95 protein-coding genes, 13 tRNA genes and 1 other annotated feature (1 of these 109 only partly in view) are annotated in these 115,343 nt (G+C 47.2%); of the genes, 25 read left to right on the top strand and 83 right to left on the bottom strand.

The genetic code is table 11. The features are described 5' to 3' along the window. The 13 genes from BLA28_RS23715 to BLA28_RS23655 form a co-directional block, all read right to left on the bottom strand. A protein-coding gene (locus BLA28_RS23715) for an ABC transporter substrate-binding protein (protein ID WP_050018495.1) crosses the window boundary here: on the bottom strand, positions 1-684 show its beginning. It extends 972 nt beyond the left edge of the window; 684 of the gene's 1,656 nt are visible here — the first part of the coding sequence; it begins with the start codon at positions 682-684; the stop codon falls past the left edge of the window. Between the two features lie 283 nt (positions 685-967). Then, positions 968-1,915 carry a LysR family transcriptional regulator gene (locus BLA28_RS23710; protein WP_044964130.1) on the bottom strand — a complete coding sequence of 316 codons (948 nt, stop codon included), beginning with the start codon at positions 1,913-1,915 and terminating at the stop codon, positions 968-970. Between the two features lie 102 nt (positions 1,916-2,017). Then, positions 2,018-4,408, bottom strand: coding sequence for an ATP-dependent DNA helicase (locus BLA28_RS23705; protein WP_069155395.1), 2,391 nt, complete (start codon positions 4,406-4,408; stop codon positions 2,018-2,020). 224 nt (positions 4,409-4,632) lie between these two features. Continuing rightward, entirely contained in the window at positions 4,633-4,869 is a 237-nt protein-coding gene (locus BLA28_RS23700) for an HPr family phosphocarrier protein (RefSeq protein WP_009254080.1), read from the bottom strand. A gap of 230 nt (positions 4,870-5,099) precedes the next feature. Then, positions 5,100-5,894, bottom strand: a complete 795-nt coding sequence (locus BLA28_RS23695; RefSeq protein WP_044964131.1) for a TIGR03915 family putative DNA repair protein — start codon at positions 5,892-5,894, stop codon at positions 5,100-5,102. A 35-nt stretch (positions 5,895-5,929) separates the two neighbouring features. Further along, positions 5,930-7,264, bottom strand: a complete 1,335-nt coding sequence (locus tag BLA28_RS23690) for a putative DNA modification/repair radical SAM protein (RefSeq protein WP_069155394.1) — start codon at positions 7,262-7,264, stop codon at positions 5,930-5,932. Positions 7,265-7,408: 144 nt separating this feature from the next. After that, positions 7,409-9,958, bottom strand: coding sequence for a helix-turn-helix transcriptional regulator (locus tag BLA28_RS23685; protein WP_069155393.1), 2,550 nt, complete (start codon positions 9,956-9,958; stop codon positions 7,409-7,411). A 312-nt stretch (positions 9,959-10,270) separates the two neighbouring features. Further along, positions 10,271-11,239, bottom strand: a complete 969-nt coding sequence (locus BLA28_RS23680) for an ABC transporter permease (protein ID WP_069155392.1) — start codon at positions 11,237-11,239, stop codon at positions 10,271-10,273. After that, a complete protein-coding gene (locus BLA28_RS23675) occupies positions 11,236-11,979 on the bottom strand; it encodes an ABC transporter permease (protein WP_069155391.1) in 744 nt (247 codons plus the stop codon). Before BLA28_RS23675 ends, BLA28_RS23680 begins: the two co-directional genes overlap by 4 nt. 8 nt (positions 11,980-11,987) lie before the next feature. Further along, positions 11,988-12,935, bottom strand: coding sequence for an ABC transporter ATP-binding protein (locus BLA28_RS23670; protein ID WP_069155390.1), 948 nt, complete (start codon positions 12,933-12,935; stop codon positions 11,988-11,990). Positions 12,936-13,079: 144 nt separating this feature from the next. Continuing rightward, positions 13,080-14,279 carry a glycosyltransferase family 4 protein gene (locus tag BLA28_RS23665; RefSeq protein WP_069155389.1) on the bottom strand — a complete coding sequence of 400 codons (1,200 nt, stop codon included), beginning with the start codon at positions 14,277-14,279 and terminating at the stop codon, positions 13,080-13,082. Further along, a complete protein-coding gene (locus tag BLA28_RS23660; RefSeq protein ID WP_069155388.1) occupies positions 14,248-15,288 on the bottom strand; it encodes a glycosyltransferase family 4 protein in 1,041 nt (346 codons plus the stop codon). Before BLA28_RS23660 ends, BLA28_RS23665 begins: the two co-directional genes overlap by 32 nt. Positions 15,289-15,325: 37 nt before the next feature. Further along, positions 15,326-15,982, bottom strand: coding sequence for a TVP38/TMEM64 family protein (locus BLA28_RS23655; RefSeq protein WP_081329748.1), 657 nt, complete (start codon positions 15,980-15,982; stop codon positions 15,326-15,328). Between the two features lie 308 nt (positions 15,983-16,290). On the opposite strand from BLA28_RS23655, the gene BLA28_RS23650 reads away from it, so the two are divergent. Continuing rightward, positions 16,291-16,755 carry a hypothetical protein gene (locus tag BLA28_RS23650; protein ID WP_069155387.1) on the top strand — a complete coding sequence of 155 codons (465 nt, stop codon included), beginning with the start codon at positions 16,291-16,293 and terminating at the stop codon, positions 16,753-16,755. A 116-nt stretch (positions 16,756-16,871) separates the two neighbouring features. On the opposite strand, the gene BLA28_RS23645 is transcribed toward BLA28_RS23650, so the two are convergent. The 6 genes from BLA28_RS23645 to BLA28_RS23615 all read right to left on the bottom strand — a co-directional run bounded on the left by BLA28_RS23645 (position 16,872) and on the right by BLA28_RS23615 (position 23,812). Next, positions 16,872-17,921 carry a LacI family DNA-binding transcriptional regulator gene (locus BLA28_RS23645; RefSeq protein ID WP_016360336.1) on the bottom strand — a complete coding sequence of 350 codons (1,050 nt, stop codon included), beginning with the start codon at positions 17,919-17,921 and terminating at the stop codon, positions 16,872-16,874. Between the two features lie 119 nt (positions 17,922-18,040). After that, the gene (locus BLA28_RS23640; protein WP_009254094.1) at positions 18,041-18,880 is read right to left on the bottom strand and encodes a carbohydrate ABC transporter permease; all 840 of its coding nucleotides are present in this window, start codon (positions 18,878-18,880) and stop codon (positions 18,041-18,043) included. Next, positions 18,880-19,722 carry a carbohydrate ABC transporter permease gene (locus BLA28_RS23635; RefSeq protein ID WP_009254095.1) on the bottom strand — a complete coding sequence of 281 codons (843 nt, stop codon included), beginning with the start codon at positions 19,720-19,722 and terminating at the stop codon, positions 18,880-18,882. The genes BLA28_RS23640 and BLA28_RS23635 overlap by 1 nt, the downstream gene beginning before the upstream one ends. Positions 19,723-19,843: 121 nt before the next feature. Then, positions 19,844-21,262 carry an ABC transporter substrate-binding protein gene (locus tag BLA28_RS23630; RefSeq protein ID WP_044967743.1) on the bottom strand — a complete coding sequence of 473 codons (1,419 nt, stop codon included), beginning with the start codon at positions 21,260-21,262 and terminating at the stop codon, positions 19,844-19,846. Between the two features lie 416 nt (positions 21,263-21,678). Then, on the bottom strand, positions 21,679-22,503 hold the full coding sequence (locus BLA28_RS23620; RefSeq protein WP_069155385.1) for a Cof-type HAD-IIB family hydrolase: 825 nt from the start codon (positions 22,501-22,503) through the stop codon (positions 21,679-21,681). Positions 22,504-22,828: 325 nt separating this feature from the next. Beyond that, a complete protein-coding gene (locus BLA28_RS23615) occupies positions 22,829-23,812 on the bottom strand; it encodes an alpha/beta hydrolase (RefSeq protein WP_069155136.1) in 984 nt (327 codons plus the stop codon). A 230-nt stretch (positions 23,813-24,042) separates the two neighbouring features. Here BLA28_RS23615 and BLA28_RS23610 point away from each other — a divergent pair, with 230 nt between their 5' ends. Both BLA28_RS23610 and BLA28_RS23605 read left to right on the top strand, forming a co-directional pair. Beyond that, positions 24,043-24,594 carry a DUF6512 family protein gene (locus tag BLA28_RS23610; protein ID WP_069155384.1) on the top strand — a complete coding sequence of 184 codons (552 nt, stop codon included), beginning with the start codon at positions 24,043-24,045 and terminating at the stop codon, positions 24,592-24,594. A 198-nt stretch (positions 24,595-24,792) separates the two neighbouring features. Then, positions 24,793-25,404, top strand: a complete 612-nt coding sequence (locus BLA28_RS23605; protein ID WP_069155383.1) for a hypothetical protein — start codon at positions 24,793-24,795, stop codon at positions 25,402-25,404. An 84-nt stretch (positions 25,405-25,488) separates the two neighbouring features. Here the strand turns inward: BLA28_RS23605 and BLA28_RS23600 are convergent. From BLA28_RS23600 to BLA28_RS23540, 13 genes are all read right to left on the bottom strand, one after another. Then, positions 25,489-25,561: transfer RNA gene (locus tag BLA28_RS23600), tRNA-Lys, on the bottom strand. Positions 25,562-25,662: 101 nt separating this feature from the next. Further along, positions 25,663-25,734, bottom strand: a tRNA-Gln gene (locus tag BLA28_RS23595). A 4-nt stretch (positions 25,735-25,738) separates the two neighbouring features. Then, a tRNA-His gene (locus tag BLA28_RS23590) sits at positions 25,739-25,812 on the bottom strand. Positions 25,813-25,844: 32 nt separating this feature from the next. Beyond that, positions 25,845-25,918: transfer RNA gene (locus tag BLA28_RS23585), tRNA-Arg, on the bottom strand. Positions 25,919-26,067: 149 nt separating this feature from the next. Continuing rightward, a tRNA-Gly gene (locus BLA28_RS23580) sits at positions 26,068-26,138 on the bottom strand. A 38-nt stretch (positions 26,139-26,176) separates the two neighbouring features. Further along, positions 26,177-26,251: transfer RNA gene (locus BLA28_RS23575), tRNA-Pro, on the bottom strand. A 93-nt stretch (positions 26,252-26,344) separates the two neighbouring features. Next, entirely contained in the window at positions 26,345-26,824 is a 480-nt protein-coding gene (locus BLA28_RS23570; RefSeq protein WP_009254101.1) for a metallophosphoesterase family protein, read from the bottom strand. Between the two features lie 39 nt (positions 26,825-26,863). After that, positions 26,864-27,472 (bottom strand): XTP/dITP diphosphatase, encoded by a 609-nt coding sequence (locus BLA28_RS23565; RefSeq protein WP_009254102.1) that lies wholly within the window; start codon positions 27,470-27,472, stop codon positions 26,864-26,866. 26 nt (positions 27,473-27,498) lie between these two features. Continuing rightward, entirely contained in the window at positions 27,499-28,656 is a 1,158-nt protein-coding gene (locus BLA28_RS23560; protein ID WP_069155382.1) for a THUMP domain-containing class I SAM-dependent RNA methyltransferase, read from the bottom strand. Between the two features lie 532 nt (positions 28,657-29,188). Next, positions 29,189-29,356 (bottom strand): hypothetical protein, encoded by a 168-nt coding sequence (locus BLA28_RS33870; protein ID WP_009254104.1) that lies wholly within the window; start codon positions 29,354-29,356, stop codon positions 29,189-29,191. Between the two features lie 74 nt (positions 29,357-29,430). After that, positions 29,431-29,907, bottom strand: coding sequence for a DUF1700 domain-containing protein (locus BLA28_RS23550; protein ID WP_069155380.1), 477 nt, complete (start codon positions 29,905-29,907; stop codon positions 29,431-29,433). Between the two features lie 166 nt (positions 29,908-30,073). Then, a complete protein-coding gene (yicI, locus tag BLA28_RS23545; RefSeq protein ID WP_069155379.1) occupies positions 30,074-32,446 on the bottom strand; it encodes an alpha-xylosidase in 2,373 nt (790 codons plus the stop codon). 41 nt (positions 32,447-32,487) lie between these two features. After that, entirely contained in the window at positions 32,488-33,501 is a 1,014-nt protein-coding gene (locus BLA28_RS23540) for a LacI family DNA-binding transcriptional regulator (protein ID WP_069155378.1), read from the bottom strand. Positions 33,502-33,924: 423 nt separating this feature from the next. Here BLA28_RS23540 and BLA28_RS23535 point away from each other — a divergent pair, with 423 nt between their 5' ends. Next, positions 33,925-36,354 (top strand): GH36-type glycosyl hydrolase domain-containing protein, encoded by a 2,430-nt coding sequence (locus tag BLA28_RS23535; RefSeq protein ID WP_069155377.1) that lies wholly within the window; start codon positions 33,925-33,927, stop codon positions 36,352-36,354. A gap of 135 nt (positions 36,355-36,489) precedes the next feature. Here BLA28_RS23535 and BLA28_RS23530 read toward each other — a convergent pair whose 3' ends face one another. The 6 genes from BLA28_RS23530 to BLA28_RS23505 all read right to left on the bottom strand — a co-directional run bounded on the left by BLA28_RS23530 (position 36,490) and on the right by BLA28_RS23505 (position 45,864). Further along, positions 36,490-38,049: a carboxylesterase/lipase family protein gene (locus BLA28_RS23530; RefSeq protein WP_069156517.1), complete on the bottom strand. Its 1,560-nt coding sequence runs from the start codon at positions 38,047-38,049 to the stop codon at positions 36,490-36,492. A gap of 68 nt (positions 38,050-38,117) precedes the next feature. Continuing rightward, the gene (locus BLA28_RS23525; RefSeq protein WP_069155130.1) at positions 38,118-39,503 is read right to left on the bottom strand and encodes an MFS transporter; all 1,386 of its coding nucleotides are present in this window, start codon (positions 39,501-39,503) and stop codon (positions 38,118-38,120) included. Positions 39,504-39,755: 252 nt separating this feature from the next. Beyond that, positions 39,756-42,209, bottom strand: coding sequence for a GH39 family glycosyl hydrolase (locus tag BLA28_RS23520; protein ID WP_069155376.1), 2,454 nt, complete (start codon positions 42,207-42,209; stop codon positions 39,756-39,758). Positions 42,210-42,245: 36 nt separating this feature from the next. Next, the gene (locus BLA28_RS23515) at positions 42,246-43,766 is read right to left on the bottom strand and encodes a hypothetical protein (protein ID WP_069155375.1); all 1,521 of its coding nucleotides are present in this window, start codon (positions 43,764-43,766) and stop codon (positions 42,246-42,248) included. Positions 43,767-43,768: 2 nt separating this feature from the next. Next, positions 43,769-45,472, bottom strand: coding sequence for a M56 family metallopeptidase (locus BLA28_RS23510; RefSeq protein ID WP_165870779.1), 1,704 nt, complete (start codon positions 45,470-45,472; stop codon positions 43,769-43,771). Between the two features lie 32 nt (positions 45,473-45,504). Then, on the bottom strand, positions 45,505-45,864 hold the full coding sequence (locus BLA28_RS23505) for a BlaI/MecI/CopY family transcriptional regulator (RefSeq protein WP_069155373.1): 360 nt from the start codon (positions 45,862-45,864) through the stop codon (positions 45,505-45,507). Between the two features lie 513 nt (positions 45,865-46,377). Here BLA28_RS23505 and BLA28_RS23500 point away from each other — a divergent pair. Next, positions 46,378-47,670, top strand: coding sequence for an ATP-binding protein (locus BLA28_RS23500; protein WP_069155372.1), 1,293 nt, complete (start codon positions 46,378-46,380; stop codon positions 47,668-47,670). Positions 47,671-47,732: 62 nt separating this feature from the next. Here BLA28_RS23500 and BLA28_RS23495 read toward each other — a convergent pair whose 3' ends face one another. Both BLA28_RS23495 and BLA28_RS23490 read right to left on the bottom strand, forming a co-directional pair. Then, positions 47,733-48,488, bottom strand: coding sequence for a phosphotransferase family protein (locus BLA28_RS23495; protein WP_069155371.1), 756 nt, complete (start codon positions 48,486-48,488; stop codon positions 47,733-47,735). Continuing rightward, complete coding sequence (locus BLA28_RS23490; RefSeq protein WP_069155370.1) at positions 48,448-48,834, bottom strand: nucleotidyltransferase domain-containing protein; 387 nt, start codon at positions 48,832-48,834, stop codon at positions 48,448-48,450. The genes BLA28_RS23495 and BLA28_RS23490 overlap by 41 nt, the downstream gene beginning before the upstream one ends. A gap of 151 nt (positions 48,835-48,985) precedes the next feature. On the opposite strand from BLA28_RS23490, the gene BLA28_RS23485 reads away from it, so the two are divergent. Further along, the gene (locus BLA28_RS23485) at positions 48,986-49,258 is read left to right on the top strand and encodes a zinc ribbon domain-containing protein (RefSeq protein ID WP_009254115.1); all 273 of its coding nucleotides are present in this window, start codon (positions 48,986-48,988) and stop codon (positions 49,256-49,258) included. Positions 49,259-49,309: 51 nt separating this feature from the next. Here the strand turns inward: BLA28_RS23485 and BLA28_RS23480 are convergent, their stop codons facing one another. From BLA28_RS23480 to BLA28_RS23455, 6 genes are all read right to left on the bottom strand, one after another. Further along, the gene (locus BLA28_RS23480; RefSeq protein ID WP_069156516.1) at positions 49,310-50,236 is read right to left on the bottom strand and encodes an ArsR/SmtB family transcription factor; all 927 of its coding nucleotides are present in this window, start codon (positions 50,234-50,236) and stop codon (positions 49,310-49,312) included. A gap of 76 nt (positions 50,237-50,312) precedes the next feature. Further along, complete coding sequence (locus BLA28_RS23475; RefSeq protein WP_009254117.1) at positions 50,313-50,570, bottom strand: DUF6171 family protein; 258 nt, start codon at positions 50,568-50,570, stop codon at positions 50,313-50,315. Positions 50,571-50,594: 24 nt separating this feature from the next. After that, positions 50,595-52,085: an alpha-N-arabinofuranosidase gene (locus BLA28_RS23470; protein ID WP_171905634.1), complete on the bottom strand. Its 1,491-nt coding sequence runs from the start codon at positions 52,083-52,085 to the stop codon at positions 50,595-50,597. Between the two features lie 69 nt (positions 52,086-52,154). Then, the gene (locus BLA28_RS23465) at positions 52,155-53,105 is read right to left on the bottom strand and encodes a glycoside hydrolase family 43 protein (protein ID WP_069156515.1); all 951 of its coding nucleotides are present in this window, start codon (positions 53,103-53,105) and stop codon (positions 52,155-52,157) included. 242 nt (positions 53,106-53,347) lie between these two features. Beyond that, complete coding sequence (locus BLA28_RS23460) at positions 53,348-54,943, bottom strand: hypothetical protein (protein ID WP_069155369.1); 1,596 nt, start codon at positions 54,941-54,943, stop codon at positions 53,348-53,350. Between the two features lie 63 nt (positions 54,944-55,006). Next, positions 55,007-56,353: an MATE family efflux transporter gene (locus BLA28_RS23455; RefSeq protein ID WP_069155118.1), complete on the bottom strand. Its 1,347-nt coding sequence runs from the start codon at positions 56,351-56,353 to the stop codon at positions 55,007-55,009. Positions 56,354-56,856: 503 nt separating this feature from the next. Here BLA28_RS23455 and BLA28_RS23445 point away from each other — a divergent pair. Then, positions 56,857-58,260 (top strand): MATE family efflux transporter, encoded by a 1,404-nt coding sequence (locus BLA28_RS23445; RefSeq protein ID WP_069155367.1) that lies wholly within the window; start codon positions 56,857-56,859, stop codon positions 58,258-58,260. Between the two features lie 102 nt (positions 58,261-58,362). Further along, a tRNA-Arg gene (locus BLA28_RS23440) sits at positions 58,363-58,436 on the top strand. Between the two features lie 121 nt (positions 58,437-58,557). Here BLA28_RS23440 and BLA28_RS23435 read toward each other — a convergent pair. Genes BLA28_RS23435 through BLA28_RS23425 form a run of 3 tightly spaced genes read right to left on the bottom strand, consistent with a single transcriptional unit; the run spans position 58,558 to position 64,874 of the window. Continuing rightward, on the bottom strand, positions 58,558-59,385 hold the full coding sequence (locus BLA28_RS23435; protein ID WP_069155366.1) for a M55 family metallopeptidase: 828 nt from the start codon (positions 59,383-59,385) through the stop codon (positions 58,558-58,560). 26 nt (positions 59,386-59,411) lie between these two features. Then, positions 59,412-61,577, bottom strand: a complete 2,166-nt coding sequence (locus BLA28_RS23430; RefSeq protein ID WP_069155365.1) for a glycoside hydrolase family 95 protein — start codon at positions 61,575-61,577, stop codon at positions 59,412-59,414. A 30-nt stretch (positions 61,578-61,607) separates the two neighbouring features. Continuing rightward, complete coding sequence (locus BLA28_RS23425; RefSeq protein WP_069156514.1) at positions 61,608-64,874, bottom strand: DEAD/DEAH box helicase; 3,267 nt, start codon at positions 64,872-64,874, stop codon at positions 61,608-61,610. Positions 64,875-65,079: 205 nt separating this feature from the next. Between BLA28_RS23425 and BLA28_RS23420 the strand changes: the two genes are divergently transcribed. The 5 genes from BLA28_RS23420 (at position 65,080) to BLA28_RS23400 (ending at position 71,314) form a co-directional block, all read left to right on the top strand. Further along, positions 65,080-65,784, top strand: coding sequence for a response regulator transcription factor (locus BLA28_RS23420; RefSeq protein ID WP_069156513.1), 705 nt, complete (start codon positions 65,080-65,082; stop codon positions 65,782-65,784). A gap of 5 nt (positions 65,785-65,789) precedes the next feature. Continuing rightward, complete coding sequence (locus tag BLA28_RS23415; RefSeq protein WP_069155364.1) at positions 65,790-67,193, top strand: sensor histidine kinase; 1,404 nt, start codon at positions 65,790-65,792, stop codon at positions 67,191-67,193. A gap of 99 nt (positions 67,194-67,292) precedes the next feature. Continuing rightward, positions 67,293-69,773 (top strand): ABC transporter permease, encoded by a 2,481-nt coding sequence (locus BLA28_RS23410; protein ID WP_069155363.1) that lies wholly within the window; start codon positions 67,293-67,295, stop codon positions 69,771-69,773. Between the two features lie 19 nt (positions 69,774-69,792). Continuing rightward, a complete protein-coding gene (locus BLA28_RS23405; RefSeq protein WP_069155362.1) occupies positions 69,793-70,479 on the top strand; it encodes an ABC transporter ATP-binding protein in 687 nt (228 codons plus the stop codon). Between the two features lie 103 nt (positions 70,480-70,582). Beyond that, a complete protein-coding gene (locus BLA28_RS23400; protein ID WP_069155361.1) occupies positions 70,583-71,314 on the top strand; it encodes a class I SAM-dependent methyltransferase in 732 nt (243 codons plus the stop codon). A gap of 166 nt (positions 71,315-71,480) precedes the next feature. On the opposite strand, the gene BLA28_RS23395 is transcribed toward BLA28_RS23400, so the two are convergent. The 4 genes from BLA28_RS23395 to BLA28_RS23380 form a co-directional block, all read right to left on the bottom strand. Then, on the bottom strand, positions 71,481-72,722 hold the full coding sequence (locus tag BLA28_RS23395; protein ID WP_069155360.1) for an ABC transporter permease subunit: 1,242 nt from the start codon (positions 72,720-72,722) through the stop codon (positions 71,481-71,483). After that, a complete protein-coding gene (locus tag BLA28_RS23390) occupies positions 72,719-73,636 on the bottom strand; it encodes an ABC transporter ATP-binding protein (RefSeq protein WP_069156512.1) in 918 nt (305 codons plus the stop codon). The genes BLA28_RS23395 and BLA28_RS23390 overlap by 4 nt, the downstream gene beginning before the upstream one ends. Before the next feature lie 96 nt (positions 73,637-73,732). Next, entirely contained in the window at positions 73,733-74,500 is a 768-nt protein-coding gene (locus BLA28_RS23385; RefSeq protein ID WP_069155359.1) for a hypothetical protein, read from the bottom strand. Continuing rightward, on the bottom strand, positions 74,490-75,017 hold the full coding sequence (locus BLA28_RS23380) for an RNA polymerase sigma factor (RefSeq protein WP_069155104.1): 528 nt from the start codon (positions 75,015-75,017) through the stop codon (positions 74,490-74,492). Before BLA28_RS23380 ends, BLA28_RS23385 begins: the two co-directional genes overlap by 11 nt. Before the next feature lie 548 nt (positions 75,018-75,565). Here BLA28_RS23380 and BLA28_RS23375 point away from each other — a divergent pair. From BLA28_RS23375 to BLA28_RS23355, 5 genes are all read left to right on the top strand, one after another. Beyond that, complete coding sequence (locus tag BLA28_RS23375) at positions 75,566-76,054, top strand: NADH-quinone oxidoreductase subunit NuoE family protein (protein WP_009254144.1); 489 nt, start codon at positions 75,566-75,568, stop codon at positions 76,052-76,054. Next, positions 76,044-77,981 (top strand): NADH-ubiquinone oxidoreductase-F iron-sulfur binding region domain-containing protein, encoded by a 1,938-nt coding sequence (locus BLA28_RS23370; protein ID WP_069155358.1) that lies wholly within the window; start codon positions 76,044-76,046, stop codon positions 77,979-77,981. The genes BLA28_RS23375 and BLA28_RS23370 overlap by 11 nt, the downstream gene beginning before the upstream one ends. A gap of 49 nt (positions 77,982-78,030) precedes the next feature. Next, on the top strand, positions 78,031-79,746 hold the full coding sequence (locus BLA28_RS23365) for a [FeFe] hydrogenase, group A (protein ID WP_069155101.1): 1,716 nt from the start codon (positions 78,031-78,033) through the stop codon (positions 79,744-79,746). Positions 79,747-79,773: 27 nt separating this feature from the next. Beyond that, complete coding sequence (locus BLA28_RS23360; protein WP_069155357.1) at positions 79,774-80,199, top strand: VOC family protein; 426 nt, start codon at positions 79,774-79,776, stop codon at positions 80,197-80,199. 448 nt (positions 80,200-80,647) lie between these two features. Continuing rightward, positions 80,648-81,286, top strand: coding sequence for a type II toxin-antitoxin system PemK/MazF family toxin (locus tag BLA28_RS23355; RefSeq protein ID WP_071699521.1), 639 nt, complete (start codon positions 80,648-80,650; stop codon positions 81,284-81,286). A gap of 197 nt (positions 81,287-81,483) precedes the next feature. Here the strand turns inward: BLA28_RS23355 and BLA28_RS23350 are convergent, their stop codons facing one another. From BLA28_RS23350 to BLA28_RS23330, 5 genes are all read right to left on the bottom strand, one after another. Further along, positions 81,484-82,494: a Gfo/Idh/MocA family protein gene (locus BLA28_RS23350; protein WP_270561106.1), complete on the bottom strand. Its 1,011-nt coding sequence runs from the start codon at positions 82,492-82,494 to the stop codon at positions 81,484-81,486. 57 nt (positions 82,495-82,551) lie between these two features. Then, complete coding sequence (locus BLA28_RS23345; RefSeq protein WP_143131518.1) at positions 82,552-83,184, bottom strand: NUDIX hydrolase; 633 nt, start codon at positions 83,182-83,184, stop codon at positions 82,552-82,554. Positions 83,185-83,197: 13 nt separating this feature from the next. After that, entirely contained in the window at positions 83,198-84,055 is an 858-nt protein-coding gene (locus tag BLA28_RS23340; protein WP_071699519.1) for a hypothetical protein, read from the bottom strand. A gap of 102 nt (positions 84,056-84,157) precedes the next feature. Further along, positions 84,158-85,153: a glycoside hydrolase family protein gene (locus BLA28_RS23335; protein WP_071699518.1), complete on the bottom strand. Its 996-nt coding sequence runs from the start codon at positions 85,151-85,153 to the stop codon at positions 84,158-84,160. A gap of 30 nt (positions 85,154-85,183) precedes the next feature. Beyond that, complete coding sequence (locus BLA28_RS23330; RefSeq protein ID WP_071699517.1) at positions 85,184-86,005, bottom strand: hypothetical protein; 822 nt, start codon at positions 86,003-86,005, stop codon at positions 85,184-85,186. Between the two features lie 117 nt (positions 86,006-86,122). On the opposite strand from BLA28_RS23330, the gene BLA28_RS23325 reads away from it, so the two are divergent. Further along, a complete protein-coding gene (locus tag BLA28_RS23325; RefSeq protein WP_071699516.1) occupies positions 86,123-86,929 on the top strand; it encodes an AraC family transcriptional regulator in 807 nt (268 codons plus the stop codon). A 169-nt stretch (positions 86,930-87,098) separates the two neighbouring features. Then, positions 87,099-87,647, top strand: coding sequence for a DUF6144 family protein (locus tag BLA28_RS23320; protein WP_069155352.1), 549 nt, complete (start codon positions 87,099-87,101; stop codon positions 87,645-87,647). 70 nt (positions 87,648-87,717) lie between these two features. Here the strand turns inward: BLA28_RS23320 and BLA28_RS23315 are convergent, their stop codons facing one another. From BLA28_RS23315 to BLA28_RS23250, 14 genes are all read right to left on the bottom strand, one after another. Then, positions 87,718-88,647 carry a methyltransferase domain-containing protein gene (locus BLA28_RS23315; RefSeq protein ID WP_071699515.1) on the bottom strand — a complete coding sequence of 310 codons (930 nt, stop codon included), beginning with the start codon at positions 88,645-88,647 and terminating at the stop codon, positions 87,718-87,720. 40 nt (positions 88,648-88,687) lie between these two features. Continuing rightward, positions 88,688-89,311 carry a class I SAM-dependent methyltransferase gene (locus BLA28_RS23310; RefSeq protein WP_071699514.1) on the bottom strand — a complete coding sequence of 208 codons (624 nt, stop codon included), beginning with the start codon at positions 89,309-89,311 and terminating at the stop codon, positions 88,688-88,690. A 25-nt stretch (positions 89,312-89,336) separates the two neighbouring features. Further along, complete coding sequence (locus BLA28_RS23305) at positions 89,337-89,918, bottom strand: hypothetical protein (protein ID WP_044970092.1); 582 nt, start codon at positions 89,916-89,918, stop codon at positions 89,337-89,339. 90 nt (positions 89,919-90,008) lie between these two features. After that, on the bottom strand, positions 90,009-91,115 hold the full coding sequence (locus tag BLA28_RS23300; protein ID WP_071699513.1) for a C45 family autoproteolytic acyltransferase/hydolase: 1,107 nt from the start codon (positions 91,113-91,115) through the stop codon (positions 90,009-90,011). A 178-nt stretch (positions 91,116-91,293) separates the two neighbouring features. Further along, positions 91,294-92,322 carry a hypothetical protein gene (locus BLA28_RS23295; RefSeq protein WP_069155347.1) on the bottom strand — a complete coding sequence of 343 codons (1,029 nt, stop codon included), beginning with the start codon at positions 92,320-92,322 and terminating at the stop codon, positions 91,294-91,296. Positions 92,323-92,475: 153 nt separating this feature from the next. After that, entirely contained in the window at positions 92,476-93,102 is a 627-nt protein-coding gene (locus tag BLA28_RS23290; protein WP_069155346.1) for a hypothetical protein, read from the bottom strand. Between the two features lie 2 nt (positions 93,103-93,104). Beyond that, on the bottom strand, positions 93,105-94,247 hold the full coding sequence (locus tag BLA28_RS23285; RefSeq protein ID WP_044970100.1) for an alpha/beta hydrolase-fold protein: 1,143 nt from the start codon (positions 94,245-94,247) through the stop codon (positions 93,105-93,107). Continuing rightward, complete coding sequence (locus BLA28_RS23280) at positions 94,244-95,236, bottom strand: alpha/beta hydrolase (protein WP_069155345.1); 993 nt, start codon at positions 95,234-95,236, stop codon at positions 94,244-94,246. Before BLA28_RS23280 ends, BLA28_RS23285 begins: the two co-directional genes overlap by 4 nt. 33 nt (positions 95,237-95,269) lie before the next feature. After that, positions 95,270-96,229, bottom strand: coding sequence for an ABC transporter ATP-binding protein (locus tag BLA28_RS23275; RefSeq protein ID WP_044970104.1), 960 nt, complete (start codon positions 96,227-96,229; stop codon positions 95,270-95,272). Beyond that, a complete protein-coding gene (locus BLA28_RS23270) occupies positions 96,213-97,208 on the bottom strand; it encodes an ABC transporter ATP-binding protein (RefSeq protein WP_069155344.1) in 996 nt (331 codons plus the stop codon). The genes BLA28_RS23275 and BLA28_RS23270 overlap by 17 nt, the downstream gene beginning before the upstream one ends. Before the next feature lie 22 nt (positions 97,209-97,230). Beyond that, positions 97,231-98,124, bottom strand: a complete 894-nt coding sequence (locus BLA28_RS23265) for an ABC transporter permease (RefSeq protein ID WP_242880535.1) — start codon at positions 98,122-98,124, stop codon at positions 97,231-97,233. Next, positions 98,117-99,082, bottom strand: coding sequence for an ABC transporter permease (locus tag BLA28_RS23260; RefSeq protein ID WP_044970127.1), 966 nt, complete (start codon positions 99,080-99,082; stop codon positions 98,117-98,119). Before BLA28_RS23260 ends, BLA28_RS23265 begins: the two co-directional genes overlap by 8 nt. A gap of 84 nt (positions 99,083-99,166) precedes the next feature. Continuing rightward, entirely contained in the window at positions 99,167-100,849 is a 1,683-nt protein-coding gene (locus tag BLA28_RS23255; protein ID WP_044970108.1) for an ABC transporter substrate-binding protein, read from the bottom strand. 303 nt (positions 100,850-101,152) lie between these two features. Beyond that, the gene (locus BLA28_RS23250; RefSeq protein ID WP_044970110.1) at positions 101,153-102,037 is read right to left on the bottom strand and encodes a LysR family transcriptional regulator; all 885 of its coding nucleotides are present in this window, start codon (positions 102,035-102,037) and stop codon (positions 101,153-101,155) included. Between the two features lie 198 nt (positions 102,038-102,235). Here BLA28_RS23250 and BLA28_RS23245 point away from each other — a divergent pair, with 198 nt between their 5' ends. Genes BLA28_RS23245 through BLA28_RS23230 form a run of 4 tightly spaced genes read left to right on the top strand, consistent with a single transcriptional unit; the run spans position 102,236 to position 107,383 of the window. Then, positions 102,236-103,378, top strand: coding sequence for an alpha/beta hydrolase-fold protein (locus BLA28_RS23245; protein WP_069155343.1), 1,143 nt, complete (start codon positions 102,236-102,238; stop codon positions 103,376-103,378). A 33-nt stretch (positions 103,379-103,411) separates the two neighbouring features. Beyond that, on the top strand, positions 103,412-104,674 hold the full coding sequence (locus BLA28_RS23240; RefSeq protein WP_069155342.1) for a hypothetical protein: 1,263 nt from the start codon (positions 103,412-103,414) through the stop codon (positions 104,672-104,674). A gap of 39 nt (positions 104,675-104,713) precedes the next feature. Further along, positions 104,714-105,961 carry an alpha/beta hydrolase-fold protein gene (locus BLA28_RS23235; protein WP_050018796.1) on the top strand — a complete coding sequence of 416 codons (1,248 nt, stop codon included), beginning with the start codon at positions 104,714-104,716 and terminating at the stop codon, positions 105,959-105,961. 48 nt (positions 105,962-106,009) lie between these two features. Continuing rightward, entirely contained in the window at positions 106,010-107,383 is a 1,374-nt protein-coding gene (locus tag BLA28_RS23230) for an MATE family efflux transporter (protein WP_069155341.1), read from the top strand. Between the two features lie 83 nt (positions 107,384-107,466). Here the strand turns inward: BLA28_RS23230 and BLA28_RS23225 are convergent, their stop codons facing one another. From BLA28_RS23225 to BLA28_RS23210, 4 genes are all read right to left on the bottom strand, one after another. After that, complete coding sequence (locus tag BLA28_RS23225) at positions 107,467-108,372, bottom strand: carbohydrate ABC transporter permease (RefSeq protein WP_009254173.1); 906 nt, start codon at positions 108,370-108,372, stop codon at positions 107,467-107,469. Between the two features lie 18 nt (positions 108,373-108,390). Then, the gene (locus tag BLA28_RS23220) at positions 108,391-109,347 is read right to left on the bottom strand and encodes an ABC transporter permease (RefSeq protein ID WP_044970116.1); all 957 of its coding nucleotides are present in this window, start codon (positions 109,345-109,347) and stop codon (positions 108,391-108,393) included. Positions 109,348-109,432: 85 nt separating this feature from the next. Then, the gene (locus tag BLA28_RS23215) at positions 109,433-111,133 is read right to left on the bottom strand and encodes a type 2 periplasmic-binding domain-containing protein (RefSeq protein WP_069155340.1); all 1,701 of its coding nucleotides are present in this window, start codon (positions 111,131-111,133) and stop codon (positions 109,433-109,435) included. A gap of 153 nt (positions 111,134-111,286) precedes the next feature. Next, complete coding sequence (locus BLA28_RS23210; protein WP_025483023.1) at positions 111,287-111,502, bottom strand: helix-turn-helix domain-containing protein; 216 nt, start codon at positions 111,500-111,502, stop codon at positions 111,287-111,289. A gap of 252 nt (positions 111,503-111,754) precedes the next feature. On the opposite strand from BLA28_RS23210, the gene BLA28_RS23205 reads away from it, so the two are divergent. Continuing rightward, complete coding sequence (locus tag BLA28_RS23205) at positions 111,755-112,123, top strand: helix-turn-helix domain-containing protein (RefSeq protein ID WP_009254177.1); 369 nt, start codon at positions 111,755-111,757, stop codon at positions 112,121-112,123. A gap of 128 nt (positions 112,124-112,251) precedes the next feature. Here the strand turns inward: BLA28_RS23205 and BLA28_RS23200 are convergent, their stop codons facing one another. From BLA28_RS23200 to BLA28_RS23170, 7 genes are all read right to left on the bottom strand, one after another. Beyond that, complete coding sequence (locus tag BLA28_RS23200; protein ID WP_069155339.1) at positions 112,252-114,207, bottom strand: HD-GYP domain-containing protein; 1,956 nt, start codon at positions 114,205-114,207, stop codon at positions 112,252-112,254. 188 nt (positions 114,208-114,395) lie between these two features. Next, positions 114,396-114,479: transfer RNA gene (locus BLA28_RS23195), tRNA-Leu, on the bottom strand. A gap of 83 nt (positions 114,480-114,562) precedes the next feature. Further along, positions 114,563-114,636: transfer RNA gene (locus BLA28_RS23190), tRNA-Asp, on the bottom strand. A gap of 18 nt (positions 114,637-114,654) precedes the next feature. Then, a tRNA-Ile gene (locus BLA28_RS23185) sits at positions 114,655-114,728 on the bottom strand. 38 nt (positions 114,729-114,766) lie between these two features. Beyond that, positions 114,767-114,839 (bottom strand) — tRNA-Thr (locus BLA28_RS23180). 75 nt (positions 114,840-114,914) lie between these two features. Then, positions 114,915-114,986 (bottom strand) — tRNA-Glu (locus BLA28_RS23175). Between the two features lie 84 nt (positions 114,987-115,070). Continuing rightward, positions 115,071-115,142: transfer RNA gene (locus BLA28_RS23170), tRNA-Asn, on the bottom strand. Between the two features lie 124 nt (positions 115,143-115,266). Next, positions 115,267-115,343, bottom strand: a sequence feature (23S ribosomal RNA rRNA prediction is too short).

The raw sequence follows: 115,343 nt of genomic DNA, 5'->3' as shown, positions 1-115,343 counted from the left end.
AACCAATTCTGAACCGCTGACAAACCCGGAAACTACAAAGGGACCGGTTGCAACAGGCTCTGTAGCAAAATTATGTTCTTCAAAAGCTTTTTGTGAAAAAATAAATGTCCTGACGAGAATAAATTCAAGCTGCGCGGCCGACGGTTTTTCCTTCCAATGATAAGCAACCGTATATTCATCAACCGCTTCCACATGATCCAGCACATCGTATTTAATATTGTTTCCTGTCTCAATCAGCCAGTTAACGGAATAAACAACATCATCCGCTGTGATATGATTTCCCTCCGAATCATATATCTCTTCAAACAGTTTTATATTCCAGACCGTATCGGAAACTTCGGTATAACCGCTGGCCAGGCTGGGAACCAGATTGTTGTCATCATCATAATCAAACAGTGCCTCATAAATACTCCAGAAAAATTTAGGTTTTCCATTTCCGTTAGGTTTACAGGGAAGCAAATCGGCAGGATCCGCATTGACTGCCACTATCACTTTGTCATAGCGGCCATCAGCATTGATTCCGCTTTCCTCTTTTCCCTTGCTTTCGCTTTCAGATACATTACCCACCACTGTCTCCTCTTTTTCTGATGAAGCCGTTCCTGTTGTGGCAGTACATGCCGTCAACAGACTGGCTGTCAGCAGTACAGACAAACTTGTTTGCAAAACTTTTCCCAATTTACCCATTTCATTACCCCTTCTCTTTCTTTTTTAGTTATTTTTTATATTTAACTATAATGATATAATATTTTATTTGCACAAATATATCAATTTCTATTCTGGTATACTACATTCTTATATTCAAAATATACAAATATACCTTTTTTTTATTCAGATATCTGGAATGTACTTTCAGCAGTATTTCATATTTACGAATGATTTTTTCCAAAAAAAAACCCTTCGCTGCCAGTACTCTGACAACAAAGGGTCACTCCTTTTCTATATGTATTTCTTTTATTTTCTTTCTTTTCTATTCCTCTTTTCTTTGTTGGTTTAAATTCTTCACAAACTCCACCACCTTACAGGCTCCTTCTGATAACACAATATCTTTTCTCCAGCACAGAGATATTGTACAATCCACAACAGGATCCAAATCCACCAGAACTACATTATCCAGATTCTCGGCGATTATTGTTTTTTTCAAAAGAAGGGATATTCCAAGCTCATCATTCACAAGCTTTGCAGCTTCGCTGCCGCTGAGTACCGTCATAACTACCTTTGGCGTAAATCCAGCCTGCCTGCATAAAGAGATCCCATCACTTTCTTTTCCTTTTAATGATGAAATCATAACAAAATTTTCCCGTTTCAGCGCTTCCAGCTTTACGGATTTCAGATTTGCACAGGGATGCGAACGGTAAAGTACAGCTGCAATACTGTCCTTTACGTATGGAACCACATTATATTTTCCCTCCGGATCTTTTAAATTACGTATAAAAGCCAGTTCACATCCACTCTCATATAAAGTTTCTTCCACATTCCGGCTGTCCAGAGTATAAAGCATATAGTTTTTATTAGCACTGCGGAAACTTCTTACCAACTGTGTAAGGCGATACTGGGTACCAATCAGAATCGCCCTGCTGGCATCCATTTTTTTCTCCTTCACTTCATTATCAAACCCCTCTGTCGCATCTATAATCCGGTGGGCATACGGTAAAAACATCTGACCGTATTCACTCACAATAATTCGTTTTCCGGAGCGTTCAAAGAGAGGAACACTGAGTTCCGCTTCCAATGTCTTAATATGATTAAATAATGAGGACTGAGAAATAAACAACTCATCTGCCGCTCTGTTGTAATTACACATTTTGGCAAGTACAATAAACTCCTTTAAATAAGCAGTTTCCATATATAAATCACCTGTATCTTCTGCTGAATTTACTATAACGGTTTCCTTGCTGTGCCTGACATATGCCGCCATATCTGTCTCTTATGCATGATAACTCTTTCTCATAAGTACATCATATTTATAGTATAGCTATCTGAAGCCGGAAAAGCAATAAGCTACTTGCTTCCTTACAGTTTACAGCCACTCATCCCAGAACCGCTCCACCCGGCGGGCCACCCGGTCCGCCGTCACCACCTCGTATTCCTCCCATTCCCTGGGAAACAGCTGCTGATAGGCCCCGTTCAGGAACCGGTCGTCCAGGAGTGCCACAATCCCCACGTCCTCCGATGTCCGGATCACCCTTCCTGCCGCCTGCAGGACCTTGTTCATACCGGGGTAACGATAGGCATAATCAAATCCGTTTTTACCGGCAGCATCAAAGTAGCTTTTTAGGATTTCCCGCTCATTGCACACCTGGGGAAGCCCTGTTCCCACAATGACGGCCCCTATCAGACTGTCATTCTTCAAATCGATCCCCTCACTGAAAATTCCGCCCATGACGCAGAAACCAAGCAGGCTCTTTTCTTCCTCCACTTCAATGTCCATATGGATCATATCCTCCAGCTCACAATTCCTGTTTCCTTCAAAACGGCTCAGGAACTGCTCCCTGTCCTCCTCACTCATGATATCCTCCTGAATGATGCATTCTTCCGTTTCAGGATCCAGGAAGTTCTCTTCATACACTTCAAACACACTCTGCAAAAAAGAATGAGACGGGAAAAAAATCAGGTAATTGCCATAACGCATCCTCGTGATCTCATGGAGATAATAAGCGATGTTGTAATATTCCTTCGGTGATCTCCTGCTGTATTTGCTGGTGACATCACTGCCTATATAAAGCGCTTTCTTCTTAGGGTTAAAGGTTGACTTGGCATATACCTCAAAATCCTCCTTTTCCCCGCCAAGCAGGCTTTTATAATACTGGATGGGCAGCAGTGTAGCTGAAAACAGGACGGTGCTCCGGGCTCTCTGCATACATTCCTTCAGGTTTACAGACGGATTCACGCAGAACAGCTTGACCATAAAGCTGTCATCCTCTTCCAGTTCCGTATAAATAACATAGTTTTCATCCAGACCGTCATAAATAAGAAGGAAATGGGAGATTTCAAAGAAAAAATCCAGCACATCCTCTCTGACGGGGCTTTCGTCATGCTCCTCCAGATATTTTTCCATCGTCTCGTAAAGCCGCTCCACAGCCTGTACAAAAGGTTCTATGGATCCTACAATCCGGCAGTCTTCGCATTCCCGCTTCAGGGGAAGCAGTTCCCTGCTGCACTTATCCAGCTGATGCTCCATTTTGCCGTCATATTCCCGCACTATTTTTTTCAGTGCCAGAAAGTCTTCCTTCACCAGAGAGGCGCTGTACATCTCCCGCCCCCTGTCCACCAGGTTATGGGCCTCGTCAATGAGAAAGATATACTGTCCCTGCACTCCTTCCGTAAAGAAACGCTTCAGATATACATGGGGATCGAAAACATAATTATAATCACAGATGATCCCATCGGAAAAAAGACTCATATCCAGGCTCATTTCGAAAGGGCACACCTTATATTTACGTGCATACTCCTCCACCTTTTCCCTGTTATAATGATCCTCATGCAGAAGCAGATCGTATATGGCATCATTGATCCGGTCATAATGGCCATCCGCATAGGGACAGGCTCCGGGATTACACTCCGTTTCTTCCATAAAGCATATCTTTTCTTTCGCGGTCAGAATAACCGTCTTAAACCGCAGCTGCCTTTCCCTGAGCAGCTGGAAGGTATTATCCGCCACCGTCCGCGTGATGGTCTTCGCAGTCAGATAAAAAATCCGTTCCGCCTTTCCTTCCCCAATAGCCTTAACAGCGGGAAATACGGTGGAGAGCGTTTTACCTACTCCGGTAGGAGCTTCAATGAACAGCTTGCGCTTATGGACAATACTTCGATATACATAGGTAGCCAGTTCCTTCTGCCCTTCTCTGTAAGAGAAAGGAAAAGCAAGCTGCCGAATGGAAGCAGTCCTTTGCTCCTGCCATTCGTTAGTAAAATCCGCCCATTTTTTATACTCCGTCAGCAGGGCCTCAAACCATTCATCCAGCTCCGCCCGCTGATAGGTGTTCACAAAATACCGCAGCTCCTCTGTTTCCATATTGCAGTAGGTCATTCTCACCTTCATCTGCGCACTGTCATGTTCTCTGGCATACATACTTGCATAGCATTTGGCCTGGGCCAGATGGACATCCACCGGCTCCTTCATTTTTTCCAAATCCCTGTAAGTTCCCTTTATTTCATCTATGGTAACAACATCTCCATTGATAACTCCATCAGCCCGGCCTTCCACCACCAAATCGTAAGCGGGTGTGCTCCAGCTGTAGCGCATCACCACCTCCGCCTGATAATCAGAGCCCATTCTTCTTTGTATCATGCGGTGGATCCGCCCTCCCTCCGCCATCGCGTTATCAGGCGCCGCACCCTTACGGTTGTCTATACTGCCGCTGCGCAGGATAAATTCCACCAGGCTGCGCACGGATATTCTTATTTCCACGTTACCATTCCTCCTTGTTTTGCGGAGCAAAATGCGAGTTCTCTGACGAGCAGAGGAATTTTCCTCCTTTTTAAGAAAGGGGGCTGCTGTGCCGACTTCTTTTCCATCTTCAGACAGATCCAACACACAAAAACTCCCTATAAAGATAGTACACACTTCTTTACAGGGAGTCAAACTTTATATAGAGGTACAATAAGTTTCACGAATTAAGCTTCGCTTATACTTTAGCAGGCGATTGCAAAATTTCTGAGGTAACTGTCGAATTCTTTGCTGTATCCATGACAGGTTACTGTCAGTACACGGGTAAGGTCCAGTCCATACACACCAAGAATAGATTTAGCGTCTACCACATAGCTGTTATATGCTATGTCAATATCGAAATCACACCTGGAGGCCGCGTTTACAAATTCCTGTACCTCGTCCGGTCTCAGCACAATTTTATACTGATTGATTCCTTTCATACTTACCACTCACTTTCATCCTTTCTTAAAATATATAAACAGATACCGACACGGTGATTTTACCATGTTCTTACTTGGATTTATCATATTATACAGCATTGGCAAGAAATGTAAACCCCCCATTTTTCGGCATATTCTGCCAGTAAAATCAGCCATACTGCATTATGTCCCCGCAAAGAGTCAAACCTGCTCCCTTCTTTGTCTAAAAGTATGATTTCCGGTGTTTACCCCTATTTTGTCCCCTCCGATTTCTGCTCATTCTTTACAAATTCTATCATATATTCTTGGAACCTGTAAGGGAGGTTCTGTCTCTGCAATTTCTCATTCTCCCGCTCCTTTATAGTTATCTTACGGCAGAAATACCGGAAAAGTTCCTGAATATTCCGCTCTTCCTCTGAGAATTCCAAATCCTGCTTTTGTGGCCCATGCTCCAGTTTCGCCATAAACCAGGGCTTTCCGGCCTGGTGAATGCCATAAAGCTTTCTTCCCTTATCATAAATAATAAAATTTTCCTTAGGAAACCGATCGGCAAAATGAGGCATCATAAACGGAACCACATTGTTCTTAGGTCCTATCTCCCCAAACAGAACGCCTCCCGTAGTTTCTTCAAAACGCAGGAATCCAAGAAGATGATGTGCCTCATTTCCGGCCGACCTGCTCAATTCAAATACCCGGCGTACATCCGAATTTCCCAGATGATCCTGCAGCTGCCCCCTGAACCTTCCCTTAAGCCCTTCCACAACCGCCTGATAAACGGCCTGCCCTTTATCCGTTTCCCAGGAAGAAAGGGCGTAACAGAACTGTTCATAGCATTCCTCCCCGAAACGGGAAAGTATGGTCCGCCTCACCTTATCCGCCTTCTGCATATCCGGTATTATTTTCCTGTATTCGGCAAACAGGCGGAGATTACCATCCTCCCCCACCTGTATATAAGTACTGTCATGATCACATTTCAACGCATATGCATCATAAATCCCGGTAAAAACTCCCTCCTGGGAATCTTCACAAATAAATATCTGTTCCATGCCTTTGGCACCTTTCCTGTCATATCAGACGCACTCTAGCCCAGCTGACTGATTCCCTGCTGCCTCGCCGCAAAACGCACATCATCAAACAGGGAAAGCTGCCGGTAAGACATTCCTCCTGCCTCCGCCGGAAGCTTTTCTTTCACAGACAGCAGGTTGCGCGTGATATAATCCTCTTCGATTCTCGTATTATACATCATACGTCCCTGACAGGTTATGAAATAAAGGGCTCTCTTAAGAACCACCCCTATTTTCTTCAAATCCTCGAAACGCAGGTTTGCACTCCTCCTGGCCTTTACAATCCTCTGGGCACTCTTCACCCCGATTCCCGGCACCCGGAGCAGTGTCTGGTAATCCGCCCGGTTCACTTCCACAGGAAAACATTCCAGATGACGCAGAGCCCAGTCTTCCTTGGGATCCAGCAGTACATTGAAATTGGGCCTGTTTTCATCCAGCAGCTCCTCCGCCTGGAAACCATAAAACCGCAGCAGCCAGTCCGCCTGATAGAGCCTGTGCTCCCGAAGCAGCGGAGGGCCTCCCGGCAAGGCCGGAAGATCCTTATCCTCATTCACCTGGACGAAGGCCGAATAAAAAACCCGCTTCAGGCTGAATTTATCATACAGATTCTGGGCCACCATCATAAGCTGGAAATCGCTCTCACCTGTGGCGCCGATGATCATCTGTGTGGACTGGCCCGCCGGTACAAATGACGGCGCATGCCTGTAAACGGCCACTTCATTCCTGCTCTCGGTTATCCCGTTCTGAATCAGCCGCATAGGCGCCAGAATATTCTTCCTGTGCTTATTGGGGGCAAGCTTCTTTAGACCTTCCGCCGTGGGCAGTTCTAAGTTCACACTCATCCTGTCTGCCAGGAAACCAGTAAGGCGCACCAGCTCCGGATTAGCCCCGGGGATAGCCTTTACATGAATATAGCCCTGGAAGTTATATTCCCTGCGGAGCTTGAAAAGTGTCCGGTACAAAAGCTCCATGGTATAATCCGGGCTGTACAGAATACCGGAGCTCAAAAACAGACCTTCAATATAATTCCTTCTGTAAAATTCAATCGTAAGCCTGCATACCTCATCCGGGGTAAAGGAAGCCCGCGGCACATCATTGGAGCAGCGGTTAATGCAGTATTTACAGTCATATATACATTCGTTGGTAAATAGAATCTTAAGCAGGCTGATGCAGCGTCCGTCTCCTGAAAAGCTGTGGCAGATCCCTGCCTTTATGGCATTCCCCATTCCCGTACCGTCCCCGTTCCGGTCCGTCCCGCTGCTGGTACAGGCCACATCATACTTGGCCGCATCCGTCAATATTCCCAGCTTATCCATTATGCTCATCTGCTTGTCTGAAATTCTGCACTCCATTTTATCCCTGCCTCTTCTGCTCTTTCATCCGTTTCACAGATGTAATCACGCAGCAACTTTTTCGAACATATGTTCTTTTCCATATTATAGTACATATGTTCGGTTTGTGCAAGTATAAAACGACCGAATATTTATAGCGGCAACTTATATAATCCCCATCTGTCTTGCCTTCTCCACCGCCATCACCCGCGACTTAACCTCCAGCTTCCTGAAAATACTGGCTATATGGCTTTTCACAGTGGAAAGGGAAATATAAAACTTATCCGCTATATCCGTGTTTGTCAGCCCATCTGCTATCGCCTGCAGGATCTCAGCCTCCCGTCTGCTCAAAACGCATGTGTTCTCCGCGATACACAGCCTTACAGCCTCCTCAAAAAAGAGCTTTTCCCGTGGGGACAGCATTTCCGCAAATGCGCTGCCATATTTCTGGTAAAATCCGTATACGGTTTCCGCTTCCACAAAAAAGGGCTGGAAAATCCTGTTTTCACAGGCATAATATACTGCTTCCTTAAACAGATCCTTCAGACGCCTCGTATCTGCGGCACATTTTGATAAGGCAGTCCCTTTAAGCAGGCTCGCTTCCACTATCTTGAGAGAGGATTTCCGTTTACGGGCTGCGGCAAGCACCTCATCCAACACAGACAGGGCATTCTGAATCTCTCCCTTTCCAATCAGGATGTGCGCAAATAACAGGCTGCTGTTCAGTGACCGGCCTGTTTTTTCTTTTCTTAAATAAGCATCCATATAATTGTCCTGCATTGCCGGTGTCATGACACCCGCGCGGAATTGATATTTCAACAGGGATGCCAGCATAAGGATATCCTTATAATAATCCGCCGCCATCAGGCTTTTGAGCATCGTATCCGCCTGTTCTGTCTCCCTTAGTAAATATAACTGTTCAATCACATTAAAGGCATAGGAAAGCCGCAGCTGCCCTCCGCGTTCCGCCACCTCTTCCCGGCACTCCTCCAACAATTGACCGGCATCCTCCAGCCGCAGCTGCTTCATGTACAGCCCGGCGACAGTCACGTTAAAAGTAGGAATATGAAAACGTCTCAGCAGTTCATTTCTCTCAAACAGATTCCGTGTCTGCTCCTGCACCGCCAGTGCATCGTTCAAAAGCCCCATTTCCTCGCAGATCTGTGTTTTCAGGGTCTGGTTAAAATAGGCGACGTAAGCGCTGTGGTTCTGTGTTTCAAAGGCAATGCTTTTCTGAATCGACGCAAGCGCTTCAGGAAAGCGATCCCTGCAGAATAAAAAGGCGGCGTTCTTAGTCAATATCAATGCCTTTGTTAAAGGATGCGCCTCCATCTCAAGAACCTTATCCACAGGCATCGGCTCCTGAATCATATAAGGCTCTTCCCTGTATAAGATGGCCGCCCCATAAAAGGCTTCATAGCGCGGATCCTTTCCGGCCCTTTCCACCGCCGCGTTATAAAGCGCATCACATAGATCAAATTCAAAAATAAAGTAATGATAAAAAAACTTCTGAAAAGCCACCTCAAAATCAGTTACAGCAATTTCCACGGGAAGCCTGGCTATGTAGTAAAAAAAAGCAGGACTATTATCCATCTCCAGAAGCCTTGTCATGACAAGGGCGAAGTCCCCCAGTGAAAACAAATGGCGCAGGCTTTCATCCTGATCCCCACATTCCCACAGCGCTCTCGCCCCTTTCCTGAGCACCTGTTCCTTTGTACCGTCAGCCAGCCTGTCAAACCGAATACGCAGAAAATCCCTGAGTAAATTATGGTACCTGTAAATTTCTTCTGCTTCATCCACACACTGAAGCATCAAATTTTTACCCAGAAGTCTCTCCAGCATGCTGTCAAAATCTATTTCCGGCAATACACACGCATTGATCCGTCTGTTAAAATAAGAAAACGGCGCAGTGAGCACAAGAAAGGTCTGTTCCTCCTGCGTCAGCCGTCCGAATATCTCCTCGGCTATATAGTCATTCAGATACCGGTTATCCCTGACAGTCCCCTTAGCAAAGGTAACCCTCCCCGCAGCCGCCAGAAGCTGCAGACCGCCAATCCAGCCATCCGCCTTATCCAATACCCCCTGCAGTTCCTCTTCATTACAGGACAAAGACAAGGTTTCCTTTAAAAAGCAGGCTCCTTCCTCCTGTGAAAAACGCAGCTCCTCATCCTCTATGCGAAGAAGCGCATCCTTCATTTCAAGCTTTGACAGGGAAAGCTCCGGCAGCGCACGGGTAAGAAGAAAGATATGCACATTCTCCGGCATATTCATAATAAAATAATCCACGCTCTGAATCAGTTCCCTGTTATTGAGCAGATGAAAATCATCAAGTACAAAATAGATCTCTCCAGTCTGCTCCAGCGCATTGATCAGCACCTTCAGCATTTCCGTATATCCGGCGCCGGCCCCCTGCAGATAATTGGAAAACTCATCCGCAGCGGCGCCCAGGGAATCAGACAAGGCCTTTACCACATAATTCCAAAACAAAGGGACAAAATTACACTCATCATCCAGAGAAAGCCACCCTGCCGCCAGCTTCCTGTTTTCCAGATAAGAAGTGAGCAGAGTTGTCTTCCCGCTTCCCGGAGCGCCCATAATAACGGTTAAACGCTTTTGTCCGGAACCATCCAGCTTTTGAAACAGTTCCCGCCGGAGTACCGTTCCCTTTCTCGGTTTCGGCATCATAAGCCTTGTGGATAACAATGTCCTGTTCATAAACGCCCCCTCTTAAAAAGATTGTTATTCAAATTCCACATATCTTCCCATGCTCCCCGCCCGGCTTGGAATCCCCTTCCTGCCCGCCGCCGCCCACGGCCTTGCAGGGGTCCTTACAGGGGACGCTTTCGCTCGGATAATCACGCAACGGTACTAAGGCTGCACAATACGCAGCCTAAGGACCGGCGTGCTTATAACGCCCCTTACAGGATCCCCTGCAAGGCCGTGGCCGGCGGCGGGCAGGAAGGGGATTCCAAGCCGGGCGGGGAGCATGGGAAGATATGTGGAATTTCCGTATAGTTATATTTGTTTTCAGTGTCCGATATAAGTCCTATTTGTTTTCCATACGGAGACCGTATAGAAAACCGCAATCAGCAGGAGCAAATAGGAAAGAGACGGAACAATGCCCTGCCATGCCATGTGCTGCTCCACGCCGTCCGCCACGTTCAGGAAGGCCTTCTGCGGAAGTATCTGTATGATGACGCCCAGCGCCTGGTTGCCTTTGTCAAAGGCAAAGAACCCGCCTGCCAGGATGGATGTGAGAATGATGATCGTATTGCCGATCATTTTTGCAGAATCATCCTTATTCGGCAGCATGGAATACAGGAAAAGGCTGAATACGGTGGACAGCGCACATATAAGGGCGAGCATACCGGCAAGCGGAAGGAAACCGAAGCCGAAAGCCGCCCCGCTTATCCATTTTACCACAACAAGAATGATCGTTGTAGGAATAAAGAGAAAAAGGAAGTTGAACAGGCAGTGGGCAAACAGATAATTGCTTATCCCCAGGGGTGACGCCGCTATCCGGGTTATCTGGCCGCCGGTTTTGTCATCTGCGTAAAAGGTCATGCATGTGGAACCCATCATCAGCAGGAACATGGTCAGGAATCCCAGGACATTGGTTCCTGTGCCGCGGTCACTGAACATGGCAGGAGCATCCTCCCGCCCTTCCAGCGCAGCCTTCAGCTTTGTCGTGATTTCTTCGCTTTTGACGGTTTCCAGTGAACAGCTTCCGTCCGCATTCTTCGTCAGGACAGCATCATACCGGCCCATTACAAGCTCCGAACGGGGCGGGGCTTCCTCCATCTGTATGATATTTACCTGCTTCGATGCCAATTCCGCAGACGCCGGCGAAACAACTGCCACATCCCATTTCTGTGTCATCCCGGTGCTGACAAATACTGCGGCGCAAGAAGCTGCGGCGGTGAATAACACCAGCAATACTATAATCTGCTTCTGCTCAAGAAGCCGTCTGAAATTATTTTTCATTATCACTTTCACAGGTAATCCTCCCGATTAAATAATCTGGCTGTAAACACAATACATAACCCGCCCAACAGGCACAGTGAAACGCCTGTTACGCCCAGTGTCAGCATGTTTCCGTCATAAATGACCCTGAAGGCTGCATTGCTTATCCATGTGACCGGTGAAAGATTGCTGATTAAGCTCACTGTGCGGCCAAGCCCTTTCAGAGGGAAGAAGGAACCGCCCAGTAAACAGAGGATGGCGACCGCGGTGGAAAGAATCATGTTGACCGTCTCCTCATGTTTCAGGATACAGCAAAGCATGATGCTGAAACACACGGCAAAGAATTCCACACAGAGTAAAAGGAGCCATAAGTAAATGACGGCCTTTCCCCCGAAGCTGACTCGGGCTATGAAAAACAGCATGGCTCCGGCAATGGTATGGCATACAGCACCGAACAGAAACGATGCGGCAATTTTAGGCATATAGATATAGGAATCCGGCACAGGGGCATTACACAGGCGCATATTCGCCTTTACAATACGTGTTTCCATAAAACTGTTCGCAGCAAGGGTTGCATTGTTTAAAGCCCCGAAAATCATCATGGTAATGGCATAATAATCAAAGGATGTCACCACGCCGCCGTAAGTGCCTTTCGTGATAAACCCCATGACCAGCGCCAGCAGCAGCGGCAGCCCTATTGTCCCGGCCCACCACATGGGATTCGTGTACAGGTTTTTCAGATCCGTTTTCAGAATACAGTTAAATTCATACATAATGGCTCCTAATCCCGCAGGGAACGTCCGGTCAGGTTCAAAAATACCGTTTCCAGACTGATTGCCTGCGTGGTAATGCTGTTGATGCGCTTTCCATGTTCGATCAGTACAGCAATAATCCGATCCAGATTTTCAATGCCGGGAATGACGGCAAGCTTCAATGTTCCGGCGCCTGCCGACACTTTTTTCACCCCTTCTATGCGGTACAGCGTATCGGAATCAAAGGTATCAAGGCCATCGGCTTCAATGGTTATCATTTTATCCGTATCGGTTCTTTCCTTCAATTCCTCCTTTGTGCCCCCGGCGATGATTTTGCCGTGGTCCATGACAATAATCCGGGTGGATATCTCTTCCACTTCCTCCATATAGTGCGTGGTATAGATAATGGTCATCCCCTCATCCCGCAGGCGTTTGATGGATTCCAGAATATGATTCCTTGACTGCGGATCAATCCCTACTGTGGGTTCATCCATGACAAGCAGCTCCGGCCTGTGGGCAATAGCGCAGGCAATATTCAGACGCCTCTTCATGCCTCCGGAAAAGGTGCCTGCCTTATCTCCCGCCCTGTCGGTCAGTCCCGCAAATGCAAGGGCAAACCGGCATCCTTCCTGCAGTGCTCTGCCTCTTAAACCATAGAGGGATGCGAAAAATTCCACATTATTGCGTGCGCTCAAATCCTCATAGATTGCCAGATCCTGCGGCACGACACCCAGCCGCCGTTTATAAGCGGGTAAGTCATCATGGATGCTTTTCCCTTTCAGGAAGTCCGCATATATGCCGCCTCCATCCCATCCCAGAGCACCTGTGAGCATATTGATGGTCGTGCTTTTTCCTGCGCCGTTTGGTCCCAATATACACAGAATTTCACCTTTATATACATCAAAACTGACTCCGTCCACGGCTTTGCCTGTTTTATAACTTTTCTGAAGGTTTTTTACTTCTATCATTTTATTCATATACCGCTCCTTTCATTGTCTCTATTGTAAACCAGCAGGCTTAAGAGCGGTATCGGCCGAAAGTATGATTCGGACCGGCCGGGAGTATGAAAAAACGGTACAGCCCGCATAAAGGCCGTACCGTTTCCGAAATCTTCTGTTCTTTTATGAGGCCACCGACCCTTTGAAGCCGATGCGAATCCGGCTGCGTCTTCCGGCAAGGGCCGCCTGGTACACAGCGTATACTTTATCACCAAACTGTCTGGCTCCGAAATCCAGGCCGGTCCGAACGGCTCCTGCCGACAGGAAATTTTTCCAGTCCACATCACCCGTAACCTTCAGACATGCTTCACTGAATTCTTCAAATGTCTCGTATTGGTATCCGTTTTCCCTGTTTTTTACAATCCCTTCCACACAAGGGTCTTTCCTGCACAGTACCGGCAGACCGCTGGCTAAAGCCTCCAGATAGGTAATTCCCTGGGTTTCGCTTTGGGAAGCGCTGACAAAAAGATCCGCCGCCCGGTAGTAAGCTGCCGTTTCATCGGGGGATGCCATTCCCGTAAAATGAATCCGGACACTGTTTTTCTGTTCATCGGACAGCTGTTCCAGTTCTTTTCTGCAGGGACCGTCCCCCACGATCAGGAGTTCCATATCCTCCCTGTTCATCCGCCCGAAGTACGTGATAATTTCTTCTATATTTTTTTCTTTGGCAAGCCGTCCCAGAACAAGAAGTACCTTTTTCCCTTCTTCGATTCCGTATTTTTCCCGTATTTCCCTTCTGTCACGCTCCACAGCCTCCCAACTCACCGGCAGGAAACGCTCCAGCCGTATACCGGTGGGAATCACCGCAACAGGACGATCCACGCCATAGGAATTAAGAATCCCCTTTACCTTCTGGGTGGGAGCAATAACAAAATCTGTTTTTTCCAGAATAAACCGGGAAAACCATGCGGCAGCCTGCTTTCCCCAGGGCCTGCCCGCGCTGAAATAATGGGTATAATCTTCATATACCGTATGATAGGTATGGACAATGGGTATCCCCAGCTGTGCCGCTATCTTCCGGGCAACCAGGAAGCTGCTGAATTCACACTGGGAATGAATGATATCCGGCTGCCATGCAATCAATTCCTCATACAGCCGGCTTCCCGGAAAGCATACCGCCCTGGCTCCGGGATAAATCCGGCTTATATCAACAGAACGCATGTAATAGACATCTTCCTCCTTGTAGGAGTGTCCCCGTTCTGATAAAGTGACAACTCTCACTTCATGTCCCTTTCGGGTGAGTTCTTTTTTTAAGGTAAGAACAGAGGTAACAACGCCGTTAATCACGGGTTCATACCAATCTGTTGTAATTAATATTTTCATAGGTCCCCTCCTCAAATAAGCTGTCGTAAATTTCTGCCAGGGCCGTTCCTATTTTAGTAATACTGTTTTCCCGGACCAGCTGATATGCCTCCTGTGTCAAATCCGGAAGCTGTTTTTCCAGAATAGCCGGCAGAAGCTGTTCAAAGTCTTCCCTTCTCTTTCCCTTATACACGGTACTGCCATGCTCCAGCCATCCCTCATACACCGGGATATCCCTCACCAGAACCGGCGTCTGCATGGCCATGGCTTCCAACATGACGATTCCTTCCGTTTCCTCCCATGTGGGGAAGAAAAATAAATCGCTTCCGCTGTAGGCATCCATCAGTTCTTCCTTGCTGATAAAGCCCGGAAACTGCAGATTGGGAAGCTGCGTCCTGACAGCCTTCCGGATTCGGGATGGAATCAGTGCGGATGGCGTGGAACCAAACCAGATAAACTCATACTGAGGATATTTCCTTGCCATTTCCACAAAATCCAGGATCCCTTTTCTTTCTATATAATGTCCCACCCCCAGAACAACCTTCTGGGTGGATGTAAAGCAATAAGCTTTGCGGAATCTTTCTGCCCCCTCTTCGCTTTTTTTATAGGCTGCAAGGTCAATGCCGTTGGAAAGAGGCACTATCTCCCTGTTTATCCCATAGGTCTGCAGCAGCCGTGCGGAATAGGGTGTGGGCGTTATCACCACATCACCGCTTCTATAGCACCGTCTGATCCACCTGCGGAACAGCCCGGCCGCCATGTTGGAACCGATAAAGGAATTCCGGAAATCCTCCATCGTAGAATGGGCGTAATAAACCACCCGCTTTCCCTCCATACGGGCTTTCAGACTCATCCACAGCGAATCGGGAAACACGGTATTCAAATGAACTACCTCATAATCCTCCTTCGGATCAAAGGTATAAGGTATCCCCGCACTTTCCAGCGCCCGTGCCTGATGCTCCATGGCGCGTCCCACGCCGCTCTTGCCCGCCACCTTCATACCGCCGTTATAAAGTAATACTTTTCTCATTACCGCACCCTCTTTTCTTCTATCTTAATATACAGGTTCATCGAATCAACTGCAGGACCTGGGTAAACAGCAGCTGCAGCCCCAGGGAATATGCCGCAATGGATAACGGCTTGCCGAGCAGGATTATAAGCAGGAATTTACGGAAGGACATGGAGGTCACGCCTGCCAGGAAGCAGAGCAGATCATCCGGCGCCGCCGGGAAGAAAATAGCCAGTGCAAACCATTTATCAAAGGTACCGTTTTCCATCCATTTCAGATATTTTCCATATTTCTGGCCGTCCGCCGCCTTTTCCACAGCCTTCATCCCCAGTCTTCTGGATATCTGGAAGGCACAGGCCGACCCGATACAGATTCCCAGGTAATTATAGACAAATCCCCACAGCGGCCCGAACAGAAGCACGCCGCCCAGACAGGAAACTCCGCCCGGTATGATGGGAATCACCACCTGAACTATCTGAATCAGAATAAAAATCAGAGGCCCCCATATCCCAAAGGGCTTCAGGAACTGCTCCATAGCTTCCTGAGAGGTAAACAGCCCCTTCTGCATCCCGTATATCGTAAATGCTGCGCAGAAACCAATCCCCAGAGCTGTAATGATATAGGAAGGTTTTATAAATTTTCTGGTTTCCGCCTTCACCTTATATTCCGTTTTCGGTTTGAATTCTGCTTTTGTCACTCCTGCCGTATATTCCATATCCTGCTCCTGTTCTCCTTATCAATAGCTGTCCTGTCTGTCATTCATTGTCTATATGCTAACAGTCAAAGCTTAAAGAACAGTCCGGTAATTTCTAAATATTTCTTTAACAAAACTGGTATTTTCACTTAACTAAAAGACCCGCAGAACATAAAAACAGCTGACATGATCTGGAAAAAAGAAGCTTAAATTATGGAAATATTTAGTTGATCTATAGGAAAAATTTGAATATAATGCTTCTGTAACTATTCATATTCCGGCTGAAAAATTCCGGAAATATCAGCATCATTTTTTACAGGAGAAAAGAAATGGAAAAGAAAAACAACCTTCTGAAAATCGCGTCTTATATATTGATCGCGTTTGCCGCAATTGCCCTTGTCGTATCTGTGGTGAATATTTTCAGAACATTAGGACAGGTCAACAATATGGACGCCGCCACGCAGGCAGCGCTGGATCAGGCGGTTGCCGCCAATGCCGGAAGCGGAGTGTCCGCAGATATGGCAGTGGGACTGGTAAGCGGTATCGCATATGTGACCCTAGCGATTACGGTCGCCTTCAATGTTTTAAAAATCATTATCGGAATTCTGGGAATTAAAAAATCTGAAGTGATGGGCAGCAATAACTTCTTTATGATATGGGGTATCGTTTTCCTTATTTTCGGTGTTTTCGGCCTGGCGGGCACCTTGTCCCTCATCGGCTTCTGCAATCTGATGGCGGGTATCGCCGCTCCGCTGCTTTATATCATCTTTTCCAAGCAGACCAAAGCAGCCTGAGACGCGGTAAAAGAATTGTTATAGAAAATTACATAAAAAAACAGCCCGTCTGCAAAAGGCTTCACTCCGTCAGGAGAATGACTGTTTTGCAGACAGGGCTTTTTCTTTATTCCATCTCATAGCTTGCGGGTGGACTCCTGTTCCAGGAGCACTCCGGGAAATATTTTATGCTGGTGGCCGCTTCTTCCTGCCAGTATATCAAACAGAAGCTTTACGGATTCCTCCGCAATATCCTGCACCGGCTGGCGTATGGTAGTGAGAGTGGGATTATAATAGCTGCAAAGCTCAATCCCGTCAAAACCGGCCACAGAATAATCACGGGGAACATTTTTCCCTTCTTCAAATATGGCACGGCACGCTCCCACCGCCATGGTATCCGAAAGAGCGAAAATGGCAGTAAACTCTTTTCCGGAATCCATCAGTTTTCTGGTCATAACATAACCGCTTTCCATGGAGTAAGACTTGATTTCCTCAGGCATGTGGCAGATTAACGTTTCATCCACCCGTATTCCATGATCCTTCAGCGCCCTCTTATAACCGTTAAGCCTCATCTTACCAATACTGGCATCGTTGGGACGCGCCGCCAGTATTGCTATTCTTGTATGTCCCTGGCGGATCAGATAATCCGTCATGCGGTAGCCTTCCTTCTCGTCATCCACCGACAGAGAGGAATAATTATCATGATGCATTCCGTCAGGCGCACAGCCTACGGTAGAAAGAATAAAAGGAATATGGAGCTTACGCAGCTTCTCATCCGAATGGGAAAAATACCCTCCTAGGAAAATAATCCCGGCCAGCCTTTTTTCCTTCACCAGTTCCAGTGCTACATCCACCTCATCCTCATTGGATTCCACATGCCGGATAACCATGGAATATTTTTTCCTTTTGATTTCATCCTCTATGATCTGGATGGCGTCCGCAAAAAAGGGATTGGTGATTCCCTTAACCAGCACAGCAATACATTTTCCATCCGTGCGCTTCAGATTTCTGGCGCTGTTATTGGGAATGTACCCATGCCTCCGGATTGTATCCATAATCATCTTTTTGGTCTCCGGATTGATATCCGGATGGTTATTAATAGCCCTGGATACTGTACTGACCCCCACATTACAGAATCTGGCAATATCCTTAATCGTTATTTCTTCCACATCATGTTCTTTCCTCATACTTTAACATCCATCCCCCAAGTCTGGCGTCATATTTGCAGGCTTCGACAGAAAACCTGCCTTTATTCTATAAGACAGCTTTGGTATAAGTCAACCCTGTCTGTTTTACCGCGGCTTTATTAACCCTTTACCGCTCCGGCAACAACGCCTTCAATAATATATTTCTGGCATACCAGGTAGAAAATGATAATGGGGATGATCGCCAATACCAGGACTCCCATCATGGCTCCCATATCGATGGAACCATAACCGCCTCTCAGATACTGGACAGCAATGGGAATTGTCTTGTATTTTGTCATATCCAGCACCAGATAAGGCAGGAGGTAATCGTTCCAGATCCACATGGCCTGAAGGATTGCCACCGTGATGCAGGTGGGTTTGAGAATCGGCATGACAATCCGGAAAAAGGTCTGGATCGGCGTACATCCGTCAATCATGGCCGCCTCTTCGATTTCCAGAGGTATACTCTTCACAAAACCGCAGAACATAAATACCGAAAGGCCTGCCCCGAATCCCAGATAAACCACCACAATCCCAAGGGGATTCCCCAGATGCAGCATATCTGCCAGCTTGGAAAGAGTAAACATTACCATCTGGAACGGAACTATCATGGAAAACAGGCACAGGAAATACAGGCCTGTGGTAAATTTATTTTTTACCCTGGAAATATACCATGCGCACATGGATGTACAGAGAATAATTATGGCAACTGATAAAACGGTTATAAACAGAGATGTCCAGAAGGCATCCACAAATCCTGTCTTTTTAATACCGTTCACATAGTTTTCCAGTCCCACATACATCTTATCCGTAGGAATCGCAAAAGGCTTTCTGCTGATATAAGCCTTTTTCTTAAAGGAATTGATCACTACGAGCACGATAGGAAATACATATACCAGGGATATCAGCGTGAATACAAAAGTCAGAAGACCGCCGTGCTTTGCTTTTCTCGCATTCATTACTGCTGTACCTCCTTCCTTCGTGTGAGCTTATTCTGCGCCAGGGCAATAATCGCCACCAGGATGAAGAATACCACTGCCTTCGCCTGCCCTACGCCCTCCCAGCCGGTACGGCCGTAAAAGGTATTGTAAATATTCAGAGCCAGCATTTCCGACATCTTGGACGGCTCCCCGTTGGTCAAAGCCAGGTTCTGGTCGAACAGCTTGAAGGAGTTGGTCAGTGTCAGGAAGGTACAGATGGTAATGGAGGGCATAACCATGGGAATGGTTACGTTCCTCAGGATCTGCCTGGAATTAGCTCCGTCGATCTTCGCCGCTTCGATCAAATCCCCTGAAATGTTCTGGATTCCCGCAATGTAAATGATCATCATATAACCGACCTGCTGCCAGCACATCAGGACGATCAGGCCCCAGAAGCCGTATGTTGAGGAATAGGTCAGCGTCCTGTTAAAATACAGCAGTATGCCGTTGAGAAGGAGCTGCCAGATATACCCCAGAATAATACCGCCGATAAGGTTCGGCATAAAGAACACTGTCCTGAATACATTAGTCCCCTTAAATCCTTTTGTCAAAAGCAGCGCCACGGTGAAAGCAAGGACATTGATCAGAATCACCGATACCACAGTAAAGAGCGCCGTATACCACAACGCATGGACAAAGGAAGGGTCCGTGAAAATTTTAAGATAATTGGAAAAACCGATAAATTTGGCATCCGTTACCGTAGTGAACTTGCAGAAGGATAAATAAATTCCCATAATAAAGGGAGCTATGAATCCCAGAATAAAAGCAAGAAATGTAGGGAGCACAAAAATCGGCCAATACCTTTTGATTGCTTTTGCCATTTTCTTTCCTCTCTTTATAATAAGTATACATCTGTTAGTATGAAACAGGGCGGGCAAACTGCGCCCGCCCTTCCCTGAACAACTGCTGGCTCGCAAAGCGCGGCAGCCATTGTTTTATATCTTATTCTGCTTCATTTGCCGCATCATATTCGGTCTTCCAGCCGTCTACGAATGCTGTTACCACATTATCCCACTTGCCTGTTCCCTGCGCATACTCAAGAAGTGCGCTGCCCAGACCGTTCTTCCACTCTTCGGAAGGCATGGTTGTGAAGTTCCATGATACAGGTGTTTTTCCGGCCTTTGTATATTCATCATTGGCAAGAATCAGCGGATTCGTTGACTGATAGCCATCTGCAAAGGTCTTGAAAGGAGTAACAAAGCCCATCTTGTTGGCAAGAGCGTCACGTCCTTCGTCGCTGGTTACTACCCAGTTCAGGAAATCAAGAGTTGCCTGGATATCTTCCGGAGCAGCGTTCTTATTTACACACCAGTAGTTTTCAGAACCTGTGCAGAGTCCCTGGTTCTCTTCGCCTTCCGCACCAATATAGATAGGAAGCATTCCCAGATCCTCATCCGCTACTTCATTGTCTTTAATATCATTGTAAGCCCAGGTACCATTCTGATAAAATACTGCTTCGCCCAGTGCGAATTCAGAAGCGGCGTCTTCTCCGGTCTTTCCGGAAAGAAGGCTGGGTTCGCAGGTTGCATCTGTTATATACAGGTCAAAAATCTGTTTGTAGTTGTCCAGATAAGTTCCTTTGATTGCAGGTGAGGAGGTAATTCCGTCAGCCTTGTATTCATAATAAACAGGAAGGTTTGCAAGGTGGGTCTTGAATCTCCAGTCGGAAGAAGCATCAAAGCCTGCGGATGTAAATGCGCCTTCTACTCCAAGATCATCCTTATGAGCCTGAATTCCGTCTGCAACCTTTTTGAGTGCGTCAAAGTTATTCAGTTCATCGATGGAGGTGATTTCCGCATCGGGAAGTGCAAAATAATCATTCAGCAGAGCCTTGTTGTAAATAATACCGTAAGTCTCGATAACGTATGCCATACCAAGAACGGAATCGCCTTCCTTCAGCACATAGTCATCGCTTTCGATATTCTTGTAAACATCGCTGTCCTTCAGGTCATAGCAGTAATCCTTCCAGGAAGCGAGGCCTACAGGTCCGTTAACCTGGAACAGTGTAGGTGCTTCTGATTTGGCCATTTCAGACTTCAGTGTGGATTCATAGGTTCCGGATGCTGCGGTAACTACTGTTACCGGTACTCCTGTCTGTTCCGTATATACTGCGGCCAGATCCACCCAGTCCTCAGCCTGCTCCGGTTTGAAGTTCAAATAATAAACCTTGCCTTCTCCGCTTGCTGCGGGAGTCTCCGCCACGCTTTCTGCCGGCTCGGACGGCTCTGCTTCAGAACCTGCCTCCGCCTGCGTATCCGCAGGTGCCGGTGTGCTTTCCGGCTCTGCCTTCGATCCGCAGCCTGCCAGAAGAGCTGAAACCATAGCTACACTCAGTAATGCACTGATCAGTTTCTTTTTCATAATAATCTCTCCTTTTCCTTGAAAAGTGTATTTCCGGAAACGTTGTCGGTAACGTTTCCAATTGCTATGGTTGTATATTACCACATAGCTTTTCTAATTGCAATACGTTTTTGTATATTTACTATATTTATTTTTATTTTTACAATTTCAAATATACACTTTGTATAATTATGAGCTTTTTTCACACTTTTCTCTCGTTTTTTACAACTTATTTTCTGCATTTTTTCATCGGAAATATACCTGATATTTATAATTCTAAACATTTTTACCCGGATTATACAATTAAAAAGCGCATAAAAATTCATTTCGCTTTACCGGATATTATATGGCAGAAAAATGGCGCCCGATAAAGCTTCTGTCTTCTCCTTAATTCCCGCAAAAAAAGAAGCCCCCGCTCAGGACTTCTTCTTTCGTTCTTACAGCATATACTTTTCCATGATTATTGCGGCCCCGTCATGGTCGCAGTCATCCGTTATCTCCTTCGCCAGCGCCTTAACCGCGGGAACCGCATTTCCCACCGCCACCGGCAGGCCCGCGGCCCGCAGCATTTCCACGTCGTTACTGTTGTCCCCGACTGCAATCACCGACTCCATGGGGAGCTTCAGGTGTCTGCACAAAAGCTTGAGGCCTTCCCCCTTATTTGCCTCCCGGGCGTTGATTTCCAGATTTCCCGCAAGAGAACTTGCCAGGGTAAGGGGAAGCCGGGAAATCTTCTCCAGAGTCCTGCGGCGGCTGCCGTCATCCCTGAAAAACAGATTTATTTTTTCCACCTCCAGCGGCTTCTCTCTGTAGAAAGAAAACAGGCTGTCCACCCTTACCACGCTCTGCCGGAACACCCTGTCAAACTCTCCGAGGCCGAACTCACCAAGGCGCTGCATATAACTGCTGTCCATAAAGGGACGGTTTCCCATGAAAAATGAGGTCAGGATATCCTCTCCTTCCACACATTCCATTACCTCAAGCACCTGTCCGGGCGGAAGAGGTATCCTTGCAATATGTTCCTTTTTCCGCAGATCGTAAACACATGCACCGCTTTCGCACACCAGATACTGCATGGACGGAAAGGCATCCAGATAAGCTTCCATTTCCCCGATGCATCTTCCCGTGGAAAAAACCACCTGTTTCCCCTGCCGCAGTATTTCTTCGATGGCCCTGCGGGCCCTGGGCGTTATTTCCTGCCTGGAATTCAGCAGTGTTCCGTCCATATCCAATGCAATCAGCATATACTCCTGTTTATTCATTCATAATCTCCCATCCTGCCGTAATACCTATTGATAGTTTACAATATTTCCGGCTGTTTGTCCCGTGTTTTTTTATGGCAGGGCTGGCGATATGAAAAAAGGAAGGGAACTCGCTTTCTCCCCTTCCTTTGGACCATCACATTCATTATTCCTTTTTATTTTCAAAATAAACTCCGCCGACAACACCGACCACAATAATCACTATCGCCAGAACTGACCAAATATCCCACATCTTCAGCTACCTCCTGTCCGCTATTTGTTTCTTAAACAATACGATAGCATGACAGGCAGAAAAATACGATATTCTGGAAGGTTCTTTAGCATTTTATGAACGTGGCGTTAGCGGCATCTTAGCAAATGCCCTTTTAAGTACAAGACAACGTCTGGTAACCGACAGATGCACCAGCTGGTTTTTATCAAATAATACATCATAGCCATTAAAGGTTCCCCTGATTTCATTAAGTTCCACAGGGACTCCCGCCTCGGCGAGGCGATCTGCATAGGCATTTCCTTCATCTCTGAGACAATCAATCTCCTGTGTTTCCACATAAGCGGGAGGAAGGTTCTCCAGGGACGGAGCGCACATGGGAGCGGCATACTGCGGCTTGCCGAAAACGCCCGAACGCAGATACAGATCCCACATCTGCCTGTTCAAATTGGCATTCCAGCCGGGCGAATCCACAAACTGACGCATGGACCAGTAGCTCATGCTCCTGTCCGTAACCGGGTTTATCAGCATTTGGAAACAGATGGACGGCCCATTCTTATCCCTTGCCAGCAATGTAACAGCAGCAGCCAGGGCACCCCCTGCGCTGTCTCCCACCACCGCAATCCTGTCCTTATCTATTCCCAGCTTTTCCGCATTATGGGCCACCCAGACCAAAGCCCTGTAGCAGTCCTTCACCGGTATGGGGTAAGGCTCCCCCAGACGGTAGTGTACGATAACCACCTTGCACCTTATACTTTCTGCATAAACCTGGGCCAGCCGGTGTGTGGAAGGCCTGTCCCTTAATACAAACGCGCCTCCATGGTAATAAACCATACAAGGGGCATTTTTACTTATATTGACAGGCTCATATATGGTTACCCATACCTTGCCGCCGTCCGCCGATTTTATACATTTCCTTTTCCTGCGCATCCCTTTGGCAGGCCGCTGCAGGAAACAGCCGGCCTGGAACCATTTGTTGGCAAGCCATATTTTTTTTGGCGTTATAATGTAATCCCTGAAATCGACGCGGCTCCAGAGACCACCTACATCTTTCAAATCCTTATCCAATGCATATTTTGAAAACATGTATCCCTTGTGCATAACGATTCCCTCTTTACAAATAACACGCTACACTACATTACCGTAATAATATATCATACCTGCGGTTGTAAAATCTACCCTTTTTGCAAATTTCACCTTTTTACACCCAAATTGGACTTTTTATTGTAACCTTCCTACAAAGGAATATTTTTAGCATAATTTGGATATACTTTTTGTACAAAAAAAATGGCAAAAAACCGTCTTTGTGTCTTTCGGTTAATGGAGGAAATATGTTCGGAAAAAAAATAAAATTTGAAATTTGGGGCTTTATATTTACTGCCGTTTTGGGCACACTTCTGCATTTTCTGTATGAATGGACAGGTAAGATGCCTGCAGCAGCCCTCTTTTCCCCTGTTAACGAATCCGTATGGGAGCATCTTAAACTTTTGTTCTTTCCCTTCGTCCTGTTTACCCTGTGGGAGCTTCTGCGTACCTTTCCCGCCCCCGCCTGCTTTCTTCCGGCAAGGACTTTGGGCTTAAGTGCAGGATTGTTTTCCATCCCTTTCCTTTTTTATTGTTATACCTCCATCCTGGGAACCAACTATCTGGCTCTGGATATCCTTGTTTTTTTGCTGAGTATCCTGATCGCCTTTTCTGTAAGCGGATTTATTGAAAAGAAAGCGGCCCGCTCCGCCAGGGAATCCGGCCTGCTGTGCCGGATCCTGCTTTATCTGTCAATTGTGGTATTGCTTGTTTTACTGGCTCTCTTTCTTTTCTTTACCTTTAATCCACCTCATATGCCTTTATTTCGCGATCCGGTGAATGGAAGTTATGGGATTTGAGATCTTCAGCCAGCCTTTTGCCTTTCCGCAGCATTGTTTTCTTCTCTTTTTTAATAATAATAACCAGTAACCAATGCCTTCCTTTATAATTTTTCCGGATGGATATTTGCTTTTAGTCGGTTACCCGAGTATAATCAATATAAAGATCCAACAGTAACCCAGGTGCTGAACCTGATAATAAAAGGAGGCTTTTTACAAATGAGGAAAAAAATCATAGCTTTATTGACCACGGCGTTATTATTCAGCGCTGCAATACCCACAACAGTAAATGCTGCAGGCTTTGTGCAGGATACTGCCGGTGTAAAATACCAGAATGATGACGGGACTTACACGACAGATTCCTGGGTGCAGGTCGGTGCAAATATCTATCATGTGGATGTTAACGGTATTGTCCAGACCGGATGGATACAGGTGGGCGGACTCTGGTATTTTCTTGATGATACAGGTATCTGCACCAATCCGGAAGGAACTGTTACCCCTCCGGCCCAACAGGCTGCTGAAGCTGTCCCTCAGGCAAACCCTTTCGCTGCGGCAGGCTGGAGCGTATATACTCCCACAGATCCTGCTTCCTTGCAGAATGGTGTTGCAGCAGGGCTTATAGGCTTTGATGGAGCACAGTATTGGGCTGCTCCGGGATTTGTATCTACCCCGGCTCCGGCTGTCAATCCCCAGGAAAAAATAGTTTACGTAACAAATACAGGGAGCAAATATCACAGAGACGGCTGCCGTTATCTCAGAGAAAGTAAAATACCTATGAATTATAGTGACGCCATTAAATCATATACTCCCTGCAGCGTATGTAAACCATGATATAAACAAAAATACCGATGTGTCAGCACTGCAATTAAAAGAGCGGATAACTCAGATTAATACCGAGTTATCCGCTCTTTGTACTGAAGCACGGGGGATTCGAACCCCCGACAACCTGATTAAAAGTCAGGTGCTCTACCGACTGAGCTAGTGCTCCTCATCCTATTCTGTTACCTTTCCCCGCGTTATAAAAAATTATACCTCCGGGAAAAAAAGAATAAAAAAAAGAATCATAAGAAAAAGATTCCTTTTCTGCAACTGGGCTAGCTGGATTCGAACCAGCGAATGCAGGAGTCAAAGTCCTGTGCCTTACCGCTTGGCGATAGCCCAAGAAGGTGGATAAAGGGATTCGAACCCTTGGCCTCCAGAGCCACAATCTGGCGCGCTAACCAACTGCGCTATACCCACCATATGGATTATGAGAATTATCATAACCACAACGTGCTCGAAGGGATTCGAACCCCCGACCCACGGCTTAGAAGGCCGTTGCTCTATCCAGCTGAGCTACGAACACATATTACGGGAACGCCTGGCAATCATGCGACAGGACTATTCTGACTGATGCTGACAGAAAACTGTCACACGGATAACTGCTTATTAAAGCTTGTCCTTACTGTAATTACCTGCTGCATTCAGGCAATCCGCAAAGGATAATCATCCGCAAGCGGGTGATGGGAATCGAACCCACGTATCCAGCTTGGAAGGCTGGTGTTCTACCATTGAACTACACCCGCATATATATAATAAAAATCGTGTGACCAGAGTATGGTAATCGGGGTGACAGGATTCGAACCTGCGGCCTCCTGGTCCCAAACCAGGCGCTCTAGCCAAGCTGAGCCACACCCCGGTTTCTGCTCACCCTTAGCCGTGACGCAGAAGTTATTATATAACACCCGCAAACATATGTCAACGGATTTTTTGAATTTTCTTTCCAATTTTTTTACAAAAAATTCAAATGATAATGTACCTGGCCATCCCTGTCCAGATCCATGATTATATAAGAAGGCTTTCGTCCTTCCTGGCGCGGGAAAGAAAGGCTTCCCGGGTTAATAGCGGTAATATCCTTGTCCACGTCAATGACAGGCTTATGGGTATGCCCATACATCACAATATCGACCCCTCTGGCCCTAGCCTCCTCCTTCAGTATGGAATTTCCCATGGACACATAATAGTTATGACCATGTGTGAGCCATACCCTGTAGTTTCCCACATTAAATTCCCTTTCCCTCGGAAGATCCGTAAAAAAATCATTGTTTCCCGCAACGATTTCCACCGGACAGTCCACACCGGCCATATAAAGCTCCTCGCTCCCCTCGGTATCTCCGCAGTGAATCAGCATGTCAATGGGTTTTATGCGTTCTATCAAAGCAAGGAATCTGTCATCTCTGCGATGGGTATCGCTGATTATCAATACCTTCATCCTCTGTTCCCTCTTTTCTCATGTAAATCCTGAAACTGTCTACAGGATTCCGTCAAGGCGCTCCTTCATCATGCGCAGCGCATTCCCTCTGTGACTAATTCTATTCTTCGTTTCGCTGTCCAGCTCTGCTGTGGAACAGCCATATTCATCCACATAAAATATAGGATCATAGCCAAAACCATTTGAGCCCTTTTCTTCCCAGCCGATATATCCCTCAATGGTGCCTCTGACCACCAGCTCCTGCCGTTCCTCTCCCGGTATTACCGCAGCGATTGCACAGACGAACCTCGCAGTACGTTCTTCTTTGGGGACACCGTCAAGACGGCTTATCAAATTTGCATTCTTTATGCGGTAGGAAGTATCCTCCCCCATGTATCTGGCGGAATAAATCCCCGGCTCCCCGCCCAGATAATCAATCTCCAGGCCGGAATCATCTGCAAGGACTATATCTCCTTCACAGGCGCTTTCTGCCACAGCTCTGGCCTTAATCAGCGCGTTTTCCTCAAAAGTGCTTCCATCCTCCACGATATCCGCATCTATTCCAGCTTCCTTCATGGACAGCACCTGCAGATCCGGATTATCAAGAATCATGCGTATTTCCCGCATCTTCCCTTCGTTGCCTGTAGCAAAAATAACTCTCCTGCTCATTTATCCCGTGCTCCATCTTTCCTGTTTTATCTGTCCTGCTTCTGCCGCTTAGGCGGTTTAGGACCCAAATACTGATAAAAATAGGTCTTCATCATACCATTATATATTTTTCTGTTCTTATCTGCTTTTCTCCCGATGTCACGTTCCGCATTCTCATACGCCGTAATCAGATACATGGACCAGGAATCCAGGCCGGCAAACCGTTCCCCGATCTCCCTGTACAAAGCGGGCAGCGCCTCTTTTTCCTCAAGCCGCTCTCCGTAAGGAGGATTGGTAATAAGAAATCCATATTTTTTAGGATGCCTCAGTTCAGACAAAGGACGCCTCTGGAAATGAATCAGCTTTTCCACTCCCGCAAGACGCGCATTTTCCCGTGAAACAGCAACCATTTTTTCATCAATGTCATATCCCTGAATGTCTGTATCCACATTCAGATCCACCATTTCACCCGCTTCATCCACAGCATCATACCAGTTTCTCCTGCCCACCACTTCCGTCCACGACTCCGCCGTAAAGCTCCGGTTCATGCCCGGAGCCATATTAGCCGCCATCATAGCCGCTTCTATAGGAAAAGTTCCGCTTCCGCAGAAGGGATCCACCAGTATCCGGTCACCTCTCCACGGAGTGAGCATAATCAGGGATGCCGCCAGATTTTCAGCGATAGGAGCCTTTGCCGTCAGCTTACGGTAGCCTCTCTTATGAAGGGATTCCCCTGTGGTATCCAGCCCCACCGTCACCTCATCCTTCATCAGGAACACCCTGACAGGAAAAGACGCGCCGTTTTCCTCAAACCAGCCCACACGATAAATCCCCTTCAGACGCTCAACCATCGCCTTTTTCATAACAGACTGGATATCCGAAGGACTGAACAGCTTACTCTTCACACTGGCCGCCTTGGCAACCCAGAACTTCCCGTCCGCCGGAATAAACTCCTCCCACGCAAGACTCCTCGTCCCCTGGAAAAGCTCTTCAAAAGTTTCCGCATGGAAACTCCCCACTTTAATAAGGATACGCTCCGCGCTCCGCAGGAACACATTCGCCCTGCTCACCGCTTCCTCATCCCCGAAAAAAGTAATCCGCCCGTCTTCCACCTGAATCACATCATAACCCAGGTCAATAATCTCTTTTTTTAATACTGCCTCCAGCCCAAAATGGCACGGAGCAATCAACTCAAATTTTCTCATAAATATATATTACGTTTATTTCTTTTCCCCGTCAATGAAATTTTGATTCTTTCCCCGGACAGTCCGCCATCCCCCTGTCCCACACCTGCCGCCGCCCGTCCTCTCCTCCCGGGGCTTTTCTTCCCTGCCGGGGCGGCAGTGGATGTGTTTTCTGACCCATTGGAAAAAACGGTGATGTTTCTTAATGTTCCGTTCTGCCGGGAGGCTGCCGCCCTTAGCGGCTTGTCTGACGAGCCAGAATCAGCTTACCGTTTTATAAAACCTTACCAGCGAGGAGTTTTGCCGCGTTGGCAGAATCCCGGCAGAACGGAACATTTAGAAACACCCCGTTTTTGAGGCTGGAGCAGAAAACACATCCACTGCCGCTTCGGCAGGGAAGAAAAGCCCCGGGAGGAGAGGACGGGCGGCGGCAGGTGTGAGACAGGGGGATGGCGGACTGTCCGGGAAAAGAATCAAAACTTCACTGACCCACGTAAAAAGCCGGGAAGGGCGGATAAATCCGCTGCTTCCCGGCTCTTTCAGCTATTGTAGATTAGTAATTGTTCTCTTTGCTGCTGTTGCTTCCGTTATGGCAGTCAGAGGAGCTGTTCTTGCTCTGGTTCTGATTCTTCTGGCTGTTGCTGCTGGAATTCTCAGACTTATTCTGCTGGTTCTGCTTTTCGCTGTTCTGGCTGTTCTGATTGTAATCATTCTTAGACATAATATAAAACCTCCTGATTCATTTTTGTTACAGGAGTAGTATTTGAAAAAACAGCTTTTTTATGCACACATTTTTTATTTTTTTTGAAACAGCCTGATAATATATACTACAAGCACTACGGGAATCAGATAAGGCAGGATAGCCCACATCAGTGAACCGACCACGCTTATTACCACCACGAACACCATGATGACGAGAATGGCAATCAGCCAACCTGGCATATGAACCCGTTTGACGGTTCTGCCGTTCCCCTGTGAATAGGCCTCTTCCCTGTATTCATCCCGGTTTTGGGCGCCTGACGCCGCCCTGAACTGTGTTTCGTTCGCCTCACGGGCATAAGCGTCTCCGGCACGCTCCGCCGCATCTATCAGAGTTCTTGCCAGAATTCTGGGATCGCCCAGCTCTGAGAGGAGTGCCGCTTCGGACCTTCCTTTCGCTTCTTCCGAATAAAAGTAGTTTTCATAAAATTTAAGATTATCTTCCACGGATGCAGCCGCCATATTCCCGTTCAGTGCACGCCGCAGAGCTTCCAGGAATTCTGTTTTTGTCATCTGCTTATCTCCTTTTTTTACTTCCTATTCGTATCATACCCCACAGAAGGCCATATTACAAGAAAACGGTTTATGAAAAAATGATTAAAAAAGAGTAAAAAAGACCTGTCCGGTACCCAAAAAACATACCGGACAGATCTCTGTTTTATGATTTTCTATTCCTGTCTTACCCGATTACAGCAGTCACTTTCTGTGTGCTGTCAGAAACGGTAATGGAAACGGTTTTGTCATCGGCTTTAGCACCAACCGTTCCTCCCTCTGCTTTTACATTCCCGCCGATGCCGTGAAGCACCAGGGTAAGGCCCTTCATGTCGGCATCTGCCGTAAAGGATATGGTATCCGCATTTCTGCAGGTGGTCACATTTGCGACGGTACCGCCCTTCTGGTCTACCAGACGGCAGGTACAGGAGGCGCCGTCCGCAAGCTCATACAGATGAAGGGCTGCTCCATCTGCGTAATCGTAATCCGGCCTGTCGTTCACTGCGCCAAGGGCAAGGAGCGTATTTTCCCTGACATAGAGGGGCAGTGAGAAGTAATCAAACTCTCCCTCGTAGTAACGGCCGCCTTCCTTTATTTCTCCGGTGAAGAAATCGGTCCATCTTCCTTCCGGGAGATAATACTGGGCTTTTTTATCCGCTCTGAGCACGGGCGCAACAAGCAGGGCATCGCCCAGCATATACTGGGTTTCCAGATATGCCGCAACCGGATCGGAAGGATATTCGAATACCATGGGACGCATCATAGGGGTTCCTTCTTCATGTGCTTCCACGGCCTTGGAATACAGGTAAGGCATCATGGAGCATTTCAGCCTGGAGAAGAAACGGACTACATCGCTTGCTTCCTCATCGAATAACCACGGCACTCTGTAGCTTCCTGAGCCATGCAGTCTGCTGTGGGAGGAAAGCAGGCCGAAGGCCGCCCATCTCTTATACAGATCCGGGCTTGCCGTGCTTTCGAAGCCGGATATGTCATGGCTCCAGAAGGAGAAGCCTGACATGGCGAAGGAAAGGCCGCCGCGGATGGTTTCCGCCATGGAAGGATAATTTGCGGAGCAGTCGCCGCCCCAGTGAACCGGGAACTGCTGTCCGCCCGCACAGGCGCTTCTGGCAAAGAGAACCGCATCTCCTTCGCCTCTTGTTTCCTTCAGAAGGTTAAATACGCACTGGTTATAAAGGTAGGTATAGTAGTTGTGCATGCTTCCCTGGTCACTTCCGTCAAACCATTCCACATCCACGGGAACTCTCTCGCCGAAGTCGGTCTTGAAGCAGTCAACTCCCATATCCAGCAGAGTCTTCAGCTTGTCGGAATACCATTTGCAGGCTGCGGGATTGGTGAAATCCACCAGGCCCATTCCGGCCTGCCAGTTATCGGTCTGCCATACGCCTCTGCCGTCGGCTCTCTTTACCAGATAGCCGTTCTCCGCGCCTTCTTTAAAGAAAGGGGTTCCCTGGGCAATATAAGGATTGATCCAGACACAGATCTTCAGTCCTTTATCATGGTATCTCTTCAGCATTCCTTCCGTATCCGGGAATACTCTCTTGTCCCATGTAAAATCACACCACTGGAATTCCTTCATCCAGAAGCAGTCAAAATGAAATACGCTCAAGGGGATATCCCTGTCGGCCATTCCCTGGATAAAGGAGCTTGTTGTCTCCTCATCGTAATTCGTGGTAAAGGAGGTGGAAAGCCAGAGTCCGAAGCTCCATGCGGGAGGAAGGGCCGGACGTCCGGTATAAGCCGTATAGGATTTCAGGATTTCCTTGGGGGTGGGTCCGTAAATAAAGCAGTAACGCAGTTCTTCGCCGGGTACGGAGAAGCCAACGTATTCCACTTTTTCACTCGCCACTTCAAAGGAAACGTTGTCGGTATGATCGACGTAGACTCCATAGCCTTTATTTGTCATATAGAAAGGAACGCTCTTATAGGCAACCTGGGAAGCGGTACCGCCGTCTTCATTCCAGGTATCCACAACCTGTCCGTTTTTCACGAAAGAGGTGAATCTTTCACCGAAGCCGTATACGTTTTCTCCTACCTGCAGGGAAAGTTCATTTACCATATAAGGCTTTCCGTTTTCCGTCAGGTAATTCTCCGCCGGGAACATGGTGGAAGGCGTTCTGTCCCAGCGGGCATAACCCAGGTTATGGAAACCGCATCTGGTAAGCTCTTTTCCTTCCGCTTCAAAATAATAGCCCCATTCCTTCAGGCTGACATGCACGGAAACCTTTCCCGCCTTCATAACGGCTTCTTCTTCCCCGATTTCCACACTGACCTCCTGTGTCTGCGGATGCTTGGGGCACACGGGTTCCTTCTTATCATACCCTTCATGATGCCATGATCTCACTGATATCATATTTTCCATGGGGGAGGTGAATTCCAGGGTGATGGTGGGCATATTGAGCGTCGCGCCTCTGGAGCTGATAGTTCCCACGGGAGCCAGCACTCTCATTCCTCCCGGAATCTCCTGCACCTCATAAGCCTGGGATGCATACAAAATATTAGCCTTTTCACTGCGCAGCCAATATCCTTCTGTAAATTTCATCTTGTTTTCCTCTCTTTCTTAAGCTTAAGCTAAACTTATCCTTATTCAATATTCCCTACAGACCCGCCTTCGTAAACCTCTCCCTCCACGACTATGATTTCAGGAACGCTGGTTTTCGGCCTCTCAATCTGTCCGATCAGCTTTTCCGCAGCAAAGCTTCCCAGCTTTACGGTATCCTGCTTTAAAGTGGTGAGCTTTGGTTCCACATGCCGTCCTATCCTCAGGCCGTCATAACCGGCGATAGAAATGTCCTCCGGTATCCGAAGCCCTTTTTCCCTCAGCATATTCATTCCGCCCAGACAGGAAAAGTCATCCGGGTACAGAATGCAGGTGGGCGGACAGGGCAGCTTCAGCAGCTCCTCCGTAGCGGCGGCTGCCGCATCTGTGTCGCGGTACCCGGCCTCAAGCACATATTCATCCGGAATATCCAGTCCCAGCTCTTCGGCTGTCTTATAAAAAGAAGAGAGCCTGCTGCCGGTTACGGATGACGCGTGCCCATGGATATAGGCAATCCGCCTGTGTCCCCTGCTGTAAATAAACTGAAGCAATGACTCCATGCCCTTTACATTATCGGACATTACGGCGATGCGGTTATTGAAAATATGATCGATAGTCACCACCGGTATGTCGCTTGCCACCAGCTGGGCCACCTCCGGATCCTCAAAATCCACACAGGCAATGACCACGCCGTCAAATCCCCGGTATCTGGCATGCTCCAGATAGGTCATCTGCCTGCGCCGTTCCTTGTTCCGGTTGACAAAGGTGATATCATAATCATTCCTTTCCGCCGTTTCTTTAAAGCTTTCCAATACGCCCGCAAAATAGTCATGGGTCAGGCCGCTGTTTGCTTCATCAACAAACAGGACTCCCAGATTGTAGCTTCGGTTGGTCTTCAGGGTCCTGGCTACGGAATTGGGAAAATAACCCATTTCCTTCGCCGTCCGGCGGATTAACTGCCTGGTTTCTTCCCCTATATCGGTATGGTTATTCAGCGCCTTGCTTACGGATGCCACGGAGACTCCGCATGCCTGGGCGATATCCTTCATAGAAACCATCTGCTTCCAACTCCTTCCGCCGTTTATATCTTAATCGTTTTCGCCCTTCTATCATATATCATTTATACATAAAAATTCAATAGAAAGATTCCCTTTTCCTGCACCATAGCCTGTTTTCGTTATTTTCCCATATTATTCACCGTCATTTCTATGCAAAATATCCACAGTCTATAACATCAGTACAGATACCGTATACTGTGCAATGGTTTTTTTGTGATTATTTTTCCTTTTTTCCTCTTGAAAAACACTGAGTTTTTCTATATAATCCAAGTCATAGGCAGTTTTTAAGTTTTTACTTAATCGTTTACGTAAATGAATTGTCACTCGTGTTGCCTGCAGGGGAAAACGCAGGCAGGAAGGCTTCCCCGGAATGCCTTCCCATTAAGAAAACAGCGTCCGCCAGGCGGACAGAAAGGTGTTCGTATGAAATATGGTTTTTTTGATGATCAACGCTGCGAATATGTGATCACCACACCCGAAACGCCCCTTCCCTGGATTAATTATCTGGGCTGCAAGGACTTTTTTACCCTGATCTCCAATACCTGCGGAGGCTATTCCTTCTATAAGGATGCCAAGCTTCTCCGCCTGACCCGCTATCGTTACAACAATGTTCCTTATGATAATAACGGACAGTATTTCTATATTAAGGACGGTTCCAGCATATGGAACCCCGGCTGGCAGCCTTCCCAGACCAGGCTTGATTCTTACGAATGCCGTCATGGCCTCGGTTACAGCAGATTTACCGGCTCTCTGAATCAGGCAAAGGCGGAAGTGCTCACCTTCGTTCCCTTAAACGATACCTGCCAGGTAACCAGCCTGACCCTGACCAATGAAAGCAGTGAAACCAAAAATCTTTCCCTGTTCTCTTACGTGGAATGGTGTCTGTGGAACGCGGATGATGATATGAAGAACTTCCAGCGCAACTTAAGCACCGGCGAGCTGGAAATAGAGGGTTCCACCATTTATCACAAAACAGAATACAGAGAGCGCCGGAACCACTATGCCCTTTATTCCGTAAACACTCCCGTAGACGGTTTTGATACCAGCAGGGATGCGTTCCTGGGCACCTACGGAAGCCCGTCGGCTCCCGTTGTGGTAAAGGAAGGAAAAGCTTCCAATTCCGAAGCACATGGCTGGTCTCCTATTGCTTCCCACCAGATTAATGTTTCCCTGGCTCCCGGTGAAAGCCGTTCTTATATCTTTGTTTTGGGTTATGTGGAAAATGAAGAGGAAGAGAAATGGGAGGCTCCCGGAATCATCAACAAGACCAAAGCCCATCAGCTGCTTTCCCGTTATCAGTCCGATGAAGCTGTGGAAAAAGCTTTCACAGAATTAACGGATTACTGGCAGGAACTGCTTTCCGGCTATCAGGTTTCTTCCGATTGTGAAGAAGTAAACCGTATGGTAAATATCTGGAACCAGTATCAGTGTATGGTTACCTTTAATATGTCCCGCAGCGCTTCCTATTATGAATCCGGTATTGGCAGAGGAATGGGCTTCCGGGATTCCTGCCAGGATCTTCTCGGCTTCGTACATCTGATTCCGGAAAGGGCGAGGGAACGTATCCTGGATATTGCCTCCGCACAGTTTGGCGACGGCAGCACCTACCACCAGTACCAGCCTCTTACCAAAAAAGGAAATGCGGATATCGGCGGCGGCTTCAACGATGATCCTCTGTGGCTGATTGCAGGTACAAGCGCTTATATCAAAGAAACCGGCGATACCTCCATTCTTTCCGAAGTGGTTACCTTTGATGACGGCGGAGAGGGAACCCTGTTTGAGCATCTGACCCGTTCCTTTGAATTTACCGTTACGCACAAAGGCCCTCACGGTCTTCCTCTCATCGGACGTGCGGACTGGAATGACTGTCTGAACTTAAACTGCTTCTCCGCACAGCCCGGCGAATCCTTCCAGACCTTCGGCCCCAGTGAAGGCCCTGTTGCGGAATCCGTTTTCATCGGCGGCATGTTTGTAAAATACGGAGAGGAATATGCACAGCTTGCTGAGCTTCAGGGACTTACGGATATTGCGGAATCTGCCCGCAGGGAGGTTTCCGCCATGTATGACACTCTTCTGGATGCAGGCTGGGACGGCGACTGGTTCCTGCGCGCTTATGACGCTTACAGCCAGAAGGTTGGCTCCTCCGAATGCGAGGAAGGCCAGATCTTCATCGAGCCCCAGGGCTTCTGCGTACTGGCAGGAGTCGGCATCAAGGAAGGAAAGGCACAGCGTGCCCTGGACAGCGTAAAAGAACGGCTTGACACCAAATACGGCATCATGCTCCTTCAGCCGGCTTATACCCGTTATCACCTGGAGCTTGGGGAAATCACCTCCTACCCGCCGGGATACAAGGAAAATGCAGGTATTTTCTGCCATAATAATCCCTGGATTTCCATCGCGGAGGCGGTTATCGGCAGAGGGGAAAGAGCCTTTGAAGTATACAGGAAAACCTGTCCTGCCTTCCTGCAGGATATCAGCGAAATCCACAGAACCGAGCCTTACTGCTATTCCCAGATGATCGCCGGCAGGGATGCCGCCACGCACGGGGAAGCAAAAAACAGCTGGCTCACAGGAACCGCTGCCTGGACCTTCGTGAATATTTCCCAGTATATTCTGGGTATCCAGCCGAGCCTCACAGGGCTGTGCATTGACCCCTGTGTTCCCGGGGACTTCGGTGATTTCACCATCACCAGACGGTTCCGCGGAGCGGTTTACCACATTGAGGTAAAGAACCCCAATCATTTGGAAAAGGGTGTTTCCTCTCTTCTGGTAGACGGGGAAAAGGTAGACGGAAATGTGGTTCCTTTTGTGGAAGGGAAGAAAGAATATCATGTAACCGCGGTTATGAGTTAATTTCTTCGGCATGCAGTTACCGAATCATTCATTGTAAAAACAGAACCGGCATATCCGAAAAGGTATGCCGGTTCCATTTTTATATCTTTACTTTTGTATCTTAACTCTTATTTCTCTATTATTATACATCCGCCATTAATGCTGTACATCCTGGGAAAACAGCGCCATCAGGTCAAAAGGAGGAAGGATCTCTTCCAGATATGCCAGAAGCTCATCATCATAGCTGCTGCGCACCTCGCATACCCTGTCATACACCATGGTAGGTTCCTGTTCCGGCGTAACCGGCTGCCATTCGTCCGATCCTTCCGGATTGGGATTTCCATGACGTGCGAACTGCATAGCCGCTCCGAAGATTTTTTCTTCCAGTTCATCGGAAACACCCGGAATATTGCAGATTTCCACCTTATCCGTGTTGTGGAAAATAAACGGGATATCGGAACAATGCCAGGCTACCTTGCCATTCTGATACGGGAAATCCAGGGAAAACAGGTAGAGATAGGCCGGCGCCTTTCCTCCTTTGGCATGAAGCTGCGCAAGAGCCTTGGAGGGCTGGCGGAATATACGATCCAGCGCAAGTACGTCAACCGGCTTTTTATCCGGATATGCTTTCAGGAAAAGCTCTTTCACCTTATCTGCATGTTCGCCGTATGCTCCGGCAAGTATGGCTCTGGATTCCTCCTCCGTCAGTTTTTCCTTATTATATGGAGTGGGCATGAAGGAGAATTCCCCGAATACGGATCCCACCATAAGCGGAATGGTTTCTGCATGGTCACGGAAGCCTGTGATCAGCGGTTCTCCCAGATAATAATCATTGACCATCGGCATGCCGCCTATGTATATTCCCTGTGCCGCCAATGCAGGGGATACGGTATTATAGGCTTTTGCAAGCTCATAATAAGGCACGGTTTCCAGTTTTTCCACTTCCCCTTCCGGTATTCCCAGTTCCTTCAGAAGAGCTGGAACAATTTTCGTGCCGTCTCCCGGTATTATGGGCATCAGCTTGCCGTCCGACACACCGCTCATGACAATGGCTTTATGGAACAGGCCGTCCGCTTCCGGTATCTGCATCAATCCCGTAACCTTCATTCCTCCGCCGGACTGTCCGAACAGCGTCACATTCTCCGGATCCCCGCCGAATTCTTCTATATTGTCATGAATCCACCGCAGAGCAGCCACAAGGTCAGCCAGCCCTGCGTTGCCGGAATTCCTGTATTTTTCCCCGTAAGGAGAGAGATCCAGAAAACCGAGGATATTCAGCCTGTGGTTTACAGACACAACAACGACATCTCCCTGTACTGCCATATTAGAACCGTCATAGGCCGCCTGTTCAATGGAGGAACCCGCCGCATAACCGCCTCCGTGCAGCCATACCATAACCGGTTTTTTAGCGGTTTTATCCAGAGCCGTCGTCCACACATTCAGATTCTGGCAGTTTTCATCCTGAGGCCAGTAACGGTGAGGGACCAGCAGCTCTCCCGTAGGGGTGTCCTGGGTCAGAAGGGGACATACAAACCCGTAAGACGCTGTTTCCTTCACCCCTTCCCATGGCTCCACTTCCCGGGGCATCTGGAACCTGCCTGCCTGTGCATAGGGGATCCCTTTGAAGATATGCACACCGTCAAATTCATACCCCTTTACTTTTCCCGCTTTTGTGGAAACTGCGGGCACTTCATCATAATTGAATACCTTTGCCATTCCTGTTTTTCTCCTTATTCTTTCAAATTTTGCAATATAAAGCTTCCTGTTTCCTGCAGTGCATCCCACTATTTCTTCTGTTCACGCTGATTCAGTTCTTCCATAACCTTAGGATATATCTTATCCAGCTTATAGCAGGCATACAGTATCGGAATAATAATTACAAAGGGTATCGGAACAATCAGATACAGAACCTTTATCGCTTCCAGAGCGGCGGGGGCCTGGACTGCTGCAAGTCCGTCATAGCCGGCCGCTCCTATAACTGCCAGCGCTACTGCACCGCCCACTCCGGCTCCGACTTTGGCGCCGAACGTAGTGCTGGAATAAAGCATGCCTTCCACTCTGGTCCCTGTTTTCCAGTGCCCGTATTCAATGGTATCCGCTATCATGGCGAACATGGTTCCCGAAAGGGTTGCGGAGCCAATACCTTTTATTACCGCACAGAACATGAGCCAGGCGGCGGAAGCGGGATTTAAGAGCATGAGCAGCTGTCCCGCAATACTGACAAAGCTGCCGTACAGAGCCACATTCCTTTTGCCGAATTTACGGTTCAGCGGAGCTGTCAGAGGCATGATGATAAGCACGGGTACAATTCCCAAAGCGCCAAGGAAACCGGCAATATTTTCATTTCCCAGAATATACTTGGCATAATAGGTTCCGACACTGCCGCTCATGGACATGCCCAGCACCATGCTCACCCATATACCCACAAGCAGAAGCCAGTAGTTATTTTTGATGATCAGCTTAAAGGAGGTAAGGAAACCAAGCTCGTTATTTTTTTCTGCCTGTACCCTGACTCTTTCCTTCGTTTTGGCAAAACAGAGCAGGAACAGCGCCGCCGCCACTACCCCGTACAGAATGGATACGATAATCCAGCTTCTCTGCTTGGTGCTTCCTCCCATGGCATTCACCAGCGGAAGCGTACATGCATTGATGATCAAAGAGCCGGCCTGCGCCATAAACATACGGAAGATATTAATAATCATTCTCTGATCCTGATCCCTGCTCATGAGAGAGGTAAGAGCCCCATAAGGGATATTAATCATCGTATAAAGGAAGGTTGTTACCAGGTTGTAGGTGATTGCTATATAAATATACTTTCCTGTAACCCCGATATTGGGAACCAGGAAAACCAGTATGGTGGCAATCCCTATCGGTATGGACAGCCATAACAGCCATGCCCTTGCCTTTCCGTGTTTGGAATGGGTCTTATCCATGATATATCCCATGATGATATCGGTAAATCCGTCCGCGAGTCTGGAAAACATCATAATTGCACCGACGATGGCCGCATTCAGGCCCAGTGCATCCGTATAAAAAAAGGTTACAAAGGTTCCGGTTAAAACCAGAACGAAATTACTGGCAAGATCGCCTCCTCCATAAGCAATTTTTTCAAATGTGCTTATTTTTTCCACAAAATTTTTCTGTCCGTTTACCGCTGCTTTTTCCGACATAGTGTTCCCCCTGTTTCATTATATAATATGTACACGATTATTGCCAACACATTCCATTTCAGAGGCAATAACCTACTGCTCTTTTATTATACGGAACATATGTTATTCAAAATACACAGTCTTTTTCCAATCTATGGATTTTTCTTGACCACTTTGCCCATTACTTTTCCCCTTCATTATCCAATGACAAGAATTTGGTACAAAAAAGACAAGAACCTGATATCCTTACCCAGTTACCAGATTCCTGTCCTTTTATATAGATATGGTAATAAGACAAACCTCATGGGGCATTAGGCTGGCCTTGATTTTCAGGAGCCCTTCGGCTTCCGCCTCCTCCCTTCTGTAAACAGGGCTGGAAAGCCGCATCAATGTTTTTTCCTCTTCCTTAGTCATCGGTTCCGGCGCGCCCATGTCAATCCAGGCATCGTAAGCGCTGCCGCCCTTTCTGCCGATTCCGTATCTTCTGACCTCGTGCCTTCCCGGACGGACTCCCTCTAATTGAATATGGAAGGAACGGGGCGCTTTCTCCTGGAATACCTTATACCTCCGGGTCTTTGTCAGATTCGTGGTGTTACGGTACCGGTAAAGCATATCATAATGGCAGTAATTATGAAGGAAAATCTGAATCTCATCTTCCGATGCCGTAATGAAATAGCCGCTTCCCTTCGCTATCAGCTTATCCCCTGCCCGGCTCAGCAGCTGCATGGCGCGATAGGCGCTCTTAGCTATCCCATTCTGTGTAAACAGGCCGAAGCCTCCATGAAAAGCCTCTGCCGCCGGTGCGATTTCGTCCAGCTGATCGCTGATACTGAAATATCCAAGACCGTAATAGCTGTCATGGTTTTCCATGATGCTTTTAAAAAGATATGCAGACTTATAGCAGGTATCGTTGCACAAATCCCTCTGCCAGATATTATTGCTCCACTCATCCATCAAAACAGGCAGGCCGCAGAATCCTTCTCCTTCTGCTTCCAGAAAATCCTTTACCTTCCGCCGCAGATGCATCAGACAATCTTCATCCCCGTCTACCGCCATATAAAAGGATTCATTGTTCTCCACCAGCTTTAAACCGCTCTTCTCTTCCTCCGGATCAATAGCCGCATAGGATCTTACCGTAAATATATCAGGTATACAGTCTCTCTCCCTGCACAAATCGCAAAACCATTTTGCTGCCTCCAGAGACAGAAGTGTGGTTCCCGGACCGCAGATGACAAACTCTCTGCAGGCCTTTTTAATTTCCTGATAGGTTACCGAATAAATCTCTCCGAAATCTTCTTTGACAAAAAGCCCGAAAAGATGCATGTCCATGGAAATCCATGGGACAAACAGCCATTTCTTCAATTCCTCCATACCATAGCGTCCGATCAGATGCTCCATAAGGCTCTCAATAAGCAGTCGCCACTGCTCCAATTCCGCTGGAGGCGAGATAAATGACGGCCTTTTAAAGAACTGTACCTTTTTTTGCGCCATAGCCGACGGCATATGCCCCAGCTCCAGCATGGGTTTCGCTCCCGCAGACAAAATGAAGTCCAGGACCTGATCCAAATAAACATAATTAAAGGAACTGTTTCCATTAACGTCCCGGCTGTACAGCATCATATCATCATCCACAACACCCTTGCACCGGATGTACCGAAAGCCTATCGATTTCTGGATATCCAGGATTTGATTCTGCATGGATGCATTTAGAAGATCCCTTGCATAACCGGCATTAATCATGGTCTTCCAGGTATGCCGCAGCTGTCGCTTAACGATTCCCGTGTTGACAGATATTTCACAGACTCCCGTGACCACAGGCTCTGCTGCTTCTTCGGCCTTATCCGCATATTTCATCAGGGAAACGAATGCCATGGAAAAGCCTTCTGCGGTCTTCATTTCCTCCGCATTGTCCGTAACCGGCCTTTTCCCCAGATTCCGCCTGTATTGTCCGGGAGTGATTCCCCGATACTGCTTGAATGCATCTATCAGGGCGCTGGCGCTGGAAAAACCGCTTTCATACGCGATTTCCGTAACCGTCCCCTCTCCCTGTAAAAGCAGGGCGGCGTGAAAAAGCCTTACCTGTGTCAGATATCCGGTAAATGAAACTCCCATATATTTTTGAAAGCTTCTTGAAATGTATGACGTGCTCAGGTATGTCTGAGAGGCCAAATCCGCCAGCGTTATGCCTTCCCGGTAATTCCTGTGAATGTATTCCACTGCGGCCCGCAGCCTTTCCCTCCCGGATTCCCTCCCTGTATTTTCACCGTTTTCGCTGAAATACCGGTATAAGTCATCCGCCAGTGCCATGACCCGGCTCCGCAGGTGAATGGATAGCTCCGATTCTTTTTTATACCATGCCCGGAAGGCCAGAGCCAGATCCTTCCTGATAATGTCAAACAGCTGCTGCTTCTCTTCCTCATGCAGAAATGATTTGCAGTTCACATTCCGGTCTTCTGTTTCCGGACTGGCCGCTGCCAGAAAGGAGGGAGACAGGGAAAGAGAAATTGCCAGCCCGTTTTCTTCCAGTACAACACTGTGCATCTGAAAGCTGTTGATAACAAAAATATCCTCCCGGGAAATGGCATAGGTCCTGTCGCCTTCCTCCGTATGCAGCCAGCCGTTCCCTCTGAGTACAAATATCACCTTAAGCTCCTGCGACCAGGCTGCCGCGGTATCTTTATGCCTGATTACATCGAATTCAAATTCCCCATTTATATTCCGGCCCATATTCGTTAACCCCTTTTTATTTCATTCCGCCGTTCCTTATTCGTCGTAATCTTCCATATACAGATACCCTACCTCGCAGCCCGTATATTCAATATAAGAATTCCCTGCTGCCTTTCCGGCCTTGTCTATTACCTTCTTCAGCTGTTCTTCATCCATTCCGCCCTTTCCGAAGACGCTGTCAATTTCTTCCTTCACAGTCCGGGAAACGGCTGCAAGGAAAGCGTCACGGGCTTTTACGGTAAGCTTGTCGGCATCCAGGATGTGATAAGTAAAGGTGTAATATCCTTCCGCCATCTGCACCACCATCTTATCTCCGAATACATCCTCTTCTCTTGTGCTGCTGATCTCTGCCTCATATTCAGGATCCACCTGTTTTCTTGCGTACAGCTCCCTTTGCCGGGCATAGTATTCCTCCTGGGAGGCCCGGACCGTTGTAAGCAGAAACTCTGCATTTTCGTCCGTATCCTCCATATTTTCTATCACATTATCATAGGCATCATAAAAATCCTCCTTATCCTCATCATAGCCGGAAAATACGGCATTGATTCTGCGGTTGAATTCTGCTATGGACATATCTTCATATCCCGGGAATTTGAGTTCCTTCAGGACCAAATCATACTGCTTGGTCCAATCCGCTTCTTTTTCTTCCTTTTCCTCATGCCAGTCCTCCGTATCCTCTTCGTCATACACATCGTTCCAGTAATAGGACAGTTCCCTGCCGCCTTCCCATACCACCTGATCATCCAGGTTTTTCAGAAGACGGACCAGTTCCGCATCAGCCGCTTTCTCCATGGCATCTTCATCCTGAAGGGCTTCCTGGGACTGTTTCTTCAAAAAAGCCTGCATATCCTCATCCACGCTTTTCAGAATGCCGTCCCGCTGCGCCACCGTTACCGTCTGCTCATCAGGGATGGTGTAATCAAAGGAATAGTCCGCATAGCTGCCTGTCAGAAACTCCTTGTCCCCAAATACATCTCCATAGGTCTCCAGAAAAGCTTCCCCGCTGTGCCAGGGATTTTTCTGTCTCTGGCAGATCCCGTAATGCTTCCGCTCACATTCATCCCATGTATTGGAAAGTGTGCCATATACGAAGTCCGCCATAGGATCCGTCTCTTTCAAGGAGTAGAAAATACGCTGGAACACTTCCTCCGTCTTATGAAAAGCGTCTTCATCTTCCCAATCCATCACCATACGGTTGAATTCATCCACACTCATATTTTCATAGCCTGCGGCCTGATAGGAACGAACCTGTTCATAATCTTCTTCCGTATATTTATCGGAACCTCTCCACCATCCGTAGCGTGATCTGCCGGAGTTAAAGGAAACACAATTATTTTCCGGGCTTCCTCCGTCTTCCTGTATGGCCGCTTCCTCTGTTTGAGAAACCGTCTGTGCGGTTGTTTCCGCGGCTGAACCATCAGATATCACTGTCTCCGGAGCCGCCTCACCACCCGGTGTTTTTGCACCGCATGCCGTCAGTAAGGCCGCCAGCAGGATAAACCCAGGAAGCATTGCCTTGGAGGAAAAGAATTTTTCCTTTTTTTCTTTTTTCCTCATGCTCAGTAATCCTCCCTTTCATAAACTTCAAAATTATAGACTTCACATCCTGTAAAGCTGATTTTGTCATTGGAAAGCTTTTCTCCCGCAGCCTGCAGCATTTCCTTCATATCCTCCTGCGCGGCGGACTTTACTTCATCTGCCTCCAGCAGATCACGGGCCGTCTGCATGACTTTCTGAAGAAAGGCATCCCTTTCTCCTACGGTGAGGTTATCCTGATCCAGGATACGGTAAGTAAACTCATAATCCAGCCAGATTTGTCCGGCTTCCACACTGTCCCCGAACACATCCTCTGTCGTTATTTTTTCTGCGGATGCCGAAAAGCTGGGATCCTTTCTCTTACCGGAATATACCTCCTGTACACGGCTCTGGTATTCTTCCATGGAAGCCGGTATGGTATTGCGCAGATAACCTGCATTCGGATCCGTTTCCTGAATATTAGAAACCACAGTATCATACAGTTCATAAATGCTGCCGCCGCCGTATTCATCGTCTTCCATTATCCGGTTTATGGTCCGGTTGAATTCTGCAATGGACATCCCTTCATAGGCCTCCGGCTTAACCATACTCATCAGCTGATCATACTGTTCCTGCGTATAATCTTCGGAATAGCCTTCTTCTTTCCAGGAATCCCATACATTCCACACATAATCCATATCTGCAGGCAGTTCCTTCGAATTGTCTTCTCCGTCATCCCGGTCTGCCGTTTCACCCGCATTTTTTACCGGAAGATTTTCCAGAAGATTCTTTCTGGCAGCCTCTGACTGCTTCTCTATTGCCGAAGTGGCAAATATCACCACAACAGCGGCTACAATTACCAGGGCGCCTATTATTCCGGCAGCCGTCCGTTTTTTCGCTTTCATAATAGCATCTATCCGTTCCTTCAGGGCATTCTTGCTGAAGCTGGAGGACAGAGGGGTCAGATAAGTGCGCTTTTCTTCCATTTCCAGAAGGGCCAGTGCATATGAGGGGCATGACTGCATTCCGTACTGACGTATCACTGATTCGTCACAGGCAAGCTCCAGATCCCGGTTTGACAGGATGTACATAACCCATACGAGAGGATTGAACCAATGGATACACAGCATCGCGGCGAGCAGCCATTTGGTGAGCGCATCAAAACGGCGGATATGGGACATCTCATGGGCCAGAATAAAACCCGCCGTCTCTTCCTCCTTCCAGTCCATGTCTGCGGGAAGAAGGATAACCGGCCAGAGGATCCCATAGGTCAGAGGAGATTCAATTCTGTCGGAATACCGCACCTGCACCGGACGGCGCAGCCTGTGTTCCTCGATCCAGGATTTGGCGAAGGGCTGTTCCACAGGCAGAGAAGCGGCGTAAACCCGGCGTCCCCTCAGATGAAGGATGAGGAATATAAGAGCGAGCAAAACAGCTCCCCCTATCCAGAGCAGCAGCCACGGAGACAGCGAAGGAACGGAAGCCTCGCGGGCGGCATTCCCCGTCAGAAGCAGTCCGGTGCGCTGCCAGTTACGTACAGGCATGGGAAAATCTCCCCGGCGTCTCATTGCGGAATATACGCTTATGGGCGAAGGAATGCGCATCGGCAGAATCAGACAGAAGAACGCAGCTCCCCAAAGCGCCAGAAAAGCTGTCTTAGGCAGACGGTTCACCGCCAGCGCCCTCACAATAATGATTACCCCTATCATAACCGCACCGCTTAAACTCATTTCAAGCAATGTTTGCATAATAACCTCGATTTCTGCAGCTATAACGCCGCTCATTTCCAATTTTTGATCCGTTCCTTCATCCGTGTGATCTCTTCCTGTGAAAGACGCTTGCTTCCCAGCAGGGATGCCACCAGCAAATCTGCCGATCCGTCAAAATTGCGCTGTATCAGGTCTTCGGTTTCCTGCTCCTGCACGCTTTCCCTGCTTATCAGGGGATGGCAGATAAAGCCGGGATCCTTCCTTTCCACCGCTTCTTTTTCCACACATTTGCGGATGATTGTGTAGGTGGTGGTCTTGCTCCAGCCTATTTTTTTATTCAGGCGTTCTGCGATTTCCTTTGCGCTGAGATCGCCTTCGTCCCACAGGCATTCCATGACCCGGCGTTCCGAGTCGAATAATTTTCCGGTCATATTTGTTTCCTCCGTTTTACTCCAGTAGAATATAAGTTCATTCTACTGCAATAAAATGGGGTTGTCAATAGAATTAATTTAATTGGCCGCGTAACAGTTCCGTCCCCTCTTCTTACCTGGCCCGCAGCACCGGCCCTGTTTCCCTCCCGGCCAGCCTTGCTGAGCGGGAGGGAAACAGGGCCGGTGCTGCGGGCGGGTAAGAAGAGGGGACGGAACTGTTACTGGGGTGTGAAATTATTTATGGTCAATTCAAATAGGTGCATGTATTATGAAGGGCTTTGAGTAGAAGGCGCATTTATTTGTCTTGCTGGGTCGAAGAGAAACAAATGTCGATATATGCATTTTTATATATAATTTAATGTTGAATTTTACATTTTTATTGACCAATAAAAGAGGTTAGTGATATTATACTTAATATAAATTGCTGATTGATGACAGTAGGGAGACAGCTTAATGGAATTCCTGTTGATGATGCATCATTATATATAGGTCAGTGATATGTGAGGTGAATATATGAAACGTAAAATAACAGAAACGCTTTATGAATGGAAAAAAGAGAAAAAAGGACGAATGCCTTTACTTATTTATGGTGCAAGACAGGTTGGAAAAACCTTTGAGATGAGGGAATTTGGAGCTGTTTCTTATAAGAATACTGTATATGTCAATTTTGAAACTGATGAAAGAATTGGAAAATACTTTGATACCGATATTCATCCGGATTATATAGTATCCATTCTTGAAAAATATTATGAGACGATGATTATTCCTGGTGATACTCTGATAATTTTTGACGAAATACAGTCATGTGAAAGAGCGCTGACTTGTTTAAAATACTTTCAGGAGGAGGCGCCAGAGTATCATGTAATCGCAGCAGGAAGTCTTCTGGGTGTAGCGATAAACCGGGATAAGTATTCATTTCCGGTTGGAAAAGTTCAGATGGCAACGATGTATCCCATGGATTTGGAAGAGGTTTTATGGGCTAAAGGAAAGCAGCTTTTAGCAGATACTATTCGTGAACATTTTGAAAATAATGAGCCGATGAATGAACTGCTGCATGAGGAAGCGATGCAGGAATTTTATCATTACTGTATCGTTGGTGGAATGCCCGCGGCTGTGAAAGCTGATATTACGTCAAACAGTCCAATCAATCAGAGTGAAATAAGGCAGATGCTTTTAAACTCTTATATTGCGGATATGACAAAGTATGCAGATAAATCGGATACAATCCGCATTTTCGAGGCATATGATTCGTTACCTGCGCAGCTGGCAAAAGATACGAAAAAATTTCAATATAAATTGATTAAATCAGGGGCAAGGGCTTCACAATATGGGGATGCAATTGACTGGCTGATACGCTCCGGCATTGTTCATAAATGTGTGAAAAGCAGCCAGGGCTTTTATCCGATTGCAGCATATCAGGATCTCACAGCCTTCAAATTGTATTACAGTGATATGGGAATTATGTCTGCAAGGATAGGAATGTCACTGGAAGCTATGACTAGTAAGGAAAGCGAACATTTTCGCGGTATCCTTACGGAAAATTATGTTTCAATTGCATTGAAATCAAAAGGGTATGATCTGCATTATTGGGAGTCGGACAGCATTGCTGAGGTGGATTTCCTGATCCAAAGGGATAATCATGTGATACCGGTAGAATGTAAGGCCGGAGAACATGTAAAAGCAAAAAGTCTGATGGTGTATATGAAAAAATATGATCCTGCTTATGCAATACGGATTTCTGCCCGTAATTTTGGATTTGTTAAGGGTATCAAATCAGTTCCATTGTATAGTGTGTTTTGTATTTGACTTAATGGCGGCAAAGCAGCCAGGTCCATATGGCTGGCGTAATCGGTTGACGGCCAATCTTGCTATCTGTTGTTTTTAAGGCCGCCGTTTATAATACGCAGCAATCTGTCCGGATTTTCGGAGGAAACGTTTTCCGCAAGTCTGGCCCCTGCAATGACAGACGCCCAGGCAAGGACTTTATCCTGATTTGTTTCAGTGGCTTCACAGTACAGGTTGATATAAAGTTTGGCCAATTCTGTGGAGATCTGTGAATACAGCAGATAAGAACGGCAGACATCGGCTGAGATATCTCCGCTACTGGCGTCAACCCAATCGATAATGTAAGGTTCTTTGCCATGCATGATTATATTATGTACGTGGAAATCTCCATGGCATAGCCTTTCTTCATATTTCATCATATACAGTTTTTCCAGTAAGGACTCTTTTGAGGCCGCATCCGGCAGCGGGGCGGAGGATATCTGAGATGCCAGCTTATCTTTCATGAGAGGGTATCCGTCTCCTTTCACGGTATGGATTTTAATCTGTGTTTTCACCGCTATGCGCATATATCCCGCGGCATGGGAAATATCCTTCAACATCATATTTCCAAGGGTATCTCCGGTAATATATTCCATTACAACAGCCTGTCTGTTTTCAATTTTGATGACATCCAGAATTTCTGGCACGGGTAGTCCTGCTTTCCATGCCAGTCTTTGTTTATCCGCTTCCTTTATGGCTTCCGTTTCCGGGAGATAATCTTTAAGTACCTTGATAATTTTTTTGTCACAAAGGTAAATATCAGCCGTGTTGCCTTTGGCAATGGGATTCCCTAAGTCCATATAATTTTATACCATCCATTTCTATATTTCGGAAATACGCGTACCAATCTCTTTTTTCCATAAACTCCTCATAAGGGATACTAACAAAATTAACTATTGCAAAATATTTCATGGCTAATTTTGCAGCAGCAGACGCAAGTCCATCTTCATATTTTTTAGCTTCCATTCTATCACAATTAATAAGCAATGCTATATCAATATCTGAATCATCTGTAAAATCTCCTCTGGCACACGATCCATATAAAATTACCTGCACCAGATTCACTCCCATAATATCTTTCACCAAATCTATAGCCTCAACTTTTACTCTGTCGACTATTTCATCAGTTAACAATAATTCCTGCATCTTCCACACCTCCAGTCCATGTCATCTTTATATTATTATACTCGATATATCATCTGCCAACAAGGCTCGTCCGCTTAATTTTACTTGTCTGTGTTATTGATTAATTGTATAATATTTTTGCAGCCATAAACCCCGTTAGGAGGATTAAGACATGAGTGAGACGAAATTTTGCCAAAGCTGCGGTATGCCTTTAGATTCCAAAGATGTATGCGGCACAAACCAGGATGGCAGCATCAATGAAGAATATTGTATTTACTGTTACAAGGATGGGGCTTTTGTTGACGATTGTACGATGGATGAGATGATCGAAGGCAGTGTAAGGCACATGAAGGAATCCGGTATGCTGAAGGAACAGAACAAAACGGAGGAAGAAGCCCGGGAATTTATGTACAGCTTCTTTCCTGAATTAAAGAGATGGAAATAGGAATAAAAAACATCCCGCAAGGCAGTTTCTGCTTCGCGGGATGTTTTTTATTTAATTACCGTCTTCCATCGGGCTGTATGCAATCTTCACATTAATGTCCTGATTGTAATTGCCAAAGGATTTCCCGAAAATCGTCAGTCCGCCCACATGCTCGGAATCCTCGTCCACGGCAAAGCGGAGCCGCAGCGTGCTCTTATAGTCCAGATGAAGTTGGCGGATATCCATATCGGAAATCTTCAGGCCGTCGATAAATGCGCCTTTGGAGTTCACTACCAGGAGCTTCAGCATTCCGTATTGATTCCATTTGGGTGGCCACCAGTCCGGTGTAAAAATACCCTTCACGTCGCCGAAATCACCGGGTGATGTCCATTTTCCCAGAAGTACTCCGTTCAGATAAAAACTGATGTCGGAGGGCCAGACGTCATTCACTCCCGGGGCTTCGCTTCCCAACTCCAGGGATATGGATATCTGGTCTATTTTGCTTCCGGAGGGGATGAAATTGGGGATGATATATTCCACATATCCTCTGGTAAACCAGAGGATATCAGCATTGTATCTGTCGGGATGCGCGAAATATCTGGTGTCGTCCACTGCCCCGATCAACGCGGTGGAGGTTGCCATCCCGCATGTCGGGCAGACTTCATATGCGGAATAATGTCCCACCTTCAAATCCGTGTCATACATATTTTTTTCTGTCTCCCGGTTATTTACATCAATCAGTATTTTGTCCAGAGCCACTTCGCATTTTTTCTGGTTGCCATGTCCTGCGGATTCGCTGGTGACGGTGATGATGCCGCAGTCTTCCAGCTTTTTAATGTGGCTGGTCAGCGCGCCGTTGGTTATCTTAAGTCTTGCTGCCAGCTCATTCATATTCATGTCCTGGTTTTCCAGGAGGATTTTAATGATTTCAATTCGGATTTCGGAGCCCAGCGCCTTGAATACCTCAAGCCCCTCTTCCAATGATTTTATATACAGCATGCTTATCTCCCGGATTTCTTTCTCTGCTGCTGCCGCAAGTGCTCCTTTTTGGAAACTGCCGTATCTTCTTTCAGATTTACCATTTATCATAAGGACAGCCATTCACCCGGATTACGGCCCGCAGCTCCACAAAGCAGCCGCAGGCCCTGCACATGCCTTCCTGCAGCATATCACATTGTTTGCAGACGGCGAGCCTGTCTTCATATAGCTCACCGTCCGCCTTGATATCTTCATCCAGGCCGGCAATGTAATCATGCAGGTTCTGAAAATAGGCATCCTTGTCCATCTCTCTGAGGAGACATTTCAGGCAATGCTTTTTTCCTTCTGCTTCCATAATTTCCCCGCCCGTCTTTCTCAATTACTGCACGCGAAACAGTACCACGCTGGAAGCAGGGATGCGGAATTTCAGGCCCTTTTCGGTGAGTTCATATGCGGTAAATTCCACTTCCTTCACACACTCCGGATTTTCGAAGGTGTTATAGGCATCCATCTTCTGCGTGAGGATGCTGGCTGTCACTTTGGACGGTGCCAGTTCCGCAAAGCTTACCTCCACTTCACTGTCCTCTGTCACAGACAGGTTATTCAGTGTCAGGTTTACGGTTCCGTCTGCAGAAACGGATACGGATTCATGCAGGGACGGTACCTGGAATTCCTCCACGCCGATTTCCTTCAGGCCTTCCACATAGCTTTCCACAAGATCGGCATCCTGATGGTATTTGTACATATGGAATACGTGATAAGTCGGTGTTTTGATCATTTTAGGGCCTTCCGTGAGGATAACGGACTGAAGCACATTCACCATCTGTGCGATACAGGCCATCTTTACTCTGTCGCAGTGCTTATTGAAAATATTCAGGGTGATTCCGGCAACCAGAGCGTCACGCATGGTATTCTGCTGATACAAAAATCCCGGATTGGTGCCCGGCTCCACATCAAACCAGTCTCCCCATTCATCCACGATCAGGCCGATTTTCTTTTCCGGATCATACTGATCCATGATCGCCCCATGTCTGTTTACCAGTTCTTCCATATACAGGGCTTTTCCCATGGTTTTGAACCAGGTCTTTTCATCAAACCGGGTAGCGCTTCCTTTCTCATCCCATCCGTCCGGATGTACATAGTAATGCAGGGAAAGGCCGTTCATCAGGCGGGAGGGAGTGGGGGCGCAGGTTTCAAGCACCTTGTTTGTCCAGTCATAATCAGCCACGTTGGGGCCGCCGCATACCTTATAGATCGGGGCATCCTGATGGTATTGGCGTACATAGGTCTGGTATCTGCGGTAAAGGTTGGCATAATATTCCGGTGTCATATTGCCGCCGCAGCCCCAGTTTTCATTTCCCACACCGAAGAAATCGATTTTCCAGGGTTTCTCATGGCCGTTCTGCTTTCTCAGATCCGCCATGGGGGAAACGCCTTCAAAGGTGATGTATTCCACCCATTCGGACATTTCCTGTACCGTGCCGCTTCCCACATTTCCGTTTACATAGGTTTTGCAGCCCAGCTGTTCACAGAGTTCAAAGAATTCGTGGGTTCCGAAGCTGTTGTCTTCCACAACGCCGCCCCAATGGGTGTTGATCATTTTTTTCCTGTTTTCCTTGGGGCCGATGCCGTCTTTCCAGTGATATTCATCCGCAAAGCAGCCGCCCGGCCAGCGCAGCACGGGAATCTGCATTTCCTTCAGCGCCTCCACCACATCTGTCCTCATGCCGTTTACGTTGGGGATGTCGGAATTTTCGCCCACATAAAGCCCTTCATAGATGCAGCGTCCCAGATGCTCGCTGAAATGTCCGTAAATTTCCGGATTAATGTGTCCCGTTTTCTTCTTTTCATTGATAAAAATTTTGGCCATTTTTTTGGTCCTCCCTTTATCTGTTTTTATTATCCTTAAGACAGCGGCTTTGCCGTCTGCTTCCCTTATCTACCTGTAGGAAAAAACAGGTTTTCCATCTTCGCTCCACCGTACCTTCATCAGCATCGTGTGCCGGTTTGGATTGTACAGTGGATCTCCTTCAATGACAGCTTCTTTTCTGGCATGATATACACAGATATCGTTTCCTTCCTCATCCGTGGTAAAAGAGTTGTGGCCGGGGCCGTAAATCTCCAGGCTTTCCTCGGAAGCGAGCACCGGCCTGCGTTCCTTGGTCCAGGATGCGGGATCCAGAAGATCCGCTTCTTCCGATGCACTCAGCATTCCCATGCAGTAGCAGGCCCCGGTGGCGCTGGCGGAATAGGTGAGAAAAATCCGGCCGTTCCTTTTGATTACAGCAGGGCCTTCATTCACCCAGAAATCCACTCTCTCCCAGTCATAATCCGGTGTGGTGAGCAGTACCTGCACCGTTTCCAGGCGGTTGGGGGAAGCCATGCGGGCAATATACAGATTGGAAATCATTTTCCCTACCCCCACTTTTTCCGCCCACACATAATAACGGCTTCCTTTGTTCTCAAATACGGTGGCGTCCAGGGAAAAGGCGCGGAAGGAAAATTCATCCTCTTCGGCACACTGCATCATTCCCATCTCCGTCCACTTCCCGGTTATGGGATCCTCATCCGCACATTCCAGCACAAAGGGCCTGATCGCCCAGATATCCTCCGCTTCTCCTGCGGCAAAATAAAGATACCATTTACCATCCAGGTAATGCAGCTCCGGCGCCCAGATGTGCTCGGACATAATCCCGCTTTTGTGCTTTGTCCACACGGTATTTTCCACGGCTCCCGCCAGGCCGGCAAGACTGTCCGCCCTGCGCAGGATGATTCTGTCATAAGCAGGGACGGATGCGGTGAAATAATAGCAGCCGTCCGTATGACGGTATATGTAAGGATCCGCCCTCTGCATAATCCATGGTTCGTTCCATTTCAGCTGTTCTTTCATTTCTCTGCTCTCCTGTTTTTTATTTTCTTTTAAAAACAACGGCTTCCGATTGGCTTAAATGTTTAGATATTTTTAAAATAATTGACCTTATGCTAAATTATATAATCGATAAGCGCATTTGGCAATATATAAATTAAAAAAAGCGGCCTTGAAATAAAATCAAAGCCGCTGCAGAGTATCCGCCTATATAAATTAGTTTCACGTAAAATAATGCATTCTGTCTTTCACATCCTGATCGGGAATCAGCCTCCCCGAAACAGAAAAAGCGCTGCCAGCACAAGAAGAAGCAGCACCAGCAGGGACAGCAGCATTTCCGGCCGGAACGGCCTCGCGCTGCCCAGATCCCTTTCCGGTTCCAGAAGCATTCCCCACGGACTGTAGGGATTTATAGGCCACTGCAGATACGGATTGTTTTCCCCGCCCACAGACGCCAGGAACTGGTTCCAGTCCCTTTCCAGCTCTCTTTTCCCTTTTTCCCACTCCTGCCCTGTATCCTCCGCCTTCGTCAGGCCGGAAAAGAAACCGGAAGTCTGCCTGCCCTTCCTGCCTGTACGGCTCTCCTTATTGTTCCCGGAGCCGTAGTATTCCCCGGCGGCATATTTCAGCCCCTTCTCCAGTATTTTTCCCGGTTCCCGCTCCTCCATAAAAATCCGCATGATATGATAATATATCCGCCGTACCTTTCCCATATCCGCAGTCTCCCTTAATGCGGAGGCCTGCGCTCCATGCCTGTCGCTGCCCGGCTCCAGATAAAAATTGATGAGCCGCTGGAACGCCTGCCGGATATCCTTTCCCATGGATTTCCCCACTCCCGCATACTCCGAATAAACCTGGGCCTTCACCATGTTTTCCGCAAGCAGGAAACCCGCCAGTTCTTCATTTCCCCTGATTGCGGGCAGCCGCTGATATAAATCCCCTCTGTTTGTAAAATAATCCAGGAATCGCTGCGTCCGTTCTATATCGGCGCCTGAATAATTTTTCCCCTTAAGCTGCCTGACATCCGCATCCGAATACAGGGGTATCGAAAACCGTTCATTCTTCCGGATCTGTTCCCGATACCCTTTCTCCACATGAATCTCCCGGCCATCCCTTTTCCCGTAAAGGACTCCTTCCGGGAACGTCTTTTCCATCCGCTGCGCCGTCCTATCCTGCTTTCCGCCCATATCGGCCCGCATGAAGCTTCCGCCCTGCTGCTCCTTATGAAGCAGTATCACATTCTGGCCAGACTGTTTCAATAACAAAAAGGGAAGGATCTCAGCCGCCCCTTTTTCTCCATAACGGGAAAGAAATGATAAAAGCGCGGGATATCTTACCGCACCCTCTTTTCCCATGAGCTCCAGCAGCAGGGAATTCAGCCTTTGCAGACCGGCCGCCTGCTCCCTGCCGGAAAGCCCCCCGCTGATTTTTTCCAAAAGAGCCTGATAAACAGAGGTTATCTGCTCCAGCTCCTGTTCCAGCCCGACAGACGGACGTATCTGCCAGTCCTCAAGAGTCTCCCATTCCCTGCGCATACTCTCTTCCAGCTGTTTCTGCAGACTTTCCTCTGTCTCTCCATTTTTACCATAACGGAGCGCTTCCCTGGAAAGCTCCGCCTCATCCGCACGCTTTCCTTCCCCGGCAGGCTGCCCTCCGGAAGCCGCCTGGGCATTCTTCTCTTTAGAAGCCGTCCCCATTTTTTCCAGCGCTTCATTCACTGACTCTGCGGAGGCCTTTACAAAATTTTTCCCGATGGCTTCCACCGCCTGGCGCTCCAAATCAGCCGCCTTTTCCTGGACGGCCGCCGTACCCGCGGGCGTTCGTTCTGTTTTTTCCGTAAAATTTACAGGGATAATTTCCATACAAGCCTCCTGTCCTCTTCTACCTCTTTTATCGGCAGGATTCCCTGTAAAATAAACCTGTTTTTACAATGCTCTCAGCTTTTTCATCCGGAAATAATAGCTGGTGACCAAAATCACATCCGCTCCCGCCCAGGCAAGTATCTCCGCATAAAAAATTCCTTCCTCGCCCAGAAGCAGGGGCAGAAGAATCGCCGAGCCGGTCCTCATGATAAATTCCGCGATCCCCGAGGCCATGGGAAGAATGGTATCCCCCATCCCCTGAAGGGCGGAACGGGTCACATGCAGTACATACAGAATGGGCAGGAACACACTCATAATCGCCAGATAATGATAAGCGATTCCCAGCGTCGCCGTCACATCCTCCGGCGCTCCGGAAATGAAACAGCCCAGGATCGCTTTTCCGAAAAGAAGCATGGCCGCAGCAATCACAGCGGAAGTGACCATGGCAACGATCAGCGCGGAACGCATCCCCTTGCTGATCCGGTCAATTTTCTTCGCACCCAGATTCTGCCCCACATAGGTCACCATGGCATAGCCGTAAGAGGTGGCCGCCACCTCCAGAATGCCGTACAGCTTGTTTGTAGCGGTAAATCCGGCGATGAAAAGGACTCCGAAGCCGTTTACCACAAACTGGACAATCATGCCGCCCACCGCGATGATCGCATTTTGGAAAGCCATGGGAAGCCCCAGCTTCATCAGATACATACACAGGGAGCTGTCCATTCGGAAATCCTCTTTGGAAAAGGCGAGTACCTCCACTCGCAGGATGGCAAACAGACAGAAAAGCCCGGAACAAAACTGGGCGATAACCGTCGCGCCAGCCGCTCCCATGATTCCCCAGTGAAAGCCCAGAACAAATACCAAATCCAGAATTACGTTAATAACCGCAGCGACCACCATGGCATACAGCGGTGTTTTCCCGTCACCCAGCGCACGCAGAATGGAAGCCAGTATATTATAAGCCATTACCACCGGAATCCCCGCAAACATAATCCTCAGATAAGACAGGGAATCCTCTATAATCAAATCCGGCGTCTGCAGAAGCTCCAGTATCGGCCGGGCAAAAAACTGGCTGAAAAGAAGCAGCACTATCGAAGTTACCAACGCCAGCAAAAGAGAATTAGCCACCGTTTTACGAAGCCGCTTATAATCACCGGCTCCGAATTCATGAGACATCTTAATGGAAAAGCCCTGGGTAAAGCCCTGAATCGTCCCCAAAATCATCCAGTTCAGCCAGTCCGCCGCCCCAAGCGCCGCCAGCGCCCCCACGCCCAAAGCCTGTCCCACCACCATCGTATCCACAACGGTATAAAGCTGCTGAAAGACATTCCCAATCATCAGCGGCAAAGAAAAAGCCAGGATAAGTTTTAACGGTTTTCCCTCCGTCATGTTCTGAATACGTGCTGCCATCTATTTTCCAACCTTTCTTTTTTCGTTTCCTGTTGTACGGCATGAACCATCCCGGAGCCTTTCCGGCCCTGTGTTCCGTCCTTCCCCTGCGGCTGCCGTTGTGTCCGTTCTGTCCCGCGGCCTGCCTGTTATGTCTGCACTGGTCTTTCTGAAAAAATGGGTGCCTGTTCTTACAGTATCCGCGCTTTCGGTTTCTGTCTGCCCTGAGCGGCGGTGTCTGACGAACGAAGTGAGGAGTTCAGCCGCGGGACAGAAAACGAAAACGCGGATACTGTTAGAACAGCCCCATTTTTGAAGCCAGACCTGCGCAGACATAACAGGCAGGCCGCGGGACGGAACGGACACAACGGCAGCCGCAGGGGAAGGGCGGGACGCAGGGCCGGAAAGGCTCCGGGATGGTTCATGCCGTACAATAGGAAACCTGCACTGCCTTTACAAAGGCTGCATGCAAGTTTATAATCACACTATATCAGAAAATTTCAGAAAACAAAAGGGGCGGATTTATGGTACAGGAAAATACGGTAAATGATTTTTCCAAAGGAAGTGTGGTAAAAAATATTCTTACGCTGGCGCTGCCTATGACATTAGCTCAGCTGATCAATATCCTTTATAATATCGTGGACAGAATGTATATCGGCCGCATTCCGGATCATGCCACCCTTTCCCTTACAGGCCTGGGTCTTTCCATGCCTATTATTTCCGCAGTCATCGCCTTTGCCAATCTGTTCGGGGTCGGCGGTGCGCCGCTCTGTTCCATCGCAAGGGGAAAAGGCGATATCAAGGGGGCGGAAAAAGTGGTCGGCAATGCTTTTACCATGCTGCTGTGTACCGGTGTCCTGCTCACTGTCATGGGGCTGCTGTTTAAAAAGCCCCTTCTGTATGCCTTCGGAGCCAGTGATGCAACCTTTCCCTTTGCCGACAGCTACCTTTCCATTTATCTGCTGGGATGTACCTTTGTAACCGTCAGCCTGGGCATGAACAGTTACATTAACGCCCAGGGCTTTGCCAGGATGGGTATGGTCACGACTCTTATCGGCGCTGTGCTGAATATCATTCTGGATCCTCTTTTCATTTTTACCATGGGTATGGGTATCCGGGGAGCGGCTATCGCCACTGTTATATCCCAGCTGGCTTCGGCCATTTGGACGGTACGCTTTCTTACCAGTCCAAAAGCTATCCTGCGCATCCGTGTATCCTGCATGCGCCCGTGCCTGAAAACCATCCGGGATATCGCGGCTCTCGGACTTTCCAACTTCATGATGTCCATTACCAACAGCATCGTCCAGGTTGTCTGCAACTCCACCCTCTCCCTTTACGGCGGCGATCTGTATGTAGGCGTCATGACGGTAATCAATTCCGTCCGTGAAATTGTCTCCATGCCCGTTTCCGGTATAACCAACGGTTCGCAGCCTGTCATCAGCTTTAACTATGGCGCGGAAAAATATGACCGTATCAAAACCGCCATCCGCTTCATGGCAGTCAGCTGTATCGCCTATACTACTGCAATCTGGGGTATCCTCCATCTGTTCCCTGTTTTCTTCATCCATATTTTCAATACACAGGCTGATTTGGTGGAGGCTGCGGTTCCTTCCATGCAGATATATTACTTCGGCTTTTTTATGATGTCCCTGCAGTTTTCTGGGCAGACCGTATTCCAGGCTCTTGGGAAAGCCAAATATGCCATCTTTTTTTCCATTCTCAGAAAGGTTGTTATCGTGGCCCCTCTGACCATACTTCTCCCCCGCTGGATATCCCCTTCCGTAAACGGTGTTTTTCTCGCGGAGCCCATATCCAATTTCATCGGGGGAACCGCCTGCTTCGTTACCATGCTGATCGTTGTGGGCAGGGAATTGAAGGCGGCCCAGAAAGAGCAGGATGTTATGGCAGACGCTAATATCAGGTGCTGATATACATATAACATTTTTTCAAATTTTCCCAAACATCTATTGACATTTATTTATGTATCGGTTAAAATATAGAACGTTGCCGGAGTTAATCCGTAACAAAATGTGCGCGTAGCTCAGCTGGATAGAGCGTCTGACTACGGATCAGAAGGCCGGGAGTTCGAATCTTCTCGCGCACGCTGAATGAGAATGCTGCAGAATGGTTAATTTATCATTTTGCAGTATTTTTTTAATAAATTTTATTAAAATAAGGACATCCGGAAGCTCTGTTCCATTCCCGCTTCCGGATGTCCTTTTCCCTTAATATAATCCGTTGCTGTACACATTTGAAGCATTGGATACTGCCATCAGCAAATCCACCGCTTCTATGGGATCCGCCGCATGAAACCGGCTGTTAACTGCATCCACCATTTCCACCCTGGGAATAGACGCCGACACAAGAGCGTAACCGGAATATTTATAAGTGATTTCCACATCCAGCTCCTTCAGAGACACCGGAGGTACTTCACGGCAGCCTTTTACCATCTTTTCAGCCGCTTCTTTTATCCTGCGGGCGCTCACTTCGGGATGAAGACAGTCGGCGCAGCTCCAGTTCACGGCTTTCTTTGTGACAGCATATCCAATGGCCGGATTCCACTCCTTTACTTCCTCCTGCAGGCAGTCATCTCCGGAAACCAGGATGACAGGTACTCCGTAAGATCCCGCCAGAGCGGCGTTTATGGCAAATTCCCCTGCGGGCCTTCCATTATAGCTGATGTTCTGGAAAACGCCGCCGCTTATCGTATGGGAAAGCACGCCGCCGGAGCCGCTGCGGCTGTGGTAGCCGATAAACATTGCTCCGTCAAAGCTGGCGTCCAGGCCGCACATCATCATCTGAGGCTTGGGATAGCCGGAAATCAGCCGGGCTGCCGGATGAATATCCTCGATGCACAGGTTTCGCATTGTGCCGTGGGCATCATTTACCACGATTTCCTCCGCACCTGCCAGCAGGGCTCCCTCAATCGCCGCATTCACATCACCGGCCATCAGCTTCCTTCCTCTTTCGTATTCCTCCGCTCCCGGCGACAGGAATTTTTTGTGAGTAATACCGGATATTCCTTCCATATCCGCAGAAATATATATCTTCATATCAACTTATCCTCCCTGATAACCGTCTATTCCTTATCATATATCCTGTGTCCGGTTTCCTTTCCGTCCTTCCAGGATATGTCCACACATTTTCTGCCCTTGATGCAGAGTCCTTTCACATAGCCTTCCTTAAACTGTGCGGGAAGGGCCGGAAGCAAAGTCACGCTGCCGCCTCTGTCCTGTACCAGCATGTTTGCGATTCCGGCAGTCCCGCCGAAGTTGCCGTCGATCTGGAACGGGGGATGGGCATCCCACAGATTCGGATAGGTGGAACGGGTGAGCAGGGTACGCAGATACTCATAGGCTTTTTCCCCGTCCTTAAGCACCGCAAACAGATTGATAATCCATGCGCAGCTCCAGCCGGTATGCCCGCCGCCGTTTTCCAGCCGGTGCATGAGGGATACCCGGCAGGCTTCCGTCAGCTTTGCATCCCCTGCGAATACCTCCGCCGGGAACAGGCCATACAGATGGGAGGCATGGCGGTGGCCGGGCTCCGGCTCTTCATATTCTTCATGCCATTCCAGAAGCTGTCCGAAGCTTCCCGTGCGGAAAGGAGCAAGGCGGGGCATTTTCTCACAGATTTCTTTGTAAAGCGCATCCTGTGTGCCGAGGATTTCACAGATTCTGCAGTAATGGGTGAAGACTTCTTTCACAATGGCCATATCCATGGCAGAAGCATAGGTGAGACCGGTGATCTGCCCATCCGGAAGACGGAACTGGTTCTCCGGTGAGGTGGAAGGGCAAGTCACCCATTCCCCCTGGTATTCCACCAGCCAGTCGTTGAGGAACAGCGCCGCTTCCCGGATAATGGGGGCGGCTGTATTTTTCAGATACTCTTCGTCCCCGCTGTACTCATAGGCCCGGAAAATCTCCTGCGTCAGCCAGGCGCCTCCCATAGGCCAGAAGGCCCAGTTCACACAGCCGTCTTCCCCTGCTTTTTCTCCCTGAGGCACACCTACGGGACTCGTATTGCCCCAATAATCCACATTATGGTGGGCAACGCTTCCTCTGCAGTGATAATTGACCGCAGCCGTTTTCTTTCCTTCCTCGCTGACCCTCTCCACAAACCGGATATAAGGTTCCAGGCATTCCTCCAGGTTACAGCTTAACGCATGCCAGTAATTCATCTGGGTATTGATATTGATGGTCCAGTTGCTGCTCCAGGGCGCGCGCAGCTCCCAGCTCCAGATTCCCTGCAGATTAGCAGGAAGGCTCCCTTCCCGTGAAGACGCGATGAGCAGATATCTTCCGTACTGGAAAAAGAGACCGTAAAGTCCGTTATCCTCTTCGCCCTTTTTCAAAAGCTCTAGCCGTTCCTCCGTAGGGAGGTCTTTCTGTTCGCCCAGGTACAGCTCCACTTTATCGTAAATGCTGCGATAATCCTGGATATGCGCCGCTTTCAGGGCTTCGTAATCCATATTGTCAGGAAGCACAGGCTGTCTCATGGCAGAGATCATCAGCAGGCAGCGGGATGCGCCGCTGACATGGAGCATTTCCCCTTCTTCCCGGACTTGCCCGTCACAGGAAACCACCCGGAATTCTGCATTCACCTGCATTCCCTTTGTTCCCTGGACAACGGAGCCTTCCCTCTCCGGAAGATAGGAAGGATCCACATGCTCCGGACAACGGCCCGTGACCTGCAGCGCCCCGTCCTCCGCGCTGACAGCAAGGCAAAGCTGAGATATAAAGGAAATCGTAAAATCCATAACCGGTTTATCCGCAGTGAGCAGGACAAATATGGCTTTTGCAGGATAACTTGCAAAATACTCCCGCTGATAATGCACTTCATTGCAGGTATAGGAAACCTGTGCCACCGCGTTTTCCAGATCCAGCTGTCTCCGGTATCCTTCCGCTTTCCCTTCTTTGCCGCTTCCATATGCAAACTTCAGTTTCAGATTTCCCAGAGGAAGGTAGGATTCATTGTATTCCCCCAGCATATTGTTCTGTATCAGCCGCTCCGCCTCTTTATTCTTTCCTGAAAAAACAAGGCTTCTTACTTCTTCCAGACAGTCGGCCGCCTTCGCATTATTCTTATCCTTATAATAACCGGACCACACACTCTCTTCGTTCAGGCCAAGGATTTCTTCCTCCGCACCGCCCAGAATCATCGCCCCCAGGCTTCCGTTCCCGATAGGCAGGCTCTCTTCCCAGCGTTCCGCACTTTTTTCATACCAAAGCATCATTTCCTTCATCTCTTTTCCTCTCTTCCCTGCGCCGTTTTTTCAGACACGCAGAATATCCATCAGCTCTTCCTTCGTAAAGGACGCCATTCCCATTTCTTCCCCTCCCAGGATTTTATCTGCCAGTTCCTTCTTTTTCTCCTGAAGAGACACTATCTTTTCTTCAATCGTCCCTTTGGCGATCAGCTTGTACACTGTCACCACGTTCTGCTGCCCGATCCGGTGCGCCCGATCGGTCGCCTGATTCTGAACCGCCACATTCCACCAGGGGTCAAAATGGATGACGATATCCGCCGCCGTCAGATTCAGCCCGGTTCCCCCTGCCTTCAGGGAAATACAGAACACCTGGGTTTCATCTTTGTTAAAGCTTTCCACCAGTTCCAGCCTCTTCAGCTTCGGCGTACTTCCATCCAGGGCATAAAAGCTTATATCCTCTTTCACCAGTTCCTGCTTCAGCCGTTCCAGCATGGAGGTAAACTGGGAAAAAAGCAAAACCTTATGTCCGCCCTCCGCCGCATTGCGTATCAGCTCCAGGCAAAGCTGCATTTTAGCCGATCCCCCTGCATATCCTTCAAAAAGCAGGCCGGGATCACAGCAAATCTGCCGCAGCTTGGTAAGCTCCGCCAGTACCTGGATCTGCTTACCGGCAAATTCCTGTTCTGTCTGTTTGGAGAGGACCGCCAGAAGCCGCTGGACATGCGCATCATAAAGGCTGCTCTGTTCGTCCTCCAGGACGGCCACCATATTTTTCTCGATTTTATCCGGCAGATCGGTGAGCACATCCTTTTTCAGCCTTCGTAAAACAAAGGGACGTATCATCCGGTGAAGCCGCTCCGCCGCTTCCTCATCCCCGCCGGTCACAACCGGGGTTTCCAGCTCCTCACGGAAACGCCCGTAGGCAAAAAGGAAGCCCGGCATCAGAAAATCAAAAATACTCCACAGCTCACTGAGACGGTTTTCCACCGGCGTGCCGGTGAGAGCCAGGCGGAAACCTGCGGGAACCTGCTTCACTGCCCTGGATGCCTGTGTGGAATGGTTCTTGATAAATTGGGCTTCATCAATTACCTCACAGGCAAAGCTCATTTTTTCATAAAGGAGGATATCCCTGCGCAGAAGGTCATAGGAGGTGATCACCACTCCCTTTCCCTGTGCTTCCACGCGCTTGAGCAGCTCCTCCCTTTCCTTCACATTTCCGGCAGCCGTATAAACAGGAAGCGCCGGGGCAAATCGTTCCAGCTCGCTTTTCCAGTTATAAACCAGTGACGCCGGACAGACAATCAGCCAGGGCCTTCCCGGATTTTCCCCGCTCTCCTTCCATTCCGACAGGAGAAAAGCGATGACCTGCAGAGTCTTTCCCAGGCCCATATCATCCGCCAGGATGCCTCCGAAGCCGTTGGCCTTCAGCGTTTTTATCCACAAAAATCCCTGTTTCTGATATCCCCGCAGAATATTGTCCAGTTCGCCAGGGATTTCAAAATCATTGTCATCCACCGTTTTCATATTCCGGACAAGGGAACGGAAGCTCTTGTTTTTCTGAAGAGCCAGGCCGCTGTTTTCCTTCAGGCTGCTGTCCAGATACATGGCACGGTAACGGGGTATTTCCGCCTTCCCGTCCTTCAGGGACGCATCGGTAATCTGAAGCTCCTGCTTCAGCCTGCCCAGCGTACGGATTCCCTCGTCGCTCAAATCCACGAAGCTGCCGTTTTTCAGCCGGTAATACTTCTTGCGCCTGTCGTACCTGGACAGGATATCAACCAGCTGATCCACCGGCATCTCCTCCGACTGCAGCGTAAGCTCCAGCAGCTCCCCTTCCAGGGAAACGCCCACCGACACATGGGGCGCGGGCAGTATCTTCATATTTCTGACAGAATCCGATATATATACGTCACACAGCTCCTGAAGCCTGGGAATGCCTTCCTGAAGAAAAGTAAAAAGCCGCTCCTCATTTTTCTGGATCACCATCTGATGCTTTTCGGGATCATAAGCGTCAAAAAAGGCGCTCACCAGCCCCGCCATCTTCATTTCCCTGTGCGCGTCCCGCCTGTCTGCCAAATTAAAATTTTCATAGAGATTATGCTTTTCTTCCCCATAGACTGAGTATAACTCGCAGGTAAGCAGATCCCTCTGGGGCGCATCCAGGTAAATTTCAAATACAGCCTCCTCCGGCAGATATTCCTCCGGTATAAAGCTCTGCATTTTCACCTCAAAATGCTCCTGCAGCACCGGAAGCATGTCCCTGGCAAAGGCAGGAAGCTCGTCCGCCGCCACATAAAGCCCGTTCTTTCCGAAGCTTTCCATGTAAAGAAGGAACTCGCGCACCTCCTCTATCCGTTCTCTGTCCGTTTTCCAGATAATCCCGTCATCAAAAAAGTAACCGTACCTGTTTCCGGTAACAAACTGCATACGCTGCAGCTTTATGGAAATCCCTGTCTTATCTCCATTGATTTCCAGAAGCCTCTCCGGCTCCCCTTCCCGGATTTCCCATTCCCGGCTGCTTTCCTCATCCACTGCTCCAAAAAACGGGGCTGCCTGTGCCGCCTCCAGGAATTCATCCGCCTGATCCCCTGCTATATTCAATTCCCTCTTATATACCGTGGACAAATAATTTCCCAGGTAGCTGCTTCCTTTCAGAAGCGTAAACTGCAGGAACCGCACCATGGGCCTGCTCTCCGGCGCAAAGGCCTCCGGATGATGGTAGAATTCCAGCTCCCTGCCATAGCTTACACGCTCATTCCTTGCCACCGCATTCACGAAATCCCCGATATTTTTCAGCACATACATCCGGGTGTTCCCAATCCGGAATTCCGCCTTCATGCTTCCCCCGGTCAGCTTGAAATGAGGCTCCAGACGGACCTTCCCCAGGATTTCCTGCTGCATCAGGTTTACCTTATCCTTCATCACATACTGCCCCAGGATCCCATCGAAGCCATAGGTGGTAGTACGCACGGAGGGCGCTGCCGCCCTGCTCACAGGCAGGATCCGGGACGCGGCCTTCCCCAGCCTGCGCTCCTCCAGATAAGTGAGCAGCACCGCCGCACAATGCTTGCAAAGCCCGGCATAGGTATAAAAAGCAGGGCACTCGCACTCATATTCCAGGATTTCCCGGTAGTCTTCATCTATTTTAATCTTTACTTCATAAAGATTTCCATGACTGCCATTTACGTTGGCCTCCATGGAAATTACCTCGAAGCCGTCTTCTTTTCCCTTTGTCCACTGCAGATTGCGCACGGAACCCCTCCGGCTCAATTCCTCTCCCTTTTCAAAGGTCGTCTTATGGCATTCCCGACGGATATCTGTCCGACTCAGCATAATCTCGGTTTCCTCCGCTGTTTTCATGTTTTCCCTGACTGGTCCCGATACTGTAAGAACCGGATTTATCATACCATTTTCTGAAGGAAATATCCATCCTGTAAAACCAAAGGTTGAGGTTACGGACGGATCCCTATATAATTGGGATGAGAACAAAAAAACGCGGATCTGCTGCCGGAAGCAGCAGAAAGGAGACAGAGCGGGCATGGACGGCAGAATATTACTTGTAGATGATGAAAAAGATATCGTGGATCTGTTGGAAAATGTCCTGACAGAGGAAGGCTTTTCTTTGATCCAAAAAGCGTATACCGGTACCGAAGCCATAAGGCTGTGCAGGGAATATAATCCTGACATCGTCATTCTGGATATCATGCTCCCGGATCTGGACGGCCTGGAGGTATGCCGAAAGATACGGGAATTCTCTTACTGCTCCATCCTGTTCCTTTCCTCCCGAAACGACGATATCGATAAAATTCTGGGCCTGGCCTGCGGAGGAGATGATTATATCACCAAGCCCTTCAGCCCCCGTGAGATGGTGTACCGCGTCAAGGCACAGCTGAGGCGTCAGCAGTATCAGAACGCGGTTCCGTCCCATGCCGGAGGACTGCTGACGGCAGGGCCTCTCACCCTGGATGAGGAAAGCTGCCGGGCCTATAAGGACGGGCAGGAGCTCAGCCTGACCGGCCGGGAATTCCTGCTGCTCGCCTGTCTTATGGAAAATGTGGACCGGATTCTCTCCAAAGAAAGGCTTTACGAACATGTATGGGGGGAATACAGCAGCATCTGTGACAATACCATAATGGTCCATATCCGGCACCTGAGGGAAAAGCTGGAGGATAACCCTTCCGTTCCCCGTCAGCTGATCACGGTAAAGGGCCTGGGCTATAAATTAAAGAAAAAGGTGGACTAATCTGCATGAAAAGCTCCGGTTACCGTTCCATTTTCCATATTTACCTGATTTTTTTCCTCTCCCTTTTCGGCGCCCTGACGGCGGCAGTCATTCTTTCCTTTCTCCTCTTTTCCCTGCAAAAGCCGGATGGCTCTCTTGTAAGAAGCGACTGGCCCAAAAAGTTCACGGAACAATTCAGGGAACAGATTGTTTTTGCAGAAGGGAAACCGCTGCTGCTCCAGTCAGGAATGGAATTATTGCAGGAGGAAGGAATCGGCCTCCAGCTCCTGGATGCCTCGGGCCGGGAGATTTACAGCTTCCAAAAGCCGGAATATGCTCCCGGCGTCTATTCTGCACCGGATCTGCTGCTTCTTTTCTCAGAAGGACAGACGCAGGACGGACAGGGGATTTGTTTTGCCTCCCCATTGTCCGGTGATTATTGCTGCCTTCTCTATTTTCCCATAAAGGTATCCAAGGCCACCATATATTTGAACGGACAGCGTTTTACCGGCGGGAAAACAGTTATTCTGGCTGCGGCTGCCATTCTCTTCCTCATCATCCTTTTTTCCGGCCTTGCCTATGGCGTATTCACCACACGGAGCATGAACCGGCTGATCACCTCTATCCGGGAAATCGCCGCCCGCAGCTACCTGCCCGTCAGCGGCGGCGGCGTCTTCCGTGATCTCTACGACAGCATGAACCTTCTGGACAGGGAAATCCGCACCAGCGACCGGCTGAGGGAACAGACCGAAAGGATGCAGGAAGAATGGATCGCCAACATCACCCATGACCTGAAAACTCCCCTGTCCCCCATCCGGGGCTATGCGGAACTTATGCAGGAGCCCGGTTCCACTAAACAGGAGCAATACGGCCATTATGCGCGGATCATCCTGAAAAATACATCCTACATGGAAGCGCTCATCGATGACCTGAAGCTGACTTATCAGCTGAAAAATGGAATGGTTCCCATGAAAAAAGAGGAGCAGAACCTTGTCCGTTTTCTCAGGGAGCTTGTCATTGATATCTTGAATACCCCCGAATATGAACAACGCCGGATTCTCTTTACCTGCACCCGGGAAACCATTCTTTTTTCCTTCGATCCCACTCTCCTGACGCGTGCTTTCCGGAACCTTATCCTGAATGCCTTTCTCCATGGGGAAGCGGATACAGAGGCCGCCCTGCACATCTGCCAGGAGGGGACTATGATTCAGATAACCGTCTCCGACAACGGAAAAGGAATCCCTGAAAAGGATCAGGAAAATCTCTTCCGCCGCTATTACCGGGGAACCGGAACGGATGAGAAAACCGAGGGAACCGGCCTGGGGCTTGCCATTGTAAAAAATATCGTTTCCCTGCACAAAGGTACCATCTCCGTTTCCAGTATCCCCGGAACGGGAACGGCCTTTCATATACGCTTTCCCTTGTCTTAAGGTTAATTAAGGTTGCCTGAAAATCCGGTTAAGGTTGGCAGTTTATCATGTCTCTATGATAACTGACAACCTTTTTGTGTATCTTTAGGAGGTGCAACCTTGAATATTGTCCTGAAATACATCCTCACCAATTTAAAAGAACGGAAACTGCGGACAGCAGTCATGCTGCTTTCCATACTCTTGTCCTCCATGCTTCTGTTCGTTTCCTTTTCCATCAGCGAATCCTATGAAAGCGCACAGCAGAAAATGGCCAGAGGGATGGCCGGAAGCGCCACACTTGCTGTTTCATCCGCTGACGGCACAAGCCTGGTGCCGGCCGATGCCATCCCCGCCCTTCCCTCCATCCGGGCAAGCGCAGGGGTTCTGGAGGCGTCCGCCCTTTATAAGGAAAATGGCTATTATGAAACCATTGATCTGGTAGCCGCCCCATTGTCCCAGCTGAATCAAATCAATCCGCCCCGCTTAAAAAACGGCGGAGAACTTTCCGGTTTTTCCGGCAGCAGGATCCTCTTACCCGATCGGTTTACCTCCAAATACGGGATAGAAAAGGGGGATACCATCACCCTGCAGATAAAGGGAAATCCGATAAGCTTTGAAGTGGCGGATATCGCTTCCTACGATACGGTTTTCCTGCGTCACACAAGAGGAGCAACCGCCCTTCTTCCTCTGGAAACCCTTTCCGGACTATTGGGAGAAGGGGAAGGCTTCAGCCGGATTTTGCTGGAACCGGCTGACGGCGTTTCCACAGCCAGCCTGAAGCAGGAGCTGGAAGCCGCTCTGCCGGACAGAGCATACCACGTGACGGAAATCGTGGATGAAGCCCGTATCGCTGCGGATGCAAGACAGAAATCCATGCCCTTTTTCCTGATCAGCTTTTTCTCGCTGACCATGAGTGTCTTCATCATATTCAGCAGCTACAAGGTCATCACCCTGGACAGGCTGCCTGTCATCGACACCTTCCGCAGCATCGGCGCAACCCGGAAAACCGTTTCCCGTATTCTACTGCTGGAAAGCCTCCCGTATGGCTGCGCAGGCGGACTGCTGGGCATACCGCCCGGAATCCTGGTACTGTATTTCCTCCTTCAGGGCATGGGGGAAAACCTGTCCCAGGGAATGGAAATTCCCATAGTCATCTCTGTATACGGCCTTTTCAGTTCCTTTGCCGTCGCGGTAACCGTCTCCCTTCTCAGCGCCTGGATTCCTGTACACAGGGCCAGCCGCCTGCCGGTAAAGGAAGTGGTTCTCGGAAATGTGGAAGAAGAACCGGTTTCCTGCCCCCTCGTCCTGATTACAGGCGCCGCCCTGTTTTTTCTGTCCGTCATCCTTCCCAAAGCCGCTCCGGAGAACCTGCTTTATCCGGCGGGCGCCCTTTCCCTGCTCGGACTTCTCTGCGCGGCGATCATGCTCATTCCGCTGCTGACCAACGCGGCGTCACGCAGCCTGGAATTCCTTTATGGCTTCTTTCCCGGCAATGAATGCAGACTGGCTGCCAGGAACATGCGTGACAACAAGAATGTCACCCAGAATGTCACCCTCCTGTTCATCAGCATATCCGCCGTCATCGTCATCCGTGTGGTGGGAAGCTTTGTGACCACCTATGTGAGCGATGTTTTCAACGGCGCAGAACTGGAAGGCTTCGCGGACGGAATGATGGATCAGGCCTTTGTCGATGAAGTGAAGGCGATGGACGGCGTGGAAAAGGTACTCCCTCTCTATGTCTTTAACGGAAAGCTGCAGGGGAACGGCATTCCTTTTTCCCGTCTGGAGGCCACTTCCAATCTGGAATGGTATAACACCATGTTCGCCCTCCATTACACCGGGCAGGAAGAAAAAGAACAGGCCGAAACAGGTTTTGTTTCCGGCCGGGCGATTATCCTGAGTGAAGACAGGATGAAGCAGGCCGGCTTATCCCCGGGCGATACCATCCGTTTATCCGACGGCGCTTCGGAAGAGGCTTACACCGTGGCAGGAAGCTTTAAATCAAGGGCTACCGATGTGGAGGCTGTGATTGACTCCGACTGTGCGGTAACTGATTTCAGCCCCTCCTCCTATGGTTTCCTGGCATATACCGCCGCCGACCCGGAGGCAGTCATGATTCAAATCCGGGATCTGTTCGCAGACACTCCCAACTGGAGCCGCACGGTGGAAGAATTTAATACGGATGCCCTTTCTACTGTAGGCGCTTTCCTTCAGCCCATGCACAGCATGACCTACTTTATCTTACTCCTGGCCGCCATAGGCGTAATCAACAACCTTCTGATTAACTATATGCAGAAACGGCGGAGCATCGCCATGTATAAGTCCGTGGGCTTAAGCTGCCGTCAAAACAGGAAAATGACCCTGACCGAAGGCTTCTCCTCCGGCCTGCTGGGGGCTTTGATCGCCATGTTTGTTTCCTACCAGGAAATACAAACGATCTTTCTGGTGGCCGGCCCGAAAATATCCATGGTTCCCAGACTGGAGGCCTCTTCCTTCCTGACCGCCGGTATGCTCGGAATCCTGGTAACCCTGCTCGGTTCTGTCGTCCCTATCTGGAAAAGCCGCAGGATGAATCTGATCGAAGAAATAAAATTTGAATAAGAAAGCGAAGGTCTGGTATATGAAAGCATTGGAAAAAAACATCGCCATAGAAGGCAGGCATCTCGTCAAAGATTTCAATCCCGGCGGGGCCGCCACGAAGGTACTCAAAGATGTATCTCTGCAGATAGCACAGGGGGAATTCGCCTCCATCATGGGCCCGTCCGGTTCCGGGAAAAGCACGCTCCTCTATATCCTGGGCGGCCTGGATACCCCCACATCAGGATCCGTCCTGCTCAACGGCACCGATATTTCCCGGTTTGACGACGAGAAAATGAGCCGGATCCGCCGTCAGAAAATCGGATTTGTTTTTCAGTTTTATAATCTGATACCCAATCTGAGCGTGGAAGAAAATATCCTGCTCCCCCTGCTGCTTGACGGCAGGAAAAAACAGGATTATAAAAGCGACTTGGAATATATCCTGGAGGTTGTGGGACTCTCCCACCGCCGCAGGCATACGCCCCGGGAATTGTCCGGCGGCCAGCAGCAGCGGGTGGCTATCGCCAGGGCCCTAATCAGCAGACCGGAAATCCTCTTTGCCGATGAACCAACCGGCAACCTGGATACAAAGACCGGAGAGGAAATTATGGCTCTTTTACAGGAGATCAACCAGACCAACGGGCAGACCATCCTTATGGTCACCCATTCTCCTGATGCCGCGAAAAGCAGCAGCAGGATTATAACGGTGCGGGACGGTATTATCTGTTAATCCAATGACTTTTCCACGCCGCTATGCTATGATAAATTTCAAATATACTCACATCTTAGATAACACAGCACGATAAAGTGGGAATTTGGGAGGAGCAGGGCCGATGAATAATAATTTGATTATGGATAATAACAGAAACTATTGGAATGAAAATGCAGACCTGTGGTTTGGAACCACTGCATTACCCGAATATGGGGTGAAATTTGTGACGGAGGATGACTTACATTTATTTGGAAATGTTTCCGGGAAAAAGCTGTTGGAGATTTGCTGCGGCAGCGGTCATTCTTTAAAATATCATGCAGAACGAAATGCCGGGGAACTATGGGGACTGGATATCTCCCAAAAGCAGCTGGATCATGCGAAAGCTTTGTTATCAGAAAATGGATATGCCGCAAAGCTGATATGTTCGCCTATGGAAGCAGACATTGATATCCCAAAGGATTATTTTGACTTTGTATACTCCATATATGGAATCGGCTGGACTACTGATTTACAGGGCACCTTTAAAAAATTAGCCTCCTATTTGAAAAAAGACGGCATCTTTATCTTCAGCTGGCACCATACCTTAAATTACTGTGTGGCATGGTCCTGCGAAGAACGCAGGGAAATATTGGAAAACGATAAATTAATTTTTCATAAAAGCTATTTTGATGAAACTTATTTTAAAATGCCTATCCATAACAGCGAAGTCATCTTATGCAACCGGAAAATCTCGACCTATGTAAACGCACTTGCCGGAGCAGGCTTTGTCATTGAAGAAATGATAGAACAGAATGACATGCAGAACATAGACAGCGATGATATCAAAGCTAAAATGGTTCCCATTTCCGTATGATTTAAGGCAAGGAAGCTGTGACCGGCATACCCATTTACAGGTTTGCTCTATCCTCATTGATGAAAAAAAGACCATCACCTTTATTACATAAAGCCAGACCGGAAATCTATGTTCTCATTTTCCGGTCTGGCTTTTTACTCATATCTGCCGCATTTTAGCATCCCATTCATTGGGAATGCCTGCAATAGGAGCGTATTGTTAAGCCCGTGAATACAGGAATTTCCACCAGGGCCGCCACAAGAATCACGTAAGGCGTCCATACACAGCGGCTTCCAATATGCAGGAAATTAAAATCCGTCATTTCTGAAGCAAACCCTCCCAATATTGAGACACCCCCGGAAGGCAGCAGGCACCGTAACCAGGATATTCCATTCCCGCCGGATGCCATAAATAAAATAATGGGACTCAGGAAAAACAGCAGAGCCAGCGCCAGCGCCGCCACCGTATTTTGGCACCGTGAAGACAGAAACAGGGTAAAGCTGACAGAAGCCAGCAGGCTTGCGAACCCGGCTGCCGCCACAGCCAGCTGCAGCTGCCCGATAGTCATGGCGCTCAGGCTCACGGTAGAAAAGACCAGCTGCATAGAGCTTTTTAAAAAATCCCAGCCAAAAAAGCTGTTGGAAAGGATCAGGTGCAGGGCCATGCACAGGGCAAAGGAAACAGTTGTAATCAGAACCGCCGCGGCCAGCTTGATCACCGCCAGCTTTCCTTTCCCGTATTTGGCGCAGCGCAGGATATCATCGGCATGAGTCTGATATTCTGCGGAATAAATCGGAGCGGCGATAATTACGCAGAGCAGCACCAGAAGAAAAATAGTCAGCATCTGATAATCATAGGCATTAGTGCTGTAGCCCGGATAAAAAGCAAACGGCATTTTTACCTTTGCATACATTTTTTCCGCCTTTTCCCCCGCCTCCGGATAATCCCTTTGTTCCAATTTCATCAGGTTTTTCAGGTGAACCGGGCAGTTCTCATAAAAATGATCCAGCCAATCCGGGTCCAGGGCAGCAATTCCCGGGGCCATCCCTGTTTCCGCATCCGCATATACCTCCGGTACTCTGGAAAGCAATGGGGCGACAGGAAGGATTTTTTCCACATATACCTCCGTGGGCAGTTGGTACATATATTCTTTTTCATATTCCCTCAACACCCGAACAGCAGTCTCCGCCGCGGCCTTCAGCTGTGCTTCCGTGATTTCTCCGGCTATTCCTGCCTGAGCCTGTCTTTTTACCCGAATCGCATCAAATCCTGTGAGCTCCTTTTCCACCCCATCCTCCACGACGGTCCTTATTTCAAAAGTCACCGGCAGCCAGGCCATCAGTACGGATATAAGAAGGGCCACCGCAAGCAGAATCCAGGTAGTCCGTGTCTTTATAACCCTTTTTAATTCCAGCCTGAATAATCTCATCGTCTTTTCCCTCCTTTGGTACCTCTCTCTTCTGTTTTCCGTCCATCCGTATTCTGGGGGAAAAGCCAGAGATACAGATCCTCCAGCCTGGGTTCCTCCGAAACAGAATCCTCCGTTTCCGGTCTGTCTCCCAGATAACGGATGGTAATATCGCCGTCCGGCTCATTTTTCAGATTAACAATGCGCAGCTTTTTCTCATAATCCGCCAGCGCGCGTGCAGGGATTTTTTCAGAAAAGACCTTTCCCTCCATGCGTTTTACCAATTCCGGCGTCGTTCCGGTTTCTATGATTTTTCCATCCTTCATAACCGCATTTTTCATGGCGATGTACTCCACATCCGGCACAATATGTGTGGATATGAGTACAATCCTGTCATGGGCGAACTCGGAAAGCAGGTTGCGGAACCGTACTCTTTCCCCTGGATCCAGCCCGCTGGTAGGCTCGTCCAGAATCAGGATTTCCGGCTCATTCAGTAGCGCCTGGGCGATGCCCACCCGTCTTTTCATCCCTCCGGAAAGCCTGACAATCTTTTTATTCTTCACGTCCTCCAGGGTGAGCGTTTCTAGAAGCTCCCCTATTTTTCTGCGGGACCATCCCGGCTTCAGCCCCTTTAAGGCCGCCATATATTCCAGATAATCCCTGACTGTAAATTCCGGGTAGAAGCCGAATTCCTGGGGCAGATACCCGAATATATCCCGGTAAGCCTCACCCAGGCTGTCTATTCGTATTCCGTCATAGGTAATCCGCCCCTTATCCGGTTTCAATATCCCCGCTATCATCCGCATCAGCGTTGTTTTTCCGGCCCCGTTGGCGCCAAGCAGACCCCATACGCCCGGAGTTATCCGCAGGGAAACATCGTCCACTGCCCTGTTATCCTGAAAACTCTTGCTCACCTGTTCCAAACACAATTCCATAATAACCTCGATTCCCGAAAAGCCCTCCGGCTTCTCTTTTTCTGTCTGTTCCATCCTGTCCCTGCTGCCATGCCGTAAAATTTACACCCCTACAAACTAAATCCCGCAGGGCATATACGCCATGTGCAGCCGGCTGTACTGCCGTGCCATAAATACCAGAAGGCAGAGGCACACCAAGGCCCAGCCGGCCGTAAAGGATTGAAGGTAAAAGGCCGGATAATATTTACTGAAAATCCCGAATACAAGAAGCAGGGCGGCACATGCACTCACACTGCAGGGAAGAACATGACTCCATTCCAAATGCTCCAGCAGATAAAACAATACCGCCGCCGCCAACAAAAATGGCACCACCAGATACAATACCGCGCTTCCGTATCCCAACGGCGTTATACGGACCGTCAGAAAAATCAAAATACTGAGCCCGATACCGTCCCCTATCCCTGCAAATACAATCCAGGATGCCATCAGCTTACCCGATGACATCTTTGCGGCCGCCTCCACCTCGTACATCCGGCAGCGCAGGGATCTTTGCAGGAAGGGGAGCACTGTCATGGCGATCAAAACTGCGCTGCAGCAGAGCAGGAACGGAATCTTATCCCGGCTTATTCCGTAAGAATCCCCGTATATCCTTGAAAGCAGGCCGCCCACCGCCGTAAACAGCGCCGCCTGGAGAAGCCATATCTTCCATCCGGCAAACTTAAGCTGCAGCAAAAGGAATTCCCCAAAACCGGTTCTTTCCCGTATGTTTCTTTTCCCACCGGCCTGCCGTACGGCTGCCAGGGTTCTTTCCAATCCCCCGCAGTCCCTGACGTTTTTTTCTGTTTTCAATTCCTCGCCAAGCCGTTTCTTCCAGTTATATCCCATTCTTTCCTCCTCCTTCCTGAATCTCTTTTTTTATCTGCTTTAATGCCCTGCGAAGTCTGGACTGCACCGTCCGCAGGGGAAGCTGAAGCACCAGACCGATTTCCCGCAGAGTCAGTTCCTGGGCAAAACGCAGCAGTACAATTTCCTTCCATTCCTCCGGAAGCCTTTCCACCAACAGTCCAAAATCCACCTCCGCTTCCGCCCGGACAAATTCCGGTTCTGTAAATTCCACTTCCTCGGGTAAAGGCTCCGCCTTCTTTTTCCGCCATTCATCCACACAGGTATTCGCTGCTATCTGATATAGAAAAGGCCTGAATTTCCCTTTATGCTCATACCTGTCCAAAAAACGGATCGCCTTGAGAAAGGTTTCCTGCGCCGCATCCTCCGCCGCCATCCGGTCAGGGGCATGCCACAGGCAATACCTCAGTATTTCCGGATAATACAGCTTCACCAACTCCTCCGGTGCATTTTCATCACCCTGCTTCAGTTTTTTGAATATTTCATCTTCACGCGTCAAGTCTTTCCTCCTGAGGGCGTCCCCTCTGGCTTCTGTCCGGCCTTCATTATATTAAAACGGATGAACTATGGGAAAATGATTTCACTTTTTAAATTTTATCTATCATTGTATAGAAAAAAAGCCGGATAAGCAACGCCCGCTTCCAACTCCTGCCCGGAAATCCGGCAAATCTGCCTTCCCGCGTCTTCTTTGGCGGCTGCCATCCCCTTTTATTATGCACATTGCATATTTTTGTTGAATCGTTCTGTGTCTTTTGTATATTTTCATATTTGTTGTTGATAAAATGAGTTTTTTTATCAAATTTCACAGAAATTTTATGGTACGTGCCATGGATTTATGGTAAAATATTAAAATCATTGCTAGTCATCTGCCTTTTTCTCAAATATCAGGCAGCTCATGTATTGACAGCTGGAAAAAATTAATGTTAAGCAGGGTTATCCTGCGGACAGCTGCCGGGATTCTTTTCCCGCCGTCATTTGGGTCAAACCTGAAATGCCGGCCGCCTTTTATTTCCCACAGCCTTGTCCTCACGAACGAAAGGAGTTCACATGTTAACGCAAGAAGAAATCACCAGCCTCGATGAGATTCTTTCAAGCCATGATTACGACAGCTCTTCCGTTATCGCAGTCATGCAGGACATTCAGAAGAAATATCGTTATCTTCCCGAAGACGCGCTGACCTATATTGCAGGGAAGCTGAAGCTGAGCGAAGCCAAAATTTATGGTGTAGCCACCTTTTATGAAAATTTTTCACTGGAACCCAAGGGCAGATATGTCATCAAGGTATGTGACGGCACCGCCTGCCATGTCCGTAAATCAATCCCCATTTTGGAAGAATTCCGGAATATCCTGGGCCTGTCCGAAACCAAGCATAATTCGGATGACATGCTTTTTACCCTGGAAACCGTCTCCTGTCTGGGAGCCTGCGGCCTGGCGCCGGTATGCACCGTCAATGACAAGGTTCATGCTGCCATGACCCCGGAAAAAGCACGGGAACTCATAAAAGAACTGATGGAGGAAGCAGCCAATGAAAATTAACAGCCGCGAAGAATTAAACCACTTGCAGGAATACTACAGCAGCCGTCTGAACGCACAGAAAAAAAGAATTCTGGTATGCGCAGGCACCGGCTGTGTCGCAGGCGGTTCCCTTCTGATATATGACCGCCTGAAAGAGCTTATGGAAGAAAAAGGGATCTGCTGTGAGGTTGTCCTGGAAGAAGAACCCCATGATCCTTCCCTTCATTCCGCAGCTGCCGGCACCGACGGCTGCTGCGCTGAAGGAAAAGAACCCATCGGATTAAAGAAAAGCGGCTGCCACGGCTTCTGTGAAATGGGCCCGCTGCTTCGTATCGATCCGGAAGGCCTTCTGTACATAAAGGTAAAAGTGGAAGACTGTGAAGAAATTGTCGAAAAAAGCATCCTGAAGGATGAAATCGTGGATCATCTTGTTTATCAGGATCATTCCCTCAAATCCTATCCTAAGCAGGAAGACATTCCTTTTTATAAAAAACAGACTCGTGTTGCCCTGGAATACTGCGGACATATCAATGCGGAATCCGTAAGGGAATATATCGGAGTAGGCGGCTACAGCGCCGTGGCCAAAGCCCTGTTTGACATGACTCCCCAGCAGATTGTGGACGAAATCACAGAATCCTGTCTGCGCGGAAGAGGGGGCGGCGGATTCCCCACCGGCCGGAAATGGGCCCAGGTTCTCCGTCAGACGGAAGAAACCAAATATGTTGTCTGCAACGGTGACGAAGGGGATCCGGGCGCATTCATGGATCGTTCCATGATGGAAGGCGAACCTCACCGTGTGCTGGAAGGCATGATCATAGCCGGTATCGCCACAGGCGCACATTATGGCTATATCTATGTGCGTGCGGAATACCCGCTGGCCGTATCAAGACTTCAGACTGCCATTGATCAGGCCATGGAAATCGGCCTTCTCGGCGACAACATTCTGGGATCCGGTTTTGGTTTCACCGTAAAAATCAGCCAGGGAGCCGGCGCTTTCGTATGCGGCGAGGGCAGCGCCCTTACCTCTTCTATTGAAGGAAACCGCGGCATGCCCAGAGTAAAGCCCCCCAGAACCGTGGAAAAGGGACTTTTTGAAAAGCCCACCGTTTTGAATAACGTGGAAACTTTCTGTAACGTAGCTCCCATTATTCTCAAGGGCGCGGAATGGTACAAGACTATGGGCCCGGCAAACAATCACGGTACCAAGGCTTTCGCCCTTACGGGAAATGTCAATAATACCGGACTGATTGAGGTTCCCATGGGAACCACCCTCCGGGAGGTTATTTTCGATATCGGCGGCGGTGTAAAGGGCGGCAATTTCAAAGCCGTTCAGATCGGCGGTCCCTCCGGCGGCTGTCTGTGCATCAGTGCTACCGAAGATCACCTGGATATGCACCTGGATTTTGATTCCCTCAAAAGAGTCGGCGCCATGATCGGTTCCGGCGGCCTTGTTGTCATGAATGACAAGAGCTGTATGGTGGAAGTGGCCCGTTTCTTCATGAACTTCACCCAAAACGAATCCTGCGGCAAATGCGTTCCCTGCCGGGAAGGCACAAAGCGCATGCTGGAGCTTCTCACGGATATCACAGAAGGCAGAGGAACCATGGAGCACCTGGAGCAGCTGTCCGAACTCTCCCAGACCATTTCCGACACCGCCCTGTGCGGACTCGGTAAAACAGCCGCTTTCCCGGTTGTCAGCACCATGAAATATTTCCGGGATGAATATATTTCCCATGTTGTGGATAAGAAATGTCCTGCAGGACAATGCAAAGCGCTCATCAACCTGCAGATTGATCCCGAGCTGTGCAAGGGCTGTACCAAGTGTGCAAGGCTCTGCCCCGTTTCCGCTATCTCAGGGGAGCTGAAGAAGCCTCATACCATTGATGTCAGCAAATGTATCAAGTGCGGCGCCTGCAAGGATGGCTGCCCGTTCCATGCAATTTATTAATTTCAAATAGTTTATGATTGCATACGAGAAGCATAAAGGAGAATCTGAAATGGCAAAATATATGATTATTGACGGCATAAGGGCGGATTTCGACCAGGAAAAAAATATCCTGCAGGTTATCAACAGCGTAGGTATCCATGTTCCCACCCTTTGCTATTATTCCGACCTTTCCATTTACGGCGCCTGCCGTATGTGTATGGTTGAGGACGAGCGGGGCAATTTAATCGCCTCCTGCTCCACCCCTCCCAAGGATAAAATGTCCATTCGTACCAATACCCCCCGCCTGCAGCATCACCGCAAGATGATTCTGGAGCTGCTGCTGGCCTCCCACTGCAGGGACTGTACCATCTGTGAAAAGAACCAGACCTGCCGCCTTCAGGAACTGGCAAGCCGCCTGGGCCTGACGGACGTTCGTTTCCCCAATACCAGAAAGCCCCAGCCTGTGGATAATTCCTCCGTATCTATCGTGAGGGATCCCAGCAAATGTATTCTCTGCGGCGACTGCGTAAGAGTCTGCAACGAAGTACAGCATGTGGGAGCCATCGATTTCGCAGAACGCGGCTCTTCTATGGTGGTTACTCCCGCCTTCGGCAAGAAGCTGGCGGAAACAGATTGCGTAAACTGCGGCCAGTGTGCCGCCGTATGTCCTACCGCTGCCATCAAAGTAAAAACAGATATGGATAAGGTATGGCGCAGCCTCTATGATCCTTCCAAACGTGTGGTTGTACAGGTAGCCCCCGCTGTCCGCGTTGCCCTGGGTGAAGCCTTCGGCCTCCAGCCCGGCGAAGACAGCATCGGCAGGATTTTCACCGCCATCCGCATGCTCGGTTTTGATGCGGTATATGATACCTGTGTCGGCGCCGACCTGACCATTATGGAAGAGGCAAAAGAGCTGGCTGAAAAGCTGGAGAGCGGTGATGACCGTTTCCCTCTGTTCACCTCCTGCTGCCCTGCCTGGATCCGTTTTGCAGAGACCCGCCATCCTGATATTTTACCTTATATCTCCACCTGTAAATCACCCATGGAAATGTTCGGCGCGGTTTTAAAAGAATATTATAAGGAAAAAGACGCGGAAGAAGAAAAGTCTACTATTTCTGTTGCCATCATGCCCTGTGTGGCTAAGAAAATGGAGGCTGTCCGGGAAGAATTCAAACGGGACGGCATCCCTGATGTTGACTACGTAATCACAACAAAAGAGCTGATCCGCATGATCCGTGAAAGCGGCATCCAGTTTGATGAAATTGATCCCGAAGCTCCCGACATGCCCTTCTCCATTTCCTCCGGTGCAGGCGTTATTTTCGGCGTGACCGGCGGTGTTACCGAAGCAGCCCTGCGCCGCCTTGTACAGGAGAAAAGCACCCAGGCGCTTCGTGACATCAAATTCTCCGGTATCCGCGGTATGGAAGGCGTAAAAGAAGCCCTCCTGGAATTGAACGGCCGTACTCTGCGCATCGGTGTGGTAAGCGGTCTCGGAAACGCGGACGATCTGATTGAAAAAATCAAGAGCGGAGAAGAACATTTTGACTTCGTAGAGGTTATGGCATGCCCTTACGGCTGTATTGCCGGAGCCGGCCAGCCCTTCTGCCACAAGGTGGATAAGAAAGAACGTATCGATGGCATGTACCGTTCCGATAAAGCGGCTCCCATCAAACGAAGTGAAGAAAATCCTGTTATTTATACTCTATATAATAATGGCGGACTGCTGGAAGGCAGAGAACATGAACTGCTTCATGTTCATTATGCCGGTGCGCATGCTCATGACTAAAACAGCCCGTTAACGGAAGGAAAGCCTATGGTAATCACACCGAATTTCCATTTCCATGGTGACTGCGAAGATGCCATGAAACTGTATCAGAAGGCCTTCAGCGGAGAAATCACCTGCCTTCTGCGCTACCAGGATGCCAATCCACAGGATTATGTCGCTGACAGCCGATGGGGCAGCCGTATTTATCATGGCGAAATGCTTCTTTACGGCATACGGGTAATGATGTCGGATCTGGAACCTGCGGAAGCGGAAAATAAGCCGGAATCACCGCCGCTATCCCTTGTGGTAACTATGGATACGAAAGAGCAGGTCATGGAAGCCTATCAGGTCATGAAGGAAGGGGCGTTGATCCGTGAGCAGCCCCAGAGTACTACCTACAGTTCCTGCTTTGTTTCCCTGGTTGATCGATTCGGAATCCGGTGGGAAATTATGACGGAACAGACATTGCAATAAAAATGAAAAAGGAGCTGCCGAACTTTTTATTTGGTTCGGCAGACTCCTTTCAAAAAAATATCTGTCTGCTGAATATTGGTGTTCTAAAATAAAATCAGATCTTATAAGTCGGTGCAGTTTCGTATGTTCGGGCTACATTTTGACAATCCCTTGTTCTTTCTCTCTTTAGTAATTCATCTATCATAAATTCCATATATAATTTACTGTACTTGCAGAGTTGATATTATTACAAGACCAATCTGCTGCGTCCCTTTATACTCTTTTTCTTTGGTAGAATTTAAATGTTTCTATGTCTGTCTTTTTCACCCCACAATATAACTCTCCAATCATAAGTATATCCAGCCGGCATTTTCAAATATATTCATCCAGTCACTTTAAAGTTATTAATACGGAACCATAAAGAAATATACTAATTGTAAATAGCACAAAAGAGGAAACTATATAATTAATGAATATTGATTTAATAAAAACTCAACAATATTTAGAATGGTTAAAAGATAAATTATATTTAAACGCCATTTCATCCTCCGCCAAAAATCGAACGGTATATCGAGGTCAGGTATACCGCTGTAATTTTGGTGTTGGTATAGGCAGTGAAGAATGCAAGGAAAGACCCTGCGTAATTCTTCAATACAATTCTGCAAATAAAACTTCTCCTAATGTACTCGTCGCTCCAATTACGCATACTGCCTCAAAGTTACCTGTTGTTGTACCAATAGAAAATAAAAAGGATTCTGCCGGCAATACTCTGCTTGATGGCAATGTTCTGCTTGGTAATATCACCTGCGTAAGCAAAGCCCGGCTTGGAGACTATATTACTGAACTCACAGCCGCAGAAATGAAAGAAGTCGACAAAGCAATTTCTTTATCCCTTGACGTTTATCATTACTATCAAACCATACTGAATATTTACAATGATAAACTTTTGTATATCGATAAGCTGAAAGAACACAATACAACTACTCAAAAAAAGCTGGATACTGCGCAGGAAACTATAAATCAATTCAATCAACTGCTTAAGCAATATCATTTTGTAAATATCTGTGAACTATCTGAATTCCTTGAAAAATCAAATACAAAAAAGTAGACAAAAAAAGAGTTTCATGGTAGTATAAAAATACAAGTAAAGCACTTACGTGTAAGGTGCTGTTATAGTTTTTCAAGCAAGGGAACTACGTGTGAGTTCCCTATATTTTTATCTTTGTATAAAGCAATCACAGAATGTATCATCTATTATTACGATTATCCTCCATCGTAATAATCAACCTCATCCCTGTTTTCCGGTTATTCAAAGGGATATCGAATTCCCCACTCCGCCCGCATCCCATCCAGGATATCCATCACCCGGATCGTTTCCGCATGAGGCATTTCCGGACATTCCAGCGCTCCTGTCTCAAGGGCCCGCATACAGGCTTCCACTTCATATTCATAGCCGCTTATCTGGGCCGGACGCTCTATATGCTTTATCTCTTTATGCTCTCCGTCATATACTGTCAGGCTTTCAAAGTTATTAATATTCTCAATAACCATACTTCCTTTTGTCCCGTGAATAATACCCTTCCGATCGCTGAATACGAGCACCGAACTGTTTATAACAGCCATCTTTCCGTCCTCATAAACCAGTGCTGCACTGTTCTGCTCATCCACCCCGGTATCCATATAAGTACATGTGGAGGTAACCTTGGCAATATCTGTCCCGAATATCATCAGTGCAAAATTAAGCGGATAAACACCTACATCCAGAAGTGCTCCTCCGGCAAGCTCCGGAGTGCGCATTCTATACGAATCCGCTGCCACATATCCCAGATTGGCCGTGAGAAGCTTCGGTTCCCCTATACTTCCTGACTCCAGTTCCTTTCGGATCGTCTGAAGCATGGGCATGTACCTGACCCAGATAGCCTCCGTAATAAAAACACCGGCCTTCTCTGCCATCGCTATCAGCTCTCTGGCCTGCTTCGCATTGGCCGTAAAGGATTTTTCACATAGCACCGGCTTTCCATGCTGAATGCACAGCTTTGCGTTTGCAAAATGCTCGGAATGAGGCGTGGCAATATAAACCAGATCCACATTTTCATCCTTCACCAGTTCCTCATAGGATCCATAGGCTTTCTGAAACCCATATTCCTCTGCAAATCTGTCCGCTTTTTCCTGGCTTCTGGAACCAATGGCATATGCTTCCACATTATCCATCTCCGCAATGGTCTTTGCCATACAGACCGCAATACCTCCCGCTCCTATAATCGCCATCCTCATTTTTTTCATTTTGAAATTCTCCTTTTCTGCCTTTGCACTTATGTCTCTTTTCTATATCTGCACACCCTTTTCCCGAATGAGGACAGGAATGCCCCCGGATTACTCCCCGTACCGGTACCTCTTCCGGAAAGCATCTTCCAAAGCGTCCGTTTCCCATGGGAAAATACAATACTCAGGCGTTCCTGCTGCCGCCAGCTCCTTCAGCCGTTCAAACTCTATCCAGCAGACACCCTCCACCTCTTCCTCCTGAAGCTTCAGTTCCTCTTCCTTAACAGGCTTATCATATAAATAAACCGCAGAGATTTCCCTGTCCAAAATATGGATCCCTCCAAACCATTCATCCACCTGACAGGGATAAATTCCCCCAAGAAACAAGTCTTCTTCCTTTGCTTCCAGCCCCAGTTCTTCCTGCAGTTCCCGCAGCGCTCCCTGGATAAAGCTGTCCCCTGCGGATAAATGGCCGGCACAGGAAGCATCGTAACATCCCGGGAATGTTTCCTTCAGCCGGCTGCGCTTCTGCAGAAGCACCTCAATTTTCCCATTCTTCCGGCGCACCAGCCAGATATGGGCTGTCCCGTGCCAGTCGCCGTCCCTGTGAACCGCGCTTCTTTCCTTTACCTCTCCCGTAGGCTCCCCTTCCGGAGTCCTGATATCAAACATTTCCATTCCTTTTCCCTCATACCTGTCGGTCTTTCCCGTGTAAACATTACAGCAGCCCGAAGGCTGCTGCATAAAAATTCCTGTTTTATTGTATCACAAAGAAAACATCACTGGCAAATGGTCCGTCACCGCCGTTATACACCTTACTGTTTCCCATATTATCGGCTACAGACACCCTTTTTATCCGGTAGGTACCCGCTTCCTTCGTCTGGCTCTTTTTGATTGTGCCGGAATAGAGCCTATCCCCCTGATAATCCAGATTAATGCTGACAGCCTTACCGTTTTCATTCTCAAAACGCACCGCTACCGTATCCACACCGGAAAAATCATCCGCCACCGCAGCAGTCACCGTAATCTGCGACTCCTTTGCGGCCTGCACGGGGGATACCGTTACCGCCCCAAGCACCGGCGCTGTCTCATCCACAGCCGCCACACCGTTTGTCACAGCAAAACCGGCCGTAAAAGGCAGCGTCTGGTATTTGTCATTTTCCTCTCTGTCCTCAGCGCGGCAGTATTTCAGATATTCTCCATTATTATCCTGCAGAATTACTTTATCCAATACATAATTGCCGGCAGGTTCATAAATACTCATCGTTATCCAGCCGGCATAAACGCCATTGGAATAATCCTTATCTCTCAGAATTTTAGTGACACTTCTGTCATTTTCCAGGTTTCTGAACTGTACATTGATATGATCCAATCCAACTGCCCCCGGAAACGCCTGCACGGCTACATAGATCTTCAGATCCTTGCCGTCCGCAGTCATCCCGCCTGCCGCAACCGCCCCAAGAACCATTCCCTGCTGAACCATTCCTGAAGCGTCCGCTTCCGCCAAAGCCTGCGTTCCCGTCTCCTCTGCCGATACAGGCACGGAGGGAAACGAAGCTGACACTGCCAAAACCGCTGCCGCCGCTATTCCTGTCATTCTGTATAATTTCTTCATCCGCTCACTCCTCCTTTTACCTTTGAAAAAGTGCTTTTGCTCTTTTTCATTCTATCATATCTCCGGTAAAAGAAAAGAAATTTTTGGATTTCTGATTATGTGTCACAGCTCAACTGCTATATAAGGCATTTCCGTCATCCGCAGATTGGTGCACCCATAAGGCTGAAGGACCTTCTCTTCCGGTTCACCCATCGCTTTTCTTTCGGAAGGCGCCACGGCACAGACGCCATATTTTTCTTCCCACGGTACCTTCACCATTTTTGTTTTCAGGCAGACAGGCGGTTCTTCCACGGAAAAAGGATAATCCCCTATCTTACCGTGACTAATTTCAAAGCTCTCCGAACAGAATCCATAATTCCAGTCAGACACAGGTGTGAACTCATAATCACAATAGGGCGCTTTGCGTTCCACCCCATCCCGGGTATATTCCAGGATACGGCACTGTGCCTCAACAGGAAGCGAAAATACAAGAGGGCCGCGCACAACAGCTTTTGAACCGAAAGGACGATCCGCAAGCATAGTATCAAATACAAAACGAACAGGAATCCGGGTACTGCCTTCCCATGTCCTGTAAATCCGGTAAAAGCTTTCCGGCTCCGCTTTCTCCCCATCCACAAAAGCCTCTTTGGCAAAACCGGGAATTCGGATCAGCAGCTCCATGGTCACCGGACGATCTGTGGTTACTTCAATCACCGCCTCGTCACGGAACGGATACTCCGATACTATCTGAAGATCCACTTCAGCACCATCACGCCTCACCTTTGCCTCTACAGGAACCATAGACATCACCGCCAGCCCTTCCCCACTCCGCATCAGGGCCGATAAGGCAAATTTAGGCCAGGCCTGATTAAAATTCGCCGTACAGCAGCCAAAATTAGGTTCCAGCCCAAACATATGGGCTTCTCCTCCATTGGAATTAAAAGGAACCCCCTCCTCCGGAATTCTGCTGCAGCTGATCTGATTGGTCATCTGCACATACTGGTGCGCCCACATATCCGGAGTCGTAGTTGCCGGAAGACAATTAAAGGCCTCTTTTTCCAGAAGATCTCCCCAGAAGGAATCCCCTGCCGCCGATAAAAGAACCTCGCAGGAATACATGGCCTCCGCCACGCTGCAGCATTCACTTCCCTAAACAGGAGAATCGCCTGACAGACACTCGTCCCCTGTGAAATGACCGGTCGCCATGCTGTTATACTTCATTATCTTTTGATACATCTTCCTGGCAAAGGCATTTCCGTCCTCCCCCGTAACAAGAGACATCAGCGCCCTGGATTTCAGCGCCATAGCCGTATTTACCACATGATTCAGCTGCGTCCAGTATTTATCCGCAGCCGGATGTTGAAAATCAAAATGCTCATAAAGCTTTTCATAATCCAGCCCTTCCGCGTCCAGCACACACATAAGCTGAAGCATCCACTCCTCGGGCCGTCTTTCATACAGCCATAATAAAGGAATCAGACATTCATACCATCTGGCTGCTCCCCAGTTGAAAAGCGTATTGTGGGTAATGTGATCGAGCAGGTTTTTCATAGCGCGGTAAACCGCCGGCTCAATCCGTTCATCCCCCGTACAATCATGATAAAGCACCAGAACCTTGCAGATCAGAAAAACAGCCCACACATCATATGTATTTCTCTCATCCTTCCCGCAGGGACAGATCCATCCGTCCTCCTCCTGACGGGCCAGGATTGCATCAATATATTTTCCCGCTCTCTTTATGAGATCCTCATCTTCCAGCAAATAGGCCAGCGGAATGAATCCATCCAGCCAGTACGGCACCCTCTCCCAGCCTTCCTTGTCCCCGCCTATCCACTTGCTGTCACGAATATCCGGCCAAATCAAATCCAGGTGCCCCGAAAGCCCTTCCGCCTGAATTTCCAGCTGCCGTTTCAGCCACCCCTGCGGCCGAAGCTCCTTTGTTGTGAGCGGAACGAATTTTCTTTCTTGCATACTCTTATCTCCTTATTCTTAATTTTATATTTCTTTTTTGGTACAAATGTTTTATTCTGTAAATACAGATAAACCAATCCTTTTTCAATCCTTCCCTAAAAAGAAAGGCGGTTTGCCATGGAAACTATTTTCCTCTCCCCTGCCCCCATGCCATATCTCACAGACTGCAATCTGAAACGCTTCGGCATCAATGAATACCACTGCTCCCGCTGCTGCGGATACTTTGTCCTTATTTTCATGCTGAAAAATACTCTTCAGTTTACAGAAAACGGGATTCTTACCACCCTTCATCCGGGAGAATGGTATATCCAGAGAAAAAATATCCGTCAGGACGCGTCCCGCCCAAGCCCGAAGGCGGAATACTACTACATTCATTTCGAAGCCGCCTATACCGAGGATCGTACCAACCGGCTTATGCTTCCTGTCCGGGGAACCTTTCAGCCCGGCCTTTTCCTGCCGCTCCTTCAGCAGCTGGAACGCCTTCTGAACCGGACTCCGTGCAGCCATCTGGAACTGCAGAGCGAATTCTTCAGACTGCTTGGCCTGCTGTATACCCAGGAACAATCCTATACGCCGCTCACCGCCGGCCTGATGCGCTACCTGAATGAGAACTATGCCTCCCACATAACCGGAGAATCTCTGGCAGAAGCCTTCCACTATTCCTCCGAATATATTGACAAAAAAATGAAGCAGGAGCTGGGGATGACTCCTCACGCCTATCTCACCTGCATTCGTCTGCAGAATGCCAAAAAGCTTCTGGAACGCACCGATCTTCCCATTCAGAAAATAGCTTCGGAATGCGGCTTCTCGGACAATTCCATATTTTACAAGGCATTTAAAAAGAGCTTTTCCTTAAGCCCCAGTGAATGGCGGAAAAGAAATCAGTTCCCGGATCGGCGTACCGATACCGTATCTTCATCATAGTATGAAACCGTTTCTTTTTTAAGTTCAAAAACAGGAAAATACATTGCAAATCTGGTACTAAAAAGAGTATGTTATAAACAGGTGAACCGATATATGGACAGAAAAGAACGGATCAATCAAAGGCTTCCTCAAAACGGTTACCAGATGACTCAGGAATAAGGAGAAAGATATGTTCAATATAAGGGAAATCCAGGAAAACGTAATTTATGAAGCCATCAAAGCCGAAAGCAATGAAAGTATTGCCGGAGAAGTGGTTTATGGCAGAGAAGGTGCGGCACAAACAGAAACGAATCCTGATTGGGTAAGGTCTGCCATGCAACGCCTGGAAAGTAAGTTTGATTACCATACCGTAAAGAAAATACGAATGAACTGCCAGTGCGGTTACGGCATGGACGAAAAACTTGCTCTTGTAAGGGAACTTATGGCAGATTCCTCCAGTATAGAGGAATTCACAGCTTCAGAGAAGGCAAAGGCCGCCGGACTTTTCTGCAAAGACGGTGAACTTTTTCTGCAGTTTAATTTTTGCCCCTGTCCCATGCTCGCGGAGGTGGAAAAGTTAGAAAGCTATACATGGTGTCAATGTACTGCCGGTTACAGCAAAGTGCTTTTTGAAAAAGCGTTTGCCTGTAAAGCAGACGTAGATCTATTGAAAAGTATAAAGATGGGTGATCCCGTATGCCTTATGAAAATCACTCTCCATGATCCCGTCTGGCGATAAAATCTATGATAGATCAATATTTTTCCCTACACTCACTGTTAAGAGCCGGATAACCGGCTCTTAATCCTTTTTACAGCTCCCCTTTGGCCAACAGATTGTCTTTTCCCATACCGCAGACAAACTCATTTGCATCATATCTATAACAGAAATCCAGGAAATCAGAACGCTGCTTCGGATCCTTCATTATTTTTACAAGCAATTCGTTCGGTATTGTCCTCGCATATGCGCCCGGTCCTGCCAATTCAATATTTTTCACGCCCGACCTGCTCAGTATATCCCTTAATTCATCCGGCATAAACGTATATGTGATACACCAGGGAGCTCCTCCCTGTTCATATTCCGCTATTTCCTTTTCGCCTCCCATAAGTCCCTCTGCCAACAGCTTTTCTGCCGCTTTTTCATCAAAAGAAAAGGACTTCACAGCGTTATCCTTATTGGCCACACACCTCCTTACCCAGGAATCGCCACAGTTTTCATCCAGAATAAACTGATTTTTCTGAAGCGGATTTGCCAGATAAGGAAGGTATCCCATACGGCTTGATACACTTATGATGATACGCTTTCCGGCAAGGCGGACAAGCTCCTGAATCACCTGTTCCTGATGAGGATAAGTGTACGAGATCGGAGCATCAAAGGATATGACCAAATCAAAGGATTTACTGTCAAATGCGCTTAAATCCTCCAACGCGCCTTTGACAAAGGTTATTTGTTCCAGGACGCCTGCCTGCCGGGCCAATTCCTTCGCTTTATCTATCATCGGCTGCGAAATGTCAAAGTGCGTAACTTTACATCCCTGTTTTGCAAGAAGAATAGAAAACCTCCCGCAGCCCGCTCCCCCGTCAAACACCGTTTTTATTCCGTCCAGATTGTCGAGCAGTGTTTTTTCAATATGGCTTTTCTGGATAATATCATCGATAAACGTTTCCTCACGATGACTTTCCAACTCCCCTTTTTCAGGCAGATTCCACAAACGCTCCGATATTTTTCTGCTATAGTCCATATAACCCCTCCTGCGGCTGCCGCAAGTATTCATAATCCACTCACTGCCGCTCTTTTCTTGCTTTCAGAAAACACAGCGGCAACAGCCCTTCATATAAAATCCCGTGCTTCATGGGAGTAAAGCCATGTTCGGATACAAAGGCAATCAGCTCTCCCGCATTCCATTTATGATACGTATGAAAACCGATCCCCTCCATCATACGCATCCTGAATTTCGGCATTTTCCCTTCTATCTGTACAAAGGTGGGAGCATACAAAATTCCGCCCGGCTTCAGTACCCGGGATATTTCCGCCAGCGCCTTTTCCGGATAAGGCATGATATGAAGGGCATTGGCTATTACCACCACATCAAAGCTTGCAGGTGCATAAGGCAGAGCCGTAGCATCCTGTACCGAAAAAAACAGCCTGGAAGAATGCTCCTTCTTTTTTGCCTCTTCAATCATCTTTTCTGAGAAATCCGTAGCTTCCCAATGTCTCACATATTGGGCCAGCGCAAAAGAAAGCTGACCGGAACCGCATGCCAGCTCCAGCACATCCATATCCCGGTTCAGATCCGGCTTTATCCGCCTGCTGATATTTTCATAAAGCTTATGGCTGTTTTTCATGAAAGGCCCGTAAAGAAAAGCCACCTTCTGCCAAAAATTAATATTCGATTCCTCTTTCATGCCATTCCTTCTTTCCCCTCTGCCTCTATGATTGTGTATCTATGGGAACGGCAGCTACTCCGACATTCAAAAAAAAGCTATCCAGAATTTCCTTATTCTCCTCATACAGCTCTTTGGAAATCGTACATACCACAGCATAGTATGCATAATCAAACCCCGGCACCGTCAGCGCTATATATTCCTTAATTAAAACATCCTTATTTTCATCTTCTGCTTCCTGCGTATAACGTTTTCCCAGAAGACCGGTATTGGTTATAAAATCCGTTCCCTCTTCCCCTGTGGGCTCCTCACTGTCATATCCCCCTGCTATAATGATTTCTCCTGCTGTTTTCCCTTCTATATAAACCTTAAAGCCCCATTCATTGCTTTCCATTTCATCGCCCGCATTCACCTTTTCATAGGTACTGTATGTCCAGTCAGGAGGAAGTGTCATAAAAAGATTATCCACAAATCTATGATGCGCGAATGTATGATCGATTACGGTCTCTTCTTCTACAACGCTCTGCCCATTACTCATAACTTCCGATGCTCCGCTTCCCAGACATCCGGTAAATCCTAAAAAGCATAACAGTAATATTGCCAGCAAGGCTCCATAATATTTACGCAAGTCATATCCTCCCACTATTCATAAGTCTCTCCCATATTATAGCAAATAAAAAAAGCCTTGAATACACAAGACTTTTTTTTCGTAAGATTTTTACATGAGCGGCCTTATCGCAAAAAACTGAGGATCCGCTTTCTCGATTTCCACATCCTTCTCTTCCGCATAATCCCCTCTTTTTTCCGGGACAAAATAATCCGTCCAGCCATTTTTTTCCTGTCCCAGCCAACAGATGCTGTAACGTTTTTCCGCCGTATCAAGAATCACTGATTTTATTGTGCCGAAGCCCTCCGCATAATAATTTGCAGTCATTCCCTCCGGATATTTTTTCAGCAGCAGCTCCCGAAGCCCGCTCTCCCTGATACGGTTCTCCGCTTCGGCAAAAGCTGTAAGCCTGTCCCTCCTGACTATTGAATTTTCCATTGCCGCAGGCTCACGGGAGACCAGCTTTTCAATCACAATATGATTCGTTCCGCATAAATACTGCTTCTCATCCGCCGGTTCGATGCTGGTATAAGCCTTCTCCCCATTCATTGTCTCAAACAAAATTCCTGTCCCGCTGCAATCCGCCAGAAACAGATTAATATTATAAGCGATTGGCATCTCCATCACCTTCTCCAGCGCCTCTTTCGCATCCCCGCAATTCTCCAGCAGGCTTCTGATAACCGCCCAGAACTGCAGTCCTTTCAGCACAGGGGCACGCATTCCCGGCAAATTGCTCACAGGGAAACCACAGGAGGTCATGGAAACTGCCAGTCCCTTTTCATTGATTCCCTCTGTCCTGCCAAAACCCACGATAGAGCCGGAAATGTGGGCATATTTTCCCGCAGGCGCGGTACGGTACAGCTTCAGATCCTCATCCTCCAAGGTGAATTCATAATTTCTTGCAATTTTTGTATGACCATCATCGGTTTTCTTTCCCGTGAGGATCAGACCGGAACAGCCCGGCACCAGATATGTCATCCAGGTATAAGCAATATCCCGTACTGCTATTCCGGCCTCCTGCGCATAGCCTTCCAGTTCTTCCCGAATCCCCGGACAGTACCTGTCATATAATTGGAATGCTTCCTCCATTTCTTTTCCGCCGAACTTCTCCGGATCCGGAATATATATATGATTTTTCTCCGGCTGCTTCGCCATCTGTTTTCCGATTTCCTGATAAGTCCCTTCCAGTTCCCAATAGCTTACCTGCTGCTTTTCCATATAGATTCATCCTTTCTTTTTTAATCCTGTTAATGAGGAAGATGAATCTATTTTAAAGGCAGATGATATATTAATCCTGTCAGTTATTGCACAAAAGTGTCCGTTACCGGCCTCATGACAAAAAACTCCGGCAGAAACCTGCCGGAGTTAACTCTTTTATAAATAGGGAACCTACGTATTAAGCCCCTGTAATATCCGTCACATGCAGATAGGCATCGGAACCACGTGAACAGTTTACAGTAATATTTTTTCCTCTGATTAAAACCTTACAATTATTAAGATTCTTCACCGTATCAAGTTTCAGTTCCATCACTCCCTGGGGCGTATTCAGATAAAGCATATTCTGGTCGGATCTGCCGTCTACGGTTCCGGTTACGGTAATCACTGCTGAATCAAGTGTTACCGAAGAAGGGCTGTCCTTTTCTCCCACGAGCCCCGCAGCATGAAGGTAAGCATCTGTACCCCGGTAAAAATAAACAGTAATCTTTCTTCCGGGTGTAAGAACCATTCCGGAGCTTGTATCCGCGCTGTTATCAATTACAAACTGCATCTCCCCTTCATTGGTGGACAGATACAGGAGAGTTTCCTTCGTGCTGTCCTTAACCGTTCCTGTTACCGACATATAAGCGGAATTGTTGCCCAACTGACCTGTTGCCGCCGCCTTATCGGAAATCGTCACCGCATGCATATAGGCGTCCGATCCTCTCGCACAGGTAATCTCATAGGTCTTGCCCAACACAAGAAAAGGAGTCCCGCTTAAGTTTGTGGTGGGATCCAGCTTAATCTGCATTTCTCCCTGATTCGTCTTAAGATAGATAAGCTCTTCCGTCGTCTTATCCCCAATCGTTCCTGATACGGTAACCGTTGTGGAAGAATCAAGGGTAGCCGTAGAAGTCGGCCTGTCCGTGGTTATCTTAACCGCATGGAGATACGCGTCGGAACCGCGGGACACCGAAACACTGACTTCCTTGCCGGGAAGCAGTATCTTGCATGCACTGGTATCTGTTCCGCTGTCCAGCTTGATCTCCATATTTCCCTGCTTCGTGGAAAGCCTGAGAAGCTCCGATGTCGTTCCCGACAAAATGGTTCCGTAAACAGTGGCAATGATCTCATCCGCCTGTACTTCAAGACGGTTTCCGGGTACTATGGTAAGCCCTAATATAAGGCAGAGCGTCAAACATAGCTTTGCAATTCCACACTTTTTCATAACTGTGCCTCCTCTTATCCGTAAAAAACTTCACGCAAACGACAATTACATAAATTTATCATATAATATTTGATATGGAAAAGCAATACACTTTCGATAGGGTGCACATAAAAAGTTGGTTATTTACTAGGTTCCGATCATTGACATTTCGACCTACGAAGCTTCCGATACAATAATATATTCGATATGTTCTTCCAGCCACTTTACTGCGAAAAACATTATACCGCAAAACAGAAAAAGTAAGATGCATATTAAATCATCAGTACTGGAACGGGATATATGCAGCAAATCATAGCCTGCCGTAAAACCAATGATTACAAGCAGACCAATAATCACATTGCGGTGGGCTTTGCAAAAGGAGATACTGCTTGCATTATAATCCCCCACTGTCATTTTTTTTGGTGTCATCAGATAAATCAACAGGACAAAAAATGACCATAAAATCATTAAACCTGTCACCGATTCTGCAAGAATAATAAAAGGTACATAATTACTATCCCTTGTAAATATCGTCCCCTTCCAGAAAAGGAATACTCCTGCTGCCATACATAAGAAATAAACAATACGCAGCACTGCGTATTGTACCGGAGTCAGCTTTTGTTGATAATATTTGCCTTCATAGACTCTTATGGTCCTGCTTCTTCCTTTTTCATCCGTAACCTTTTTTTCTGTATATCCCTCAAAATGCTTGTAATAGGCCTTATGCTGAAATACTTTCCTTTCAGACGGCATAGCAGCTGAATTATAATTTTCTTCCAATCTCCGTAAAAATTTACTCATACTTACCTCTGCTGTTTTTCTGATTCCTCTCTGAATAAAAGAGGCAGAAAATAGAGCATTGCCTGGCGGCTGACCATCCAGGAATGATTGCCTTCGCAAGAATAAAAAATCGCTTCTATATGTCGTTTTTTCAGTTCTTCCATTTCTTTTTCCTGCTGCTGCGCATATTCTTCCGTACCTCTTGCATAAAATAAAAGCTTATGCTGTGCATTGAATATGTCGGCATTTTCTTCAATAAAAAAGTCTGCCGGGCTATAATGCCCCCTCTGACCAGGCAGCTCCTCTAATATCCGTCCGCTGAATACGCCGATATAATCAAATAATTCCGGGTGATTAAACGCCGTCCATTGTGCCTGTGACGCTCCCAATGAATTTCCAGCAATCGCCCGGTATTCTTTACACGGAATCACCCTGTATTTATCCTCAATAAAAGGAATGACATCCTGTTCCATAAGTGCCGAGAAATTTTCCAGAATGGCATTATTTCTTATTTTATCCCTTGCAAAAACATACCCTGCCGTCATAACTACCAGCATATCTTCTATTTTATTCTCTGCTGTCAGATTATCCAGTATAAGATTGATTTTGCCAGGCCAAAGCCATGCTGTTTCATTCTCTTCCCCACCGTTAAGTGCATATAATACCGGATAGGATTTCCGGCTTTCATCGTAGAAAGGCGGTGTATATACCCAGCAAATCCTGAATTGTTCCGTAACAGATGAGTAATAATATTCTCTCCTTACAGAGCCATGAGGGACATCCTTAAGAATATAACAGTCTGCTTTTTCATCCGGCACATCAATATAATTCCGGGCACCGTTTCCATAAAAAATAACAGGAGCAGTCGTACACAGTTTTTCTTCTCCATCAAAATACCACCGGATAATATGTATTCCCGCAGGAATATCATATAGTTCCAGACTCCAGTAACCATCCCTGTCTTTTACCAAGGGATATCTTACTTCATTTTCTTCATCATCAAACTGAACCTTGACGGAATTGACTCCCTGTTCATAGATACGGAAACGAACACCTCCTTCTTCCAGCAATGTGACGGCGGAGGATGAATTTCCATCTTTTTTATGCTGCTCCGGTTGGCCAAAGTCCATTGGGCCGGCATTATAACCGTTAAAATAATTTTTCATTCACCTTTTTCCTCTTTTCTGAAGAGTGCCTGTATCATATCACTTACAGCACCGCGCCACATCTGCACATTTTTTTCTTCCGTACAAAAGCAGAGTACCGCCTTATGTCCGTTCTCATAAACTTTCTTCTGCAAGGTACCTCCAAAAACTCCAATACCGCTGAAACACCGCTGATTATGCAAATAGATTTCCTGTGCCAGTAAAGACCCCTCCTCCAAACCGGCGACTGCACGGTTTCTGCCATCCGGTATCACACGAAAATGAGCCTCCACAAAAGGTATGACATCCTTACAGATGAATGCTTCCGTACTTGCATCTTCCTCGCAGTCCTCATATTTTCCGGCTGCAGTACATACCATTATCATTTCCTGGCATTTGTTTTCATGAACCAGATTGTCCAGAAGAAGATCTGCCTTCATATTCCAAATCCAAGTAGTTTCATTTCCCTGCGTACCGCTTAAAAGGTACAGTACCGGATACTGCCTTTCTTTCTCTTTTTCATAAGAGGGAGGAGTATATATCCAGCAGTTCGTATATACTCCATAAACATCTGAAAAAAGATATTCCTGACGGACCGTACCATGGGGAACCTCTTTCAGTAAAAAATCGTCATTATTTTTTTCCGGGATTTCCGCAAAATTGCATATCTTTCCTCTATGATAACATAGTGGAGCACGACAGTTTATTTTACAGATGCCGTCAAAATACCATTGCATGATATAACGTCCTTCCGGCAGCTCCCGAACTACTGCATCCCAGTTTCCTACTCCGTCCGAAAGCAATACAACGTGCCGTATCTCATCTTCCTCCAACAGAAACGATACCTCAATCGTTTTAACGAGGGTTTGATAAACATACAGCCGTAATGTCCCATCGTCCATCAAGGTCACGGTCTGCGGTTCCATACCATATGGCAGTCCCCTTTTAGGCGTATACGGATATTGGCAAAATTCCAGCGGACCGGCGTTGCATGCATATAAATGTCTCACTATAAATTACTCCTCCCCTCTGCGGATTCCAGGTCATAATGTATTTATTTCATGTATCTTACAGCATGATGCGAAATGACCAGGCAACACTTCCTCTAGTGACTGCGGGTTCATACATTTTTCTTCTGCATAAGGACAGCGGGATGCAAACCGGCATCCTGGCTTGGGATTAATTGGTGACGTGATCTCTCCCTTCAGAAGGATTCTGTTCATCGGTTTATGTATGTCCGCCGAAGGGACTGCGGACAGAAGCGCTTTGGTATAAGGATGCAGTGTTGTCGTAAATAAATCCTCACTCGGACAAGTTTCCACCAGCTGTCCTAAATACATGACACATATGTTATCGGAAATATGTCTGACTACCGAAAGATTATGTGTGATAAACATCAATGTTAAACCGAACTCATCCTGCAGATCCATTAACAGATTCAATACCTGAGCCTGGATAGAAACATCCAGTGCGGAAACAGGCTCATCACAAACAATAAATTCCGGATTCAGTGCCAAAGCCCGCGCGATGCCAATCCTTTGACGCCGCCCTCCGTCAAGTTCATGCGGATAAGCATTTCTCAGCCGTTTTTCCACACCCACACGATCCATAAGTTTAGTGACCTGTTCTTCCAGTTCCGCTTTGCTCTTATATCTTCGGGACACCAGTAAAGGTTCTTTTATCAGATCCTCCACCATCATACGGGGATTCAAAGAGGAATAAGGATCCTGGAAAATAATCTGCATTTTTTCCCGTGTTTTGGCAAGTTTTTTCCCTTTTAAAAACGTGATATCCTCACCATTCAAGAAGATTTTGCCATCCGTACTCTCCTGCAGATGAATAATCGTACGTCCCAATGTAGATTTTCCGCAGCCTGATTCTCCCACAACACCCATGGTTTTTCCTTTTTCAATGGAAAAAGAAACATCATCAACCGCATGCAGCACACCTTTATTGGATGAAAAATACTTTTTTAAGTGCTGTATTTCAATTACCGGATTCATACGGCACCTCCTCTTTTTTTATTCTGCTGCAGCAGCAAAAATGTCCGGGAGTTATTTCCACCAGCGGAATATTTTCACATCCGCATTCTTCTGCCGCATACGGGCATCTGGGTTTAAAACTGCATCCCTTCGGCAAATCGGATGGATCTGGAGGAAGTCCTTCAATCGGATAAAGCCGTTTAGCTCCTTTTGACATCTCCGGCAGGGCTGCAAATAAACCGATTGTATACGGATGCATCGGATGATCGAAAATATCTTCCCGCGTACCGCTTTCTATAATTTCTCCGGCATAAACGACGCAGACTCTGTCACACATTTCAGCTACAACACCCAAATCATGGGTTATTAATATCAGAGAAGTACCCAGTTTTTCCTTCAGCTGATTTATCATATCCAATACCTGTGCCTGCACTGTTACATCCAATGCGGTAGTCGGCTCATCAGCCAGCAGCAGCTCCGGATTACATGCCAGAGCAATCGCTATAATAACACGCTGTTTCATGCCCCCGGAAAACTGAAATGGATATTCACCATATCGTTCAGCAGGTATTCCGACCATCTCCAGCATATCCATTGTGCGTTTCTGCGCTTCTGCGTTAGAAATTTTATTATGCGTTAAAATAACTTCCGCAATCTGATCTCCAATCCTGATAGTAGGATTCAAAACAGTCATTGGATCCTGAAAAATCATGGATATTTTGGATCCACGTATCTTCTGCATTTCTTTTTCTGATAATTTCAGAAGATTCGTTCCCTCCAGATAAATTTCCCCATCACATATTTTAGATGACATATCCGGTAAAATCTGAAGAATTGTTTTTGCAATTGTAGTTTTTCCAGCACCGGTTTCTCCTACCAGTCCCAAAGTCTGTCCCTTTTCCAAATCAAATGAAACATTATTTACCGCATAAATAATTTTATCATCCGAGGTATACTGGACAGCCAGATTTTTTACAGATAAAAAACTCTTTTCTTCCACTTTTCTGCCTCCCTTTGACACATTAATGTTTCATCTTCGGATCAAGGGCATCTCGAAGCCCGTCGCCGAATAAATTGACGGCAAATACGGTAACCATAATAACCAATCCGGGGAAAATGATTAAGTGAGGATACTGACGTATATAATTCCGTCCTGCTGACAGCATTGCACCCCATTCAGGCGTCGGAGGCTGGACACCTAAACCAATGAAGCTCAAGCCGGCAGCTCCCATTATCGTACCTCCGATACCCATAGTAAAATTGATAAGCAGAGGTGATATGGTATTCGGCATAAGATGCCGGAACATAATACGTATCGGCCCGCAGTTATAAGCCTGTGCAGCTTCTATGTATTCTTCCTGACGTGCACGCAATACATTGGCCCGAAGCAGTCGTATCTGAAATGGGATTCCACCTACCGACAGCGCAAGCACGGTATTAAAAAAAGTAGAACCCAAAGCACAGGATATAATAATGGACAGCAGCTGCCCGGGTATTGCCGCGACCAGATCGCAGAGCCTCATGATCACGGAATCTGTTCTTCCGCTGAAATACCCGGCTACGCAGCCGCCGATAGTACCGCCCACGATTCCCACTATGGAACCGGCAAACCCCATGGCCAGGGAATATCTGCCGCCGTAAATCAGTCTGCTCATACAGTCCCTGCCCAGCGCATCGGTCCCAAATGGATGCTTCAATGTAGGAAAAGAATTAATACTTGTCAAATCCAGATCGTTAGGTCCATAAGGAGCAAAAACAGGTGCAAACACACAGATTATTACAATGGCTCCAAACAGAATGGCTCCAAACATTGCAGATTTATTTTTACTTAAACGCCGCATCGTCTGGCGGACCGCTGTATCTTTCCTGCTTTTTGAAATATCTTTTTTTAATTGCATTACTGCAGGCTTATCCATTTTTTCTCCTCCTCAATACTTTTCCGCCGCCGGAAGAATATTGCGCTTTAATGCGCGGGTCAATTGCCGCATAGGTAAGATCTGTCAGCAGCATTGCGATGGATGTAAGTGCTGCCAATAATATGGTAACAGCCTGAATAACCGGATAATCACGGTTTGTCATCGCAGTAAGCATATACTTACCTATTCCCGGGATTGAAAATGTCTGCTCTGTAATAGCCGAACCCGCGATGCAGCTGCCAAGACTTCCCCCTACCATGGTTATTACAGGAAGAAGTGCATTGGGAAGTATATGTTTCACAGTAACCTTCTCTCTTGACAGGCCTTTGGCACGTGCCATGGTAATATAATCTGCACGCACGACCTCTAATACCGCCGATCTGGTTTGCCGCGCATTTTGTGCCATGGTCCCGAGTGCCATACCAACACATGGCAGGATATAATATTCCCAGCCGCCTATACCGTAGGCAGGCAGCCAATTCAGCTTTAAGGAAAACAGAATAACCAGTTCCAGAGACAGCCAGAAACCGGGAATTGATACCGCCAGCATGGAAAATATCATAATAGCCCGATCCTGCCATCTGTTCTGCCTGAGTGCAGCAAATACCCCCAGCGGGACACCTACGATAATTCCAAATATCATCTGTGAAAAGCTTACGATTAAGGTACAGGGTAAACGAATCAGCAATTGTTCAAAAACCGGTGTTTCATAGGTCCATGATACTCCAAAATCCAATTTAAATATTGAAAGCATAAATTTAGCAAGACGAATGAAATACGGGTCATTTAATCCCAATTGCTGCCGTTTTGCCTGAATCTCTGCATATGTCGCATTTGTACCCAGCATTATTGTAGCGGGATCGCCAGGAACGAAGTACATGATCGTAAAAATCACCCAGGCTGCAGCAATAATGACAAATACTGTCATTAAAAGACGTTTCAGAATATATTTATACATAACTGTGCCTCTTTCGTTCTGCAGGTTCAGATGCAGCTGCGTCATACTTTTTGTTATATGACGCAGCCTCATCTGTAAATAAGGTTAATTAAATATGGTTGCCTGTGCTATTAAGTTATTCTGAATATTGTAAACTGCTGAATATTTATTGTTCATAACTGCGCAGGAGTATCCATTATATAATCCCATCATATAGGCATTGTCTGTTGCATATTTATGGAATGCATCCAGATTTTCCGGTGTATGGCCATCCAGCGTTTTGCAGGTATATAATAATTCCACTAATTTATCATCATCAATAAAGTTATACGATTTTCCCCAGCTCCAGTTAGCGGGATCACAGATATGCGCCCAGTTATTAACGATGTAATCTTCAGAACCGAAACAGCATACCAGCAGATCCCAGGATTTACTGTCAGCAACATAATCAGCAAGCATTGTGGATTCATAAGGTTCAATATTCACATTAATTCCCAGCTGATTTAAGAAAGCCTGTACCAGGGTGGAAATATTTGTATAGAGATCTCCTGATTCACAGTATAATGTCAATGTGAGCTTACCGTCGGCATAGCCAGCCTCTTCCAGTTTCTTTTTGGCTGTTTCAAGATTATAATTGTAGTAATTATCTTCCTCATTCCAGGCAGTATTATAATCCTGAAGCGTTGCGTTGGAACCATCATGTGTTACGATCCCCATACCATTAGCAACCCCATTGACAATAGACTGCGCGTCAATCGCATAATATATAGCTTCCCTCAGTACCGGATCAGAACAAACACTGTTTTCACTGCAGTTGCAAAGCAGATAATTGGTCAATCCTGCCGGCAGAATATCCACATTATAATTGGCAGCATACTCTCCGCCTTCCTCGAAAAAGGACAGATCCTCATTTGTTATTGCATTTGAAAAATCGATGTCTCCGTTCTCCAGCCCTATAGTCAGCTGTGCGCTTTCTGAAATAACTTTATAATTTACTGTTTCAACAGAACATTCCATGCTGGGAGATAATATCTGTTCCGGTTTTGCCCAGAAATCATCCCTTACAGTGAGTGTTGTTATTGAATCCGCAACCCATTTATCCAGTACATAAGCACCTGTACCAACCGGTGTATTGACCATATTATCGCTGCTTGCTTCATAAGAAGCCCGGGTAACTATGCTGATCTGGCCTACTACAGACTCTAAATCACCAATATACGGTTCATGGGAAAAAGTAAATTCTACCGTATAATCATCCAGTGCTGTCACGGTTTCAATAATATCTATCCCATGTGCATTTCCGGATGCAATCCCCTGTTCATAGGAAAACACAACATCTTCCGCCGTCAGAGGATTTCCCAGGGAATCCGTAATATTATCCCATATATGAAAATCATATGTAGTATCATCTACAGCTTCATACTCATAAGCCAGCACAGGTTCCATTTCCATTGTCATCAATGTCTGATAAAGCATTCCTCCCATGGAGCCCGATGTTGCAGCATTCATTCCATTACTCCAGGGATTCCAGGATGTTACGGAACTTCCCACACCTATATTGAGTACAGAACCTTCAACTGTTTCCTGATAATAACTTCCGGATTCATCTGCAACTGCAGTCGCAGCAGGTGATTCTGAGACAGGTTCCGCCGTTTCCGAAGCCGTCGCTGTAATTTCTTCACCAGCAGGTTCCGCACCTGCCGGTTCCGTATTTCCGGCTCCTGCGCCGCACCCACTTAATAAAAGGGCAAATGCAAGGGACAGGGACAATACTACGTTCTTTTTCATATTCGCTTTCTCCTTTATCTTTTTATGCATTTCTGCATTTCATACATAATAAATAAATATTTTTTCAATCCATCTTTGTATGTCATAAAAAAGATACAATGACTTTTCAAAAAACATTTTAATTATGTACAATTTATTTACACTCTTACCATAGCAAATCTACTTCCCTATATGCAATTCACATTCAAAATGAAGCTATTCATAAATTGCATAAGATAACAGACTAAATCAGAAATAAAAACAATAAAAAAGATGCATCTGATAACCCATTGCTGTTATCGGATGCATCTTTACGATATCTTTTTATTTAGTTAGTTTCTGCAGTATCCCAAGAAACTTTTTAGCTGCAGTGCCCGGTTTATCATTAGGCCTGTATGCCGCAGAAACCGAGGCTCTTATTTGCGGTTCAATCTCCACTAAAGCAACTCTGTTCTGAGCATCAACAAACTGACAGGGGAGCTTCATCAAAAGGGCAACTCCCATCTGCTTGGAAACAAGATCAATTGCCGTTTCCGTCCCTCTGCTGGTAAAAGAAACCTTTGGTTCAAATCCTGCCTCCCTGCATGACTGCACACATAATTTGTATAACTCAGAATCTTTCACGGGCAATAGCATTTTTTCATTTTTCAGCTGCTCCAAATGGATTTTTTCTTCATTAGCCAAAGGATGTTTCTTAGGCAGCACGGCAACAAGGCAATCCATTTTTATAGGTATGCGCACGAATTCATCCTCTGCCCTGCTGATTTCCCTCATAAAAACAAAATCACACCTGTTCTCCTCCAATGCCAGAATCATTTCATGGTGTTTCATTTCCGTTATAATTAAGGATATATCCGGATATGTCCTTCGGAATTTTTGAAATATATTGGTAATTCCGTAAGGCGCCATCATAGGAACTGTTCCAATATTCAATGTATACTGATCTTCCGTTTTAAGATTCTGAAACATATTTGTATATTCCTGCTCAATTGATAAAATCTGCTTCGCATAAGGCAGGAAAAGTTTTCCGGCCTGATTGAGTTCCACTTTGCGTGAATTCCGATTAAAAAGCGGAAATCCCAAATCATCTTCTATTTTTTTAATATGTCTTGAAAGCGTTGGCTGTGATATATACAGACTGTCTGCTGCCGTCATATAATTTCCGACTTCCGCAAGTATAACAAACTCCTGAATTAAGCTAATCTCCATAAGTTCCCCCTTCCCTGCTATCCCCTTTCAATATAATTTGAGTCATATATAAAAGTCAACCGGAACAAATCTTTATTGTATGCATTTATTGAATCGCTCCATACCCAATTAGAATTGTTCCCGTATAAATCTTTGTGTTAATATCAAATTGTCACAACAAACACAAATTTCATGATTTCAACTCAAAGGAGGCATATTATGCCAACAACTACTACCGCATCCTCTGCTCCTCAAAGTACGGACGGACAAGGCCATCCTGTTTTCATGCAGCCCTGCACTGCCGTTAAACTTTCCGATAATGGAGATATTCTCTTTAAAATGAAAGCAAATGAAGATGCTTCCGTTACTGTCTCTATCGGAAATAACCATAATTCACAAATAACCATACCCATGCAGAATTTACATAACGGTATTTTTGAAGCTTCTTTTTCTGGCTGTACATTGACAGGCCCCCAAAAACTCGTCTTTCGTGTCAACGGCCAGGAAACACTCAATCCGTTTGCTCCATTATGGTTTCATGCCAATTCCCTGTCAAACTATATCGAACTGCCGGATCCTGAAACAGACACACTCATTGCCCCCCGTAAAGATATCCCGCACGGAGCCGTAACCCATGAATTTTATTATTCCCGGACTTATCAGGAATTTATGAGCAGTACGGTTTATACCCCGCCCGGATTTAAGAATGGGAAAGAATATCCTGTACTGTATTTGTTCCATGAAGTAGCAGAAAACAAAACAGCCTGGACCGACGCTTCTCGCATGAACTATTTGCTGGATAATTTAATAGCCGATGGTAAATGCGAACCTCTTATTGTAGTGGAAAACGACTGTACGGTAATGCTGGACTATCACGACAGGCCCGACTGGTTTGAAAATTATTCCCAGCTGGAGCACTTCCTGATTCAGGACTGCGTTCCTTTTATAGAAGATAAATATCATACAAAAACCGGAAAATGGTCCAGAGCCATTGCAGGCATCGGCCTCGGCGCAGTGCAGGCTGGATATATCGGAATGCGAAATACGGATATTTTCGGTAATATCGGCCTTTTCACCGCATTCTGGATATCTGCCGCATTTCATGCAGAAGGAAAGGAAGATCCATTTTATACCGCCGCAGAATACATCGGCAGACATCCGGAAGTTATAAAAGTCTTCTTCCGTTCAGAAGGGGATTTAGATATCCATTTTAAAGGGATAGAAGCTGAAAATAACCTTCTTTCAGAATTAGGCATAGATAAAATACCAGGCTATTTATTTAAAGTCTATCATCAAACACACAATTGGGGCAGCTACAGACGTTCCCTACGGGATTTCGTCCCCCTGCTTTTCCACGAATAATACCCATAATAAAAATACAAGGAGATATGGAATATGGCAGTTTATCAATCCGGGCATATCGTAAGTATCACATCCGTTTCGGAATCCTTTCCTCACGGACAATACCTCTCTTATGCCGTCATAGAATACGACAGAAATATCGCATGCAAAACACTCGTCCCCGAACTTTTTTATGTGGCCCACAGAACCATTACTGCTGTTTATACAAATACAGAACCGAAGAAAACAGACCACAGTATAGACGGTCCGTTTGTCATTCTCGAACTGTCCCTTCAGGATGCGGACGCTCCCATGCTGTTTGACGAGAATGAAGAAGGGCGTGTTCCGCGTAATTCCCCTCCTCCGATTGCTGCCGGCATGCCGTCTGCTGCACCGGATAGCTACGCTGTATGCGCTGAAAACCGTCTTGAAATTACTCAGTGCGGAAAAATAACGGCCTGCGACGGTACTATTCTGCCTCCTGTAAGAGAACGGATTGCCACCTGTAAATCACATAATCTCATTGCGGATGATTTTATGCAATTCACCTTTGAAGATATTTCTTATAATTTATTTGTTCCAGCGGAATATTCCGAAGTTAAAACGTATCCTATGGTCCTTTTTATCCCTGATGCTTCTGTTCTGGGCACAGATCCGCTCCTCGCCCTTTACCAGGGAAATGGAGCTCTTTCCTTTGCCTCGGCAAGAGATCAGGCTCTTCACGCCAGTTTCGTCCTTGCGCCTGTTTTTCCGTCTTCCTACAAGCTCAAAAGCGATGACGGGCTTCAAAAAGCCACAAAACTTATTGATAAACTTATCCGTTTGATAGATTATATTTCCGGACAATATACCATCGATCAGAAAAGAATTTACGCCACCGGACAATCTTTTGGCTGTATCGCCTTATGTGCGCTGAATATTTGTTATCCGAAACGCATTGCCGCATCCATTCTTGTTGCCGGCCAATGGGATGCTCTGGAAATGTCCTCTCTTTCCAATAAAGAACTCTGGTTCATAACCTCTGATGGTGATGCACGCGCTTATCCAAGCATGAATGCCATCATATCGGAAATGGAAAAAAGGGGAGCTTCTGTGAACCGTAATATATGGAATGCCAAAGACTCCTCTGAAAAGCTTTCCTCTTACGCGAAAGCTGCAGCGGAGGATAGCTGTAATATTCATTATACCATATTTGAAAACAATTCAGTAGTACCGGATAAGGAAGAGATTAATCCCATTTCTAACCATGTAAATACCTGGCCTGCGGCTTATGCCATAGATGAAATCAGAGATTGGCTATTCACCATAACTTTATAAACACTTATGAGTAATATGCGGAAAGGAAAAGATTACTTAATGAATGATTTTACAGAATTATTAAAAAATCAGGTCTTTAACGAAGATGCTAACGGCTTCGAACCCAGAGCAATGGAAAAATTATCCATTAATGGTTCAGCTTCCCAGAAAATAAAGACAGGGGCTGTAGTCCAGACAAACGGAGACATCCTTTTTCGGCTATATGCCCCGGAAGCAGCTGATGTCCGAATCGATTTTTCGGGAACTCATATACGTACCCAAAAAGGACAGATAATTACAATGGAAAAAAAGGAAGATGGATTCTGGGAATACACCCTTCCTTACAGTTCCCGCGATGTAGGTCCGCGTGACTTTATTTTTCTTATTGACGGTGCTGCTGTACTGAGCCCTTATCTGCCTGTCTACCAGCGTTCCCACCGTCTGAATAATTACATTGAAATTCCGGATCCCGATTTTACCCTTCACCACATAAATAATGTTCCTCATGGTTCTGTCGTTTACCGCACCTACTGGTCTGAAGTTTATCAGGAATGGAAACGCTGCCTCATATATCTCCCCGCCGAATATAACCATGAACCGGCCAAAAAATATCCTCTTGTATTCCTGAATAATGGAGGAAGCGAGAACGAAACCACCTGGTTCAGCGCCAGTAAGATTCATTATATTCTGGATAATTTAATTGCCGAAAAAAAAGCGGTACCCATGATAGTTGCCATGACTAATACGATGGCTTTTCGCGAAGAAGACAAAGAACAGGAGCTTTTGTGGGGATGGCGCGATATGATTATTAACGATACCATCCCTTTCCTCGAAAATGAATATCGCCTGTACACAGATAAATGGAACAGAGCTATCTGCGGAAATTCTTTCGGCGGGGTAGCCGCAGGCCTGATGGGCTGGAGCCATCCTGAACTGTTTGGAAATATTGGTTTTTTCGCCGCACCTGTCCGCTATGAAAACATATGGAAAAAATATGAAGAAAATACACACATGCACTGGATGGTGGAAAACGGAGATAAAGTGGGAGAGCAATATAAGGTCCTTTTTTTCTCCCGCGGTGAGGCCGAATATCTAACCAACAAAAATCTTCAGATGGATGATGACTGGCTTTCCCGTAATGGAATCCTTCGGCAGGACTGTACACATATGCGTCTATACGCTGAAGATTTCACACATGATCATTCCACTTTTCGCCGTGGCTTCGCAGATTTCTGCAAACTCCTGTTTAAAGATGAAGAGCGCCATTTAGGGCAGCATGACCCCAGATCACATAAAACGGCCACTTAATATTTTGAATAATCAGGGTTACAATCCGGATTTAACAGGAGGTTCTTCATGGAAAAAACAAAAAGTCAAAAGATTGGAATTGATTTGACAGAAGGCTCTATTTTAAAAGCGCTTCTTCTTTTTGCATTTCCTATCGTATTGACCAACCTTGTTCAACAATTATACTCTACTGTAGATTTAATTATCATTGGTCAGTTTGCGGGAAATACCGGAACGGTTGGCGTTTCAACCGGCGGCGAACTTATTGACTTAATGACTCCCATAGCCTCTTCTTTTGCGATTGCAGGACAGATATACATAGCCCAACTGTATGGGGCAAAGGATCATCAGAATCTGAAAAATGCGATAGGCACTCTTCTCACACTTCTTCTGTGTCTGTCTGCTTTTTTTACAGTTATCATTCTGGTATTTTACCGGCAGTTCCTCAGTTTGCTGAACTGCCCATCTGAAGCTTTTTCCGAAGCTTCGAAATATATGCTGATTACCGCTGCAGGAATACCATTTGTATTCGCTTATAATGGAATTTGTTCCATCCTTCGCGGATTCGGGGAATCAAAGCGGCCTCTTCTTTTTATTGTAGTGGCAGCAACCATAAATATTTTTCTTGATTTACTCCTGGTCGTCTGTTTTCATATGGGGGCTTCCGGAACTGCTGTCGCAACCGTTGCGTCGCAGATAGGTGCTTCTGCTGCTGCCTTTATTTACATGTACAGACATCGGCATCATTTTGAATTTAAGCTGGATATAAAAACTTTCCGAATAAAAAAACAGGCTCTAAAGGTAATTCTGTCCCTTGGCATTCCTCAATTAGTAAGAGTATTTTCCGTTCAGTTCTCCATGCTATGGGTAAAATCGAACATTAATGCATATGGCATGCTGGCCTCCACAACATACAGTGTCGGCAATAAAGTGGAAAAATTTATGAATGTTTTTGTACAGGGAATAGACGGTGCAGCCGGCGCTATGATCGGACAGAACCTTGGCGCCAGAAAACACCAGAGAGTCGTACGTATTGTAAAAACCACTCTTATATGTTCTTTAAGTATTGCATGTATTATTTCGTGTCTGTTTCTTTTTATACCAAAATCATTATATGGTATTTTTACAACGGATCCCGGTGTTATTGAATACGGAGTCGTATTTCTTCGGATTATGTCCATTGCCTGTATCATATCCGCAGTTTCCATCAGTTTTAAAGCGGTTGCTACAGGTTCCGGTGCCGCCGGATTATGTCTGGTTATCGGTGTCATGGATGGTATCTGCCGAATTCTGATATGTATGTTTTTCTCATTTTTCTTCCATTCAGGTGCAACGGATTTCTTCTGGGGAGCCGCCTTCTGTCAGCTGATACCGGGATTAATAGGATTATTCTATTTTGCAGGAGGAAAATGGAAAACAAAAAAACTGTTATCAGAAGGATAGTGTTTCCTCTCTCTAAGTTCAAGCAGGAGACAGATGATTACCTCATCTGTCTCCTGCTAAATTTTCCTTTTCCGTATGCGTAATTAACCTTTAACCGCCCCAATCATAACACCTTTCACAAAATATTTCTGTACAAACGGATAAATACACAAAACAGGAACCGTTGTCAGTATAATTGTGGAATACTTAATAGATTCCGCAAACTGATTTACCTGATCGTTTTCCGCCGCAGCCGAATTAAGCACATTGGAATTTGCGATCAGGATTGCCCTCATGATGTTCTGAATCGGCAGCTTACTGTTATCCTGCAAATAGATAGACGCATTGAACCAGGAATTCCAGTGTCCCACGCCGTAATACAGCAGAAGAACCGCCAGTGTCGGCTTAATCAGCGGTGCCACAATCCGGAACAGAATTACCAGATCATTCGCCCCGTCTATATATGCCGATTCCATCAGGGAATCCGGCATACCTTCTATTGCCGTTTTGCATATGATCGAATTATAAACACTCACAGCCCCGGGCAGAATCAGTGCAAACAGGGAATTGTACAATCCCAGGCTCCGTATATTCAGATACGAAGGAATCATACCTCCCGAAAAAAACATCGTAAACAAAATCAGGAACTGGATTGCTGGCTTGAACATCACCTTCTTCGCTGCCATAAAATATCCTGTAAACAGCGTAAGCAGAATATTGAGCGGAAGGGATACGAACAGCACTATCAGAATATTCTTATATCCCGAAATCAGAAGAGGATGCGTCAGCGCCAGCTTATATGCTCCCAAAGTAAATTCATGGGGCCACAGTATCATCCCCGGATGGGAAATCAGATATGTATTGGATGTAAACGACGCACACAGCACATACCAGATAGGATACAGTGTCACAACGCACAGCAGTAACAGGATAACTACATTCACTCCGGAAAATATCCTGTCTCCCCGGGATTCCCTGCTCTTCAGCCGTTTGGAATTGTTTTTATTCATGTCATTATTTCCTCCCTATCAGAACAGGCTGGATTCCGTAGATCTCTTGCTTATGGCATTTGTCACCAGCAAAAAGACTACATTGACCAGCGTATTAAATAGACCGATGGCGGTTGATTTGGAATACATAGGCGTACCGCTGGTGGGAAAAGACAAACGATAAGTATAGGTAGAAATAACATCTGCCACATCATAAGTCGACGCATTATAAAGCAGAAGGATTTTCTCATAGCCTACATTCAAAATATTACCCATACGCAGGATAAAAAGGATCATAATGGTCGGCAGCAGACCGGGCAGAGTGATATGCAGCATCTGCCGGAACCGGTTGGCCCCGTCCACACGTGCCGCCTCATACTGTTCCTGGTCAATGGCAGACAGCGCCGCCAAATAAATGATGGAATCCCATCCTATCTTCTGCCAGATATCAGATACCACATAAATGGTCCGGAAATATCCCGGATTTACAAGATAGTTCTCCGCCGTTCCGCCTAAGCTGACTGCGATCTGTCCGAAAAGTCCGTCCTGCATACAGAAAATCTTCACCATCGCACAAAGAACCACCATGGAGATAAAATACGGCATATATGTAATTGTCTGTACCGTCCTCTTGAAAGTCCTGTTTCGAACCTCATTGATAAGGAGTGCCAGAAGGATCGGAGCAGGAAAACTGAAAACAATTGTCAGTCCGCTCAGCAGGAATGTATTCTTAATCACACGCGGGAAATAAGGATCTGTCACGAAATTTACAAACCACTTATACCACGGATCCGCCCAGGAGGAGCCCTGGATCCCCCGTGTAATTTTGTAATCCTTGAAAGCGATGATCAGGCCGTACATCGGTTTATAGCAAAACAGGGCCAGATAAACAAGGACAGGGATAATTATTACATACTTCCATTTATTCATGTTCCAGTCCCTGATCAGCCTTTTTTTGAGCGTACCGGCACCGCCTTTTACAGCATCTGTATTCATATCTTTCTCCTTTCAAAGCGCATAAAGCCGAACAGCAGTGGAAGACATGCGCCTTTCACTGCTGCCACGGACTCATAAGCTTTAGTTAACGCTCTACATACCGGTCATAGCAGGCCTGACGAATCTCAAGCACGCGGGACAAATGATAGGTCTCCAAATCAGCAAGATACTTTTCCCAAACGGCATCATCATTGATATCCTTGGATCCCGTAAGGAATTCCGCATACTTTTCTTCCACAAAGGTGGGGATATTCTGTGCTATTTCATCCAGCTCGTCCGCCTCTTCCGTGGTAAATGTAACCCCTATAGGCCATTTCCAGCCACTGGTAACCGCCAGATTCTTTTCCTCATCATCCGGATATACATAATACCATGTGTTGTTGGCTTCAATCGCCGCCTCGCTGTTCTTCAGATACAGCAGGTTCGTAGCCTGAATTCCGGGAGCCCCCCAGGTAAGGCCGTTATATTTCGTCATCGGGTCGGTGTCCTTGTCATCCGTAACAAGACTGGTAAAGGCCGGAACGCCCTGATCGTCATATTCCCAGGATACACCCTCCGTCCCGTAATTCCAGTACAGAGAACCTTCCTTGGTATAGGAATAATTCAGCATCTGAAGGCACAGCTTCATCGTCTCCTCATCAGCCGCAGTAGTGATAACCGCCGTATGCGTTCCAATACCAGGGCCTCCGAATATGGACGACAGCTCCCCGCTGTCCGATTTGGGATAAGGGATTCCAATCCATACCGCTTCCTTGCCGTCTGCCTCACGTTCCGAATTCCAGATATTCATCTGCCCCATGGACGTAATTGATATTCCGCATTTGTCATTGTGGATCTTATCTTTGATTGTGGTATCATCCTCCGTCAGAATATCCTGATCAATCAGCCCGTCTTTCCACAGCTTATTCTGCCAGATCATATAATCCCGCCATTCCTTCTCCGACTGTCCAAGGCCAACAACGCCGTCCTTTACGTACCAGCCGTTTCCTGCATCCGCATTCCCATACGCACCAAACGCACCGGCAATCCCCTGCGCTTTATATCTTACCGAATAGGATGAATTAAAGGTTGCGCCATATTTCTCATGGAACACACGAATCACAGTTTCAAACTCGGAAACAGTTTCAGGTATCTCCAGGCCGCATTCCTTCAGCCAGTCCTCACGGACCACAGGCCCCTGGTAGCTGTCATTCCAGCCTCCGTCCTCCCTGAAAAATCCGAACGCATAATACCGTCCGTCATCCGTTTTCATCGCCCGATCATAGGCCGGATCTGTCTGAAGCCAAGCGTAATAATCCGGAGCATATTCCTGAATATAATCTGTCAGATCCCAGATAATGCCGTCCTCTATATACTGATTGGCATTGTTCATCCAATAAACGTTCATAATATCCGGCAGATTGGTCGGATCTGCCAGCAGAGTCGTCGTAAACGTAGTTCCGTCGGAACCGGTTGTCGGAAACATCCATTCTATGTCCACTCCCAGCTTTTCTGCCAGCCCGATATGGAACGGTGACTCGGATGCATCGGCAAATTTTTCATGAGGCACTATATTGTCCTGTGCATACCAGCGCACCTTTTTATCGCTGTTCAGTGGGTAGGCAATGCTTCCCGCTTCCGCTGATACGGCTTCTTTCCCACCTTCAGACTCCCCCGAAGTTTCTCCCTGCGGCGCGGACGCTGCTCCGCTTTCTTTTTCCCCTGTACTGCTCCCGCAGCCCGCCTGGGACAGCAGCAAAACTGCCGACAGCCCCAATGCCAGGATTGATGTAACTCTTTTTTTCATGTAACCCTCTCCTTTTCAACTTTGTTTTATTAATTCAACGGAGTATCAAAAACCTGAGTACCGGCAGGCTTCCTGATTCCTCTGCTAAATTTCTTCATACCGCCATCAATTAAACTGTTCCTGCAGTATAGTTTTATACGTATTACGCATATTTTAAGCAAAAAAAATTTCCTTCGCTTTCTCAGGAGACAGTTCCAGTGCAGATGCCAGCTCCACCATTATATCCATTGCAGGTAACTGTTTCCCATTAAGCACCAGCAGGAGTTCCCTTTTATTTATCCTGCTTCTTTCAGAAAGCTCTTCTACGGATCGAATCCCTCTCCGTTCCATTTCTGATTTCAATATATTCAAATCGACCATATACTTCATTCGCATCTTTCCTTGCTTAAAATTATACTTAATAGGCATATTTATAATAACACTATATTCCATAAAATGTCAATCAGTCCTATACGATTATATCCTTTATTTTATTTGTATTTTTGTTCACCATATTTCCCTGTTTTGGACGATACTCTGTTTTGAACATTCATTGATTGATATACCATTTTATGATATATTTACTATGTATCCAATATTACATGACATATATGACAAATACTATTAAACAGGTGATAATTCATGAATCCGAACCCCTACGAAATCTTCCGGTCACGTATGAAAGAACGCAGAACAATATTAAATATAACCCTGACCGAGATAGCTGAAGCTTTAGACATCACGCAGCCGACAGTCCAGAGATATGAAAGCGGTGAAATCAAAAATATTCCCTATGATAAGCTGGTTATGCTTGCAGATCTTCTTCAATGTACGCCTCCTTATCTGCTGGGATGGGAGTCTGAAACGAATTCTCCTCCGGAAATTCCGGGAGAAGAAGAACGCATGCTCCATTATTTCAGGAAATTAAATGCTAAAGGGAAAAAAGAGGCTGTACGGCAAATAGAAAATTTAACTCTTATTTCTAAATATAGCGGCTCTTCAGAGAACTAAGAAAAGGGACAAAAAGACAGGGGCATCAATACCCATTGACCAAGGTATTGATGCCTCCTTTTCAGGACCGTACTATTTTATTTTAAGCCAAGATATTTGTCAATAGCCGGCCCTTAACAACATTCCGCTTATTTATCCGGCGATGCCACATATAAATTAAACATCCAGTCATGAGTACTCTTGAGCTCCGGATGACGCGTCTCCTCCAAAATTTTTTTATGCACGTTGAAATATACATCACGCCGTCCATCCCCCAGCAGCTTGCGGACTTTCTTTTGAAGCGGAATATCCTCGTCCAGCAAATCTGTAACAGCGCCCGAATATCTTGTATCCCGTCCCGCCCGCAGTTCTTTCATAACCGTATCAAAATCCTTCGCCCGCGTATAATTCCGCCCCAGATGATCCGTGGCCGCATCCAGGCTGTCACAGATCGTAATGATATCAATAAAGATTTTGATAGGGGATACTGTATTATCAAAATCGGCAGGATATCCCGATTTACCGTCAAAACTCTTCTGATGCCCAAGGGCAATATCCCGGAACCTGGAAAGCTGCGGCAGATTTTGCAGCATCTCTCCTCCTGTCTGCGGATGGAACCTGAGCACCTGAAATTCCAAATCACCGAGCCGATGACTCTGGGCATTAATAACACTGGAGCATAACAATTTTCCGATATCATGCAGCAACGCGCCCTGATACAGGAATAGCAGAAAATCCTCTTTCCTTTTCCGTACCTCTTCCACGCTGTGTGTTCCCAACTGCCCTATAAGAAGCTCCGGCTTATGCTCTATCATGCTCTCCAGTATATCCACAGCAAGATACCCTACCATATACGAATGGATTGCGGTCTGCACCTGACGGAACATCGTCAGCTTCAGAAGAGAATTCAGAAGCATTTCCTTATCCCTTGCATGAGGCAATGCCGTTTGGATATAACAATAGCTGCAGGTTCCGCAGACATAATCGACAAAGGTTGTATAAGCCCTGTCGAAAAAATATTCTGTAAATAGCCGCAGGGTCCTGTCAAAAAGCTCCTCGTCTGTTTTACCTCTGTGCGTAATATTCTCGACCGCCAGTTCTATTCCCTCCATCGCCTCAAGGGAATGCTGGCTGAAAGTACCGCCCTCTGTAAACAAAACAGAAATGAAGCTCTGGTCCATCAATTCATGCAGTCCATCCATAACTTCCTTATCTGAAATAAGCCCCGACAGTCTCATCGCCATATGATAAACAAGACCGGTTCTCACCCGATAGCACTCAGAGTGCCCCGTCTCCTTCTCACTAGTTTCCTGCCTTCTCCGTGCCGCCTCCAGAATCGCAGCGCATTGCTCCTGTGTACATTCTCCGGGAGACAGGCAAAGGGCACAAAAGCCCAGATAATAATCAAAGTCAGGCAAAATAAGATTAAATTCATATCCTTGATCAACAGCCACTACATAATCCAATGCCTTTTGACTGACTCTGTGGATTTCCACCATGTCCTCAATCAACGCAGGTGATATGTCTCCCAGCTTCAGACGATTTGACAGCCTGTCAAATTCCAAATCATAAATAGACAATCCCATACTCTGTTCTTCCGGTGTAAGTCTCAAAAATTCTCTCTCATATATTATACTTGCCCTGGCACAGTCCTCTTTCACCTGATCTTCCAAATGGATCCCATCCAGGAAATCGCAGCAGAAAGCCCTTGCAAGCAGGCATTTCATCACCGCCACATCATCTCCAAGTCCCTCATAGAATTCCAGCAGAGACTGCGCCAGCTCACAGGCCGTCCCCAAATCCTGAATACGGGTGATATAGCGGAACATAAAACTGATAAGAGGATCCGCCACCTGTCTTGTCCACCTTTCCTTACCCCTTGTAAAGCAGCGGACATGCCTGTCCAGCATCTCTTCATTCTTCCGATATGCTTCCCGTATCGCCGCAGAATTTTTCATATATTCTTCGATCCAATCCTCCGCGGACAAATCACTCTGGACCAGTTTATAGCTTGTATCGTTAAGCTTCCATATCTCCGTATTATAATCCGTAAAGAATTGTGTCCATTCTTCTCTGCTGTAAAAACCATGGGACTCTTCCTGCATGTAAAATGCCTCCCTCCAAAACCTCATACCTAACCTTATTCTATTATAGGCTCGTTAAAGATTTGGAACAAGCCCAACTTATCCTCACAAAACAAAAGGCTCTCAATCCCTTATCATCAGGATTGAAAGCCTTCTTACTCTTTGCAGCCAGGTAAAACAGTACAAAGAGTATTCAGTATAACACCAAATGCCGGCAACCGGACTTGAACCGGTACGAGATTGCTCCCGAGGGATTTTAAGTCCCTTGCGTCTGCCAATTCCGCCATGCCGGCGAAGCTTACGCCAGATAAAAAGATAAGCACCGTCATGCAGACAATGCCTCTTGTTTCTTCTTTTCACAATGGTAAAAAGAAAACGACCCAGATCGGACTCGAACCGACGACCTCCGCCGTGACAGGGCGGCGCTCTAACCAACTGAGCCACTGGGCCAAAAAACTATGTAACTAATGGACCTTCGGGGACTCGAACCCAGGACCGACCGGTTATGAGCCGGTTGCTCTAACCAACTGAGCTAAAGGTCCGTAATTTATTACGGAAAACATCCTGATATTCAGGATAAAGCCGATGATCGGACTCGAACCGATAACCTGCTGATTACAAATCAGCTGCTCTGCCAATTGAGCCACATCGGCATATAAATTACTCAGTAAATCTTTTAACAACTAAAAACGCATCGGTTACTATCACTGCTGCGTTTTGACTATTAATGACTCCGACGGGAATCGAACCCGTGTTACCGCCGTGAAAGGGCGATGTCTTAACCGCTTGACCACGGAGCCTCTTTTCTTTTCCAGGTTCCTTCCCCTGGCTCCACGCTTTCTCCAGCGCTCTTTCACTCCTCAGGACTCAGCCTTCACAGCTAACTCCCCGAGTAGGGCTCGAACCTACAACAACTCGGTTAACAGCCGAGTGCTCTACCATTGAGCTATCGAGGATTACTTCTTACCACTTCTCTTTAACCACTTATATGAACCCATACCCTCAAAACCGAACATTGAATTTAATCTTTTTTCAAACTTTCCAAAACTTACTTTCCCATACCTTCAGGATAAGCCCTCGACCGATTAGTACTGGTCAGCTACATACATTACTGCACTTCCACCTCCAGCCTATCTACCTCATACTCTCTAAGGGGT

This window comes from Eisenbergiella tayi (assembly GCF_001881565.1).
Classification (GTDB): domain Bacteria; phylum Bacillota; class Clostridia; order Lachnospirales; family Lachnospiraceae; genus Eisenbergiella; species Eisenbergiella tayi.
Note: the sequence above shows the minus strand (reverse complement) of the source record. Positions and strands in the feature narration are given on the sequence as shown.

Excerpts from the sequence above, each read along its gene's own strand:
- BLA28_RS23710 (WP_044964130.1), bottom strand. The coding sequence starts at position 1,915 with ATGGCGGCATATGTCAGGCACAGCAAGGAAACCGTTATAGTAAATTCA.
- BLA28_RS23700 (WP_009254080.1), bottom strand. The coding sequence starts at position 4,869 with ATGAAAGGAATCAATCAGTATAAAATTGTGCTGAGACCGGACGAGGTA.
- BLA28_RS23695 (WP_044964131.1), bottom strand. The coding sequence starts at position 5,894 with ATGGAACAGATATTTATTTGTGAAGATTCCCAGGAGGGAGTTTTTACC.
- BLA28_RS23690 (WP_069155394.1), bottom strand. The coding sequence starts at position 7,264 with ATGGAGTGCAGAATTTCAGACAAGCAGATGAGCATAATGGATAAGCTG.
- BLA28_RS23685 (WP_069155393.1), bottom strand. The coding sequence starts at position 9,958 with ATGAACAGGACATTGTTATCCACAAGGCTTATGATGCCGAAACCGAGA.
- BLA28_RS23675 (WP_069155391.1), bottom strand. The coding sequence starts at position 11,979 with ATGTATGAATTTAACTGTATTCTGAAAACGGATCTGAAAAACCTGTAC.
- BLA28_RS23670 (WP_069155390.1), bottom strand. The coding sequence starts at position 12,935 with ATGAATAAAATGATAGAAGTAAAAAACCTTCAGAAAAGTTATAAAACA.
- BLA28_RS23665 (WP_069155389.1), bottom strand. The coding sequence starts at position 14,279 with ATGAAAATATTAATTACAACAGATTGGTATGAACCCGTGATTAACGGC.
- BLA28_RS23660 (WP_069155388.1), bottom strand. The coding sequence starts at position 15,288 with ATGAGAAAAGTATTACTTTATAACGGCGGTATGAAGGTGGCGGGCAAG.
- BLA28_RS23655 (WP_081329748.1), bottom strand. The coding sequence starts at position 15,982 with ATGGAATATACGGCAGGAGTGACAAAAGCAGAATTCAAACCGAAAACG.
- BLA28_RS23650 (WP_069155387.1), top strand. The coding sequence starts at position 16,291 with ATGGAAAAGAAAAACAACCTTCTGAAAATCGCGTCTTATATATTGATC.
- BLA28_RS23645 (WP_016360336.1), bottom strand. The coding sequence starts at position 17,921 with ATGAGGAAAGAACATGATGTGGAAGAAATAACGATTAAGGATATTGCC.
- BLA28_RS23640 (WP_009254094.1), bottom strand. The coding sequence starts at position 18,880 with ATGAATGCGAGAAAAGCAAAGCACGGCGGTCTTCTGACTTTTGTATTC.
- BLA28_RS23635 (WP_009254095.1), bottom strand. The coding sequence starts at position 19,722 with ATGGCAAAAGCAATCAAAAGGTATTGGCCGATTTTTGTGCTCCCTACA.
- BLA28_RS23630 (WP_044967743.1), bottom strand. The coding sequence starts at position 21,262 with ATGAAAAAGAAACTGATCAGTGCATTACTGAGTGTAGCTATGGTTTCA.
- BLA28_RS23620 (WP_069155385.1), bottom strand. The coding sequence starts at position 22,503 with ATGAATAAACAGGAGTATATGCTGATTGCATTGGATATGGACGGAACA.
- BLA28_RS23615 (WP_069155136.1), bottom strand. The coding sequence starts at position 23,812 with ATGCACAAGGGATACATGTTTTCAAAATATGCATTGGATAAGGATTTG.
- BLA28_RS23610 (WP_069155384.1), top strand. The coding sequence starts at position 24,043 with ATGTTCGGAAAAAAAATAAAATTTGAAATTTGGGGCTTTATATTTACT.
- BLA28_RS23605 (WP_069155383.1), top strand. The coding sequence starts at position 24,793 with ATGAGGAAAAAAATCATAGCTTTATTGACCACGGCGTTATTATTCAGC.
- BLA28_RS23570 (WP_009254101.1), bottom strand. The coding sequence starts at position 26,824 with ATGAAGGTATTGATAATCAGCGATACCCATCGCAGAGATGACAGATTC.
- BLA28_RS23565 (WP_009254102.1), bottom strand. The coding sequence starts at position 27,472 with ATGAGCAGGAGAGTTATTTTTGCTACAGGCAACGAAGGGAAGATGCGG.
- BLA28_RS23560 (WP_069155382.1), bottom strand. The coding sequence starts at position 28,656 with ATGAGAAAATTTGAGTTGATTGCTCCGTGCCATTTTGGGCTGGAGGCA.
- BLA28_RS33870 (WP_009254104.1), bottom strand. The coding sequence starts at position 29,356 with ATGTCTAAGAATGATTACAATCAGAACAGCCAGAACAGCGAAAAGCAG.
- BLA28_RS23550 (WP_069155380.1), bottom strand. The coding sequence starts at position 29,907 with ATGACAAAAACAGAATTCCTGGAAGCTCTGCGGCGTGCACTGAACGGG.
- yicI (WP_069155379.1), bottom strand. The coding sequence starts at position 32,446 with ATGAAATTTACAGAAGGATATTGGCTGCGCAGTGAAAAGGCTAATATT.
- BLA28_RS23540 (WP_069155378.1), bottom strand. The coding sequence starts at position 33,501 with ATGGTTTCTATGAAGGATATCGCCCAGGCATGCGGAGTCTCCGTGGCA.
- BLA28_RS23535 (WP_069155377.1), top strand. The coding sequence starts at position 33,925 with ATGAAATATGGTTTTTTTGATGATCAACGCTGCGAATATGTGATCACC.
- BLA28_RS23530 (WP_069156517.1), bottom strand. The coding sequence starts at position 38,049 with ATGGCAAAGGTATTCAATTATGATGAAGTGCCCGCAGTTTCCACAAAA.
- BLA28_RS23525 (WP_069155130.1), bottom strand. The coding sequence starts at position 39,503 with ATGTCGGAAAAAGCAGCGGTAAACGGACAGAAAAATTTTGTGGAAAAA.
- BLA28_RS23520 (WP_069155376.1), bottom strand. The coding sequence starts at position 42,209 with ATGGGCCGGAATATAAATGGGGAATTTGAATTCGATGTAATCAGGCAT.
- BLA28_RS23515 (WP_069155375.1), bottom strand. The coding sequence starts at position 43,766 with ATGAGGAAAAAAGAAAAAAAGGAAAAATTCTTTTCCTCCAAGGCAATG.
- BLA28_RS23510 (WP_165870779.1), bottom strand. The coding sequence starts at position 45,472 with ATGCAAACATTGCTTGAAATGAGTTTAAGCGGTGCGGTTATGATAGGG.
- BLA28_RS23505 (WP_069155373.1), bottom strand. The coding sequence starts at position 45,864 with ATGACCGGAAAATTATTCGACTCGGAACGCCGGGTCATGGAATGCCTG.
- BLA28_RS23500 (WP_069155372.1), top strand. The coding sequence starts at position 46,378 with ATGAAACGTAAAATAACAGAAACGCTTTATGAATGGAAAAAAGAGAAA.
- BLA28_RS23495 (WP_069155371.1), bottom strand. The coding sequence starts at position 48,488 with ATGGACTTAGGGAATCCCATTGCCAAAGGCAACACGGCTGATATTTAC.
- BLA28_RS23490 (WP_069155370.1), bottom strand. The coding sequence starts at position 48,834 with ATGCAGGAATTATTGTTAACTGATGAAATAGTCGACAGAGTAAAAGTT.
- BLA28_RS23485 (WP_009254115.1), top strand. The coding sequence starts at position 48,986 with ATGAGTGAGACGAAATTTTGCCAAAGCTGCGGTATGCCTTTAGATTCC.
- BLA28_RS23480 (WP_069156516.1), bottom strand. The coding sequence starts at position 50,236 with ATGCTGTATATAAAATCATTGGAAGAGGGGCTTGAGGTATTCAAGGCG.
- BLA28_RS23475 (WP_009254117.1), bottom strand. The coding sequence starts at position 50,570 with ATGGAAGCAGAAGGAAAAAAGCATTGCCTGAAATGTCTCCTCAGAGAG.
- BLA28_RS23470 (WP_171905634.1), bottom strand. The coding sequence starts at position 52,085 with ATGGCCAAAATTTTTATCAATGAAAAGAAGAAAACGGGACACATTAAT.
- BLA28_RS23465 (WP_069156515.1), bottom strand. The coding sequence starts at position 53,105 with ATGAAAGAACAGCTGAAATGGAACGAACCATGGATTATGCAGAGGGCG.
- BLA28_RS23460 (WP_069155369.1), bottom strand. The coding sequence starts at position 54,943 with ATGGAAATTATCCCTGTAAATTTTACGGAAAAAACAGAACGAACGCCC.
- BLA28_RS23455 (WP_069155118.1), bottom strand. The coding sequence starts at position 56,353 with ATGGCAGCACGTATTCAGAACATGACGGAGGGAAAACCGTTAAAACTT.
- BLA28_RS23445 (WP_069155367.1), top strand. The coding sequence starts at position 56,857 with ATGGTACAGGAAAATACGGTAAATGATTTTTCCAAAGGAAGTGTGGTA.
- BLA28_RS23435 (WP_069155366.1), bottom strand. The coding sequence starts at position 59,385 with ATGAAGATATATATTTCTGCGGATATGGAAGGAATATCCGGTATTACT.
- BLA28_RS23430 (WP_069155365.1), bottom strand. The coding sequence starts at position 61,577 with ATGAAGGAAATGATGCTTTGGTATGAAAAAAGTGCGGAACGCTGGGAA.
- BLA28_RS23425 (WP_069156514.1), bottom strand. The coding sequence starts at position 64,874 with ATGCTGAGTCGGACAGATATCCGTCGGGAATGCCATAAGACGACCTTT.
- BLA28_RS23420 (WP_069156513.1), top strand. The coding sequence starts at position 65,080 with ATGGACGGCAGAATATTACTTGTAGATGATGAAAAAGATATCGTGGAT.
- BLA28_RS23415 (WP_069155364.1), top strand. The coding sequence starts at position 65,790 with ATGAAAAGCTCCGGTTACCGTTCCATTTTCCATATTTACCTGATTTTT.
- BLA28_RS23405 (WP_069155362.1), top strand. The coding sequence starts at position 69,793 with ATGAAAGCATTGGAAAAAAACATCGCCATAGAAGGCAGGCATCTCGTC.
- BLA28_RS23400 (WP_069155361.1), top strand. The coding sequence starts at position 70,583 with ATGAATAATAATTTGATTATGGATAATAACAGAAACTATTGGAATGAA.
- BLA28_RS23395 (WP_069155360.1), bottom strand. The coding sequence starts at position 72,722 with ATGAGATTATTCAGGCTGGAATTAAAAAGGGTTATAAAGACACGGACT.
- BLA28_RS23390 (WP_069156512.1), bottom strand. The coding sequence starts at position 73,636 with ATGGAATTGTGTTTGGAACAGGTGAGCAAGAGTTTTCAGGATAACAGG.
- BLA28_RS23385 (WP_069155359.1), bottom strand. The coding sequence starts at position 74,500 with ATGGGATATAACTGGAAGAAACGGCTTGGCGAGGAATTGAAAACAGAA.
- BLA28_RS23375 (WP_009254144.1), top strand. The coding sequence starts at position 75,566 with ATGTTAACGCAAGAAGAAATCACCAGCCTCGATGAGATTCTTTCAAGC.
- BLA28_RS23370 (WP_069155358.1), top strand. The coding sequence starts at position 76,044 with ATGAAAATTAACAGCCGCGAAGAATTAAACCACTTGCAGGAATACTAC.
- BLA28_RS23365 (WP_069155101.1), top strand. The coding sequence starts at position 78,031 with ATGGCAAAATATATGATTATTGACGGCATAAGGGCGGATTTCGACCAG.
- BLA28_RS23360 (WP_069155357.1), top strand. The coding sequence starts at position 79,774 with ATGGTAATCACACCGAATTTCCATTTCCATGGTGACTGCGAAGATGCC.
- BLA28_RS23355 (WP_071699521.1), top strand. The coding sequence starts at position 80,648 with ATGAATATTGATTTAATAAAAACTCAACAATATTTAGAATGGTTAAAA.
- BLA28_RS23345 (WP_143131518.1), bottom strand. The coding sequence starts at position 83,184 with ATGCAGCAGCCTTCGGGCTGCTGTAATGTTTACACGGGAAAGACCGAC.
- BLA28_RS23340 (WP_071699519.1), bottom strand. The coding sequence starts at position 84,055 with ATGAAGAAATTATACAGAATGACAGGAATAGCGGCGGCAGCGGTTTTG.
- BLA28_RS23335 (WP_071699518.1), bottom strand. The coding sequence starts at position 85,153 with ATGTATTCCTGCGAGGTTCTTTTATCGGCGGCAGGGGATTCCTTCTGG.
- BLA28_RS23330 (WP_071699517.1), bottom strand. The coding sequence starts at position 86,005 with ATGCAAGAAAGAAAATTCGTTCCGCTCACAACAAAGGAGCTTCGGCCG.
- BLA28_RS23325 (WP_071699516.1), top strand. The coding sequence starts at position 86,123 with ATGGAAACTATTTTCCTCTCCCCTGCCCCCATGCCATATCTCACAGAC.
- BLA28_RS23320 (WP_069155352.1), top strand. The coding sequence starts at position 87,099 with ATGTTCAATATAAGGGAAATCCAGGAAAACGTAATTTATGAAGCCATC.
- BLA28_RS23315 (WP_071699515.1), bottom strand. The coding sequence starts at position 88,647 with ATGGACTATAGCAGAAAAATATCGGAGCGTTTGTGGAATCTGCCTGAA.
- BLA28_RS23310 (WP_071699514.1), bottom strand. The coding sequence starts at position 89,311 with ATGAAAGAGGAATCGAATATTAATTTTTGGCAGAAGGTGGCTTTTCTT.
- BLA28_RS23300 (WP_071699513.1), bottom strand. The coding sequence starts at position 91,115 with ATGGAAAAGCAGCAGGTAAGCTATTGGGAACTGGAAGGGACTTATCAG.
- BLA28_RS23295 (WP_069155347.1), bottom strand. The coding sequence starts at position 92,322 with ATGAAAAAGTGTGGAATTGCAAAGCTATGTTTGACGCTCTGCCTTATA.
- BLA28_RS23290 (WP_069155346.1), bottom strand. The coding sequence starts at position 93,102 with ATGAGTAAATTTTTACGGAGATTGGAAGAAAATTATAATTCAGCTGCT.
- BLA28_RS23285 (WP_044970100.1), bottom strand. The coding sequence starts at position 94,247 with ATGAAAAATTATTTTAACGGTTATAATGCCGGCCCAATGGACTTTGGC.
- BLA28_RS23275 (WP_044970104.1), bottom strand. The coding sequence starts at position 96,229 with ATGAATCCGGTAATTGAAATACAGCACTTAAAAAAGTATTTTTCATCC.
- BLA28_RS23265 (WP_242880535.1), bottom strand. The coding sequence starts at position 98,124 with ATGGATAAGCCTGCAGTAATGCAATTAAAAAAAGATATTTCAAAAAGC.
- BLA28_RS23260 (WP_044970127.1), bottom strand. The coding sequence starts at position 99,082 with ATGTATAAATATATTCTGAAACGTCTTTTAATGACAGTATTTGTCATT.
- BLA28_RS23255 (WP_044970108.1), bottom strand. The coding sequence starts at position 100,849 with ATGAAAAAGAACGTAGTATTGTCCCTGTCCCTTGCATTTGCCCTTTTA.
- BLA28_RS23250 (WP_044970110.1), bottom strand. The coding sequence starts at position 102,037 with ATGGAGATTAGCTTAATTCAGGAGTTTGTTATACTTGCGGAAGTCGGA.
- BLA28_RS23245 (WP_069155343.1), top strand. The coding sequence starts at position 102,236 with ATGCCAACAACTACTACCGCATCCTCTGCTCCTCAAAGTACGGACGGA.
- BLA28_RS23240 (WP_069155342.1), top strand. The coding sequence starts at position 103,412 with ATGGCAGTTTATCAATCCGGGCATATCGTAAGTATCACATCCGTTTCG.
- BLA28_RS23235 (WP_050018796.1), top strand. The coding sequence starts at position 104,714 with ATGAATGATTTTACAGAATTATTAAAAAATCAGGTCTTTAACGAAGAT.
- BLA28_RS23230 (WP_069155341.1), top strand. The coding sequence starts at position 106,010 with ATGGAAAAAACAAAAAGTCAAAAGATTGGAATTGATTTGACAGAAGGC.
- BLA28_RS23225 (WP_009254173.1), bottom strand. The coding sequence starts at position 108,372 with ATGAATAAAAACAATTCCAAACGGCTGAAGAGCAGGGAATCCCGGGGA.
- BLA28_RS23220 (WP_044970116.1), bottom strand. The coding sequence starts at position 109,347 with ATGAATACAGATGCTGTAAAAGGCGGTGCCGGTACGCTCAAAAAAAGG.
- BLA28_RS23215 (WP_069155340.1), bottom strand. The coding sequence starts at position 111,133 with ATGAAAAAAAGAGTTACATCAATCCTGGCATTGGGGCTGTCGGCAGTT.
- BLA28_RS23210 (WP_025483023.1), bottom strand. The coding sequence starts at position 111,502 with ATGAAGTATATGGTCGATTTGAATATATTGAAATCAGAAATGGAACGG.
- BLA28_RS23205 (WP_009254177.1), top strand. The coding sequence starts at position 111,755 with ATGAATCCGAACCCCTACGAAATCTTCCGGTCACGTATGAAAGAACGC.
- BLA28_RS23200 (WP_069155339.1), bottom strand. The coding sequence starts at position 114,207 with ATGCAGGAAGAGTCCCATGGTTTTTACAGCAGAGAAGAATGGACACAA.